This is a genomic window from Methylobacterium oryzihabitans (assembly GCF_004004555.2).
GTDB classification, from domain to species: Bacteria; Pseudomonadota; Alphaproteobacteria; order Rhizobiales; family Beijerinckiaceae; genus Methylobacterium; species Methylobacterium oryzihabitans.
Window position 1 is genome coordinate 54,909 of the sequence record NZ_SACP01000007.1, and the last position, 115,343, is coordinate 170,251.

A 115,343-nucleotide genomic window follows, 5' to 3' on the forward strand; every position below is an offset into this window, starting at 1 on the left:
CAGCCCGGCGCCTCGCCGAGGAGCCGCACCGAGCCGGCCGGCACGCTGGTCTCCTCGTAGAGCTCGCGCAGGGCGGCGTCGCCGGGCGCCTCGCCGGGGTCGATGCCGCCCTGGGGCATCTGCCAGGCGTGACCGCCGAGCGCGCCGCCGAGGCCGGGATCGCCGTCGAGCCGGCGCCGGCCGGCGAAGACGAGGCCGTCGCGGTTGAACAGGGCGATGCCGACGCAGGGGCGGTACGGCAGGTCGGCCAGGGCGGGGGTGTGGGGGCGGGAGACCATCCGGACGACCTTGGCCTGTTGCGACGCGCAGGAAAACCGGACCGCGCAGAGGGCGCGGGCCTGCCGCCGCTGGTTGCGCGATCAGCGCCCGTTGCGCAAGGCCCGGCTGACCGGGACCAGCAGCAGGCCGCGGGACTCCAGGCCCCGGGCCCAGCGGGCGACCCGGTCGAGGGTGAGCGGCAGGGCGGTCGCGGTGGCGACCACGACGCCCTTGCGGCGGGCGGCCTCCTCCAGGCGGGCGAGTTCGCGGTCGATGGCGTCGGAGCGCGGCACCGCGTCGACCACGATCTCGGCCGCCGCTGCCGGCACCCGGGCCTTGCGGGCGACGTCGAGGGCGAGCGAGCGCGGCGAGGAGCCGTCGTCGAGGAAGCCTAGGCCGCGCCCGCCGATCTCGCGCAGCACCGGCTCCAGCGCGGCGGCCTCGCCGGTGAAGCGGGCGCCCATGAAGTTCACGACCCCGACCGCCCCGGGCACCCGGCCGAGGACGAAGCCGAGGCGGTCGACGTTGTCGGCGGGCTTCGCCCCGGCGAGCAGGGTCTGCGGCCCGGGGTCGTTGTCGGGATAGTCGAACGGCTCCATCGGCGCCTGGACCATCACCTCGTGCCCGGCCTCCCGCGCCCGCGCGGCGAGGCGCGCGATCTCGGTCCCGTAGGGGGCGAAGGCCAGGGTGACCGCCGGCGGCAGGGCGAGGGCGTCGCGGGTCGCCGCCTGCCCGATGCCGAGCCCGGTGACCAGCAGGGCGATCCGCCCCGCCGGCGCCGCCCCGCCGGGCAGCGACGACGCCTCGGGCCGGGCATAGACGTCGAGGGCGCGGCTGCCGTCGGGGCCGATCCGCGGCAGGGTGCCGTAGCGGCCGCGCTCGCTCACCCGCGGGTCGGGGGCCGGGGAGAGGCGGACCGGCTCCGGATCGGGCACCCGGATCACCCGGGAATCCGGCGCGCCGGTCCCGTCCGGCCGCATCACCGCGACGCCGGAGACCTGCTCGACCTCGCCGGCGCTGCGGTCCGGCGACACCGCCGCCGCGGCGGGAGCGGCCGGCTCCGGCGCACGCCGCTCGATGGTCGCCACGGCGAAGGGCTCGCCGCCGAGGGGATCGTCGGTCAGGGCGACGAACAGCGCGAGCCCGGCGACGGCCGTCGTGGCGGCGAGGATCGTCGCCCGCCGGAGCGCGGTCCGCCAGCAGGCGGTGCGGCCGGGCGCCTCGTCCCGCAGCCCGAGGGGCCGGGACAGGACATCGTGCGACGCGAGGGACACGGGGTGGGGGATTCCGCAACCTGTCTCGGGGACGGCGCGGCAGCAGAAGGCCCGCAGCACCGGCCGTTCGGCCGATATTGCGGGCCCACATGGTTAACGAAGACTTAAGCGGCGCCGGATCCGCGCGGGACCCGGCCGCCTGCGTCAGTTCGGCACGCCGGACTTCTGGGTGTTGGCGGCCCCCTTCTGGACGCCGCGCAGGAAGTCCTCGGCGGCGAGGATCTGCTTGTCCTTGGCCGGGTCCGGCGGGATGTAGGCCGACGAACCGCCGCGCTCCTCGGTGTCCTTCTGCTTCAGGTGGCCCTTCAGGCCGGCCTCGCCCTTGGTCTCGTCCTTGCCCTTCAGCTCGTCGGGCACGTCCTGAAGCACCTCCTGGTCGGGCTCGATGCCCTTGGCCTGGATCGAGCGGCCGGACGGGGTGTAGTAGCGCGCGGTGGTGAGCCGCAGGGCGCCGTTGCCGCCGAGCGGGATGATCGACTGCACCGAGCCCTTGCCGAACGAGCGGGTGCCCATCACGGTCGCGCGCTTGTGGTCCTGGAGCGCGCCGGCGACGATCTCGGAGGCCGAGGCCGAGCCGCCGTTGACCAGCACGACGACCGGCTTGCCCTTGGTCAGGTCGCCGCTCTTGGCCGAGAAGCGCTGGGTCTCGTCGGGGTTGCGGCCGCGGGTCGAGACGATCTCGCCGCGGTCGAGGAAGGCGTCGGAGACCATCACCGCCTGATCGAGCAGGCCGCCCGGATTGTTGCGCAGGTCGATGACGTAGCCCTTGAGCTTGTCGGCCGGGATCTCGCCGGAGATCTTGTCGATCGCGGTCTTGAGCCCGTCGAAGGTCTGCTCGTTGAACTGGGTCAGGCGGATGTAGCCGATGTCGCCGCCCTCGACCCGCGAGCGGACCGGCTTGATGCGGATCAGGTCGCGGTTGAGGGTGACCTCGATCGGGTCCTTCGCCTCCTTGCGGGTGATCTTGAGCTTCACCGGCGAGTTGACCGGCCCGCGCATCTTGTCGACGGCCTGGTTCAGGGTCAGGCCCTGGACCTGGTCGTTGTCGATCTGGGTGATGACGTCGTTGGCGAGCAGGCCGGCACGGGCGGCGGGCGTGTCGTCGATCGGGGTCACGACCTTGATGAGGCCGTCCTCCATCGTGACCTCGATGCCGAGGCCGCCGAACTCGCCGCGGGTCTGCACCTGCATGTCGCGGAAGCTCTTGGCGTCCATGTAGCTCGAATGCGGGTCGAGCGAGGTCAGCATGCCGTTGACGGCCGCCTCGATCAGCTTCGCTTCCTCGGGCTTCTCGACGTAGTCGGTCCGGATCTTCTCGAACACGTCGCCGAACAGGCTGAGCTGACGGTAGGTCTCGGCCGAGGCCGCCACCGCGCTGGTGCCGGACAGCAGGTGGGTCTGGGTCGCCACCGTGGCGGTCCCGGCGCCCAGGAACGCTCCGAACAGGACGAGGGAAACTTTGCGCATTATCCGCGAACCTTCTCGCTTGATCCCTTAGCCCACCACGGCTCCGGATCGATGGAGCCACCGTCTTTTCGAAACTCGACGTACAGGACGGGATCGTTCCGCCCTCCGGCCCCGACCGGAGGTGCGGGACCAGCGTCTCCCATGGCGGCGACCGGCTCCCCCGCAAGCACGAACTGACCCACCTCGACGGTGATCTGGTCCATGCCAGCCAGGAGCAGATAGTAGCCGTCGCCCGCATTGATGATCAAGAGACGTCCGTAGGAGCGGAACGCCCCTGCGTACACGACCTTGCCGTCGGCCGGGGACGACACGATCGCGCGCGGCCGCGTGGCGAGCGAGATGCCGCGGGCGGTGCCGCCGCTGCCGTCGGGGCTGCCGAAGCCGCGCACGACCTCGCCGCTCGCCGGGCGCGGCACGAGGCCGCGGACCTGGGCGAAGGGGGCCTTGGGGGCGAGGCGGGCGGGATCGCGCAGGGCGGCCGCGGCGAACTTCTCGCGGGTCTCGCGGCTCTCGGCCTCGGCGGCGCGGCGCGCCTCGTCGGCGGCCCTGCGGGCGGTCGAGAGTTCGCCGTCGAGGCGGTCGACGAGGTCCTTGAGGCTGCGGGCCTGCCCGGCGAGGCCGGCGGCGCGCTCGCGCTCGGCCGCGATCCCGGTCTCGGCCTCGCCGATCCGCGCCTGCCGGGCGGCGACGAGGGCGGACAGGCGCTGCTGCTCGTCGGCCCAGCCCCGGATGTCGCCCCGCAGGGCCTCCCTGTCGGCGGCGATGAGGCTGCGCAGGCGCACGAGTTCGGCGAGGTCGCCGGCCAGGGTCTCGGCCTCGCCCTGGAGTTCGGGCACGACGGCGCCGAGCAGCATCGAGGTGCGGATCGCCGCGAGCACGTCCTCGGGCTGGACCAGCACCGCCGGCGGCGGGCGCCGGCCCATGCGCTGGAGCGCCGCCAGCACCTCGGCGATGACCGCCCGGCGGGCCTGGAGCGAGCGGCGGATGCCGGCCTCGCTGCCGGTCATGGTCTGCAGCCGCTCCTCCAGGGCGGTGATCCGCCCTTCCGCCTCCTGCGCCCTGCGGGCGGCGTCGAGCAGCGCCGTGTTCAGCTTGGCCCGGTCGCCCTTCAGCTCGGCGACCTCGCGTTCGAGGCGCGCGCGCGCCTCGGCGCTCGCCGCCATGGCGGATTCGAGGGCGCGCAGGCTCTCGGCGCGACGCTCCTTCTCGGCCTTCGCCTGCTCGATCGGATCGGGTTTGGGGGTGTCGGGCTTGGTGGTCTCGGGCTTGGCGGTCTCGGGACCGGGTGCCTTGTCCTGGGCCGAGGCGCTGGCGGCGGGGACGATCGCGGCGGAGAGGGTGAGGCACAGGAGGATTGCAGGGGACGTGAGCGTGCGAGCGCGCTTCGGCGGTCGGATGTCGAGCGCGGGATCCCCTCTCCCGAGTGGGATCGAAAACTCGCACACCCGGCCGTGCGCGTTCTCCTCGCCCCGCTTGCGGGGAGAGGGCTCCGGTGACCTCGTCGTCACCGGGGCGAGGCGGCAGCCGAAGGTGAGGGGGCGGCGCAGGATGAGGCTCCACCGGAAGCTCCCCCTCACCCCCGCTCCGGCTTCGCCTGCGCTCGCTTCACCCCCGACGAGGGGGGTGAAGCCCTCTCCCCGCCCGCGGGGAGAGGAGAAGACCTGCGCTGCCACCGCGCGCAACCATCCGAAGCATCGCGATGCGACGCCCGAGAGATCGACCAGCGGGACGCGAGAGCGGTTCACGGGGCGCCGCGGTGATAGGGGTGGCCGGCCAGGATGGTCATCGCCCTGTAGACCTGTTCGAGGACGAGGACGCGCACAAGTCCGTGAGGCAGCGTCGCGGCGCCGAAGGCGAACAGCAGGTCGGCGCGGGCCTTGACCGCGGGGTCGAGGCCGTCGGCGCCGCCGATCACCACGGAAAGCTGCGGCCGGGCGCCGTCGCGCCACGCCGCGACGCGATTCGCAAGGTCGGGGCTGGTCAGCGCCTGCCCGCCCTCGTCGAGCACGAGTGCGGCGGCCCCGGGTGGGATCTGGGCGAGGAGCGCCGCGCCTTCCTCGGCGCAGCGGTCGGGCGCGCGCCGGGCCCGGCTCTCGGGCAGTTCGTGGAGCTGGATCGGCGAGAAGCCGAGGCCGCGGGCAAGGGCGTCGGCCCGGGCCCGGTAGCCGTCGGCGAGATCGCGCTCGGGGCCGCGCTTGAGGCGGCCCACGGCGACGAGGGCGAGCCGCATCGCGGCGGGTTCCCGGCGGCGGGGTTGCGGTCAGCCGGCGAGGCGGTCGCCCGGCCGGTCGGCGCCCCACATCTTCTCGAGGTTGTAGAAGCCGCGCACCTCGGGCCGGAAGATGTGCACCAGCACGTCGCCGGCGTCGATCAGCACCCAGTCGCAGGCCGGCAGGCCCTCGACCCGGGCGTTGCCGAAGCCGCGCTCCTTCAGCTCCTGGATCACCTTGTCGGCGATCGAGCCGACGTGGCGGTGCGAGCGGCCGGAGGTGACGATCATGGTGTCGGCGATCGAGGTCTTGCCGACGAGATCGATCTCGACCGTATCCTCGGCCTTCATGTCGTCGAGGCACGCCAGGGCGATCGACCGCGGATCCCGGGCCTCCGGAGCTTGCGCCTCGGGCCGAGCGGAGGGCTCGTCGCTCCGAGCCTCGCGGGACGTCAATTCGTTCAGTTCCGACCCCTGTCGATGCGGCGCCGTCGCGGCGGCCTGTCCTAGAATAGGGCCGCCCGAGGGCGGTTTTCAAGTTGCGCCGCGCCGGTTTCCAGGACCATCGCTCGAAAGCGATGGTCCTGATTCCCGCCTTGCCTCACGCGCCGGCGCTCGCGTCCGCGAGCTTAGGCTTTCGCTTCGCTCGACGCATTTCAGGACATCCGTCCTGAAATGCCCGCTCCGCGCGGCGCTCTTCGCGCCGAGACGCCGCCAAAGCGGCTTCAAGCAGCGGCGCCGCGCCGGTTTCGCAGCGCGGTCGAGGACAGGTCCGAGCGGGGCCCGTGCAGGAAGACCCAGGCCGGCGGCGGCGCGGCGGCGAGGCCGGCGGCGTCGGCCTCGTCGAGGCGATGCGTCCGCAACGCCTGCGCGGCCCGCGCCGCGGTCGCCGTCAGGGTGTGGCCCGGCCGGTCGATCACCGCGAGCGGCATCGTCGCGGCGATCTCGCGCCAGCCCTGCCAGCGGTGGAAGCTCGCGAGGCTGTCGGCCCCCATGATCCAGACGAAGCGCAGGAACGGCCGGTGCCGGCGCAGCCAGGCGAGGCTCTGGCGGGTGTAGCGGGCGCCGATCTCGGCCTCGAACCCGGTGACGGCGATACGCGGGTCGTCCGCCGCCAGGGCGCGGGCGCCGGCCATCCGCTCGCCGAGGGAGGCGAGCTCGCGCCGGTCCTTGAGCGGGTTGCCGGGGCTCACCAGCCACCACACCCGGTCGAGGGCGAGCCGGCGCAGGGCGAGCCGGCTGACGTGGAGGTGGCCGGCATGGGCCGGGTTGAACGATCCGCCGTAGAGCCCGATCCGCAGGCCCGGGGCGGCCGGCGGCAGGCGCACGGTCACGGCGTTATGGTCTCACGCGGGGCGGCGACGGATCAGGGGCGGAGCTGACCGGTACCGTGGACCCGGTACTTGAAGGTGGTGAGCTGCTCGACGCCGACCGGGCCGCGGGCGTGCATCCGGCCGGTGGCGATGCCGATCTCGGCGCCGAAGCCGAACTCGCCGCCGTCGGCGAACTGGGTCGAGGCGTTGTGCATCACGATCGCCGAATCGACCTCGGCGAGGAAGCGCCCGGCGGCGGCGGAATCCTCGGTGACGATCGACTCGGTGTGGTGCGAGCCGTAGGTCGCGATGTGGTCGATCGCCGCGTCGAGCCCGTCGACCACCCGCACGGCGATCACCGCGTCGAGGTACTCGGTGCGCCAGTCGGCCTCCTCGGCGGCGGTCACCCGCGGATCGGCCGCCCGGGCCTCGGCATCGCCGCGCACGGCGCAGCCGGCGTCGATCAGGGTCGCGATCAGCGGTTGCAGGTGGGTGGCGGCGCAGGCGCGGTCGACCAGCAGGGTCTCGGCCGAGCCGCAGATCCCGGTGCGCCGCATCTTGCTGTTGCGCACGATCCGGCAGGCCATGTCGAGGTCGGCGGCGGCGTCGACGTAGACGTGGCAGATGCCCTCCAGATGGGCGAAGACCGGGACGCGCGCCTCGCCCTGGACCCGGGCGACGAGGCTCTTGCCGCCCCGGGGCACGATCACGTCGAGGCCGCCGTCGAGGCCCGCCAGCATCGCGCCGACGGCGGCGCGGTCGCGGGTCGGGACGAGCTGGATCGCGTCGGCCGGCAGGCCGTGGGCGGCGAGACCCTCGGCCATCGCGGCGGCGATCGCGGTGGCGCTGCGGTGGCTCTCCGAACCGGCGCGCAGCACCGCGGCGTTGCCGGCCTTGACGCAGAGCGCGGCGGCGTCGGCCGTGACGTTGGGCCGGCTCTCGAAGATCACCCCGACGACCCCGAGGGGCGTCGAGACCCGCTCGATCGCGAGGCCGTTCGGCCGCTCGAAGGCGGCGAGCTGGCGCCCGACCGGGTCGGGCAGGCCGGCGATGCTCTCCACCGCCTCGGCGATGGCGGCGATCCGGGCCGGGTTCAGCTCCAGCCGGTCGAGGGTCGCAGCGGGCAGACCCTTGGCCCGGGCCTCGGCGAGGTCCTGGCGGTTGGCCTCCAGCAGGCCGGCCTCGGCGGCGCGCAGGCGGGCCGCCGCCTCCCGCAGAGCCCGGTCCTTGCTCTCCGCCGGGACGAGCGCCATCCGCCGGGCCGCCGCGCGGGCCTTGCGCCCGATCGCCAGCATGAGGGCGTCGACATCGTCCGCGGAGCGGGACTTGAGGGAGAGCACTGACACGGCGGCGGTTCCCTGCCGCCCCGACCGGACGGCGCTGAATCCTCTGTCCCGCCCTCATGCCACGGCGGCGGCGCGCGCGACAAGTTGCCGGCCATCGATCGAGGCTTCCGCGCGAAGGGGCCCGGCTTCCCCTCCGAGGGGCTCGCCGAGGACGGCCCGCCCCGCTTAAGAACGGCCTGAAGCCTCCGGGAGCCGCCGCCCGCCATGCGCATCCTGTTCGTCCACCAGAACTTCCCCGGGCAGTACCGGCACGTCGCCCCGGCGCTCGCGGCCAGGCCGGGCTGCGAGGTCGTGGCGCTCGGCATCAACCCGTCGCCGCCGCTGCCCGGCGTGCGCCACGTCCGCTACCCGATCGAGGCCAAGCAGGTGCCGGGCGTCCACCGGCTCGCCCGCGAGTTCGAGACCAAGGTGATCCGGGCCGAGGCGGCGGCGCGGGCGGCGCTGGCCCTGCGCGCCGAGGGCTTCGTGCCCGACGTGATCTGCGGCCATCCCGGCTGGGGCGAGACGCTGTTCCTGAAGGACGTCTGGCCCGACGCCCGTCTCCTCACCTTCGCCGAGTTCGCCTACCGCGCCCGCGGCTCCGACGTCGGATTCGACCCGGAATTCCCGCCCGCCGGCGACGAATCCGCGTTCTCGGTGCGGACCAAGAACGCCGCCCACCTCCTCGCCTTCGAGGCCTCGGACTGGCTGGTCTCGCCGACCCGCTGGCAGGCGAGCCAGATCGCCCCGGTTTTCCGCGACCGGATCAGCGTCATCCACGACGGCATCGACACCGCCGCGGCCAAGCCCGATCCGCGCGCCCGCATCACCCTCAACCGCGAGGGCCTGCAGCTCAAGCCCGGCGACGAGGTGGTGACCTTCGTCAACCGCAACCTCGAACCGTACCGGGGCTATCACAGCTTCATGCGCGCCCTGCCGGAGATCCTGCGCCGGCGGCCCCGCGCCCGGGCGGTGCTGGTCGGCGGCAGCGGCGTCAGCTACGGCGCGGCGGCACCGGAGGGCAAGTCGTGGCGCGAGATCTACCTCGACGAGGTCAAGGATCGTCTCGACCTGTCGCGGGTGCACTTCGTCGGCAACGTGCCGTACAACATCTACCTCAACCTGCTCCAGGTCTCGGCGGTCCACGTCTACCTGACCTATCCGTTCGTGCTGTCGTGGTCGCTGCTGGAGGCGATGGCCGCCGGCTGCCTCGTGGTCGGCTCGGCGACGCCGCCGGTGCAGGAGGCGATCGAGGACGGCCGCAACGGCGTGCTGGTCGATTTCTTCTCGCCCGAGGGCATCGCCGCCGCGGTGGTCAACGCGCTGGCGCGCCCGCACGCCCACCGGGCCCTGCGCGAGGCCGCCCGGCGCACCGCCGAGGGCTACGACCTCAAGCGGGTCTGCCTCCCGCGCCACCTGCGGCTCATCACCGACCTCGCCGAGGGGCGCACGCCCGAACCGACGCGGCTGTGAGCGGCTATTCTCCTGCGAGGGCGAGATCGTCGCGATGGACCATCGCGGCGCGGCCGGGATAGCCGAGCACCGCCTCGATCTCGCGGCTGGAGCGGCCGAGGATCCGGACGGCGTCGTCGCTGTCGTAGGCGACGAGGCCGCGGCCGAGCACGGCGCCGCCCTCGGCCCGGATCGTCACCGCGTCGCCGCGGGCGAAGGCGCCCTCGACCCGGCGCACGCCCACCGGCAGCAGGCTGGCGCCGCCGCGCAGGGCCCGCTCGGCCCCGGCATCGACGGTCAGGCTGCCCCGGGGTTCGAGCGAGCCGGCGATCCAGGTCTTGCGCGCGGCGGTCGGCGTCGAGGCCGACAGGAACCACGACGCGCGGGCCCCGGCCGCGACCGCCCGCAGGGGGTTCTTCACCCGGCCGTCGGCGATCAGCATGTGCGTGCCGCCGCCGACCGCGATCTTGGCCGCCTCGACCTTCGTGCGCATGCCGCCGCGGGACAGTTCCGAGGCCGGGCCGCCGGCCATCGCCTCGATCTCCGGGGTGATGCGGGCGATCACCGGCAGGTGGCGCGCCTCCGGGTCGCTCGCCGGCGGGGCGGTGTAGAGGCCGTCGATGTCGGAGAACAGCACCAGCAGGTCGGCGCCGATCATCGTGGCGACCCGGGCGGCGAGGCGGTCGTTGTCGCCGTAGCGGATCTCCGAGGTCGCCACGGTGTCGTTCTCGTTGACGACCGGGACGGCGCGCATCTCCAGCAGCTTCAGGGTGGTGGCGCGGGCGTTGAGGTAGCGCCGGCGCTCCTCGGTGTCCTGCGGCGTCACCAGGATCTGCCCGGCGACGAGGCCGTGATGGGCGAGCGCCTCCGACCAGTAGCGGGCGAGCGCGATCTGCCCCACCGCCGCCGCGGCCTGGCTCTCCTCCAGGCGCAGGACCCCGGGGGCGAAGCCGAGCACCGTGCGCCCGAGGGCGATCGAGCCCGACGAGACGACGAGCACGTCGATGCCGCGGGCGTGCAGGTCGGCGATGTCCTCGGCGAGCGCCGCGAGCCACGCCTGCCGCAGGCGGCCGCGGTCGCGGTCGACGAGGAGCGCCGACCCGACCTTGAGCACGACGCGGCGGAACTGGTCGAGGGAGGGGGTGTCGGCGACGGGAGGAGCTTCTGGGAGGACGATCATGGCAAGGTGGGGGTTCGGGCGTCACGGTCACGGTGCGCCGCTTCTACGCCCGCCCTCCCCCGGCCGCCACTCCGCCCCGCGAACGCGCCATTGACAGCGCCGGTCCTTTCCCCGTATCGCTGCCGCACTGGCGCGCGGACCGTCTGGTCCGCGCGCCGTCGCGTTCGTGCATGGCCGCTCAGGCCTGCCCTTGCGTCAATCGCCAAAAAGACGGTCCCGGCCCGCGCCGGAGTCCGGATGGAACACGAGACACAAACGATGTTCGCAGTCATCAAGACCGGCGGCAAGCAGTATCGCGTCGCCGCCAACGACGTCATCACGGTGGACAAGCTCGAGGGCGAGGCCGGGGCCTCGGTCACCTTCGGCGAGGTTCTGCTCTACGCCGACGAGGCCGGCGCGACCCAGGTCGGCGCTCCCGTCGTCTCCGGCATCAGCGTCGCCGGCGAGATCGTGAAGCAGACCCGCGGCCCGAAGGTCATCGCCTTCAAGAAGCGCCGCCGGCAGAACTCGCGCCGCAAGCGCGGGCACCGCCAGGACTACACCGTGATCCGCGTCACGGGCATCAGCGCCGCCTGAAGGCCGGCTGCAGACACCCGGACCCCCAGAGAATTCAGGAGTTAGCCCCATGGCTCACAAGAAGGCAGGCGGTTCGTCCCGCAACGGCCGCGATTCCGAAGGCCGCCGTCTCGGCGTGAAGAAGTTCGGCGACGAGGCCGTGATCGCCGGCAACATCATCATTCGTCAGCGCGGCACCCGGTGGCATCCCGGCGCCAACGTCGGCATGGGCAAGGATCACACCCTGTTCGCCACCGCCGCCGGGCGCGTGCGCTTCGAGACGAAACGCGGCCGCGCCTTCGTAGCGGTCGTCCCGGCCCAAGCCGCAGCCGAATAACCGACGGAGCCAGTGACGAAGGAGCTCCGCCGGTGTCCCCACACCGACCCGGCGGATCCGAGTTGCTGGCTCTGAAACGGCCAAGCTCCGATCAGGAACCGAAGGGGAAGGTGGGGTGCCACCTTCCCCTTCGTCGTTTCCATGACCGCCGCGGGCGCGAGGCCCTGAGGCGGACGGACCGGAGTCAGGCGATGTTCCCCGACCTCACCCGCGACGACGTCTTCCGGCTCGAGACCCGGAGGCTGTGGCTGCGTTGGCCCCGTCAGGCCGATGTGCAAGCCTTCGTCCGCTTCGGAGGGGACAAAGCTGTGGCCGACATGACCTCGCGCATTCCGCATCCGATGGCCCCGCCGGACGCCGAGGCCTTCGTGCTCGGCGCCCGGCGGGCCAATACCGACGGGCGCGCCCTCGTGATGGCGGTCACGCCCCGGCGCCAGCCGGGGAGCGCCATCGGGGTCGTGTCGATCGAGCCGGACCCGGGAAGCGGCGCGCCGCATCTCGGCTACTGGATCGGGGCCCCGCACTGGGGCCAGGGTCTGGCGACCGAGGCGGCGCGGGCGCTGGTCGACGCCTATTTCGCCTATACCGGGGGCGACGAGCTGCTGTCGTCGGCCCGGGTGGTCAACCCGGGCTCGCGGCGGGTGCTGGAGAAGTGCGGCTTCGCCGCGATCGGGTCCGGCCTGATGCCGTTCCCGGCCCGTGGCGGGGTGTTCCCGGTCGACCATTTCCGCCTCGACCGGCGGGCCTGGGACAGCCTGAAGGCGTGGCAGAATGCCGGCCTCGTGCTCGGCCGCCACGGTGCGGCGCAGGACGAGCCCCGCTGCGGGGCATGAGGCAGGACGAGCCCCGCCGCGGGGCGTGAGGATCGTGGCGTCGGGCCGGCGAGTTGACCCTCCGGCCCGACGGCTTTCAGTTTGGGAGACGACACCGTGAAATTCCTCGACGAGGCCAAGGTCTACGTCCGCTCCGGCGACGGCGGCGCCGGCTGCGTCTCGTTCCGGCGGGAAAAGTTCATCGAGTTCGGCGGGCCGGACGGCGGCGATGGCGGCCGCGGCGGCGACGTCTGGGCCGAATGCGTCGAGGGCCTCAACACCCTCATCGACTACCGCTACCAGCAGCATTTCAAGGCCCGCAAGGGCGACCACGGCCAGGGCCGCAACCGCGCCGGCGGCAAGGGCGCCGACGCCGTGCTGAAGGTCCCGGCCGGCACCCAGATCCTCGCCGAGGACGGCGAGACCCTGGTCGCCGACCTGACCCGGGTCGGGCAGCGGATCCGCCTCGCCAAGGGCGGCAACGGCGGCTTCGGCAACGCCTACTTCACCACCTCGACCAACCGCGCCCCGCGCCACGCCAATCCCGGCCTGGAAGGCGAGGAGCACTGGCTGTGGCTGCGGCTGAAGCTCATCGCCGATGCCGGCCTCGTCGGACTGCCGAACGCCGGCAAGTCGACCTTCCTCGCCACCGTGACCGCGGCGAAGCCGAAGATCGCCGACTATCCGTTCACCACCCTGCATCCGGGCCTCGGCGTGGTGCGGGCCGACAGCCGCGAATTCGTGCTCGCCGACATCCCGGGCCTGATCGAGGGCGCGCACGAGGGCGTCGGCCTCGGCGACCGCTTCCTCGCCCATGTCGAGCGCTGCCGGGTGCTGCTCCACCTCGTCGAGGGCACGAGCGAGGATGCCGGCGCCGCCTACCGGCTGGTGCGGACCGAGCTCGACGCCTACGGCCATGGCCTCGCCGACAAGCCGGAGGTGGTCGCGCTGTCGAAGGCCGACCTCCTCGACCCCGACACCCTGGAGGCGCAGCGCGCCAGCCTGGAGGAGGCCGCCGGCCGGCCGCCGCTGATCCTCTCGGCCGCCACCCGCCAGGGCGTCACCGAGGCCCTGCGCGCCGTGATGGCGGGCATCGATTCCGCCGCCGCCGACGAAGTCCGCGCCGCCGCACCGGCGTGGAGGCCCTGACCCCGCCAGGGCCATCGCTTCAGCGATTGTCCTGCGGTCGCCCGCAGGGCGACGCTGCCTGGCGGGCGCGAAAAGCCCTCCGCGGAGCGGGTTCGAGGGGACGATTGTCCCTCGAACACAGAGCGGAGCGAAAGCCAAAGTCACGGCGACACGAAGTGTCGCATGTGACTGCCGGCGTCTGAGGCCAAGCAAGAAACCAGGGCAATCGCTCTGAAGCGATTGCCCTGTGACCCCGCTTCGCCCGGTTGGCGATCCGGCATCAGGATGCTAAGACCCCTGCCGTGGGTCTCCGTAGCTCAGCTGGACAGAGCACAGGTTTCCTAGACCGCAAATTGGGCGTCGCGTCGGGAAACCGCGCGGCGGATCCGCTCAAAGTCGGGGAAAGCTCCCGGGGCCGCAGAAGCGGCCTCCTGCCGATCCCGAGCCAAGCCCGGTCCGCCGGGAAGGTGTAGAGACTAGACGGGCGGCACCTACGGGCCTTCGGCCTAGGGTGAAGGGATAGTCCAGACCACGAACGCCCACCGGGCGGCGGCGAAAGCCGAAGTGGGATGAAACCTGGGGTCGCAGGTTCGAGCCCTGCCGGGGACGCCACGCTCCTGACCCGCCCGCGCGAGGGCGAAGTGCCAAGCCCCGCGCCTTGCCGATTTTTCCTTCGGACCGGCCCCGTGCTAGGCTGCGCGGGTTGCTTCGAGCATTGCCCCCGCGATCTCCCTGTGGCGACCGGCAGGTCAGGCCGATCCGGGTCCGAACGGATCCCGTCGCGCTCTGGCCTGCCGCCTTCTCGGCCGCCGGCTCACGGCCCGGCCTGGAAGAACAGCGCGTAGACGACCAGCGCGGCGACCGCCGCCAGCAGCGCGAGGCCGAGCAGGGCCGGGCGGACGCGGTTGGTGGTTCTCTCGGGCTGGTGGCTGGGTGGCGCCATGATGCTCCCCTCGACACGACGAGTGGGCAACTCACATACTCCTATGGAGTTTCAGCCGACCAGAGCCGACGGCACGGCCGGAACCCTGCATCGCAGCCCTGCGCGGAGGGGGCTCGAAACCCGGCGCCTCCCCCTTATATCGCAACGTGCCGCGTTTGCGCCGGCATCTCTCGCAGCTTAAGGAATGACGGCGCGTACCGGCATCCCCGCGCCGTCGCGACACCCGCAGGGTCGCCCATGGGGGCGTGACCTGCCCCGACGAGGCCCCGTATGCTTTCTGAAGACACGCCGCCCGCTCTCCCGGATACGAAGGTCTCCGTGCGCCAGCTGTTCGGGATCGACTCGAACCTCGAGGTGCCGGCCTTCTCGAAGGCCGAGGAGCACGTCCCGGACCTCGATGCCGACTACATCTTCGACCGGGAGACGACGCTCGCGATCCTGGCCGGCTTCGCCCGCAACCGCCGGGTGATGATCACCGGCTACCACGGCACCGGCAAGTCGACCCATGTCGAGCAGGTCGCCGCGCGGCTGAACTGGCCCTGCGTGCGCATCAACCTCGACAGCCACGTCTCGCGCATCGACCTCGTCGGCAAGGACGCGATCGTCCTCCAGGACGGCAAGCAGGTCACCGCGTTCCAGGACGGCATCCTGCCCTGGGCGCTGCAGAACAACGTCGCGCTGGTCTTCGACGAGTACGATGCCGGCCGGCCCGACGTGATGTTCGTGATCCAGCGGGTGCTCGAGGTGTCGGGCCGCCTGACGCTGCTCGACCAGAAGCGGGTTATCCGCCCCCACCCCGCCTTCCGGCTGTTCGCCACCGCCAACACGGTCGGGCTCGGCGACACGTCCGGCCTCTATCACGGCACCCAGCAGATCAACCAGGGCCAGATGGACCGCTGGTCGATCGTCACCACCCTGAACTACCTGCCGCACGACCGCGAGGTCGACATCGTGCTGTCGAAGGCGACGCACTACCGTGGCGAGGGCGGGCGCGACGTCGTCAACAAGATGGTCCGGGTCGCCGACCTCACCCGCAACGCCTTCATCAACGGCGACCTCTCGACCGTGATGAGCCCGCGCACCGTCATCACCTGGGCCGAGAACGCCGACATCTTCAACGACATCGGCTTCGCGTTCCGGGTCACCTTCCTCAACAAGTGCGACGAGCTGGAGCGCGCCCTGGTGGCGGAGTTCTACCAGCGCTCGTTCGGCAAGGAACTGCCCGAGAGCGCGGTCAACGTCGCCCTGAGCTGACCCACGGAGCGACGCGATGGCGGATCCGGCCCTGAAGGAGAAGCCCGAAGCCCCGGAGACCGGGGCGTCGGTTCCCGCCGGCCGGACCGCCTACGAGCGCGATTACTACACCTGGGCGCTGGAACAGGTCGCGCTGATCCGCGCGCGCCGCTTCGACGAGGTCGATGCGGAGCACGTCGCCGAGGAGTTGGAGAGCTTGGGCAGGAGCGAGTTCCACAAGCTCCGCAGCGCCCTGCGGGTGCTGGTGATGCACATGCTCAAGTGGGACCAGCAACCAGAGCACCGCACCGCGACGTGGATCTACGCGATCCGCGAGCAGCGTCGGCGCTACCGGACCGTTTTGTCGGACAGTCCGGGGCTCGCGAGCCGACGCGACGAGGCCCTGGCCCAGGGCTACCCGGATGCCCGCGATTGGGCCGCCAACGAGACCCATCTCCAGCCCGACGAATTCCCCAAAGCCTGCCCCTACACCTGGGACGACCTCCTCGACCGCCCCTTCGACTTCGATTCGGTGAAGAAGTAGCCCGATGGCCCTGTCCAACCGCAAGCCCGGCGAGAAGCGCGAACCCGTCGCGGAGCCGCTGAAGCGTTCGGTCGCCGGCACCCTGCGGGCGATCGCCCGCAAGGCCGAGATCGAGGTCAGCTTCGCCTCCGACCGTCCGGTCCTCACCGGCGACAAGGCCCGCTTGCCCGAGCCGCCGCGCAAGCTGTCGGCCCACGACGTCGCGATCCTGCGCGGCCACGCCGATTCGATGGCCCTGCGCCTCGCCTGCCACGACGGCGCGGTGCATCGCCGCCTCGCGCCCGAGAGCGCGGCGGCGCGGGCGGTGTTCGATGCCGTCGAGCAGGCCCGGGTTGAGGCGATCGGCTCGCGCCGGATGGCCGGGGTCGCCGGCAACCTCACGGCGATGCTGGAGGACCGCTACCACCGCGGCGGCAAGTACGAGGAGATCACCGACCGCGCCGACGCGCCGATGGAGGACGCGGTCGCCCTGATGGTGCGCGAGCGCCTGACCGGCCAGCAGCCGCCCGAGGCGGCGCGGCGCATCGTCGGCCTGTGGCGCGACTTCATCGAGGAGCGGGCCGGCCCCAACCTCGACGGGCTGATCGGCAACATCGAGAACCAGCGCGCCTTCGCCCGCTCGGTGCGCGACCTGCTGTCGTCCCTCGACATGGCCGACGAGGCCCCCCTCGACCCGGACGACGACGAGAACGACGACGAGACCGAGTCGCAGGACGAGCAGCAGCAATCCGGCGAGGGCGAGGCCGAGGAGCAGAGCCAGGGCGACCGCGCCGAGGTCGAGGTCTCGGACGATTCCGCCGACGAGCTGGAGGAGGGCGCGACCGAGGCCGCCGACGCGCCCTCGGGCGAGTTGCCGGACGAGGCCGACGAGGCCGATTCCGAGGACGCCTCGGAATCCTGGCGCCCGCCGAGCCCGCGCACCAACGAGCCGCGCGGCCCGGACTACAAGGTGTTCACCGGCCGCTTCGACGAGGTGATCCACGCCGAGGATCTCTGCGACGCCGAGGAACTGACCCGGCTGCGCACCTATCTCGACAAGCAGCTCGCCCATCTCCAGGGTGTCGTCGGACGGCTCGCCAACCGGCTCCAGCGCCGGCTGCTGGCACAGCAGAACCGCGCCTGGGACTTCGACCTCGAGGAGGGCCAGCTCGACCCGGCCCGGCTCGTGCGGGTGGTGATCGACCCGCACCAGCCGCTGTCGTTCAAGCAGGAGAAGGACACCAACTTCCGCGACACGGTGGTCACGCTGCTGCTCGACAATTCGGGCTCGATGCGCGGCCGGCCGATCACCGTGGCGGCGACCTGCGCCGACATCCTCGCCCGCACCCTGGAGCGCTGCGGCGTGAAGGTCGAGATCCTCGGCTTCACCACTCGGGCCTGGAAGGGCGGGCAATCGCGGGAATCCTGGCTGCAATCCGGCAAGCCGCAGCTCCCGGGTCGGCTCAACGACCTGCGCCACATCGTCTACAAGTCCGCCGACGCGCCGTGGCGGCGGGCGCGCAAGAATCTCGGCCTGATGATGCGCGAGGGCCTGCTCAAGGAGAACATCGACGGCGAGGCGCTGGACTGGGCGCACAAGCGCCTGCTCGGCCGCCCCGAGCAGCGCCGCATCCTGATGGTGATCTCGGACGGCGCGCCGGTCGATGACTCGACCCTGTCGGTCAACCCCGGCAACTACCTCGAGCGCCATCTGCGCTACGTCATCGAGGAGATCGAGACCCGCTCGCCGGTCGAGTTGCTCGCCATCGGCATCGGCCACGACGTCACCCGCTACTACCGCCGCGCCGTCACCATCGTGGACGCGGAGGAACTCGGCGGGGTGATGACCGAGAAGCTCGCCGAGCTGTTCGAGGAGAACAGCACCCCGGCGCCGCGGCAGGCGATGCGGGCCGGAGGGCGGCGGTAATCCTCACGCGGCCCGCGTCTCGAAGTCGATACGCGGGTCGATCCAGCTATAGGTCAGGTCGGAGATGAGGTTCACCACCAGCCCGACCAGCGAGAAGATGTAGAGGTTGGCGAACACCACCGGGTAGTCGCGGTTGACGATCGACTCGAACGACAGCAGGCCGAGGCCGTCGAGGGAAAAGATCGTCTCGATCAGCAGCGCGCCGGAGAAGAACGCGCCGATGAAGGCGCCGGGAAAGCCCGCGACGACGATCAGCATCGCGTTGCGGAAGACGTGTCCGTAGAGCACCTGCCGCTCCGACAGCCCCTTCATCCGGGCGGTCAGCACGTATTGCCGCCGGATCTCGTCGAGAAACGAGTTCTTGGTCAGCAGCGTCGCGGTCGCGAAGGCGCCGAGCGCCATCGCGGTGATCGGCAGGGTGATGTGCCAGAGGTAGTCGGTCACCTTGTGCCAGGTCGAGAACTGCGACCAGCCCTCGCTGGTCAGGCCGCGCAGCGGGAAGACCTGGAAGAACGAGCCGCCGGCGAACAGCACGATCAGCAGGATCGCGAACAGGAAGCCCGGGATCGCATAGCCGACGATGACCACCGCCGAGGTCCAGACGTCGAAGGCCGAACCGTCGCGCACCGCCTTGCGGATCCCGAGCGGGATCGAGATCGCGTAGGACAGCAGCGTCATCCACAGGCCGAGCGTGATCGACACCGGCAGCTTCTCGCCGATCAGCTGCAGCACCGAGACATCGCGAAAGTAGCTCTTGCCGAAGTCGAACCGGACGTAGTCCCACAGCATCTTCAGGAAGCGCTCGGGGGCCGGCTTGTCGAAGCCGTATTGCTGCTCCAGGCGCTGGATGAAGGCCGGGTCGAGCCCCTGGGCGCCGCGGTAGCGGGATTGGCTCTCCCCTCCCCCGCCGCGGGAGGCGGCGGCGGACCCGCCGAGGTCGCCGCCTCCGCCGGTGACCCGGGACATCGCCCCGGTATTCTGGCCCTGGAGCTGGGCCAGCACCCGCTCGACCGGGCCGCCGGGGGCGAACTGCACGATGACGAACGAGATCAGCATGATCCCGAGCAGGGTCGGGATCATCAGCAGGATGCGGCGCAGGATGTAGGCGGCCATGGGGTCTCGTCAGTTCCGTCCGATCGTCCGGGCGCGCTCGGCGTCGCGCCACCAGAGGGCGGGCACGCCGAGGCCGTAGCGCGGCAGCTCCTTGGGCCGCCCATACACGTCCCAGGCCGCCAGCCGGTGCGTGCCGGAATACCACATCGGCACCCAGGTGCGCCCGGCGCGCAGCAGCCGGTCGAGGGCGCGGCAGGCGACTGTGAGCTCGGCCCGGCTCGCCGCGCTGGCGACCCGGTCGAGCAGCGCGTCGGTCGCCGGGTCGGCGAGGCCGCAGAGGTTCTGCGAGCCCGGCGTGGCGGCGGCGCGGCTGCCATAGACCTCGCGCAGACCCGCCCCCGGCGTCACCGAGCCGCCGAAACGGGCCGCGACCACGTCGAAGTCGAACTCCTTGAGCCGCGACTGGTACTGCGCCGCGTCGATGAGGCGCGAACTCGCCCGGATGCCGAGCAGGCCGAGATTCTTGATGAAGGACTGGACGTGGGGCTGGAACGACGGCGTCGCGTCGAGGAACTCGAAGGCGAGCGGCTGGCCGCCCGGCAGCGTGAGCTGGCCGCCCTCGCGGGTGCAGCCGGCCTCGCGCAGCAGCGCGTCGGCCCGGCGCAGCAGCGCCCGGTCCTGGCCCGACCCGTCCGAGCGCGGCGGCGACCACGGCTCGCCGAACACCTCCGCCGGCACCTGCCCGCGCAGCGGCTCCAGCAGCGCCAGTTCCTCCGGCGAGGGCAGGCCGGTCGCCTTCAGGTCGGAGTTCTCGAAGAACGAGGCCGTGCGCGTGTAGGCGCCGTACATCAGGTTCTGGTTCGTCCACTCGAAGTCGAAGGCGAGCCCGATCGCCTCGCGGATGCGGGGATCGCGGAACACCGGCCGGCGGGTGTTGAACCACCAGCCCTGCGTGCCCGAGGGCGTCGCGTCCGGCACCGTCTCGCGCTTGACCCGTCCCTCGCGGGCGGCCGGGAAGTCGTAGCCGGTGGCCCAGACCCGGGCGGTGAACTCCTCGCGCCACGTGAAGGCGCCGGCCTTGAACGCCTCGAACGCGACGTCGCGGTCGCGAAAATACTCGTAGCGGATCTCGTCGAAGTTGTTCTGGCCGACATTGACCGGCAGCTCGGCGGCCCAGTAGTCGCGCACCCGCTCGAAGGCGATGAAGCGCCCGACCTCGAAGCGCGACACCTGATAGGCGCCGGAGCCGAGCGGCGGCTCCAGGGTCGAGGCCTCGAACTCGCGGGTGCGGTAATAGGCCTCGGAGAAGATCGGCAGCTCGGCGACGATCAGCGGCAGGTCGCGGCTGCGCCCGGGAGCGAAGCGCACGATCACCCGCTCGTCGCCGTCGGCCTCGGCGATGACGACGTCGCGCAGCACCTGCGACAGGCGCGGATGGCCCTTCTCCTTCAGGATCCTGATCGAGAACGCGACGTCCCGGGCGGTGAGCCGGCTGCCGTCGTGGAAGCGCGCCTGCGGCCGCAGCGCGAAGGCGTAGGCGAGCCCGTCCGGGCTCGGGGTGACCGAGCGGGCGACGAGGCCGTAGAGCGCGTCGGGCTCGTCGAGCGCCCGCACCATCAGGCTGTCGAAGGTCTGGTCCATGCCGGCGGCGCCGTCGCCGCGCAGCACGTAGATGTTGAGGGTGTTGAACGTCTCGAACGCCTGATTGCCGGTGGTGGCGGCGATCTGGGTCGAGAACGAGCCGCCCTTGGGCGCCATCGGCTCGACGTAGTCGAAGCGCGGGAACGTCGCCGGGTATTTCAGCTCGCCGAAGCTGGAGAGGCCGTGGCGCTCCCCGGCCGGGACCTTGGCGCGGGCGGGGCGGGGCAGCGCCAGGGCGGCGGCGGCCCCGGCGAGCAGGGTGCGGCGGGTCGGGGCGCTCATCGGGCGATCCCGGTCTTCGCCGCCAGCGCCTCGTCGGTCCACCACGTCGTCGGGAAACCGGAGCCGCCATAGGCCGGCAGGGTGGCGGGCCGGGCGAAGCGGTTCCACCGCAGGGTTCGGGTGACGCCCGAGCCCCATTGCGGCACGACGTAGTTGTGGGCGAGCAGCACCCGGTCGAGGGCGCGGGTGGCGGCGACGAGGCCGGGCCGGTCGGGGGCGTAGATCACCTTGTCGATCAGCGCGTCGATGCCTGGGTCCTTGATCCCCGCGAGGTTGCGCGAGCCCGGCCGGTCGGCGGCGGCCGAGCCCCAGAAGTCGCGTTGCTCGTTGCCCGGCGACAGCGACTCGCCCCAGGAATTGAGCGCCAGGGCGTCGAAGTCGAAGCCGCGCACGAGGTTCTGGTACTGCGCCGGGTCGACGACCCGCAGCGACACCCTGATGCCGATGCGCTCCAGGGCCGCCTTGTAGGGCAGCACCACCCGCTCGGCCGAGCCGTCGTAGCCGAGGAACTCGACCGAGAGCGGCTGGCCGCTCGCCTTCTCGACCATCTGGCCGCCGCGGATCTCGTAGCCCGCCGCCTGGAGCAGGCCGACCGCCTCGCGCAGGTTGGCGCGCACCGCCTCGGGGCCGCCGTTGACCGGGTTGCGGTAGGGCGCGGTGAACACGCTCGCCGGGATTTTGTCGCGGACGCTCTCCAGGATCGCCTTCTCCTGGCCCTCGGGCAGGCCGGACGAGGCCAGCTCGGTGCCGAAGAAGTACGAGTCGATCCGCTTGTAGAGGCCGTAGAACAGGGTGCGGTTCATCTCCTCGAAGTCGAAGGCGAGGTTGAAGGCCCGGCGCACCCGCTCGTCCGCGAATTTCGGACGGCGCAGGTTGAAGGTGAAGGCCTGCATCACGCCGCTGCTGGTCTGCGGGAATTCCTCCTTGACGATCCGGCCCTCGCGGACCGCCGGGAAGCCGTCATAGGCGGTGGCCCAGTTGCGGGCGATGTTCTCCGAGCGCCAGTCGAACTGGTCGGCCTTGAACGCCTCGATCAGCACCGTGGCGTCGCGAAAATACTCGGTGCGCAGGGTCGCGAAGTTGTAGCGGCCCTTGTTCACCGGGATGTCGCGGCCCCAGTAGTCGGGCACCCGCTCGTAGGTGACGCTGCGGCCTGCATCGAAGCGGGCGAGGCGGTAGGGGCCGGAGCCGAGGGGGATCTCGAGGCTGGTCTCGGTCGGGTTGCGGGTCCGTCCGCTGGCGTCCTTGCCGGTCCACCAGTGCCTGGGCAGGATCGGCAACTGGCCGACGATCTGCGGCAACTCGCGGTTGCCGGCCTCGCTGAAGCTGAACCGGACCTCGCGGGGGCCCACCGCCTCGGCCTTGGTCACGTTGTGGTAGTAGAAGGCGTATTGCGGGCTGTTGGCCTTCAGCACCTCGAACGAGAACACCACGTCCTCGGCGGTGACCGGCCGGCCGTCGTGCCACGTGGCTTCCGGCCGCAGCCGGTAGGCGACGCCGCCGAGATCGGGCGCGACCTGCACCGCCTCGGCGAGCAGGCCGTAGGAGGTGAACGGTTCGTCGCCGGCCTCGGTCATCAGGGTATCGTAGATCAGCGGGATCTCGCCTTCGAGGTCGCCCTTCACCCCGGCGACCACGAGGTTGAAGTTGTCGAACGACCCCTGCGCCCCGAGCCGGAGCAGCCCGCCCTTCGGCGCGTCCGGGTTGGCGTAGTCGTAGTGTCGGAAGTCGGCCGGGTATTTCGGGGTACCGAGGAGCGACAGGCCGTGGCGCCAGCCGGTCTCCTGCGCGGGGACCGGCAGGGCGGCGAGGCACAGGAGGGCGAGCGCGGCGAGGGGGCGTGCGATCACGCGGGGCGTTCTCCGGGAGGCCGGCGGCGCCGGCGGTGGGGCTCGCCCTGTTGTAGGTCGGGGACGGCCCGGACAGAACCCCTCCCCCGAATCCGCGACGGCATCGCGCGGGCGCCAGGATGGCTCGCGGGCAGGCTCTCCAAAGCGGAAAGCCCGGCCTTTCGGCCGGGCTTCCACGTGGTGCGATGAGGGATCCCGCTGAGGGAACCAGGTCCTACCAGGTGCCGAACTTGTAGTTCAGGCCGGCGCGGACCACCGCGAACTCGGTGTCGCGGCGGGTCTGAGCCGCCTGGACCACGACGACGCCCGGGCTGGCGGTGTTGATCACCGCGCCGGCGTTGTTGACCGCGAACGCGCCGTTCAGGCTGTTGCCGCGATCGAGGTTCACGTACAGGCCTTCGACCTTCACCGTCACGGCCGACGACTTGAAGAAGTTCAGGAACGAGTCGGTGGGCAGGGCGTACTCGACGCCGCCGCCGACGGTCCAGCCGGTCTTGAAGTCGTCGGTCGAGGTGTTCGGCAGGCCGAAGTCGCGACCGCCGCCCGAGCCGTAGGCGAAACCGCCGGTGGCGTAGACGAGGGTGCGGTCCCAGGCGTAGCCGAGGCGGCCGCGCACGGTGCCGAAGAAGTCCAGGCCCGAGATGCCGGCCGGGTTGAACACCTGCTGGGCGGCCAGCGGGCCGGTGGCGCTGAAGCGGTTGCGGTCGCGGCCGAAATCGACGTACTGGGCGTCGGCCTCGAGGCCGACGACGATGCCCGAGCCCGGGGTGAACTGGTAGTTGTAGCCGATCTGACCGCCGCCGACGAAGCCGTCCGACGAGCGCTGGCTCGGGAAGGCGATGACGGTGGGGGCGGTGACGAGGCCGGTGGCCGGGCCGACGCCGACGATGGTGGCGCGGTTGTTGTCCTCGGTGGCGAAGCCGTAGCCCGCGTTGAAACCGGCGTAGAAGCCGGTCCAGGTGAACACCGGAACCGGCGTGAACACCGGCGGCGGCGCAGCGCGGCGCGGAAGGTCCGCCGCGAGGGCGGAGCCGGCGACGGCGACGCCCGCGAGGGCGGTGACGCTCTTGAGCAGCGACTTCATGGATCCTGGTCCTCTCTCCGATGCCGTCGCGTCCGCGTCCGTTTCAGGATCTGCGGTGATGCGCGGCCCTGGCCTCGACATACCCCGGTAGCCGTTTGAAATCTGTGTCTTCGCGACAACGCTGGTCCTGGGACCGCGGCCTTGGCGGCGCTTGTTCGCGAGCACTCCCTTGGCTCCTGCGGGGTGAACGCGCCGCAATGGCCAAGGTTCACCAGACGACGAGATTTTTTTGAGGACGGCGCCGCCGGGGCCTTGCCACGGCGCGGCGCAGCCCCCGGTCATACGATTTTCGGAACGGATCGTCCGACAATCGTATCAGAGGCGCTGGGTGACGAAGCGGGCGAGCGCGAGCCCCAACAGCAGGAAGGTTATGGAGAACGAGAACGAGTAGAACAGCGACGCATCGGCGCCGTAGCCGGAATAGAACGCACTCCGGAAGCCCATGATGATGTTGGTCATCGGATTGTAGAGCATGGCGTTGTAGATGACCGGCGGCATGCCGTCCGGCGTGAAGAACACGCCGCTCATGCCGTACAGAAGGATCGTGAACAGCGCGAAGCCCATCGTGAACGGCGGGAAGAACGTCGAGATGTTGGCGCACAGCACGCCGGTCGAGATCCCGAACATCAGCGCGGTGAGAAACCCGAGGACTGCCCGGAACGTGTCCGGCGGCACGACGTCGATGCCGAGCGCCGCCATGATGAGGAAGACGACGCCGGCGCTCATGCAGGAGGACGCGATCTCGACGCAGGCGCGGGCCAGGATGATGTCGAGATACTTGACCTGCGGGAACGACATCAGCGGCTTGGCCGAGGGCGTCGCCTCCATCACCTTGCGGGCCGCGTACGTGAAGGTGACGAACGGAACCGCACCGGTCGCCACGAACAGGATCAGGCTGTCCCCGAGGGGCGCTGGCACGTGACGGATCGACATGAGCGTGAACAGGACGCAGACGTGGGCCGACGGCCATCCGACCGCGATGGCGTAGCCCCACATGGTGCGGCCGAAGCGCGTGCGGATGTCGCGCAGGATCAGCGCGGACAGGACGTGCAACTGGACGTCGAGGGCGGAATTCGTCTGGGTGGTCATCGGTCTCGCTTCGATGCCCGGGGCGCCTCGCCGGGGCCCGCCTCGTCCGTGCCCGGACGGCCCGACCCCGGAACCGGCCCGCCGGCCCGGCCTGCCCGACGCCCTTAGGAAGCCAATGCGGCCGGGGCAAGGCCGAAGCGGCTCACGCCCGGCGCAGCGCCACAGCGGCGACGAGGGCGGCGGTCAGCAGCGTGACGGCGACCGGGGTCGCCGTGCCGTCGCTCCAGGCGGCGACCGCGAGGGTGAACAGCGCGCCGAGCGCCATCTGCAGGAAGCCGTACAGGCTCGACGCCGCGCCGGCGGCGAAGGGATCGACGTTCATCAGCCCGGCCACCGCGTTGGGGCCGAGCAGCCCGACGCCGACCGCGTAGAGGGCCAGGGGTGCGAGCAGGCTCGCCACCGACAGGTGGCCGGTCCGGTCGACGGCGAGCAGCAGGGCGGCGCCGGCGAGGCAGAGCAGGTTGCCCCAGCGGGCGGCCCGGCGGATCGGCACGCGGCCGGCCAGCCGTCCGGCCAGGGCCGAGCCGACGACCATCCCGGCGACCACCAGCAGGCAGTCGAGCCCGACCTCCTGCGGCGAGCGGCCGAGGCGCTCGACGAGCAGGAACGGCGCCACCGCCAGGAAGGCGTAGAGGCTGGTGCCCGCGCAGGCGCCGGCGACGACGTAGGCCCGGTAGGTCGGCACCTGCAGCAGGCGTCCGTACGCCGCCGCGATCGCCCCGACCCCGGGGAGCGCCACCGGCCGCCGGTTGGTCTCCGGCAGGGTGACCAGCACGAGGACGCCGAGGCCGCCGACCACCGCCGCGAGGGCGGCGAACACCGCCCGCCAGCCGAAGGCGTCGCCGATGAGGCCGCCGAGGGCCGGGGCGAGGGCCGGCGTCAGCGTCATCGCCATGGTGAGGATCGCGATCTTGCGGGTGGCGTCGAGGCTGGTCGAGACGTCCCGCACCATCGCCCGCCCGAGCACCAGCGAGCCGCAGGCCCCGAGCGACTGCAGCACCCGCGCGGCGACCAGGACGCCGATGCTCTGCGCGGGGATCGCGAGCAGCAGGCCGGCGAGGTAGAGGCCCAGCCCGACGATCAGGACCGGTCGGCGCCCGAACCGGTCCGAGACCGGGCCGTAGACCAGTTGCCCGCAGGCGAGGCCGACGAGGTAGAGCGTGATGGTGAGCTGCGCCGCCGCCGGCGAGGTCCCGAGTTCCGCCGCGGCGGCCGGCAGCGCCGGCACGAAGATGTGCAGCGCCACGGTCCCGGTCATCGTGATCGCGACGAGGAGCGCGAGGGACGCGCGGCGCGGCGCCGGATCGGGAGAACTCGTCGTCAAGGCGGGTCCCGGCAGGAGGAGGATCCGTTCTTAAGGCCGGGGCCGGGGGTTGAGGCATGCCGCTTCGGCATGGCAGCGATCCGGCGCCGCGCGGATGGCGGGTTCGGGTCACGCCTCCGGGTCGTCGTCCCCCGGTCCCTGCTCCCCGGTCGGGATCGCGTAGCGCCCGCTGAGCCAGCGCTGGAGGTCGACGTCGGCGCAGCGCCCCGAGCAGAACGGCCGGAAGGCCGGCACCGCCGGCTTGCCGCAGATCGGGCAGGGCGGCGGGGGTCCCTCCTTCCGGGGGGGATCGTCCGGCTCCACCATCACGGGGCCCCCGCGGGGGCGGGGATCGGCACCCGCCGGGTCATGCCGCGTCGCGCCACGCGGCGCGGACGGGATAGCCCTCGCCGTCGAGCAGGGCGATCGTCTCGTAGAGCGGCAGCCCGACCACGGCGCTGTAGGAGCCGACCAGCTTGACCACGAAGCTGCCGGCGAGCCCCTGGATGGCGTAGCCGCCGGCCTTGCCGCGCCACTCGCCGCTGGCGACGTAGCCGTCGATCTCCTTCGCGGACAGGCGCTTGAAGCGCACGCGGGTCTCGACGAGGCGCTCGCGGCGGCGTTCCTTCGGGCCGGCGATGCAGACCGCGGTGTAGACCCGGTGGGTGCGCCCGGACAGGAGCCGCATGCAGTCGGCCGCCTCGTCGGCGACCTCGGCCTTGGGCAGGATCCGGCGCCCGACCGCCACGACGGTGTCGGCGGCGACGAAGTAGGCGTTGGCGAGGTCGCCGCCGTGCCGGGTGGTCGCGAGCGCGGCGTCGAGCTTGGCCCGCGACAGCCGGCGGACGAGTTCGCGCGGCGCCTCCGACTTCAGCGGGGTCTCGTCGAGGTCGGCCGGCAGCAGGGCGTCCGGCTCCAGGCCGGCCTGCTGCAGCAGGGCGAGGCGGCGCGGCGAGCCGGAGGCCAGAACGAGCTTGGGACGCGCATCCGCGGTGAGCGAGGAGGAATCATCGGTCATGGCGCGCCGCGGCTCATCAGGAAGCTCCGATCGGGCGGCGAGCGCCGCCCCCGCCCCTATCTCGCCGCCTCGCCGCGGCAAGGCAACCGCGATCCACGATCCCGCGCGCCGATTTCCCGCCTCGCTCCGTGCCGGTCGCGGCCGCAGGGCGATCGCTTCAGCGATTGTCCTGCGGTCGCCCGCAGGGCGACGCTCCATGCCGGGCGCGCAGAGCGCCCCGCGGAGCGGGTTCGAGGGGACGAATGTCCCCTCGAACGCGAAAGCGGAGCGAGAGCCAAGTGAGCGGATGCGAACGCCGGCGCCTGAGGCCAAGCAAGAAACCAGGGCAATCGCTCTGAAGCGATGGCCCTGGTCGCGGCCGACGCGGCCGTGGACAACCCGGCGGTTTCTGCTATGGTCCGCCTCAGCCAAGCCGGACCGCGTCGCGGGGTCTTGGCCGATGCGCCCGGCGCATCGTGCGGGCGTAGTTCAGTGGTAGAACGTCAGCTTCCCAAGCTGAATGTCGTCGGTTCGATCCCGATCGCCCGCTCCAATCGATCCGGTGAAGCGTCAGCGGTTCTGGCGCCACTGGGACGGATGCTCCGATACGTCTCACCGCATCGATGACCCGGCTGGAAGGCCTGCTGCCGCGAAATCAACGATCTCGCGACAGGTCCGGAAGGGCGGGTCGAGGACGACCTGGGCGACCGGGCGGACCGGAAAATCTCGGTTCCGGCTGACGAGAGACGGCAACCCATCGAGCCCCCGGCGACGGCAAACACCGCACATCGAGGTTCCGCCGTCGGTGACGACAAAGTCGGCGATGAACCGATGCGATGTCCGCATGATTCGTTCCGGAAAGCGCATCACCAGTCCGCGCGTCACCGGAGCGAAGCCGAAATCCGCCTTGGGAAAGCGGCCGCTTGCGGTCGCCTGAAGCAAGCAATCGGATTTCGTGTGATAAGATCGGAGGCGGGGCGGTCCCGTGACTGGCCGGCATTGCGACAGGCCGCGGCGGGCCGGTCGACCGGCCCGGGAGGTGGCCCTCGATGTCTCGTTCGTCCGGCGACGGCTTCCTCGTCGCGCTCTACGACTGCGTCACCCGCGAGGATGCGCTGCCGGCGATGCTCGGCCTGCTGGCACTCCGGTTCGCGTGCTGCTCGGGCGCCTTCCTGTACGTGGACCGGGCGTTGCCGGAGGCCGACGTCGCCCTCGGCCACGGCGTGTTCGATGCGGAGGCCAAGGACCGCTACGAGCGCGACTTCGCCCATCTCGACCCGCTGCCCGCGATGATGGCCCGGCTGCCGGTCGGACGGGTGGTGGCGAGCGACCGGCTGTTCACCCCCGAGGAGATCGCCGCGCTCCCGTTCATCCGCGACTTCTACCACCCGCTCGGGCTGCGCGAGGCCCTCGGCGGGCCGATCCTCAACGAGAACGGCCGGTTCGGGATCGTCGCCGTCCATCGCGGTCCCGAGCGGGAGCCGTTCCGCACCGACGAGATCCGGGCCTTCGAGGACCTCGTGCCGCACCTGTCGCAGGTCATCCGCCTGCGCCGTCGCTTCTTCGAGATCGAGGACGGCGCCCGCCACCTCGGCGACGCCCTCGACGCGACCGCCGCCGCGGTGCTGGTGGTCGGCGAGGCCGGCGGCGTGCGCCGGGCCAACGCCGCCGCGCGGACGGTCCTCGCCCGCGGCGACGGGCTGACCTTGAGCCGGACCGGGCGCCTGGCCGCCCGCGACGCCGCCGCGAACCGGCGCCTCGGCGCGGCCCTGCGCGAGGCGGCCCCGGGCGAGCCGGTGATCCTGCCGATCCCGCGCGGGACGGAGGTCCCCTACGGCCTGCGGATCGTGGCGCCGGCCCGGCCGGGCCGCGACCGCGTGGTCCAGATCTGCGATCCGACCCGGCCGGTCCCCGACCCTGTGCCGGTCCTGATGGCCGCCCTCGGCCTCTCCCGCCCGAGCGCGCGCCTCGTCGCCGGCCTGCTGCGGGGCGACGACCTCAAGGATCATGCCCGGCGCGAGGGGCTGTCGGTGAACACGATCAAGTATCACCTCAAGTCCGCCTTCGACGTGACCCAGACGAGGCGGCAGGTCGATCTGGTGCGCGTGGCGGCGGCGGTCGCGCGCGACTTCGGGATCCCGGATCAGGTCCGATCGGGACCGGACGCGACATAGACTGCCCGGTCTATCCGAACGGATAGTGTCGCCCGCAGGCACGACTGCTACCCGGCTGCGGGCCGGTCGTCTCGGGAACCACCGGGCATCATGCCGCGGTACAGGGCCGGCGGGGAGACACGCCATGGCCATCTCGCGATACGGCACCGCCCTGAGCTTCAATTCGGTCCGGTTCGACCGGCAGGCCAACGGCGATCTGCTGATCTACGACTACGTCGCCAACGGCGGCACGCTGTACCGCGACCGGGCCGGGACGCTCAGCACCGTGGCGACCGGGCTCGGCGGGTTCGGCGCGGTGACCGCCCTGTCCGACGGCGCCGCCCTGCTGTACCGGCAGGACTTCGAGGCCGGCGGCGTCTCCTTCGCGGTCGTGGGCGCCGATGGCGGCCTGCGCGTGCCGTTCACCAGCGCCGCCATCGACGGCGACGGCCAGGGCGGCACGCAGGCGATCCGCGGCCCGAGCGCGACCGCGACCGCAGGCGGCGGCTTCTTCCTGGGCGTGACCGACACCACCTACGGCAACCAGCAGACCACCGTCACCTTCCCGGCGAGCGTGGATCTCGGCATCACCTCGGCGCAGATTCCGCGGGGCTTCGACGTCAGCCACCGCTTCTACGGCGCCGACGGCGCGGCGTCCGGGCCGTTCACGATCGACAACCTCGGGCGCTACGCCAACGGCGGCACCACGGCCGACTATTCCAGCGGGGGCCAGACCCTCGCCGACACCCTGACGCTGGCCAACGGCCACGTCGTCGAGGTCTACACCGACCAGCAGTTCTTCGACGGCCAGGAATACGGGCAGACGGCGCGGTACGCGGTCTCGACCTTCATCACCGCCCGCATCGTGACGCCCGCCGGCACCAGCGCGCCGATCACGCTCAACACCGATCCGATGAGCAACGTCTGGTCGGATCCGGCGAGCTACCGCGTCCAGGGCGACGGCGGGGTCCAGCTCGTCTCCCTCGGCAGCCAGGGCTTCGCGGCGATCTGGCACGAGCGGAGCACGGTGCGGGACCCGACGGTCTGGGGCGGCTACCGCTACGACGGCTACGACACCAAGATCCGCTACTTCGACCAGAACGGCGGCGCGCTCACCGACGAGATCCAGATCGCCCATCGCACCGATGCCCAGCGCCAGGCCCCGCTCGGCGTGGCGGCGGATGCGCTCTCGGGCGGCCGCATCGCCTTCCTGTACGAGTCGGTCGCCAACACCGCCGCCGGCCGGCTCTCGAGCCTGTCGCTCGGGGTGATCGGCCCGCTCGGGTCCAGCCTCTCGGTCGCGGAGGTCGCGCCGCCCCGGAGCGGCGACTACCAGGATCTCGACCTCAAGCGGATCGGCAACAGCCAGGTCGCGATCACCTACGGCGATGCCTCCGGCGCGCAGGTCCTGACCTACTCGGTCACCGCCGGCTCCGGGCGGGTGGTGTTCGGCACCGAGGGCGCCGAGTCCCTGGCCGGCGGCGCGGGGCCCGACACCATCGACGGCAACGGCGGCAGCGACACGATCGCGGCCGGTGCCGGCAACGACACGATCGTCCTGCGCTCGACGCCCGGCTTCGTCGACGGCGGCGCCGGCACCGACACCGTGGTGGTGGACGGGCGCGGCATCGTCCTCACCGACGCCACGGTCGCGGGCATCGAGCGGGTCGTGGTCACGAGCGGCAGCGTCGACCTGTCGGGCCTGAGCGCGGCGCCGGCGAGCATCGTGGCGCAGACCGGATACTACGAAGCCGTCAGCATCGTCGGCAGCCGCGCCGGCGACCGCATCACCGGCGCCGGCCTCGACAGCCTCGCGGGCGGGCTCGGCGACGACCTCTACTTCGTCGGCAACGCCAACACCCGGGTGTACGAGGCGGCCGGTCAGGGCCGCGACACCGTCTATGCCGCGGTGAGCTACGCCCTCGCCGAGGGCGAGGAGATCGAGGTCCTGCGCGTCGACCCGGCCGCCGCCGGTGCCCGCACCGGTCTCGGCCTGACCGGCAACGGCCTCGACAACAGCCTGTTCGGCGCCGCCGGCGCCGACACCCTGTCGGGCGGCGCCGGCAACGACCGCCTCGACGGCGGGGCAGGGGCCGACCTCCTGCGCGGCGGCACCGGGAACGACCGCTACACCGTGGACGATGCCGGCGACGTCGTCGACGAGAGCGACGATCCGTCCGGCATCGACCTCGTCGGCAGCTCGGTCGACTTCGATCTCGGCGACGGCGTGCATGCGCTCGGCGACGTCGAGAACCTGATCCTCACCGGGAGCGCGGATCTCGCCGGGTCCGGCAACGCCCTGGCCAACCGCATCACCGGGAACGCGGGCGCCAACCTGCTGCATGGCGGCGACGGCGACGACATCCTCTCCGGCGGAGCCGGGGCCGACCTGCTCTACGGCGACGCCGGCAACGACACCTACGCCGTCGACGATCCCGGCGACCGGGTCTTCGAGGCGGCCGGGGGCGGCAACGACGCGGTTCTCGCCAGCGTGAGCTACGCCCTCGCCGACGGACAGGAGGTCGAGACGCTGCGGGCGAGTTCCGGTGCCGGCCTGGCCCTGACCGGCAACGCCTTCGCCAACCGGGTGGTGGGCGGCGCCGGCGACGACACCCTGTCGGGCGGCGGCGGGCGCGACCTGCTCACCGGCGGCGCCGGGGCCGACGCCTTCCGGCTCGGCCCGCCCTCCGCCGCCGACACCGTGCGCATCACCGACTTCTCCGGCGCCTCCGGCGACACCCTGCGGTTCTCGGCGGCGGATTACGGCCTCATCACCGGCGCCGGCCTCGAAGCCGACGGGACGCTCTCGGCCGGCTACTTCGAGACCGGCCGGACGGCGACCCGCAGCCACGGCGAGTTCCTGTTCGATGCCGGGTCCCGGAGCCTGCTGTGGGACGCCGACGGTGCCGGTTCCGGCGCCGCCATCGCGCTGGCGACCCTGATCCCGCCGCCCGGAACGCCGGCGGCGGACATCCTCCAGGCCGGGGACCTGCGCTTCGCGTGAGGCGCCGTCCGGGAGGATTCCTCCCGGGCACGCCGCCGGGGCGGTGGCCGCACCGCCGCCCGGCGATTCCCTGCGCGGCCGCCGCCGTGATACGGATTCCGGAAGATTGCTTCCGGATTCCGTATCATACCAACGGCCCAGGATGCTGACGCATCGAGCCATCGACCCAACTCGAATTTCCGGCACCAAGCCAGAGGCTTAGCGGAAATTCGAGAGCAGAGCCAAAGGTCATTTTCAATGACCTTTGGTCTCACCCGGGCGGCACGCACCGACCGTCCCGCAGCAGCACCCATTCCTCGCAGACCCGCCCGTCCGGAAACCGGCAGGAGCCGACCTGCCCGCCGTCGCCGCTCCGGATCTCGGTCCGGCCGCCCTTCTGCGCGCAGTTCGTCGAGGCCGGGTTGGCCAGGCCGACCGGGCGGCCTGCCCCGCCGGGTTGCCCGGCCTGGCACACCGTGGCGCACAGGCCGAGGCCGGCCGCGGCGAACAGGATCGGAACGTTCATCACATGTCCTTCGCCCGGGTCGAACACGCCGTCGCACCGGCCGGCGGCGTCATGGCCTGCCTGCCGGGCCTCGTCCGGAAATCCGGACCGATCGCTCCCGCGATGCGGATCGCGGCTGCGGCCGCGCGAATCCGTCCCGCAATGGCGGCGCCGTCCCGGATGCGGGATCTCGGACGGCTTTCCTTGCGCCCAACCCAATCTGCCGCCGCCCATCAGTCGAGATGTGGAAATTTCAGTTCTCCAGTCTTGAACCGATGCGTCCAGTTTGCCAATCAGCCTAACCGAAATGAGTTGGAAAATTTGGTCCCTGCGATGCTTCCAACGCCGCGGTGTTCATGTATCTCCGCCAAGGGCGCTCGGCGCCGGACTCGTTTCGGATTGCACAAGGATTGCTTTGATGGACGACGGCAGCGCGCCCGGAAATTCGATGATCGACCTCACGAGCGACATCGTCTCGGCCTACGTGTCGAAGAACAACATCCCGCTGGCGGATCTGCCGTCCCTGATCGCGTCGGTGCATGCCTCCCTGAGCGCGCTCGGCCAGCCGGCGGCGCAGGCGGTCGAGGACCACAGGGTCACTCCCGCTCAGATCCGCAAGTCGGTCACTCCAGACCATCTCATCAGCTTCATCGACGGCAGATCCTACAAGAGCCTGAAGCGGCACCTGACCAGCCACGGCACGAACCCCGAGGAGTATCGTCGAAAGTTCGGGCTCGGACACGACTACCCGATGGTCGCGGCGAGCTACGCGGCGCAGCGCTCCGAACTCGCCAAGAGCCTCGGCCTCGGTCAGATCCGGCGGCGACACGCCGAGACGGCCGGAGCCGTGGAGGCCCCCGCCCGTCGCGGACGGCCGAGGAAGGATGCGGCCGCGGCCGAGTGAACGGCCTCTCGGGGGACGATGGCGGCTCGGGGCCGCCATCGTCGGGATATCGTCTCAGGCGGCGGTGAAGGTGGCGGCCGAGAGCGCGCCGGGTTGCACGTCCTGGAGCGTCAGCGCATCGCCGGCACCATAGGCGATCACCACGTCCGCCTTCGAACCGCCGGTCAGAACATCGTCGCCGGCATTGCCGGACCGCAGGTCGCTGCCCGCGCCGCCCTCGATTGTGTCGCCGCCCTCGCCGCCGAAAAGCCCGTCGTCGCCGTCCTGGCCGAGCACGAAATCGTCGCCGAGCCTCCGGCTCCACCGCGCGGGCTGGTGATCCGGAATCAGGAAGCGATCGTCCGGCTTCCGGATCACACCGCCTCCCCGGCGAAGGCGAGGCGGTCGCGGTCCTGCGTCTCGGCAGCCTGGGCGGCGCGTCGGGCGGCGGCGTTGGCGCGCTCGGCCGCCGCCTGGCACCAGCGCCGCAGCACCGCGACGCCGGCCACGGCGCGCAGATGCGCCGGGGCGAAGCGCAGGAACAGGTCGTCGTCGCGGGCGACGATCGCCTGCCAGGAGCCCGGATCGCCCTGGCGCGCGCCGCGCCCGACGAGCTGGCGGTCGATGCGCGCGCTCTCGTGGAACTCGGTCAGGATCACGTGCAGGCCGCCGGCCGCGGCGACGCCGGGCCCGAGATGGATGTCGGTGCCGCGACCGGCCATGTTGGTCGCGACGGTGATGCGCCCGGCCTCGCCGGCCGCCGCGACGATCGCGGCCTCCTCCCCGTCGTGGCGCGCGTTGAGCACCCGGTGCGGCAGGCCGCGGGCCGCCAGCACCGCCGCCAGCGCCTCGCTCGCCGCGACCGAGCGGGTGCCGACGAGGACCGCCCGCCCCGCCGCGGCCATCGCCGCCGCCGCCTCGGCCACCGCCGCCCACTTCGCCGCCGCGTCGGGCAGGAGGTGGGCGGGATGGGCGATCCGTCGCGACGGGCGGTGGGTCGGGATGCGCACCACCGGCAGCGCGTAGACCGCCCGGAACTCGCCGGCGAGCTCGAAGGCGGTGCCGGACATGCCGCCCGCCCGCAGGTAGCGGCGGAAGAAGCGCTGGTAGGTGAGCTTGGCGAGCGTCGCGCGCTGGCGGGTCAGCGCCACGCCCTCCTTGACCTCGATGAGCTGGTGCAGCCCCTGCTCCCAGGTCCGTCCCTCGGCGATGCGGCCGGTGAACTCGTCGATGATCTGGATCGTGCCGTCGACGATCATGTACTGCTCGTCGGGGCGGAACAGGTGCAGGGCGCTCAGCGCCTGCTCGATCAGCTCCTCGCGCGCGCCCGCGATGGCCCAGATCCCGTCGGCGGTCCCCCGCGGCGCCCGCGCGCCGACCGCCTCGCGCCCGGCCGGATTCAGCCGCGCCGCGCGCTCGCCGGGGACGATGCGGTACTCCGCCGGGTCGAGGCCGGCGGCCAGTTCGAGGGCGATGCGGTAGCGGGCCTCGCCGTCGGCATCGTTCTCGGCCGAGATGATGAGGGGCGTGCGCGCCTCGTCGATGAGCACGCTGTCGGCCTCGTCGATCACCGCGAAGCCGAGCCCGCGCAGCACCAGCCCCCCCTCCCCGCCCCCGCGGGCGCCCTTGAGGCCGTGGGCGGCCCGGCGGGTGTCGGCGCCGAGCGCGAGGCGGTCCTTGAGGTAGTCGAACACCAATTCGTTGTTGGCGGTGTGGACCACGTCGGCGGCGTAGACCGCCCGGCGCTCGGCCGGCGACTGGTCGTGCACCACCGCGGCGACGCTCAGGCCCAGGGCCTCGTAGAGCGGCCGCAGGATCTCGGCGTCGCGCCCGGCGAGGTAGTCGTTCACCGTGACGACGTGGACCGGCAGGCCCGCGAGGGCGGCGACGCAGGCCGGCAGCGCGGCGGTGAGGGTCTTGCCCTCGCCGGTCGCCATCTCGGCGAGCCAGCCCTGGAGGATCGCGGCGCCGCCCATGAGCTGCACCCGGTGGTGGCGCTTGCCGAGGCGCCGGCCGCTCGCCTCGCGCGCGAGCGCGAACGCCTCGACCACGAGGTCGGACCGGAAGCCGTGGCGCAGGAGCGCCGGGCGCAGGGCCCGGGCCGCTTCGGCGAGTTCGGCCTCGCCGAGCGCCGCCAGGGCCGGGCCGCGGGCGATGACCCGGTCGGCGAGGCGCCCGAGGGCGAGCCGGCGCAGCGGCAGCCGGGCGGCCGCCGCTTCCCCCGCCGCGAGGAGCAGGCGGTCGACGCCGTTCGCCTCGGTCTCGGCCCGCTCCGCGTAGGGGGACGAGCGCCGCTCCGAGGCGCGGCCGAAGGCGGCCGACCGGCTCAGGTCGCGAGCCTCGACAGGAAGAGCTGGCGGCCGCGGCGCCACCACTGGTCGCCGAGGGGCTCCGAGCCGAGGTCGAAGCGGACGTGGACCCGGCCGCCGTAATGGCTCGTCACCGCGCCGGGCGGCAGGGCGAGGTCGAGCTGGAACCAGCGGTCGAGGCTGCGCGGCGCCTTCGGGTCGCGGGAATCGGTCGCCATCCGCCCGCCGCTGTCGGCGGCGAGCGCCCGCGACGGCAGCCGGTCGGAGGCGGCCGGGACCTCGCGCACCAGCGTCGCGTCGATCGGGCGCCACAGGTCGTCGGGCAGGAGGATGCGGGCGTGGACCGCCCGCCGGATCAGGTCGATGTCGGCCTGCGGCACCACCACCCGCACCTGCGCCGCCTCGGGCCGGACGACGTAGCCGAGCATGTCGCCCCGGCGCACCCAGCGCCCTTCGAGGTGCTCGACCCGGGGGATCTCGAGGATTCCGGCGGTCGCCGCCCGCACGTTGAGCGCGTCGAGCTTGGCCTCGGCGCGGGCCAGCGCCTCCCGCTTGGCGGCGATGTCCTGGCGGGTCACGTCGGCCTGGACGCGGTCGCTGAACTGCTCGGCGACGAGGCGGGCGTCGAGGGACTCGATCTGGGCGCGCAGCACCTCGGCCTCGGCGACGAGGGTCGGGTCGGTCCCCTCGATCAGGAGGTCGCCCGGCCGCACCGCCGCCCCCGGGAGCGCCACCACCCGGCGCACGATGCCGTTCACGCCCATCCGCACCGTGGCGTCCTCGGGCAGCCAGATCACCCCCTCGGTCGTGGTCCACAGCGGCATCGGCGCCAGTGCCAGGAAGGCGCCGGCCGCCGCGGCGGAGCCGAGGGTGACGCCGACGGCGCGCCCGCGCACCCGGGCGAGGCGCGGCGCCGACACCACGTGCCAGAGCATCTTGGCCAGCGGCAGCCCCACCCCCATCGCGACGCCGAGGAGCGCCATCGCGACGCCGAGGACGAACCACTGGTCGGCCAGGAACAGCGACAGCCCGACCAGCACCGCCATGCGGTAGGCGAAGGCCGCCGGGGCGTAGGCGAGGAACCACGCGGTCTCGGCGCCGCTGCCCTGCGGCCGCTCGACCTCGGCGCCGAACAGCCGGCGCTCGACCAGCCAGCCGTAGAAGCGGTTGGCGCGCTGGGCGAGGTTGGGCACCTCGACGAGGTCCGAGAGGATGAAGTAGCCGTCGAGCCGCATCAGCGGGTTGGCGTTGAACACGAGGGTCGAGACGCCGGCGATCAGCATGACGTTGAACGCCACGGCGCGCACCAGCCCCGGCTCCACCGTCACCCACACGAAGGCGGCGAGCGCCGCCACGAAGGTCTCGACCAGCATCCCGGCCGCCGCGACCCCGGCGCGCCGCCACTTGCTGCGGAACGCCGCCGAGGCGCTGGCCTCGACGTACGGCACCGGGAACAGCGCGACGAAGACGAGCCCGGTCTCGTGGACCTCGCCGCCGCCGACCTTCACCGCGTAGCCGTGCCCGAGCTCGTGCAGGGCCTTGAGCAGCGGGAACACGACCGCGACGAGGGCGAGCCCCTGCGGGGTGAGGACCCGGTCGGCGAGGTTGCCGGTCAGCTCGTGCCAGTGCGGCGCCAGCACCAGACCCGCCGCGACGACGCAGACGAGCCACGCGAGCAGGCCCGCCCACGAGACCATCGGCCGGACCAGGAAGGCGGTCGCGGCGAGGAAGCGGTCGGGGTCGAGCAGCGCGACGCGCAGCGACATCGGGTTGAGGAAGCGGCCGATCCGGTCGCGGCGGCGCTGGGCGGCGTGGCGGCGCAGCAGCTCGGCGGCGTCGGAGGCGACGTTCGCCTGGAGCAGGTCGGCGGCGTGGAGCTGCGACAGGAGCTGGACGATCACGGTCTGGCTCGGGGCGTCGGCGCCGAGGCGCTCGGCCGCCTCGCGCCAGATCTCGTCCACCGTGCGCCGCCCGTCCATCGCGCCCAGCACCGAGTAGGCCGCCGGGCCGCAGCGATGGGCCTTGCCGGTCAGGGGATCGTGGACGACGTACCACGCGCCGCCCTGGACCCGCTGGCGGCGGATGGTGAGGTTGGGCCGCAGGCGCGGCCGCAGCGGACCGACCCGGTGCCAGGACGGGGAGAGGAACGGCTCGCTCACGGCAGCCACGTCCACAGGGTCAGGCGCACCCAGTCGACCAGCGTGCGGGTCCAGATCCACAGGAGCGGCCGCTCGCCGACGCCGACCCGCACCACGCCCTCCATGCCCGGGCGCACCCAGGCCGGGGCCGGGTCGAGCACGGCCTCGGCCCGGTAGGTGTTGCGGCCGTCCTGGGCGGTCGCCACCGGCGTGATCCTGGTGACCCGCGCCGGGATCGGCTCGGAGGCCCGGCCGGCGAGGCGCAGCGCCCCGGTCTGGCCCTCGTGCAGGTAGGTGAGGTCGCGCTCCTCGACCTGGAGCACGGCGCGGAAGCCTTCGAGCGGGGCGACCTCGAACAGCACCTTGCCGGTCTCGACCGGCGCGCCGAGGCTCTGCGACAGGTCGCCGGAGACGACGAGGCCGGCGAAGGGCGCCCGGATCGTCGCCCGCTCGATCTTGCCCTCGACGAGGGCGAGCTGGGCCTCGGCCTGCCGGACCTGCGCCGCGAGGATGCGGGCCTGGGCGCGGTCCTGCTTGCCGAGCGCCTCGCCGTACTTGAGCGCCTGCTGCTCGCGCTCGGCCCGCCAGCGCGCCGCCTCCAGGCGCAGTTCGCGGTCGTCGAGGGTGGCGAGCACCTGCCCCTCGCGCACGGTGTCGCCGGCCCGGGCCGGGGCGCTCGCCACGAAGCCGTCGAAGGGCGCGATCGCGGCGCGCTGGACGGTGGCCTCGAGGGCGGTGCGGGCGCCGACCCGCATCTCGTCGCGGGCGAGCGCGAGCCACGCGGCCACGGCCACGAGGGCGGCGGCCAGGAGCTTGAGACCGGGGCGGCGCGGCCCGACCAGGGCGGCGGCGGCCTTGCCGCTCGCATCGACGAGGCTGCCGGCGACGAGCCGCTCGGCGCGGGCGCGGGCCGCCACCAGCGGCCCGAGCGCCACCGCGACCGCGTTGACCTGGCCGATCTCGTCGTCGGTGAAGGGCAGCGCCCCGTCGCGCTCCAGCGTCAGCACGCCGACCGGCCGGCCGGCGCTGGCGAGCGGCACCGACAGCACCGCCCCGGCGCCGGCGAGCCGGGCGAGCTCGGTCTGCGCCACCGCGATGCGGCTGGCGGTGGCGGGCGCCGCCGGGAAGGCGACCGCCGCGTCCTGGTCGAGCGCCTCCTCCATCGCGTTCTCGATCGCGTCGACGATCTGGACCTGCTCGCGGAAGATCGCCTGATGCGAGATCGCCGCCAGCCGGACCCCGCCGCGGCGGGCGAGCCCGAACGAGACCCGGCTGCAGCCGAGGCGGGTCGCGAGGCTCGTCGCCACCGCGGTCCCGGCCTCGCGCTGGCCGGCATGCTCGGCCGCGACCGCGAGCAGGTCGAGCGTGGTGTCCATGCGGGCGATCCGCGACCGGTCCGCCTCGGCCTCGCGGCGGCGAAACAGGGTCTCGAGCCAGCCCGCGCCCCAGTGCAGGCGGCGCAATCCCGCGAGCAGCGCCTCGCGGGACTGGCCCTGGACCTCGACCACGACGACGCCGTGGAGCGCGCCGCCGGCCTCGATCGGGTAGGCGACGAGGGAGCGCCCGCCCTCGGCCTCGGTGACGACGCCGCTGCGCCGGGTCAGCGCGTCCTGGGCGGCGCCGGCGAGGTGCTGGACGTCCCGCCGCTCCGGCCACACCGCCGCCGGGGTGTAGCGCCCGGCCGCCTCCTGGAGCAGGAGCAGGCCCGCGGTCGCGCCGGGCACGTCCCGGCATTGCAGGCCGAGCCAGCTGCGGCAGAATTCCCCGGCGTCGCGCGCCCCGGCGAAGCCCGACCACAGGGCGGTCTCCTCGGCGCGGGCGAGCGCCCGGCCCGTCCCGGCGGGCGGGGTGCGCGGCCGGGGGCGGTCGGGGTCGAAGGTCGTCTCCAGGATCCGCATGCCGCGCGCCCTCCTCACGCTGCCTTCAGGGTCACGACGAGGTCGCGGTTCGGGTCCTCGTCCAGGTCGGCGACGAACCCGGCGTGCCAGGCCGGCGCGCCGAGGGACAGCCCGGCGAGCCCGACATAGGGCGCCGCGAGGTCGACCACGAGCGGGGCCGCGTCCGGCTCCGCCGCCGCCACCGTCCGGCGGCCGGGCTCGGCCGCCTCGTCCGCCACCGGCGGGGCCTCCGCCACCGGGGCGGTGATCGTCACCCGCACGCTCGCCGCCACCCGGGCGCCCGAGCCGTCCGTCGCCCAGTAGGTGAAGCTGTCGGAGCGGGTTCTGCCCGGGGCGACCGACACGATCCCGGTCGGATCGTAGGTGACGGTCCCGTCGGCGTTGATCCGGACCGCGACGCCGAGCGCCGAGGCCGAGACCGCATCGACCGCGAGAACCGCGCCCGCATCCGCGTCGGTGTCGTTGGCCAGCACCGCGATGACGACCGGGCGGTTGGCCGCCACCGTCGCGGTGTCGGCCCGCGCCGCCGGCGCGTCGTTGCGGCCGGCGATGGTGACCGTGACGCTCGCGGTGTCGGACAGGCCGGAGGGATCCGTCACCGTGTAGGTGAAGGTGTCGGTGGCGGTCTCGCCCTGGCGCAGGAAGTCGAACAGGCCGCGCGGGTCGTAGATCACCCGGCCCTGGGCGTCGATTCGCAGCACCACGCCGCGGTCGCTGGTGCCGGCCGTCACCATGAGCCCGGCCTTGCCGTCGGGATCGGTGTCGTTGGCCAGCACCCGGATCAGGACCGGCGCGTCCTCGCTCGTCGCGGCGATGTCGCCGACCGCGACCGGCGCGTCGTCGCGGCCGGTGAGCGTCACCGTCACGGTGCCGGTGGAGACGCCGCCCCGGCCGTCCGTCACCCGGTAGGTGATGGTGTCGACCGCCGTGGCGCCCCCCGCCAGCGCCTGGATCCGCGCCGACCCGGTCGGGTCGTAGGACAGCGACCCGTCGAGGTTGACGCCGACCCTGGCCCCGAGCGCGCTGAGGCCCTGCACCGACTGGATCGCCAGCGGGTCGCCGTCGGGGTCGGTGTCGTTGGCGAGCACCGCGAGGGTGACCGGCGCATCCTCGGTCATGGCGGCGGCGTCCGCCGTCGCGACCGGCGCCCGGTTGCGGCCGAGGATCGTCACCGTGACGGTGCCGGTTGCCTCGCTCCCCGAGTCGCTGCGCAGGGTGTAGGTGAAGCTGTCGGTCCGCGTCTCCCCGGCCGCGAGGGCAGCGAACGCGGCGACGCCGCTCGGGTCGTACACGACCCTGCCGTCGACCACCGACAGGGCCGCCCCGGCCGCGCTGGTGCCGAGGCCGGCGAGGGTCAGCACGCTGTCGTGGTCGGCGTCGCGGTCGTTGCGCAGCACGTCGATCGTCGCTGGGGCGAGGTTGCCCACGATCGGCCGGTCGGCGACCGCCACCGGCGCGTCGTCGCGTCCGCTCACCACGATCGTCATCTGCGCGGTGCGCGCGGCCCCGCCGCCGGACGGGACGACCGTGAAGGTGAGCGTGTCGGTGAGCGCCTCGCCGGACCGCAGGGCCTGGGCCGCGACGGACCGCCGCGGGTCGTAGCGCAGCCGCCCGTTGGCGATCGACAGGGTCGCGCCCTGGTCGGTGACGCCGCTGACGGCGTCGAGATCCCACGGGCCGGAGAGCGGGAGCAGGGACACCGCGTCCTCGTCGCCCGCCGCCTGCGCGAAGGTGAGCAGACCGGTTTCGACACGGGTGCCGCCGACCGTGACCGTCAGGGTGTCGGTCGCGGTGCGCCCGGTCTCGTCGGTCAGCGTGTAGGTGACGGTGTCGATCGCGGCCTCGCCGACCAGGAGCCCGGCGAGGGCCACCGAGGCGGTCGGATCGTAGCGCAGACGACCGTTCTCCACCGCCACCGCCGCGCCCCGGGCCGAGGTCGCCGCGACCGCGGCGAGCGTCAGGGCGGATCCGGCGTCGCGGTCGAGGGCCGCGGCGGCGACGTCGACCGTGACCGCCGCGTCGGCGTCGGTCGCGGCGCGGACCGCCCCCGCCACCGGCGCGTCCTCGACCCCGGTCACGACGATCGTCAGCCGGCCGCGCACCGTCTGGCCGAGGGCCGTGGTGCCGGTGAACGCGACCGTGTCGGTGGCGCTCTCGCCGGCCCGCAGGGCCTGGAGCGCGTAGACGCCGCGCGGGTCGTAGGCGACGGCGCCGTTCTCCAGGGTCGCGGCGACGCCGCGCTCGCTGCGGCCGACGGAGACCAGGGTCACGCCGGCCGGGGCCGCCACGACGATCCAGGTGTCCTCGTCGGTCGCGACGGCCGGCTCCTCGCGGCCGGTGACCAGGACCGTGACCGTCGCGGTCGCGGTGCCGCCGCGGCCGTCCGCCACGTCGTAGGTGAAGCGGTCGGTGTAGGTCTGGCCCGGATCGAGGGCCTGGAGCGCCGCCGCCGCGCGCGGGTCGTAGGCGACCCGGCCGTCGGCGAGGAGCACGACCGCCGCGCCGCCGTCGCTGACGGCCTGGACCGCGGTCACCGCCGGCCGGTCGGCCGCGTCGGCGTCGCGGTCGTTGCGCAGGACCGCGACGACGATCGCCCGGTCCTCGTCGGTCGCCGCGAGGTCGGCCACCGCCACCGGCGCGTCGTTGCGGCCGCCCACCGTCACGCTCGCCGTGGCGGTGGCGGTGAGGCCCCCGGCATCGACGATCGTGTAGGTGAAGCTGTCGGTGACCGCCTCGCCGGCGCCGAGCGCCTGGAGGGCGGCCGCCGCGCGCGGGTCGTAGGTCACCGTGCCGTCGGCGGCGAGCGTCAGCGCCGCGCCGAGGACCGAGCGCGCCGGCAGCGCCGAGACCGTGGGCGCCGCGCCGGCATCGGGATCGCCGTCGTTGGCGAGCACCGCGATCGCGACCGCCGCGTCCTCGTGGGTCGCGGCCGTGTCGGCGACCGCGACGGGCGCGTCGTTGACGCCGGTGACGGTGAGCGTCACCGTCGCGGTGGCGGTGCCCCCGCGGCCGTCGCCGAGCGTGTAGGTGAACGTGTCGGCCAGCGTCGCGCCGGCGGGCAGCGCCCGCAGGGCGGCGGCGCCCGCCGGATCGTACACCACCTTGCCGCCGACGATCGTCAGCGCCGCGCCGCGCTCGCTCAGGGCGGGGAGCGCCGCGATCGTCAGGACGTCGCCGTCGGCGTCGGTGTCGTTGGCGAGCACGTCGAGCGTCGCCGGGGCGCCGGCCCCGACCGCCGCCGCGTCGGCGGTGCCGACCGGGGCCCGGTTCTGCGCCGGGGCGAGGCGGCTGCCGAGGTCGGCGGTCGCGCTGGCGCCGCTGCGCCCCGCGACGGTGACCGGGAGCGCCGTGGTCGAGACCCAGCCCTCCGGCAGTTCCTGGGCGATCCGCAGCGGGCCCGGGCCGATGGCGTCGAAGCCGTAGCGCCCGTCCGCGCCGGTCGTCGTGAAGCGCTCGCCGGCGCCGCGCCGGCCGTCGCCGTCGGCGTCGAGGAACACGATCCGCCCGGCGATGCCGGCCTCGCCGCCGCCGCGGGCGCCGTCGCCGTCCGCGTCGGCGAACACCGCGCCGGCGACCGTGCCGTAGCGGAAGTTGCCGAAGTCGAGATCGGTCTGCGCTCCGCCGCCGCCGAGCGCCACCTCGTGCACGCCGGCCGCCGCGGCCGCGGGCTGGACCGGCCCGGTGCCGGTGCCGGTGCCGCCGCCCCCGCCCGAGGAGGCGGAGCCGCGATAGGTCACGATGGCGTCGAACAGCTTCTCGAACTGGATCCGCGGGAAGGTCGCGCCGGTGTTGGCGACGTTGTCTTTCTCGTCGTCGCCGTCGACGATGAGGTCGCCGGTGGCCTTGAGCAGGGCGGTGAAGTCGGCGGTGCTGAGCCCGTGGCCGAGCTTCTCCCAGGCGAGCTGCTGGGCGAGCGCCGCGGCGCCCGAGACGAAGCCGGCCGCCTGGCTGGTGCCCTGCATCGTCCACACGCCGCCGGTGGCGTTGGCGCCGTTGAAGCGCGCCCCCGGCGCCATGATGTCGAGGAGCGTGCCGTCGCGCTGGGTGAAAGCGGCGATGCGGTCGGCGCCGGTGGTGTAGTCGGTGGCGCCGGTCGCCACCGTCCACGGGCCGCCGAAATCCCCCGTCCAGGTCCCGCCGACGGCGAGCACCGCCGGGTCGGAGGCTGGGTAGGCGACGCCCATCTGGTTGAACTGGTTGTAGCTGTTGCCGCTCGCCGCCACCGTGATGACGTGGCGCGCGGCGAGCGCGGCGAACTCGTCGCCGAGCCCGTAGCGCGGCAGGTCGTCCTGCCAGTTGCCGTTGTCGCCGAGCGACAGGTTGACCACGCTGATATTGTAGGCGTCGGCGTTGGCGAGCACCCATTGCAGGGCCTTCTCGACGTAGCCGAAGGTGCCCTGGCCGGAATCCTTGAACACCTTGAGGACGATGAGGTCGGTGCCCGGGGCCACGCCGGTGTAGCGCGGATCCTGGCTCGCGATCATCGTGGCGACGTGGCTGCCGTGGCCCTCCCGGTCGGAGGCGTCGGCGTCGTTGTCGGCGAAGTCCCACTGGTAGACGATGCGGTCGTCGACGCCGTCGCCGTCCGCGTCCTGCCCGAAGAACGGGTGGTCGAGGTCGATGCCGGTGTCGATCAGCACCGTGCGGATGCCGGTGCCGGTCAGGTTGGCGTAGGCCGGATCCTTGAGCGCGTCGGTGAGGCCGGTGAGGTCGCGGGCCTGGGCGTTCGAGCGGGCGCCGAGATCGACCGTGAGCGGCGTGCCGTCCGGGACCGACCACGTCGTGCCGCAATGGCAGCCCTCGGGGTCGATCGAGATCTCCGAGCCGGCGGTGGCGACGTGGCCGTTCGAGGCGCCGGGCAGCGGCGTCGTCTGGACCCAGCCGGTCTGCTGGACCTCGGCGACGACGTAGGTCCCGGGCAGCAGGTCGGTGAAGGTGTAGCGGCCGTCGGCGCCGGTGAGCTGGCTGCGCTCGCTCGCCTGCCAGATGCCGTCGCGGTTGGCGTCGAGGAAGATGCGCCAGTTGGCGAGGCCGGCCTCGCCGGCATCCTTGACGCCGTTGCCGTTGACGTCCTCGAACTTCATGCCCGAGAGGCTGGCGAGCTGGGCGTTGCCGATGTCAGCACCGGTGACGCGCAGGCCGCTGGTGACCTGGATCGCCGCCGCCGGCGTCGTGCGCGCCCAGCCCGGGCGGTCGACCTCGCCGATGCGCACGATGCCGGGCCCGATGCCCGACAGCACGTAGCTGCCGTCGGCGCCGGTGACCGTGCTGGTCTCGCCGGCGTCGAGGACGCCGTCGCCGTCGCGGTCGACGAACAGGGTGACGCCGGACAGTCCGGCCTCCCCGGCATCGCGGACGCCGTCGGCGTCGGCGTCGACGAACTTGGTGCCGCGCACCTCGCCGGTCTGGAAGCGGCCGAAATTGACCCCGGTCGTCACCGTGCCGGCGGTGACGGTGACGCTGCGCACGGCCTCCCCGGTGCCGGTGGCCAGCGTTCCGGCCGGCGGCAGGCTCACCACCCGGTAGCTGCCGGCGGCGAGGTCGAGGAAGGAGAACGCGCCGGCGGCGTTGGTCGTGGTCGAGCGCTCGCCGGAATCGAGGACGCCGTCGCCGTCCGCGTCGAGGAACACGGTCGCGCCGGCGATGCCGGCTTCGAGCGAGCCGCGGATGCCGTCGCCGTCGCCGTCGGAAAACACCGTGCCGCGCAGGCCGACGTCGAGGGAGGCGACCCGGCTCCACGATTCCGACCGGGTCCCCGAGCCGGCATTGCCGGCGGCGTCGGCGACGCCGGCCCCGTTCACCGTGAGCACGTAGGCGCCGACCGGCTCGGTGCGCGCCGCGAGGCCGCCGATGACCACGGTGTTGCCGGGGCCGGGCGTGAAGGTGACCCCAGTCAGGTCGACCGCCGCGCCGTCGCGGGTGAGGGTCACGTCGGCCGCGTCGAAGGTCGAGAGGTCGAACGGCCCGCTGAAGTTGACCGTGACGGACTCCACCCCGCTGGTGCGCGGATCGGGCGCGACCTGGGACAGGCCGGTCACGGTGGGACCGCCGACGTCGACGAAGATTCCGTAGATGACGTCGGTGGTGTTGCCGGCGGCGTCGACGGTGCGCACCCGGATGTCGTGTGCGCCGAGGCTCGCCAGGGTGAACGCGCCCGCGAAGCTGCGCCCGGTGACGACCGCCTCGCCGAGGTCGGTGCCGTCGGTCATGTCGCGCAGGCGGACGGTGAGGCCGTCCTCGTTGAGCCGGCCGAGCAGCGTCAGGTCGCGGGCGGTGGTGCGCCCGTCGGTCGAGGACGCGCCGGTATCGGGCGTGATGCGCAGGTCGTAGGCCGCAGGCGGCGGGGCGATGTCGAGCACCCAGGCCGTCGTGGCGGTGCCGCTGCCGGCATTGCCGGCGAGGTCGGTCACGCCGGCCATGTCGAGGCCGAGGACGTAGGTGCCGCCGACCCCCTGGGGCCAGTTGATGCCCTTGACGAGGTAGTGCGTCGCGTCCTGGCGCTCGATCGTGACCTCGGACGGGTTGATGAGGTTCGCGCCGCCGTAGCGGGTGAGCACGAGGTCGGCGAGCGTGAAGCTCGACGCGTCGATCGCCTCGCTGAAGGTGACGCCGACGCTCGGCACCACGATGTTGCGCGGATTGGTGACGATCGTGTCGAGCACCGCGGTCGGCGCGGTGAGGTCGGTGGTCCAGGAGCGGGTGGCGCGCCCGGCGCCGGCCTCCCCGGCGGCGTCGAGCACGCCGGTGCCGTTCACGGTCAGGACGTAGAGGCCCGACCCGGCGGTGACGGCGCCGAGGCCGTCGATGCGGAAGCGGTCGGGCGCGATCTGGGCGACGACCACGCCGGTCAGCGCCACCGGCGCGCCGTCGCGGGTCAGGACGAGGTCGCCGGCATCGAAGCTGCCGGCCCGCACCGCGCCGCTGAAGCCGACCTCAAGGCCGGTGACCGCGGTGTTGCGCGGATCGGTGACCGCCTGGAGGCTGCTGACGACGACGCGGGTCGCGGCCATCGCCCACTCGCTGGTGGCGGCACCGGTGCCGGCATTGCCGGCCGGGTCGGCCACCGTGGCGCCGCGCAGGCTCGCGGCGTAGTTGCCGTCCTGGCCGGTGAGGGCGGCGAGCCCACCGAATCGGTAGACGCCGTTGCCGAGCGCCGTGACGGTCAGGCCCGACGTGTCGAGCGCCGTGCCGTCGCGGGACAGGACGAGGTCGGCCCCGGTGATCGTGGCCGGGTCGAGCGCCTCGCTGAAGCTGGCGTCGAGGGTCGCGAGCGCCGCGGTCCGGACCGCCGCCGGGCTCTCCAGCGCCGTCAGCACCGGGGCGGTCTTGTCGACGACCCGGAAGACGAGGGTGTAGGTGCCGGTCGAATCCCGGTCGAGGAGGTGGAGGAGATTCTCGTTGGTCGCGCCCGGCTCGCCGGGCCTGAAGGTGCGGTCGGTGCGCCAGCTCATGTCGGCGACGTCGATCACCCGCCCGTCGCTGCGGGTGATGCCGACGAGCTCCATCCCGGGCGCCGGGTCGGCGACCTTCAGGTAGGTCCAGCCGGCGGTCACGTCGGCCTTCAGGGTCACGGTGGCGCCGCCGCCCTCGATGCGCACGTTGGTGGCGAGGCTCACCGGCGCCTGGCCGCCGGTGCTCATGTAGAGCGTGTCCGGGTCGTGGTTCGGGTCGGCGACGTCGTTGACGAGGTAGTCGGGGATGTCGTCCTGGCTCGGCCGGTCGACCTTCACCTGCCGGATCAGCTCGTGGATCGTCACGCTGTCGATGAGGCTGGTGCGCACCCCGCCGAACTGGTCCTCGTGGGTGAAGCTCGCCTTGTAGTCGACGAACTTGCCCTGGAGGGTCGAGGTGAGGTTCCACTGGCCGGTGACGAGCTGGCCGGGGTCGATCCGCCCGAGGTCGAGGGTCAGGCTCGGCGTCGCCGCCTGCCCGTCGACCTGGCTCGACACGATCTTGAAGTCGATCAGCAGGCCCTTCTCGTTCTCGACGATCTTCGGCTGGGCCGAGGTGATCGTGAGGTTCCTGGCCGCGCCCTTGCCCTCGTTGAGCACCTGGAGGCCGACCGCGAACGGCTCGGAGGCCTCGACCACGTCCTTCGTGAACGGGTCGTCGCCCTTCACGTCGCGCTGCCAGAAGTAGTCGAGCTTGAGCTTGGCCTCCGGGTAGACGGTGATGCGCGAGGCGAGCAGCGGCACGTCGATGGCGTTGCCGGCATCGGTGTACTTCAGCGAGCCGCCGAAGGCGTAGCGGGTCGCCGCGTCGGGAGCCGCGTCCACCGTCGGGATGAAGGTGAAGGACAGCGTGCCGGTGGAGTTCGGCGGCAGGCTGTAGCTGCCGTCGGCGTTGCGGGTCATCACCCGCGCGTCCGGCCCGACGATCTGGAACTTGTCGTTGGCGTCGTTGCCCTGGTCGTCGCGGATGTCGATGAGGAGCCGGATGTTGTCGAGCGTGCTCGCGGTGCCGTTGTCGAGTTCGAGCGTCCCGAGGAACGCCGTGCGGGTGATCGTGGCCTCCTGCTCCAGCCGCAGGCGCACCTGGGCGCAGACGCCGTTCGAGGCCAGCGCGATCGCGGCGCCGTCCGAGAGGTCCGCCGAGGACGGTGCCGGGCCGCAATCGACCTTGCCGCCGTCGAAGGAGACCGGCGTGCCGTAGGCGGTGCCGGGGGTGCCGCCGGCGCCGCCGCCGAAGCCGCCGCCGAGGTCGCCGCCGTATCCGTCGGTCGACGGGCTGGTGCCGCCGCCGTCGAGGCTGCACAGGCAGCCGAGGATGTCGTCGAGGGCGCCGCCGAGCCCGAGCGCCGCTCCCCCGACCCCGCCCGTGAGGGCGCCGAGGCCGACGCCGCAGACGGTGGAGATGATCGCCTGGGTGCAGTCGCTGATCTCGGCGCCGGCCGCGTTGGCGCATTGCAGGATCGCGCCGAGGATGTCGCAGGTCAGGCTCGCCGCGTTCGCCTTGGTCGGGTCGGCGATGTGCTCGAGCAGCGACTTGCCGGCGTCCTTGATGTCCTCGCCGCAGCCGACCACGTCGACCTTCACGCCGACCTTCTGCCACTTCTCGCCGTCGCAGACATAGGCGTAGACGGTCTCGATGCCGAGGCACTTGGCGATGGTGCTGCCCCAGCCCTCCGGCGAGATCGGCACGTCGGAGGACAGCGCCGAGAGCTCGCTCGCCCGCAGGAGGCCGCCCTCGCTCGCCGCCCTGGCCGCGAGGGTGTTGCCCTCGCGCATGCGCACGGTGATCGGGATGGTGACGGCGCTCTGGGCCGGCAGCACGTCGATGTAGTCGATCAGCGGCGTGAAGATGTAGTCCGGGTCGTCCGGAACCTTGATCTGCACCTTCTCGGCCTGGATCAGGCCGTGGTTGCGCAGGGTGATCTGCATCTGCGTCGTCTGGCCGGGCAGCACGATCGGCATCAGCCGCGGCTCGTCGACCGTGACGACCGGCATCGGGACCTCGGTCTCGAACACCGTCTCCAGCACCAGCTTGTACTTGTCGGTGGTCTCGATCGGGACGACCGACCACTTGTAGCTCACCACCTGACGGTGCAGGAACACGTCCTGCTCGTTGGTGACGCCGGCATTGACCTGGAAGGCGCCGGTGAGGCCGTCGTGCTTCTCGGCGTTGACCGTGAGCTGGTACTGGCCCTCGGTGATGCCGGTGAAGCGGACCTTGCCCTCGGCATCCGAGATCGCGGTCGCCACGACGAGGTTGGTGAAGGGGTCGGTGAGGATCGCCCGGGCGCCGGCCAGCCCCGGCTTGCCCTCGGCGAAGAAGGTGTACTCGTCCTGGATGTTGAGGAGGACGTCGCCCTTGGCCTCGCTGATCGCCCGGAAGGCGAAGTTCACGCTGAGCGAGGTCGTGGTGCCGGCCAGCACCAGGGCGCCCCGGGTCAGGCCGAGGGGCATGTCGGCGTCGGGAGTCAGCGCCAGGGTGACCTGCGCCCGCTCGCCCGGGGCGAGCGAGGCGAGGCTCGTGCCGCTCGGCGCCGAGAGCCAGGGCAGGTTCGGCGGCAGCTGCAGGGTGAGCGGACCGGTGGCGGCGCCGCCCTGGTTGACGATCTCGAAGGTGACGAGCTTCTGCTGCCCGCGCAGCATGCCGGCTTCGAGGTAGCCCGGATTGGCCAGCAGCACCGGCGCCAGCGGCGACACCGTCACGCTCGCCGGCACGTCGAGGGTCGCGCCCTCGGCCGTGGTGAGCCGGAACGTCACCTTGCCGGTGGTCTGGTAGGTGCCGGTCGAGGTCGCGACGTAGTGCAGCTTGACCGAGCCGTCCGCCGCGATCGTCGGCGGCGCCGTGAGGGTCACGCTCAGGATCGGCGGCAGGCCGAGGACGCTCGCCGCGAGGCCGGTCAGCGGCACGTCGGCGAGGTTGCGGATCGTGACGTCGCCCTCGGTCGGCGTGCCGGGGGTGACGGTGAACGACGCGCCCTGCGGGTCGGCCTTCATCGCCACGAGGCTGAAGCTGTCCTGCGGCAGGCGCTCGAGCTGGCCGGGATGGCCGGCGCTGATCGTGTAGCGCCCGCCCTCGTTCGGCAGCGGCGTGAAGGTGGCGGTGAAGTCGCCGGCGGCGTTCGTCACCGTGGTCAGGGTGCGCAGGGTGTCGCCGGTCCGCACCTGGATGGTGACCGGCGAGAACGCCTGGCCCTGGCCGCTGGCCGCGCTGGTGGCGTGGCCGGTCATCACGATCGGGGTCCCGGCGGGGGCGACCGTCGTCGGGGTCGAGACCACCGCCGTGTAGGCCGGCGCCACGGTCAGCGTCGCGGTCCGGGCGTTGTTGCTGTCGAGCAGCTCGGCCAGCGCCTGCTGCGGATCGCTGACCACGATGACGTGGACCTCGCCGGCGAGCTGGCCGGCGATGAAGTCGACCGTGCGCTGGTAGCTCTCGCCGATGCCGAGCGGCGTGCTGTCGAGGGTCGCGACCAGCACGTCGTTCTGGTCGAGCACCATGTCGGCGCTGACGTAGACCCGGTCCTGCCACGGCCGGTCGGTGGCGCCGAATCCGGTGTTGGCGACCTGGAACTGCATCGCGACGGTGCCGCCGGTGCGCACCACGTTGGGGAGCTGGATCGCCGTGACCTGGAGGTCGGCGACGTTGCGGTCGCTCACCGAGAGCCCGACCGTGCCGCTGTTGAAGCCCGCCGCCTGGGCGAGCAGCGTCACCGGGCGGGTGCCGTCGGTGAGGCCGTCCTGCACCCCCGTCACCGCGAACCGCGCGCTGGTCTCCCCCGCCCGGATGGTCACGGTCTGCGGGACCGTGGCCTCGGTGGTGTCGCCGCTCGTGAGGGTGACGACGAGGTCGCCGGTGGTCGGCGTGTTGCGCCGGACGGTCGCCATGGTGGCGCCGTTCTCGCCGATGAGGCCGGAATCGATCGCGAGCGACAGCGTCGGGCCGTCGTCGTCGAGGATCGTCAGCCCGGTCTGGACCGTCGTCGTCGGGATCGAGACCCCGAGCACCGCGTCGGCCACGTCGGCCCGGATCACGACGATGCGGGCGCCGTCGACGACGTCGTTGTCGTTGATCTGGATCTGCGCGGTCGCGCTCGCCTGGCCGCCCGCGATGACGAGGCGCGAGGGCAGGCGGATCTCGCCGGCATCGGCCCGCAGCAGCACCTCGATCGGCTGCTCGCTGACGAGGTTGCGGGTCACCGTGACGGTCGTGGCGACGCCGCCGTTCTCCGCCACCGCGGTCTGGCCGAGGCGCAGCGACAGGGACGGCACGTCGTCGTCGTATTCGGTGGTCTCGGCGCTGCCGGTGACGTAGCCGGCGGCGGTGGCGGTGAAGCGCAGGTTGCGCGTGCCCTCGACCAGGAGGTCGTCGACGAGCTGGACGTCGAAATCCGCGCTGCGCTCGCCGGCCGCGATCGTCACCGTCGCCGGCAGGGTCGCCTTGTAGGACTTGTCGAGGGCGAGCGCGACGGTGAGCGGGCCGGTGGTGTCGCCGTTGCGGGTCACCGTGCCCCGGAAGGTCGCCGCCCCCTCGGTGACGGTGGCGGAGGGCAGCGTCACGGTCAGCCGCGCCACGTCGTCGTCGGTGATCGCGAGGGCGGTGGTGGCGCTCGCGAAGCCCGTCGCCTGGGCGGTGAGCGTGGCGGTGCGGGTGCCGTCGACGAGACCGTTGCCGGTCACGCCGACCACGAAGGTCGCGGTGGACTGGCCCGCCGGGATCACGACGGTCGCCGGCAGGATCAGCTCGCCGCGGTTCGCGCCGAGGCTCACCGTGACCGCGTCGAGGGTGCTGCCGGTGCGGCTGACCTGTCCCCGCGCCGCCGCGGCGCCGGCCTCCTCGGAGATCGTCGTCGGCAGGACGGTGAACGACAGGGCGCGGGCGAGCGCGATCGCCGCGTCGTCCACGGTGACGTTGTTGGCCTCGTTCGACTCGAAGACGGCGTTGCCGGCATCGGTCTCGGCGATGATGCGCTGGGCGCCCTCGACGAAGCTCGGCAGCGTGACGGTCACCGAGCGGGTGACGGAGGCGCCGGCCGCGAGGCTCTGGCCGCTGACCGGCACCGTGGCGAGGAGCTGGTCGCCGCCGAGCGCCGCGTCGGCGGAGAGCAGCAGCCGCTCGGTCCACGCGCCCTGCGCCGCGGCCGTGCCGAGATTTCGCACCGTGTAGGTGATCGTGACGGTCTCGCCCGCCGCCGCGCTCGCCGGCGCGGTGATGCCGGTGACCGCGAGGTCGGGATAGTCCGCGAGCGTCGTCGTGATCGTGGCCGCGGCCTCGTTGTTGGCCTCGCCCGTGGCGTTCTCGACCACCGCGCTGCCCCAGTCGGAGAAGACCCGGGCCTCGATCTGGCCGGCGCCGGCGGCGCCGTCGGGGAGCGTGACGGAGGCCGAGCGGGCGGTGGTCGCGCCCGCCGCCAGGGAGGCGAGCGGCAGCGTCCGGTCGAGGAGCGTCTGGCCGGTGGCGAGGTTGCGCACCACGAGGCGCTCGACGGTCGCCGGGGCGGCGACCGCGCCGGCATTGCCGGACGTCCAGGTCAGCGCCAGGGTGTCGCCGGAGCGGGCCCCGGCCGGGCCGATCGCGAGGGCCTGCACCCGCAGGTCCGCCGCGGGCGCCAGCGTGCTGGTGCCGGAGGCCGTCGCGGCGTTGTTGGTCTCGCCGGTGCCGGCGAGGTTGGTCTCGTCGACGAAGTCGTAGGGGTCGGCCGTCACCGTGACCGCGAGCGTGCCGACGCCGGCCGTCCCCGCCGGCAGGGTGAAGCCGAACTCCCGCGTCACGGCGGCGCCCGCCGCCACGCTGCCCGAGACCCGGGCGTCGCGGAACAGCACGGTGTCCACCAGGACCTGCCCGGTGGTCTGGTTGACCACCCGCACGCGCTCGTAGGACGAGTCGAGCGGCGCCTCGCCGCCGTTGCGCAGGGTCCACGACACCCGCGCCTCGCGGCCCGATTGCAGCCCGCCGGGGGCCGCGATCGCGACGTTCTGGATCTGGAGATCCGGCCGCGGCGGCAGCGACAGGGTGATCGCGCCGCTCGCCGCGACGTTGTTGTCCTCGGCGCCGAACTCGGCGATCTGCCCGCCGATGTCGGAGACCACGAGGACGCGGTAGGTGCCGGTGAGGTCGGCCGGCAGCGACACCGTGGCGGTCGAGGCCCGCGAGCCGCCGGCGGCGAGGGCCGGCCCTGTCACGTCGCCGAGATAGCGGTCGCCGGCATCGAGGGTGGCGTCGGCCGAGAGGTAGAGCCTCGTCGACCACGGGCCGGAAACCGCGGCGGTGCCGAGGTCGCGGTCCTGCCAGCTCACCGTCAGCGTCCCGCCGGCGAGGGCCGTCGCCGGCACCGAGACGGCGGTCGGCGACAGGTCGGGATGGGTGACGGCGGTCGCCGTCGCGGCCGCCGTGGTGTTGTCGCCCTCCTGCGCGGCCTCGTAGACCGCACCGTCGACGTCGGTGACGACGACCACCCGCCAGGTGCCGTCGGCGACGCCCGGCCACGTGATCTCGGCGCTGCCGGTATAGCTGCCGTCCGGCGCGAGGTCGCCGGTATGGGTGACCTCCCCCAGGGCGATCGCGCCCGTGAGGGTGCCGTCCGGGCTGATCAGCACCCGGTCGGTCCACGAGCCCCGGGCCGGGCCGGCGCCCTCATTCGTCACCGTCCAGGTCACCGTCACGGTCTGCGACGGCTGGGCCGTGGCCGGCGCCGTCACCGCGGTGACGCGCAGGTCGGCGGCGCGCAGTTGCACCGGGGCGGCGCTGGCGCGGATGTTGTTGGCGTCGAGCCCGCGCTCCCAGACCGTGTCGCCGGTATCGGTGCGCACGATCACGTAGCGGTCGGCCGCGAGGTCGGCCGGCACCGTCGCGTTCAGGGTGGCGTCGTAGCTCGCCCCTTTTGCGAGCGCCCCGAGATGGGTCACGGTGCCGAGCAGCGTGTCGCCGGCGTCGATGATCGCGTCGGCCGAGAGGTAGACGGCGTCGGTCCAGGACGCGGCGCTGGTGGCGCTGTCGCCGAGGTTGCTCACCGTCCAGCCCAGCGCGAGCGGACCGCCGGCGCTGCCGGCCGCCGGGGCGGTCACGGCGGTCACCGCGAGGTCGCCGAAGGGCGAGGACAGCACGATCGGCCGGGCGGCGCTGGCGTTGTCGGCGCGGGTGTCGGGCTCGGTGACGGCGCTCGTCGCATCGACCACGACGAAGACCTGGAAGGTGCCGTCGCGGCGCTCCGGCAGGATCGGGCTCAGGGTGGCGGTGTAGCTCGCGCCGGCCGCGAGGGCGCCCTCGTGGACGAGGCTGCCGAGGACCACGTCGTCGGCGTTGCCGAGCACGGCGTCGGACGACAGCACGACCCGGTCGGTCCAGCGCGTCGCTCCGGTCGCGGCGCCGGCATTGGTCACGGTCCACGACAGCGGCAGCGGGCTGCCGCCGCGGCCGGTGGCCGGGACGCTGAACACGGTCGGGGCGAGGTCGGGATAGACCACGAGCCGCGAGGCCGTCTCCAGAATCGCGGAGTTGTTGCCCTCGTCGTCCTCGGCGATGACGCTGCCGCCCTGGAGGGTCTGGTCGGCGGTGACCTGCACCGACAGGCGGCCGGCGCCGGCCGCGCCCGGCGGCAGGGTCAGGCTGGCGGAGCGGCTGCGCCGACCGTCCGGCGCGAGGGCGCCCTGGGCGGTCGCGTCGCCGACGACGGCGTCGAACAGCACCGCGCCGGTGTCGAGGTTGACCACCCGGACCCGGTCCTGCCAGTCGCGCGGGGTCGCGGCGTTGCCGGCATTGGCCACGTCCCAGGTCACGACGAGCGGCCCGCCGGAGCGGACATCCGCCGTGGCGACCGCGAGGTCGAGCACCCGCAGGTCGGGGGCGGAGACGATCGTCGCCGAGGCGCCGTTGTTGGCCTCCGCCGTCCCGGCGGCGTTGGCCTCGAACACGGTGTTGGCGCTGTCCTCCTCCACCGTGACGGTGAAGCGGCCGGTGCTCGACACGCCCTCGGGCCAGGTCAGGGAGAGCGAGCGGGCGCTGCTGGCGCCGGCGGCGAAGCCGGCCGCGAGGGCGAGCGTCGCGCTGTGGACCACCGTGCCGGTGGTCTCGTTGCGGATGGTCAGCCGCCCGGTGCTCGCCGCCGCGGTGGCGAGCGTCCCGAGGTTGCGCGCGGTCCAGGTCACCGTGACGGTGTCGCCGGCCCGCCAGCCCGCGGCGGGGCTGACCGCGAGGTCGGAGACCGCGAGGTCGGCGTAGGGCGCGAGCGCGGCGGTGACGCTGGCGCTGGCGGCGTTGTTGGTCTCGGCGTCGCCGGTGCCGTTCTGCTCGGCGACCGCGTTGGTGGCGTCGGTGGTCACGCTCACCACGAGGGCGCCGGCGCCGCGGTTGCCCGGCGGCAGGGTGACGTCGAGGCTGCGCGGCAGCCCGGTCCCGGCGGCGAGCGCCGCCGCGGCGGGCACGAGCGCGTCGAACAGGATCTCGTTGGTGTCGGCGCGGCGCACGATCACCCGGTCCTGGAACCCGGCGCCGGCGGCGAGCGTGCCGGCATTCGCCGTCGTCCAGGCGACCGTCATCGTGCCGCCGCTGCGAAGGCCGCCGCTGGCCGTGACCGTGAGGCCCTGCACCCGCAGGTCGGGGCCGGGGACGCCTTCGAGGTCGGTGAGGCGGACCGGCGCCTGGACCGGGTTCGGCACCACCGCGAAGGTGATCGTGTCGGTGGAATCCGCCCGCTCGGGCCGGCCCTCGATCAGCAGCGTGTAGGTGCCGGCATAGGGCAGCACCGTGGTGTCGACGTCGCTGCCGGCATCGACCCGGAAGACCGGGTTGCCGTAGGGGTCGAGGAGGCGCCAGGTCTGGTAGTAGCCGGTCCGGCCGCGGGCGTCGAAGTAGAACGGGTCGCCGGCCCCGGCGGTGAAGCTGTAGAGCGCCGTCGCGCTGCCCGGCGCGAGGGTGGCGGTGACCGGCGTGCCGGGGGTGATCGGCGTCGCGGCCGCGAGGTCGAGCAGGCGGAAGCCGAAGCTGCCGGTGCGGTCGCCGGAGGCGTCGAAGGCGAGGGTGTAGGTGCCGGCCGGGAGCCGCAGCAGCGGCGCGTCGGAGGCGTATCCGTCGGCGTAGTAGCCGGAGCCGGAGGCTTCGAGGCCGCGCGGCCCGGTCAGCGCGTAGGAAAAGTCGTAGTTCGCCAGCCCGCCGGAGGCGGTGAGCATGTCGAGGACGAGGACGCGCGGCCCGTCGAGGGTGAAGGTGTAGGCGCGCCGGTCGCCGGCGCCCGCGAGGGTGCCGGTCACCGTGGCGCCGACGCTCATCGGCGCGGTGCCGTCGGAGGGCAGGCGCAGGGTGAAGCCGTAGGCGTTCGGCCCGGCCCCGGTGCCCTCGCCCTCGGCGAGCAGCCAGTAGGTGCCGCCCCCGAGGAGCGTCACCTCCTGGTCGCCCCGGCCGCTCGACACGGTGCGGCCGTCCGGTGCGATCAGCCGGTAATCCATGCTCCCGGCGGTGGCGTCGAGGAACACCCGGCCGCCTGCCGGGGCGGCGAAGCGGTAGAGGGCGGTCGCCGCCTGCGGGGTGACCGAGCCGCTGACCGGGGTGCCGGGCGTCAGCGTCGCCGCCGTGGCGAGGTCGAGGACGCGGAAGCTGTAGGCGCCGGTCGCGTTCCCGTCGGCGCGCACGGCGACGGTGTAGCTGCCGGCCGGCAGGGCGAGCACGCGGGCGTAGGACGAGGCGTCGTCGACCTCGTAGCGCGGGCGCCCCTCGAAGATGACCGTCCCGTCGGCGCCCAGAACCTGCCAGGTGAGCTGAGAGGACTCGGCCGACAGCGCGTCGAGGTAGACCATCGCCGGCGCGGCGAGGCTGAAGCTCCAGCGGTCGGTCTGGCCGGCCTGCGCGATCGTCCCGCTCGCGGTCTGGCCGAGCGTCAGCGCCGCGGCATCGTCCGTCACACGGCCGAGGACGAAGGAATACGCGTTGGTGCCGGTCGCGGAATACGTGCCCTCGTAGGCGAGGGTGTAGGTGCCGGTCTGGTCGAGGGTGATCGGTCCGGCGTCGGAGCCGCCGTAGCGCTGCCACGCCACCGCCCGCCCGTTCGGATCGAACAGGCGCCAGTAGGCGTCCCCGCCGTTGGTCAGGGCGTCGAAGAACACCCGGTCGCCGGCGGTCGCCGAGAAGCCGTAGAGCGCGGTGGCGTCGGCCGGGTCGAGGGTGCCGCCGGTGGTGGCGCCGAGGGTCAGGGGCTTGGCCGCGGCGAGGTCGAGGACACGGAAGCCGTAAGCACCGGTGCCGCCGGAATCCTTCGAGACCGTGACGACGTAGCGGCCGGCGGCGAGGTTGAGGGCGTTCGCCGCACCGGCATAGTAGCCGTCGGCGCCGTAGAGGTCGCCCCCGGCGAGCGTCCCGCCGGGCCCCTCGATGGTGTAGTTGAGGCCCGAATCGGTCGAGAGCCCGTCGAGGACGACGCGCGCGCCCGCCGCGAGGGTGAAGGCGTAGCGGTCGACCTCGCCGGCCCGCGCCAGGGTGCCGGTGACGGTGCTGCCGAGCGTGATCGCCGCGGCGTCGCTCGCCGCCGCGGTGGTGGCCACCGTGACCGCGTCGAGGTCGATGTTGGCGGTGTTGTTGTCGGTCTGGCCGCTGAAGGCGACGCGGCTCGTCGCGAGGTCGAGGCCGCCGACGAAGACCCCGTCGAACACCGTCACGGCCGCGCCACCCTCGGGGGTGAGCCGCAGGGTGACGAGCGTGCCGCCGTCGGTGCGCGTCAGCGTGACCCGGGCGTCGATCCAGGCCCCGCTCGCCAGCGTCACGCCCGCGGGCGCCACGTTGCCGCCGATCTGCCGGCCGTCCCAGTGCAGCGAGACGTGGTTGGTGGCGCCGCCGTCCGAGGCGTCGAAGCCGAGGCCGAGCACCCCGGCGAGGTTCGGCTCGACCGAGAGGTCGGCGCCGGGGCCGGCGAGGCCGTAGCGGCCGGCCGGCAGCAGCGCGAAGCCGAGGCCCTCCCCCGCCGTGCCGGAGCCGGCGATGCGCAGGCGGAAGCCGACGTCGATCGACTGGAACGGCCCGGTGCCGCTGGCGGCGAAGGCGGCGACGCTGCGGCTGTAGGTCTCGCCCTGCCGCGCGAGGCGCAGGGCGCCGCCGACGACCGCGGCCGGCGTGCCGTTCGAGGTGGACAGGACGTAGGGCAGGCCGGGGCCGCCGGAGAAGTCCTGGCCGGTCTGGCCCGCGGCCGCCGCGAAGGCCGGCCGCTCCAGGGTGAAGCCGTAGGCGCCGGCCGCGTTCGCGGCCGTGCCCTCGACGAGCAGCGTGTAGGTGCCGGCCTCCGGCAGGGTCGTGAGGTCGGAATCCTGCCACCAGGTCGGGCCGAGGACGAGTTGGCCCGAGGGTCCGTAGAGCCGCAGCGACAGCCCGTAGGTCTCGCCCGAGGTCGCGTCGAAGCGCACGCGGTCGAGGGCGGCGGCGGTGAAGGTGTAGGCCGCGGTGGCGTTGGCCGGGCTCAGGGTGCCGGTGACCGGGGTGCCGAGGGTCAGCGCCGTGCCGGTGCCCAGCGCGCGCAGGACGAAGCCGTAGGCGCCGGCGGCGTCGCCGCTGCCGTCGACGGTCAGGGTCCAGGCGCCGGGCGCGAGCGTCAGCGCGGTCGCGCCGCCGATGTTCTGGCTGTCGGAATTCGAGAAGCTGCGGTCGGTGACCACCGCCCCGCCCGGCCCGGCGAGGGTCCAGCGCAGGTCGCTGCGGTTGGTCAGGCTGTCGAACACGACCTGCCGCGGGGCCGCGAGGGTGAAGCTCCAGGCCTCGCGCTGGCCGACCGTCAGGCTCCCGGTCGCGGCGCTGCCGAGCGTCAGCGGCGCGGCCTCGTCGGCGACCGGCACCAGCGTGAAGCCGTAGGGGGCGGAGCCGGAGGCGAAGACCCGGCCCTCGACCAGGATCGTGTAGGTGCCGGTGCGCCCGAGCGTCAGCACGTCCTGGTTCTGCAGGTCGTTCGGGGTGCGCGGGCCCTGGATCAGGCGGCCCTCGGGATCGTAGAGCCGGATCGCGATCGCGCCGTCGCTGCCGAGGTCGTCGAAGAACACCCGGTCGCCGGCGGTGGCGCTGAAGCGGTAGAGGTCGGTCCGGGCCGCCGGGACCAGGGCGCCGGTGACCGGCGTCCCACGGGCGATCGGGGTCGCCGTGGCGAGGTCGCGCAGGGCGAGGTTGTACCAGCCCTGGCGGTCGCCGCTCCCGGCGATCGTGAGGGTGTAGCTCCCGGGTGCGAGCAGCACCGCGGCGTCGCCGCCGATCTCGAAGGCGTCCGACGACGACAGCGGCCGGTCGGCCACGAGGTCGCCGTAGGGGCCGGTCAGCGTCCAGCGCAGGCCGTAATCGGAGGTGAGCGAATCGAGCACCACCCGCGTCGCGGCCGAGACCGTGAAGGTGTAGCTGTCGCGCTGGCCGGGCTGGGCGATGCGGCCGGTGATGCCGCCGGCATTCGGCCGCACCAGCGTCCCGGCATTGCCGGCCGGGCCGGCATCGGCCACGGCGGTGCCGCCCGTCGCGTCGAGGGCGTAGCGCAGGGCGAGGCCGGTCGTGGTCGAGGGCGCGCCGTTGCGGTCGGCGGCGATCTGCGCGGTGGTGCGGGCGAGCGACCACACCCGCACCTCGTCGATGCGGCCCTGGAAGCCGCCGTAGCTGGTGTTCGACTCGCCCGACAGGCCGATCAGCAGCGGCCGGCCGGCATCGGCGGCGGCCCCCTGGCGCACGGCGCCCGCGGCAATCTCGACCCCATCGACGACGAGGCGCATCGTGCCGGCGGCGCGGTCGATCACCGCGGCGACGTGGGTCCAGCGCCCGGTGGCGATGGCGCCGGCGGCGCTCGTGACCACCTGCTCGCCGAGGCCGTCGCTGGTCGAGACGTGCAGCGCCCCGTCGCTGCGCAGCCACAGCGAGTAGCTGCGCTCCCCGACCGTGTCGTCGCCCTTGACCAGGAGCGGCGCCCATTGCGAGGGCAGCGCGTCCGGGTTGATCCAGGCCTCGAGGGTGACCGAGCCGGTGAGGTTCAGGCTCGGCGAAGCCGGCACCGAGACGCCGTCGATCCCGGTGAGCTGGAGCGCGCCGCCGATGCGGCCGTCGGCGGTCCAGAACGGGCCGGGGGAGGGATTGGTGCCGAGGGTGACGGCGGTGAGGTCGTTCGCCACCCGGTAGGGGACGAGCGCGAAGGCGAGGGGCGCACTCCCCTGATAGACCCGGCCCTCGATGACGAGCGTGTAGGTGCCGGTGGCGGACAGGAGCCGCGCCTGGGTGTCCTGCAGCGAGGCCGGGCCGGCGACCTGCCGGCCGAACGGGTCGTAGAGCCGGTACCCGGCGCTCGCGTTGGCGGTGGCGGTGTTCGTCGCGTCGAGGAAGAAGCCGTCGCCGGCGGTGGCGGCGAAGCGGTAGGCGCGGGTCGAATCGCCTGGCGACAGCGTGCCGGTCAGCGGCGCGCCGAGGCTGATCGTCGGCGCGGTCGAGAGGTCGAGGATGCGGAAGGCGTAGGCGGCGGTGCGGTCGCCGGCCGCGTCCACCGTCACGGTCCAGGCGCCGGGATCGGCCGCGAAGGCGTTCGGGCCGCTGCCGAACTCGTAGCTCTCGGCGTTGCGCAGGTTGCGGGTCACCACCTGCCCGGTCGGGCCGCGGAAGGTGAGGGTGACCTGCGAATCGTCGGTGAGCGCGTCGAGGGTGAGGAAGGCCCCGGCCGCGGCGGTGAAGGTGTAGGTGTCGGTCTGCCCCGGGCCGTCGATGCGGCCGGTGACCAGCCCGGGAAGCCCCGCATTGGCGTTCGTCACCGCGGCGCCGACGGCGCCCGGCCCGGCGCCGGCGAGGGTCGTCGCCCCCGAGGCGTCGTTCATCGGCAGGTAGAGCGCGAGGCCGGCGGCGTTGGCGGCCGGGACCGCGCCCGCGTCGGCGGCGACCTGCGCGGCGGTGCGGGCGGTGGACCAGACCTTGAGGTCGTCCACCACGCCTTCGAGGTTCGCCCAGTCCCAGGTCTCGCGGCTGGCGCCGACGAGCATCGGGGCGGTGCTGGCCACCGCCTGTCCGGTGCGCACCGCCGCCTGCCCGACCTGCACGCCGTCGACGTAGAGGGTGAGCCGGCCGTTCGGGCGGTCCATCACGGCGGCGATCGACTGCATGACGCCGGGCCGGATCGTGCCGGCGGCGCTCTCGACCGACTGGACGCCCGAGGCGTCGGCCGTCGAGAACAGCAGCAGCCCGTCCTGGCGCACCCACAGGCTGTACTGGCGGGTCGTGTCGGAGGTGGTGTTGCCGTCGCCGCGATACACCAGCGGGGTCCAGTACCCGGCGAAGCGGTCGAGCTGGAGCGACAGCTCGATCGTCGCGGTGCTGCGCAGGTCGGGCGCCGCCGCCACCGCGGCGCTCTCGGCGCCTGTGAAGGCCAGCGCCGACCCGACCTTGCCGGGCACCGAGAGCGGACCGCCCTGGGCGGCCCCCCCGAGGGTGATCGCCCGGGTCTCGTCCACCACCGGGGCGACCCGGAAGGCGAAGCGCACCGGGTCGGCGCCGGCGTAGCTCCACCCGCCGACGAGCAGGGTGTAGCGGCCGGTCTCGGGCAGCGCGCGGGGCCCGTCCTCGGCGGTCGTGCGGTCGAACACCGTGCGGCCGGAGGGGTCGATCAGCGACCAGTTGGCCGTGCCCGAGGGGTTGTCGATCCAGTCGAAGTACAGCCGGTCGCCGGCCGCGGCGTCGAAGGCGTAGGCGGTGGTCTCGGGGCCGGAGGCCAGGGTGCCGGCGACCACCTGCCCCTTCGGCACCGCCGTGGCGGCGGCGAGGTCGAGCAGGCGGAAGGCGAAGCCGCCGGTGCTGCCCGGCGAGGCGTCGCGGTCGACGGTCAGGGTGTAGGTGCCGGCCGGCAGCGTGCCGAGGGCGAGGTCGTCCGACGAGAAGGCGCGCTCGTCGACCTCGGTGCCGCGCGGGCCGGTCAGGCTCCAGCGCAGCGAACCGTAATAGCTCTGCGAATCGAACAGCAGCCGCGTCGGCGCCGCGAGGGTGAAGGTGTAGGCCGGGCGCTCGCCGACGGCCGTCACGTCGCCCGCGACTTTTGCTCCGAGGGCGATCGGGGTCACGGTGTCGGTGATCTTCGAGACCTTGAACGCGACGGCCTCGCCGGTGCCGGTGTTCCAGTACGGGCCGGACAGGACCAGGGTGTAGGTGCCGGTGCGGGCGGCGACGAGGTCGCGGTCGGCGTAGCTGCCCGGCTGGAACAGCGTGCGGCCGGACGGGTCGTAGAGGGTCCACGAGCCGGACGGGGCACTGGTGACGTCGAACGACAGGTGGTCGCCGGCCGTCGCGTCGAAGCGGTAGGCCCTGGCCCCGTTGTTCGGGGTCATCGTCGCGGTGGTGGCGGCGCCCAGCGTCAGGGCCTGGGCGGCGGCGAGGTCGAGGAGGCGGAAGCCGTAGGCGCCGCTGCCGGCGAGCCGGACGCGGTAGGCGCCGCCGACCGGGAGGTCGAGGATCGCGTCGTCGCCGTAGAGCGGACGGCTGCTCTCGACGCCCCGCGGTCCCTCGACCGTCACGGTGACGCCGCCGTTGTAGGCGAGGGCGTCGAGGGCGAGGCGGGTGGCCCCCGCGGTGGTGAAGACGAAATCGACCGGCGTGCCCGCCGCGGCGGTGCCGGCATAGGTGGTGCCGAGCGTCAGCGCGGTGCCGGTGAAGGCCGGGATCGCGACGCTGCCGCTGTTCACGACCCGGAAGCCGAGGCTCGCCGGGCCGGGATTGCCGGCATTGCCCTCGACGAGCAGGGTGTAGGTGCCGGCGAGCTGGATCGTGCGGGCGGGCATGTCGCCGGCATAGCCGGCCTGGATCTGGCGGCCGGACGGGTCGATCAGGCGCCAGTAGGCGCCGCCGCCGTTGTCGGTCCGGTCGAGGGCGATCTGGTCGCCGCGGGCGGCCGCGAAGCTGTAGGCCTTCGTGGCGGTGGCGGCGGGCCGCAGCACGGCCGCGAGGCCGTTCGGACCCTTGTCGGCGAAGCTCGCGGCCCCGGCCGGGTCGTCGAAGCTCCAGGCCGCGGCGAGGCCAGGCTCGGTGCCGGCGACGCCGGCCGTGCGGCCGGCGGCGATCTGCGTCTGGCTGCGCGCGGCGTTCCAGACCCGGACCTCGTCGATGCCGCCGCGCCAGCCGTAATTGCCGCCCTGGCTGCCGAGGGTGAGCGGCGCGGTGCTGTGCTGGATCGGGGCGGCGTAGGCCTCGCTGTCGACCAGCGCGCCGTTGACGTAGAGCCGCAGCGTCGCGCCGTCGAAGGTGCCGGCGACGTGGGTCCAGGTGTCGGCCGGCAGGTCGGCCGCGACGCTGTGCGCCGACCAGCTGTTGGCGAAGAAGTTGATCTTGTTGTCGTTCCAGTACAGCCCGTAGCCGTCGCTCCACGACGTGCTCGTGGTCTTCATCGCCACGGTGGCGAAGTTCGGTTCGTCGCCGGTGCGCCGGACCCAGGCTTCGAGGGTGATGGCGGCGGGCTTCAGGGCCGCGGCGTCGGCGACGGCGATCGTCTCGCTTCCGGTGAGCGCGAGCGCGCTGCCGGGGCTGGCGAGCCCGGCGCCGGAGGGCGCGCGCACCACCGCGGCGCGCCCGCCGGCATCGTCGAGCGCCGCCGTCACCTCGGTGTTCGGCGTGATCGCGGTGGCGGCGGACAGGTCGAGCAGGCGGAAGGCGTAGGCGCCGGTCCGGTCGCCGCTGCCGTCGAGGGTGAGGGTGTAGCTGCCGGCGGCGAGGTCCAGGACCGGAGAGGTCGCGCCGAGGCCGTCGGCATCGCTGGAGCGCAGGTCGCGGGCGTCGACCTCGGTGCCGCCCGGGCCGTTGAGGCTCCAGGCGAACCCGCTCGCGTCGCCGACGAGGTTGTCCATCACGAGGCGCCGCGGCCCGGCGAGGGTGAAGGTGTAGGCGCGGGTGTCGCCGGGGCCGTCGATCCGGCCGGCGACGGTCTGGCCGATCGTCAGCGGCGCGGAGGCGTCGGTGGCGATGTGCAGGCGCACGGTTGCGGTGCCGGTGCCGGTGGCGCCGGCCGGGCCCTCAAACAGCAGCGTGTAGGTGCCGGTCTGCGGAAGCGCGACTTCGCGGTCCGAGCCGGCAGAGGCGGTGTCGACGACGCGGTCGGCGGGGTCGAGCAGGCGCCACAGGCCGCCGCTGCCGGTCTGCCCGAGGCTGTCGAGGAACAGCCGGCTGCCGGCGGTGCCGGCGAAGCGGAACGCCGCCGTCTCGGCGGCCGGATCGAGCGTCGCGGTGACGGGCGTGTCGAGGGTCACCTCCCGCGCCTGCGCGAGGTCGAGCAGGCGGAAGGCGTAGGCGCCGGTGCCGTCGCCGGTGCGGCCGACCGAGAGCGTGTACTCGCCCGGCTTGAGGGCCAGGACCGGCGAGCCGCCGAGGCCGCCGCCGTCGCTGGAGGCGAAGGAACGGTCGGTGACCTCGGCGCCGCGCGGGCCCGACAGCGACCACGTCAGGTTGGAGTCGCCGGTGAGGCTGTCGAAGGCGATGCGCTTGTCGTCGGAGAGCAGGAAGACGTAGCGGTCGGTCTCGCCGGGCACGTCGATCGTGCCGGCGACCGAGGCCGGGTCGGTCGGCGTCGCCAGCGCGACGAGGCTGGCCGAGGCGGAGGACGGGGTGCTGGCGCGGTCGAGGGCCGGGCTGCCGGCGCCGGCGGCGGAGAGGTCGACCACCGGCGCCTGGGCCACCCCGAGCGTCGAGGTGAGCGCGCTCGATCCGAACAGGTCGAGGTCGGCCGAGAGCAGGATCCGCGGCTCGATCGCCTCGAACAGGAACGCGCCGGCGCGCTGGCCGGACGAGGCCGAGGACGGCCGGCGGCGCCACGGACGGAACGACGAAGCGCGGGACGGGCGCGTGCTCTCGAACCGGTTGCGCATGATCCCCTCCCCCGGACAGGGGGAGGGCGCGGCCCCTCGACCGCGCGCAACTCCGCGAACGCCGACGGGTTCTGCCCGTCGCCGCGTCCGTCGCCCCTGTTGCCGGAAACTGTCCGGCAACTTAATCCCGCGGTCAAGAAATTTTTACCATAAAATCGTGATTTACCGCCACGGCGCCAGCATTTACAAAGTCAACGCGCAAAGACCGGCACAGCCCTTGAAGACTCTGCCAGTCTTGTCCGTTGATTTTAACTGTCGATCGTCACCAATCGCCGACCGAGCGCGAGTGGCGGCACTATGTCGTCGGCGCAGGCCATGCACATCATCCGTTTGGACGATGACGCGGCGATTTTATAGTGGTCTAGGCCATCCGGCTGATCGCCGAGCAGGGGCCGATGTCCTAAGGCTGCACGGCGCCGGAACCGGCTGCGTCCCGCGCTCAGGCGAGCGGACCGTTGCGGGCCTCGTGCTCGGCGATGAGCTGGGTGAGGACGCCGTGGAACCGCTTGGCGGCCTTCGGGCTCATGACGATGCGATGATGAAGCGCAATCTCCATCGGCTGCTGGCGCATGTCCCAGTTGCTGTTGAAGCCGTAGGTCAGGACGACCTCCTCGCTGGTGCTGGTCGCGCTGCACACGTTGCAGTAGGTCGTCTTCAACTGCGTGGTGTCGACCCGCATCTCCGGCTGTGCGCCAGTCGTCGGCGTCGCGGCTGCATTGCCACCGCTGAGCATCGCCTCGGCGCCGGACACTCCTTCGGCCATCGTCTTGCCCCCCGTTCTTCGATCGGGCAGAGGAATACCCGAGTGGACTTGACGCCGCAATCCGGGAATCGAGCATGATCCGATCTCTTCTGCTGATCTCTGGATCGGTCTGGGCCGGCGTCGCGGCGGCGCAGCAGCCGCCGGCCCCCGCCGCGCCGCCGGCGCTCAAGCGGATCGACGCGCACCTGTTCGACTGCCTGATGGATGCGGCCGAGCGGGTGAAGCTCAACGCCGAGGTTTCGGGCTTCCTGCGCAGCGTCCAGGTCGGCCGCGGCGACCGGGTCCGGGCCGGGCAGGTCGTGGCCCGGCTCGGCTCGGGCGTCGAGGAGGCCAACGTCGTGCTGGCCCGGCTGCGGGCCGAGAACGACGCCCCGATCGCCGCGGCGCAGGCCAAGCTCGACCTCGCCCGGCGGCGCCTCGCCCGCATCACCGCCCTGCGCGAGCGGAACGTCATCAGCGAGAAGGACAGCGACGAGGCGATCGCCGACGCCAAGGTCGCCGAACTCACCCTCCAGGATGCGGTGGCGAGCCAGAAGGCGGCCCGGGCCGAACTCGTGCGCGCCCAGGAGCAGGTGGCGCAGCGCGAGCTGCGCAGTCCGATCGACGGCGTCGTGGTGGAGCGCCGGCTGGCGCCGGGCGAGTACGTCCACGATCAGGTCTACGTCTTCGGGCTCGCCGACATCGCGACGCTGCACGTCGAGGTCTACGTGCCGGTGAGCTTCTACGGGCAGGTGACGGTCGGCAGCCGCGCGACGGTGTTTCCCGAGGCGCCGGTCGGCGGCAGCCACAGCGCCGAGGTGACCATCGTCGACCGGGTGATGGAGGCGACGAGCGGCACCTTCGGCGTCCGGCTCAAGCTGCCCAATCCCGACTGGGCCCTGCCGGCGGGCCTGCGCTGCCAGGTCCGGTTCGGCCCCTCCCCCACCGCCCGGGCGGAGTGAGGGGCGGCGGGCCGGGATGCGCCCCGGCCCGCGAGACGTTCAGTGCGACCGGTCGGTCCGGTCGGGGGCGCGGCCCTTGGTGCTGTGGGTGTGGTGGCTGTCGCGCTCGCCGCCGCCGCCCGAGACGTGGGACTGGCGGTCGCTGGTCGGGCTGCCGGGAGCGGGGCCGTGGCGCGTCTCGGCGTGCGGCTTCGAGGCGTCCTGCTGGCTGCTGCCGGGGCCGCCGTGGTGGCGGTCGGTCTGGTGGGCCTTGCTCGCCATGCTCATCGGTCCTGCTGGTATCCCTGGTTGGTGGTGTTCACCTTGGCATTGCCGGCCTGCCCGATCTTGTCGGGATCCTTGGTCTGGCTGCCGGCCGAGCCGAGCTCGGTCTCGGCGCGCTGGGCGCTGCCGGGTCCCTTGTCGGACTGGTTGGCGGGTGGAACGGGGGGTGGCTTCGTCGACACCGGGACCTCCGAGGCTGAGGATGTGCCGGTCAACGTGGGCGCGGCGCGCCTGTTCCTGGGAATACGTGGCGTGACGCAGGCGTGACTGTTCGGAGGAGCAGCTTCTACGTTGCTCTCGAACGCCCCATCATGGGCTCGACCTTCACCGTGCGAAGGCGACGCCCCAAACGGCACAGGCGGCCCGTGAGGACCGCCTGTGCTCTTCGCAACTCTTCGCCGCTCGGGGAACCGCCATGGACGGGGTCCATGGCGGGCAGCCTGCCCCGACCGCTTCAGCTCACGAACACCCGGTCGTGCCGCCGCACGTGTCGCACTTCAGGCAGGTCCCGTTGCGCACGAGCGTGAAGTTCGCGCATTCCGGGCAGGCCTCGCCGACATAGCCCTTCATCTTCGCCTCGGCGCGCCGGTCGGCGACGCTGCGCTCCGGCTTGGTCTCCGGCTTGGCGAAGGGCAGGGCCTCGACGAGGCTCTCGGTGCGGCCGGCGGTCACCGGCTCGGCCTTCAGCGCGATCGACCCGCGCACCGCGTGGATCGTGCCGCCGGCCGGGGCGGACTGGCCGGTGGCGGGGGCGGCGACGCCGGAGGTGGCGCTCGCCGGTCCGCCATGGACCAGGGTGAGACGGTCGGCCGAGCCGCGCAGCAGGCCGCGCGACACGATGCTGGTCACCGCCGGCTCGGCCGACGTCAGCTTCGACTGCGCCACGCCCCCGCCCATCACCGTCGAGCCGATCTCGGACGGGTCGACATGGGCGAGGTCGGCGCGGCCGAGATACGAGATCGCCAGTTCGCGGAACACGTAGTCGAGGATCGAGGTCGCGTTCTTGATCGCGTCGTTGCCCTGCACGAAGCCCGCCGGCTCGAAGCGGGTGAAGGTGAAGGCGTCGACGTACTCCTCCAGCGGCACGCCGTATTGCAGGCCGAGCGAGATCGCGATGGCGAAGTTGTTCATCAGCGAGCGGAAGGCGGCGCCCTCCTTGTGCATGTCGATGAAGATCTCGCCCAGCCGCCCGTCGTCGTACTCGCCGGTGCGCAGGTACACCTTGTGGCCGCCGACGACGGCCTTCTGGGTGTAGCCCTTGCGCCGGTCGGGCATCTTTTCCCGCGAGCGGATGCGCTCGATCCGCTCGATGACCCGCTCGACCACCTTCTCGGCCACCGCGACGGTGCGGGCCGCCGTCGGCTGGGCGAGCAGCGCGTCGAGGGCCTCCTCGACCTCGTCCTCGCTCTCGTCGGCGATCAGGGCCGCGTTGAGGGGCTGCGACAGCTTCGAGCCGTCGCGGTAGAGGGCGTTGGCCTTGAGCGCCAGGGTCCAGGACAGCCGGTAGGCCTCCTTGCAATCCTCCACCGTGGCGTCGTTGGGCATGTTGATGGTCTTGGAGATCGCCCCCGAGATGAAGGGCTGCGCCGCCGCCATCATGCGGATGTGGCTCTCGACCGAGAGGTAGCGCTTGCCGATGCGCCCGCACGGGTTGGCGCAGTCGAACACCGCGTAGTGCTCGCGCTTGAGGAACGGCGCCCCTTCCAGGGTCATCGAGCCGCAGACGTGGATGTTGGCGGCCTCGATCTCCTTCTTCGTGAAGCCGAGATGAGCGAGCAGGTCGAAGGCCGGGTCGGCGAGGCGCTCGGCCGGGACCTTGAGGGTGCCGGTCAGAAAATCCTCGCCGAGATTCCAGCGGTTGAACACGAACTTGATGTCGAAGGCCGATTTCAGCCCGGCCTCGACCGCCGCGATCTTGTCGTCGGTGAAGCCCTTGGCGCGGAGGCTGCCCGGGTTGACGCCCGGCGCCTGCCCGAGCGAGCCGTGGCCGACGGCGTAGGCCTCGATCTCGGCGATCTCGGATTCGCGGTAGCCGAGCGCGCGGAGCGCGTCCGGCACCGCCCGGTTGATGATCTTGAAGTAGCCGCCGCCGGCGAGCTTCTTGAACTTCACCAGGGCGAAGTCGGGCTCGATGCCGGTGGTGTCGCAATCCATCACGAGGCCGATCGTGCCGGTCGGCGCGATCACGGTCGCCTGGGCATTGCGAAAACCGTGCTCCTCGCCGAGTTGCAGCGCCCGGTCCCAGGCCGCCTTGGCGTGGGCGACGAGGTTGGCCTGCGGGCAGCCGAAATGGTCGAGCGGCACCGGATTGGTGTTGAGGAACTCGTAGCCGCCGGCCTCGCCGTGGGCGGCGCGACGGTGGTTGCGGATCACCCGCAGCATCGCGTCGGCGTTGTCCTCGTAGGCCGGGAACGGCCCGAGCTCGGACGCCATCTCGGCCGAGGTGGCGTAGGACACGCCGGTCATGATCGCGGTCAGCGCGCCGGCGAGCGCCCTCCCCTCCCGCGAATCGTAGGGAAGGCCCATGGTCATCAAGAGGCCGCCGATATTGGCGTAGCCGAGGCCCAGCGTGCGGTACTTGTAGGAGAGTTCGGCGATCTCGCGGCTCGGGAACTGCGCCATCAGCACCGAGATCTCGAGCACCACCGTCCACAGGCGGCACAGGTGCTCGTAGCCCTCGACGTCGAAGCTCTTGGCCTGCCGGTCGTAGAGCGCCAGCAGGTTCGCCGAGGCGAGGTTGCAGGCGGTGTCGTCGAGGAACATGTACTCGGAGCACGGGTTCGAGGCCCGGATCCGTCCGCCCTGCGGGCAGGTGTGCCAGTCGTTCATCGTGGTGTTGAAGTGCAGGCCGGGATCGGCCGAGGCCCAGGCGGCCTCGGCGATCTTCTCCCACAGGTCGCGCGCCTTGAGGGTCTTCACGACCTTGCCGCCGACCCGGGCGGTGAGGTGCCAGTCGGCATCGGCCTCGACGGCGCGCAGGAAGTCGTCGGTCAGCGAGACCGAGTTGTTGGAGTTCTGGCCCGAGACGGTGAGGTAGGCCTCGGAATCCCAGTCGGTGTCGTAGACCGGCAGGTCGAGGTCGGTGTAGCCCTGGCGGGCGTACTGGATGATCCGCTTGATCGAGGCGTCGGGCACCATCGCCTTGCGGGCGGCCTTGACCTCGCGCTTGAGCGCCGGGTTGCGCTCGGGGTCGAAGCAGGCGTCGCCCTCGGCCTCGCAGTTGACGCAGGCCTTGAGCACCGCCTTGAGGTGCTTGGAGGCGAGCTTCGAGCCGGTGACGAGGGCCGCGACCTTCTGTTCCTCCCGCGCCTTCCAGGCGATGAAGGTCTCGACGTCGGGGTGGTCGATGTCGACGATCACCATCTTGGCGGCGCGACGCGTCGTGCCGCCGGACTTGATCGCGCCGGCCGCCCGGTCGCCGATCTTGAGGAAGCTCATCAGGCCCGACGACTTGCCGCCGCCGCCGAGCTTCTCGTTCTCGGCCCGCAGGGACGAGAAGTTGGTGCCCGTCCCCGAGCCGTACTTGAACAGCCGCGCCTCGCGCACCCACAGGTCCATGATGCCGCCCTCGTTGACGAGGTCGTCGGCGACGGACTGGATGAAGCAGGCGTGCGGCTGCGGGTGCTCGTAGGCGGTGGCCGACTTGGTCAGCGCACCCGTCCTGTGGTCGACGTAGTAGTGGCCCTGGGCGGGCCCATCGATGCCGTAGGCCCAGTGCAGGCCGGTGTTGAACCATTGCGGCGAGTTCGGCGCCACCATCTGGCGGGCGAGCATCGCGCGCAATTCGTCGTAGAACGCCGCCGCGTCGTCCTCGGTCGAGAAGTAGCCGCCTTTCCAGCCCCAGTAGGTCCAGCAGCCGGCGAGCCGGTCGAAGACCTGGGTCGCCGAGATCTCGGAGCCGGTGCGCTCGTCCTCGGGCAGAGGGGCGAGCGCCGCCTCGTCGGGCACCGAGCGCCACAGGAACGACGGCACGCCGTTCTCCTCGACGCGCTTCAGCGCCTTCGGCACGCCGGCCTTGCGGAAATACTTCTGGGCCAGCACGTCGCAGGCGACCTGGCTCCACGCCTCCGGCACGTCGATGCCGTCGAGCCGGAACACGACCGAGCCGTCGGGATTGCGGATCTCGCTCACCGCCTTGCGGAACGGGATGGAGGCGTAGGGCGACTGCCCGGCCGTGGTGATGCGCCGCTCGATCCGCATGGGTGGTACTCTCCCGTCACGCCATAGGGGCCGGCCCGCCCAGGGCGGTGCCGCCGGTCCGATTCGTTGCGCGATGCCGCCTTCGCCCGCCCGCCGCTCGCGCGGCGCGGCCGAGGTCGCATCGCGGCCCCCGACTGTGACGCCAAGCTAGCGACTCTGGGGCCTGCGCGTCAACAACTTGTGTCGCGGCGAAGCGTTCCCGACTACATGTTGTGTCTCAGGTCGAGATTCCTGTGGATTGTCGTGCCGCCGCGGTTAAGCCCCGGCGACTCAATCGCGAATCGTCGGCGGAATTTTTGCGAATCACAGGTTGTACAAGCCGGCGGCGCATCGCCGCCGCTGGCGCGGCGACGGCTGGACTTCGGTGGACGGCCTCACCATAGTCCCGCGCGAACACGGGCGGGCCGGATCGCGGCGCCGCCGGCATGCCCACGAGACGGTCCGCGATGGCGCTGAAAGACACCCTTTTTCGCATCTTCACCTGGTGGAGCGGCTCGACCGTCAGCCTGGACCTCTACACCAAGCGCCACGGCCGCCACGTCGGCACCGACGAGTTCGGCAACCGCTACTACCGGGCGATCGGCCCGCTGATCGACCCCTCGGTCGGGCCGGAGCGGCGCTGGGTGATCTACAACGGCTATCCCGACGCCTCGAAGGTGCCGCCCGGCTGGCGCGGCTGGCTCAGCCACACCGTCGAGGTGCCGCCGAGCGAGGAGAGCTACACCCCGCGCGAGTGGCAGAAGCCGCACGAGGAGAACCTCACCGGCACGGTGGCGGCCTACCGCCCGCGCGGCTCGCAGCTCTCCTACGGCCAACGCCCGGCGGCGACCGGCGACTACGTGCCGTGGACCCCGGGCGAGTGATCCGGCTTTCGGGCGATCGCGTCCGGACAGCCGCATCACGAGCCCGCGCGGCGGAGCCGGAGGCTCCGCGCTCCTGAGCGAGGCCGGTTTTCCCGCCGGCCCGCCTCGCCCCCTCAGGGGATCTGCGGAAAGTCCCGGCGGACCCGCCGCATCGCGCCCTCCACCGTCGCGGTCCCGCCGTCCCGCGCGGCGTCGCGCATCGCCGCGAAGACCTTGGTCTTGACGAAGAAGCGCCAGTGCACCGGCAGGGCCGCCAGGATCGCGGTCAGCGCGTCGTACTGGGCCGGCGTCCACACGGCCTCGAACGCCTCGCGCTCCGGGCCGAAGCGGAAATGGACCGGCGGCGGGGGCGCGGCGTCGCGGTGGCGGGCGGTCGCCGCCTCGTCGACCCGGCCGTCCCGGATCGCGACGCCGTAATCGGCGAGCGCTCGGGCGGCGGAGACGTAGCCGCGCTCGACGTCGACCAGGACCCGCTCCGGCTCGCGCGCGAACGGCGCCCCGCGCCCGCCGCCGCCCGGGGAGTGGATGTGGACCACGTCGCCGGGCTCGACCACGAAGGTGTCGATGTTGCCGAGCCGCCGCGCGCGCGCCGTGCCCGGGTTGACGACCATGTCCGAGGGCGCGCCGGGGCCGCCGCCGAGGATGCCCCAGGGCCGGAAATGCGAGCGGTCGCGGTTGCGCACCGTGATGCGGGTGTCGGGCGAGAACAGCCGGAACTCCATCACGGTGGCGAGGCCGCCGCGATGGTAGCCGGCGCCGCCGGAATCCGGCTCCAGCCCGTATCGCAGGAACTGCACCGGGACCTCGGATTCGTTGATCTCGATCGGGGTGTTCTTGAGGTAGGCGGCGTCCGCCCCCGAGCCGTTGGGGCCGTCGCGGTGCGGCATGCCCCCGCCGCCGCCGACCACCGGGTTGAGGGCGGCGATGACCGTGCGGCGGCTGCGCTCGTCGGTCGTCATCACGTTGACGATCGAGCTCGACCCCGCCGGGGCCGCCGGCATCCGCTCGGGGATCGCGAGGCCGAACACCCCGAACAGCAGGCTGCGCAGGCGCGCGCAGGTGAGGCTGCGCATCCCCACCGCCGCCGGGAAGACCGGGTTGAGCACCGTGCCCTCGGGCACGATGCAGCGGAACGGCCGGGTCAGCCCGGCATTGAGCAGCAGCGACGGGTCGAGGGTGTAGAGGATGTAGTAGACGCCCACCAGCAGCAGGGTGTGGCGCGGGTCGCTGCCGGTCGGCACGTTGAGCGACGAGGCGAGCTGCGGGTCGGTGCCGGTGAAGTCGAGCACCGCCTCGTCGCCGGCGATGCGCAGGGTCACGGCGAGGCGCACCGGGTTGCCGTTCTCGCCGTCCTCGTCGGCGTAGTCGGCGAAGCGGTACTCCCCGTCGGGGATCGAGGCGAGGATCGCCCGCGCCTGGTGCTCGGCGTAGTCGTGCAGGCCGGCGAGCCCCTGGCGGAATCCCTCGACGCCGAACTTCGCCACCATCGCGGCGATCTTGCGCTCGCCGGTGTTGAGCGCGCCGACCAGCGCCTTGAGGTCGCCGAGGTTCTGCTCGGGCTTGCGCACGTTGAGCAGCATCACGTCGAGGATCTTCTGGTCGAGCACGCCCTCGGCGTAGAGCTTCATCGGCGGGAAGCGGATGCCCTCCTGGTGGATCTCGGTGAGCGCCCGCGACAGGCTCGCCGGCACCGCCCCGCCCATGTCGGTGTTGTGGATGTGCCCGCCGGCGAAGGCCACGATCTCGCCGTCGTGGAAGACCGGCTTCCAGGCGTGGATGTCGGGCGCGTGGGTGGCGAGGAAGCCGCTGTAGGGGTCGTTGGTGAAGGCGATGTCGCCGGGCCGGTAGCCGCCCTCGACGAGGTCGATCGCCCGGCCGTAGCTGATGCCGGGATACCACGTCGCGCCGAGGTCCTTGGGCACCGCCACGGTCAGGCCGGCGGCGTCCATGATCATCGTGGTGAAGTCCTCGGTCTCCTTGACGAAGGTCGAGTGCGCGGTGCGGTAGAGCGTGTAGGCCATGTTCTCGGCCGCCGCCCGGCAATGGTTGGCCAGCACGCCCAGGGTCACCTTGTCGATCATCGCTCAGTTCTCCCGGACGAGGTGCAGGTTGAGGTGGGCGTCGACGTGGCCGGCGAAGCCGCCGGGAATGCAGGTCGTGGTGTCCTCCTGGACCACCACCGCCGGGCCGGCGAGGGTCTGGCCGTGCCGCAGGGCCGCCCGCCAGTAGAGCGGCACCCGGCGCTCGGCGCCGTCGAGCCAGACCGCGACCTCGCGCTCGGGCTCCGCCGGCCCCTCCGTCCGCGGCTCCGGCACCATGACCGGGCGCGCCGTGGCGCCGGCGATGACGAGGCGCAGGTTGACGACCTGGATCTCGGCCCCCGCGTCGTCGAAGTCGTAGAGGGCGAGGTGCTGGCGGTGGAACGCCGCCCGCAGGGCCGGGAGGTCGCCGCCGGACAGCCACGCCTCGTCGAGCGGCACCTCGATCTCGAAGGACTGGCCGTGGTAGCGCATGTCCGCCGACACCGTGGCGACGGCGGGGCCCGCGAAGCCCTGCTCGTCGCGCAGCCACGTCTCGGCCTCGCGCCGCAGGTCGGCATGGGCCGCCTTCAGCACCGGCATCACGGCCGCGTCCGCCCGCGCGAAGACCGTGCGGATGAAGTCGCTCTTCACGTCGGCGATCAGGCCGCCGAGCGCGCAGACGACGCCCGGGCGGCGCGGCACCATCACCCGGCCGATGCCGAGTTCCCGCGCCAGCAGGCAGCCGAGCATCGGCCCGGCGCCGCCGAACGGCATCAGGGTGAAGTCGCGCAGGTCGACGCCGGCGCGGGCGACGAGCTTGTTGACCTCGACGAACATCTCCGACACCGCGACCTGGAGGATCGCCTCGCCGGTCTCGCGCAGTCCGCGCCCGAGGGCGGCGGCGACCGCGCCGACCGCCGCCTCGGCCCGCCCCCGGTCCATCCGCAGGGCGTCGTAGGCGAGCGGCGCGTGGCCGAGGAAGCCGCAGACCGCGACCGCGTCGGTGATGGTCGCCCGGGTGCCGCCGCGGCCGTAGCAGGCCGGTCCCGGGGTCGAGCCGGCGCTCTCCGGACCGACCCGCAGCACGCCGAACCCGTCGACCGACGCGATCGAGCCGCCGCCGGCGCCGATCGAGGTGACCGAGACGCTCGGCACGTAGAGCGGGAAGTCGCCGATGATCTCGCCGGTGCCGAATTGCGGCGCGCCGTCGATGATGAGCGCGAGGTCGGCGGAGGTTCCGCCGATGTCGAGGGTGAGCAGGTTGGACTGCCCCGCCTGCTCGGCGAGGTAGGCCGCGCCCATCACCCCCGAGGCGGTGCCCGACAGCAGCATGCTGATGCAGGCGGTCTTGCCGGCGGCGACGTCCATGATGCCGCCGTTCGACTTGGTCAGCATCGGCCGGGCCGGGACGCCGCGGTCCCTCAGGGTGGCTTCGAGCGAGCCGAGATAGCCCGCGACCCGGGGATGGACGTAGGCGTTCAGGATCGCCGTCGTGGTGCGCTCGTACTCGCGGATCACCGGCCAGATCTCGGCCGAGGCGAACGCGAACAGGTCGGGCGCGAGCCGCTGCAGGCACGCCTTCGCGGCCTGCTCCTGGGCCGGGTTGCGGTAGGCGTGCAGGAACGCGACCACGATCCCGACCGCCCCGCGCGCCCGCGCCGTGTCGGCGATTGCCGCCAGCGCCGCCTCGTCGAGGGCCTCCGCCTCGCTGCCGTCGGCCATGACCCGGCCGCGCACCCCGAAGACGAGGTCGCGGGGGATGAGCTGCTCGGGCCGGGAGCAGAACAGCGAGTAGACCTCCGGCATCCGCAGGCGGGCCAGCTCGATGACGTCCTCGAACCCGGCATTGGTCACCAGGGCGAGGCGTGCGCCCTTGCGCTGGATGATCGTGTTGATGCCGACCGTCGTGCCGTGGACGAAGCCGGCGACCGCCTCGGGCGCCACGCCGTGGCGCTCCTGGAGCAGGGCGAGCCCCTGCATCAGCTCGCGGCCGGGATCGTCCGGGGTCGTGAGCACCTTCAGCGATTCGAGCCGGTTGGTCCCGGTCTCGAGGGCGCAGAAATCGATGAAGGTGCCGCCGATGTCGACACCGATCCGCCAGTTGCTGCTCCGCGAGGTCATGTCCTGCTCCGCGAGGTCCTGCCCTGTGAAGTCATGGGTCACCGCCGGTCCGTTCGTCGGCGGACACTCCCCGGCGGCGGCGCCCGCGTCCAAGACCGATTTCGCGGGATCGGATAAGCCGGACTTATGGAGGCGCGTCCGCGGCACCGAGATGCGCCGCCACGGCCCGGCGCAGCTCCTGGCGCAGCAGGTCGTGGTGGCGCGACAGCGGGCGCCGCGTGCTGGTGAGCAGCGAGATCGGCAGCGCGATCCGGGGCAGGAGCGGGACGGTCGTCACCCCGGCGAAGCGGCGCCAGGGCAGCAGCCCGTCGACGATGGCGACGCCGAGCCCGCCCTGGACGAAGGCGAGGGCGATGATCGACAACTCGACCTCGATGTCGGGCCGCAGCGTCTCGCCCTGCCGGGCGAGCGCCCGCTCCAGCATCAGGCCGGGCTGCGAGTCGCGGCGATAGGCGATCAGCCGTTCGCCGGCGAGATCCGCCACGGCGAGCTGCGGGCGCGCCGCCAGCCTGTGGCCCTCCGGCAGCAGGCAGACGAGGTCGCAGCGCCCGATGACCTTGGTCTCGATCATCGGCAGCGCCTCCTCGGTCATCGCCAGCCCGAGTCCGGCCTGCCCGCCTTCCAGCATCGCGATGATCCGCTCGACCGGAACCACCGACGACAGCAGGCGCACCTCGGGATGGGCGCGGCGGAAGGCGTCGAGCGCCGCCGGCACCACCGACAGCGCCGGCGGCGCCGAGGTGGCGAGCCGCACGAGGCCGCGCCGGCCCTGGCGCAGGTCCTGGGCCATCCGGCGCAGGTTCTCGAGGTCGCCGAACAGCCGCTCGGCCTCCGGAAACAGTTCCTCCGCCTCCGGCGTCGGCACGAGGCGGCCCTTCACCCGCTCGAACAGCTTGAAGCCGAGCTCGTCCTCGGCCTGGAGCAGGCTCTGGCTCAGGGCCGGCTGCGAGACGTTGAGGAGGCCGGCCGCGCGGGTGAGGGTTCCCGACCGCATCACCGCCCGGAAGACCTCGATGTGACGGGCGCGCATGGGACAGCATAAGCACACCTTATGCGCGATGCCAAAACCCGGATTGGACAGGGGTGGGCGCGGTCTGCGAGCACTGTGTCAGGATGCAGGGCTTTGGGGGGACGAGAACGCGCACGACTTCCCTCTCTCACGAGTGGGCTACAGCATTCACGCCTCTCGAGGGAGGCACGGGACCTCTCCTCGCCCCGCTTGCGGGGAGAGGGCCGCTGGGGATCGAAGATCCCACCACCTTGTCGTGCAAGCGGCGAGCGCAGGCGAAGCCGAAGCGAAGGTGAGGGGGCGTCTCCGGACAAGCCTCTTTCTGGGACGCCCCCTCACCTTCGGCTGCCGCCTCGCTGTGTCCCCGACAAGGGGGACACAGCCCTCTCCCCGCAAGCGGGGCGAGGAGAATGCTCGCAACCCGTGGTGTGGATCTGCAAGCCCGATCGAGAGAGGGGATCCCGTTCCCGTCTCGTCCCCCCAACCCTCCCTGCACGAGACGGAGCGCGGCACGATGGTCGGCCTTCTGAGGCGGGTGCGGGAGCTGGATCGGCCGGCCTTCGCCATCACGGTCGACGGCGAGGCCGTGCCGGCGCGCGAGGGCGACACGCTCCTCGTCGCGATGCTGAGCGCCGGGGCGCGGCTGCGCACCAGCGAGTTCGGCGACGGCCCGCGGGCGGGGTTCTGCCTCATGGGCGCGTGCCAGGATTGCTGGGTCTGGACCGCGGACGGGCGCCGCCTGCGGGCCTGCTCCACGCCGGCAACGCCCGGCCTGACCCTCACCACGGGAGCGGGACCATGGCCGGACCTCGCGTGATCGTGGTCGGGGCCGGCCCGGCCGGGACCCGGGCCACCGAACGCCTCGTCGCGGCGGGCCTGCGCCCGGTCGTGATCGACGAGGGCCGGGCCTCCGGCGGGCAGATCTACCGCCGGCAGCCGGCCGGGTTCCGGCGCCCGGCCCGCGAGCTCTACGGCTTCGAGGCCGCGCGGGCGATTGCGGTCCAGGGCGGCTTCGACGCCCTCGGCGGGCGGATCGACTACCGCCCGGACTCGGTCGCCTGGGCGCTGCGCGACGGCCGGCTCCACGTCGCCTCGGACGGCACCACCGCCGCCCTGCCCTACGACGCGCTGATCCTGGCGGTCGGCGCCACCGACCGGGTGATGCCGGTGCCGGGCTGGACGCTGCCCGGGGTGACCACCCTCGGCGGCGCGCAGATCGCCCTGAAGGCGCAGGGCTGCACGGTCGGGTCGCGCCCGGTCTTCCTCGGCACCGGGCCGCTCCTCGTCTACGCCGCCTATCAGTACGCCCGGGTCGGAGTGCGGCCGGCGGCGATCCTCGACACCTCGCCGTTCTCCGGCCGCCTCGCCGGCCTGTCCCGCCTCGCCGCGCGCCCGGCGATGCTGGCCAAGGGGCTGCTCTACACCGCCTCGCTCGCCGCGCGCCGGGTGCCGATGATCCACGGCGTGACGCCGCTGGCGATCGAGGGCACCGACCGCGTCGCGGGCCTGACCTTCCGCGACGCCGCCGGCCGGACCCGGCGGGTCGCCTGCGACGCGGTCGCCCTCGGCTACGGCCTGCGCTCCGAGACCCAGCTCGCCGACCTCGCCGGCTGCCGCTTCGCCTTCGATCCGCTGGCCCGGCAATGGCTGCCGGAGACCGATCCCGACGGACGCACCTCGGTTCCGGGCGTCTACCTCGCCGGGGACGGCGCCCGCATCACCGGGGCCGACGCCGCCGAGATCGGCGGCCGGCTCGCCGCCTGCGCGGTCCTGGCGGATGCCGGCGACGCCGCCGCCGCCCGCGAGGCCGAGACCCTGCGCGCCCGGATGCGCCCGATGCTGGCGTTTCGCGAGGGGCTGGAGCGGGCTTTTCCGTGGCCCTCCCGCCTCGCCCGCACCCTGCCCGACGAGACCCTGGTGTGCCGCTGCGAGGCGATCACCGCCGGGGACCTGCGCCGCACGCAAGACCTCGGCGCCACCGAGGTGAACCGCGCCAAGGCGTTCTGCCGGGTCGGGATGGGGCGCTGCCAGGGCCGCTATTGCGGGCCGGCCGGGGCCGAGATCCTCGCCGACGCCCTCGGCGTCCCGGTCGCCGAGGTCGGGCGCCTGCGCGGGCAGGCGCCGGTCAAGCCGCTCCCCGCCGGCACCACCGCGGAGACCGCGCCATGACGCCCCGGGACGCCGACGTGATCGTGGTCGGAGGCGGCCTGATGGGCGCCGCCACCGCGTTCTTCCTGCGCCGGCGCGGCCGCTCGGTGGTCGTGCTCGAACGCGACCGGGTCGGGCAGCACGCGAGCGGCACCAATTTCGGCAACGTCCGGCGCCAGGGGCGCTTCCTGCCGCAACTGCCGCTGGCCAACCGCGCCCGCGAGATCTGGGGCCGCCTGCCCGAGCTGATCGGCGAGGACGTCGAGTTCCTGCCCACAGGCCATCTCCGCCTCGCCTGCACCCCCGAGGAGGTCGGGCGGATGGAGGCCTATGCCCGCGACTGCCGGCCCTACGGGCTCGACCTCGAACTGATGAGCGCCAACGCCCTGCGGGTGCGCTTCCCCTATCTCGGCCGCGAGGCGGTGGCGGGGTCGTTCTCGCCCCACGACGGCCACGCCAACCCGCGCCTCGCCGCGCCGGCCTTCGCCCGGGCGGCGCGCCGGCTCGGCGCCACCATCGTCGAGGGGGCGGAGGTCGCCGCGATTGAGAAGGCGGGCGAGGACTTCTCCGTCGAGACCGCCGACGGGCGGCGCTACCGGGCGCCGGTGGTCCAGATCTGCGCCGGCGCCTGGGGCGGACAGCTCTCCGCCCGCTTCGGCGAGCCGGTGCCGCTGACCCCGCGCGGGCCGCAGATGGGCGTGACCGAGCCGGTCCCCTACGCGGTGAAGCCGGTCGTCGGGGTCTGGGCCGAGGGTGAGGCGGGCATCTACTTCCGGCAGGTCGCGCGCGGCAACGTCGTGTTCGGCGGCGGCGTCTGGGGCGAGGTCGACATGGTGCGCCGGCGGGCGGCGCTCGACCCCGTCAGCACCCTCGGGCAGTTGCCGCATCTGCGCCGGGCGATGCCGGCCTTCGGGCAGCTCGCGGTGATCCGCACCTGGAGCGGGATCGAGGGCTACGTCGCCGACCGCCTGCCGGTGATGGGGGCGAGCGCGACGACGCCCGGCCTGTACTACGCCTTCGGCTTCAGCGGCCACGGCTTCCAGCTCGGCCCCGCCGTCGGCGAGGTGATGGCCGAGCTGATCGACCGCGGCCGGAGTGCGGTGCCGATCGACCCGTTCGGCATCGCGCGCTTCCGCGATGCGGTGTGACTCGGAGCCTGTTCGAGTGACCGTTCATCGTGTTCGTCGTGCGAATCACCCCTTTCCCGGACGACTGGAACGCAGTGGAAGGAGATCCGGGAACCAGACGTCAGATTTGCCGCGAAGCGGCTCCGTGTGCCTGCACCGCCGCTGAGCACGGACGCTTCGCGACTTGCCATGTTGGATCCCGGATCTCCTTCCGCTTCGCTTCAGTCGTCCGGGAAAGGGGTGGTGAATCTTCAGATCGCGCGTCAGGCAGGCTCTCAGAACTCCGCCACCTTGCCCCAGGCCGATTCATCGAAGCGGTCGGGGTGATAGGGTCGGGGATCGACCAGCGGCCGGTCCCCGGTGACGAGATCGGCCATGAGGTGCCCGGCGCCCGGGCCGATGCCGAAGCCGTGGCCGCTGAAGCCGGCGGCCAGGAAGAAGCCCGGCAGGCCCGACATCTCGCCGATCGCGGGCACGCCGTCGGGGGTCGAGTCGATGTAGCCGGCCCAGGACGCCGTGATGGTGGTGGCGCGCAACGCCGGCAGCAGGGCGAGCGCCCGCCGGTGGGTCTCGGCGACGAGGCGGGGATCGGGGCGCGGATCGAGGATGCGCAGGCGCTCCATCGGCGTCGGCCGGTCGAGGCGCCAGCGCCTCGCCGTCTCGTGCCCGCTGCGCCAGCCGCCGGTCCCGCCGGGGCGCAGGGCGCGCCAGCGCCGCGCGAACATCGGCAGGAACTCGCGGGCGTAGAGGATCTGCTGCGGCGTCGGGTCGACGCTCGCCCGGCCGCTGATCGCGAGGGTGTGGCCGCCGCCCGCGCCGCGGCGCGTCACCGAGACGTCGGCGGTGTGCAGGGCGTCGGGCAGTCCCTCGGCCGGGGAGACCGCGAGGATCGAGGAGCGCACCGAGGATTGCGGGAAGCGCAGGCCGAGCTGGCGGCAGAACGACGACGCCCAGGCGCCGCCGGCCATCACGACGGAGCGCGTGCGGATCGTGCCCGCCTCGGTCACCACCGCGCTGACCCGGCCGCCGCTGGTCTCGACGCCGCGGGCTGCGCACATCTGGTGCACGGTGCCGCCGGCCTTCAGGATGCCGCGGGCGACGACCGGCACCGCCCGCGAGGTGTCGGCGATCCCGTCCGAGGGCGAGAACACGCCGCCCTTCCAGGCCCGTCCGGTCGCCCCGGCCCGCGCCCGCGCCTCGGCCTCGCCGAGCATGTGGGTGGTCACGCCGACGCCGGCCGCGAAGTCGCGCCACTTGGCCCAGCGGGCGATCTCGGCCTCGTCGTTGCTGAGGTAGAGCAGGCCGCAGCGGCGGAAGCCCGGATCCTCGCCGATCTCGCCGGCGAGCCGCTCCCACAGGTCGAGGCTGCCGGTCGCCATCGGCAATTCGCGCGCGTCGCGGTTCTGCTGCCGGCACCAGCCCCAGTTGCGGCTCGACTGCTCGGCGCCGACGCGCCCCTTCTCGACCAGCGCGACGCCGATGCCGCGGCGGGCGAGGTAGTAGGCCGTGAACGCGCCGGCCACGCCACCGCCGATGACGACCACGTCGGCCGCCTCCGGGAGGGTCGGCGTGGTCTCGATGGGGAGGAGCGGCGCTGGCATCTCGGTCTCCGGCTGGGCTGGCCGCATCCTACCCGCCCGCCCGCGCCAGACGGCGCCGCAAATCGCCCCGCCGCAGCAGATCGTTCCGTCGAAGTCGAGCCGGCCGGCGCGGCGTGCCGAACGCCATCCCAGGGCCATCGCTTCAAAGCGATCGCCCTGGTTTTTTGCTTGGCCTCAGGCGCCGGCGTTCGCATCCGCTCACTTGGCTCTCGCTCCGCTCTGTGTTCGAGCGGACATCCGTCCCCTCGAACCCGTCCCGCGGGGCGCTCTTCGGGCGCAAAGCGCACCGCGCCCGCCATATCGCGTCGCCCTGCGGGCGACCGCAGGACAATCGCTGAAGCGATGGCCCTGAACGCCATCACGGCTCCCCTTGGCCGGCGGGACGTTACGGCATAATCTGCCGCACCGGCCGGGACGGATGGAGGTCGGCCCTCGTCCATCGGATCGCCCATGAAGCTCGACAGCATCGACATCCGGATCCTCTCCGAGCTTCAGAAAAACGGGCGCATCACCAACGTCGAACTGTCGGAACTCGTCCACCTGTCGCCGAGCCCGTGCCTGATGCGGGTCAAGAAGCTGCAGGCGGCCGGGTACATCTCGGGCTATTGCGCGCAGATCAACGTCGCCAAGCTCGGCCAGACCTTCACGGTCTTCACCGAGATCACGCTGAAGAACCACCGCCAGATCGATTTCGCCCGCTTCCTGGCGGCGATCGAGAAGGAGGAATCGGTGGTGGAATGCCACCTCATCTCCGGCGGCTACGACTACCTCGTCAAGTTCGTCGCCAGCGGCATCGCCGAGTACCAGGCGATGATGGAGCGCCTGACCGACATGGACATCGGCATCGACAAGTATTTCAGCTTCGTCGTGCTGAAGACCCCGGTGGCCCGCAACCACGTCCCGCTGACGCGGCTTTTTCCAGCCTGAGAGCCTGTTTGAGCGCCTGTTTGAGCGATGGTCCATCGTATTTGTCGCGCGGAGCACCCCTTTCCGGGCCCGAATGGGCCTACACGACTGAAGCGTTAGCGGAAGGAGATCCGGAATCCAGACGTCAGATGTGCCGCGAAGCGGCTCAGTCTGACAGCACTGTCGCTGAGTATGGACGCTGCGCGCATTGTTGTGCTGGATCCCGGATCTCCTTCCGCTCCGCTTCAGTCGTGCAGGCCCGCTCAAGCCCGGGTCGCGACCTCACCACCTTGCGGCCCGCGCTGCGATCGATGATCCTGCGGCATATCTAACCATTTCAATAAATTGTTGTCGAGTTCTTGTATTCGCGATTTGTCGGAAGGCCTGTAGCAGCTCAGATGCTTGCTGCTCAAGATCAGGCTGATCGCTCATGCCGTTGCTCGGAACCTCGCTTGGATTTGCATCGAAGCGGACATCGAGCGTCCGCTCGACCCGCCTCAGGCGGCGAGCCATGCTTGCCGCGTCGTGCCTGCCAGTTGCGTCAGAAGCGGAGGTGGCGTTCTGCCATACGCCATGGTGAGGTGTTTCGTCCGACATCAGCCTCTCCCCTGCGCTCGGCCCTTGTTGCGGACGGACCTTATCAAGCGCCATCGCAATGGCAGCGATGCCATATCATAGGAGCGGCATACAACTTCTGAGCCGGTGGCGAAACAACCTATGATGGAAGAACGTTAGGAGTTACAAATCAACCTGTAATGAATTGCGCTGGCGCCGTGTAAGGGAGGGTGGATGCCAAGCTCGGATCACACGCCACAGGCGCCCGATTACATCGTGGGCAAGATAGCGGCCATGGAGATCGTCGGCACCTGGGATTGGGACATTCTGGCCAACCGCATCTACACTGACCACGTCGTCGCCGTCCTGTTCGGTCTCGAATTCGAGCAGGCGACGGCTGGGCTGCCGATCGAGGCGTACGAAGCCGGCATCCATCCCGACGATCACGACTGGGTCACGGCCCGCATCCGCGAGATGGTGAAGAGTTCGGGCTCGTTCGTCGCCGAGTACCGCACTTGCCTACGGAACGGGGACGTGTGCTGGGTGTTGGCGCGCGGGCACTTCTATCACGATGGCACGGGCCGACCGGTGCGCAGCCGCGGCATCATCGTCGACGTCACCGGCCGCAGACTGGGTGCTCCAGGCTTCACGAGCGAGCTGATGAACCCGACGGAGCATCCGCTGGAGCACGCCGTCGATCTCTGCCTGTCGGTTCGCGACATCGTGGCCGAGGCCGACCGGCCCTTCCTGCTGTCGATCACCGACATGCTCCTGCTGGAACTCGGCCGGGAGCTGAGCGCGCTGATCAAGGCCGACGGGAAGCGACGGATGATCTGAACGGGCCGATCCGTCGTGCCGGCCCGGACCGGCACGACGCAGGTCCTGGTCGACCGCCCTCCTACTTCTCCCGGAAGGCCCGGCGGGCCTGATCGGCGAGCGGCTTGGTGAGGTAGGACAGCACGGTGCGGTCCGCGGTCCGGATGAACGCCTCCACGGGCATGCCGGGCATCAGGGTCGCGCTGCCGAGGCGGGCGAGATCCCCGCTCGCGATGGCGAGGCGGACGAGGTAGTAGAAGACCCCGGTGCGCTTGTCCTCGCTCACGTCGGCGGCGATGCGCACCACGGTCCCGGCGAGTTCCGGCGTGGTGCGCTGGTCGAAGCCGGGGAAGCGCAGACCCGCCGCCTGACCGATCCGCACGCGGTCGATCTCCTGGGGAGCGACGCGGACCTCGACCACCAGCGAATCGGCCGCCGGCACGATCAGCATGACCGGCTCGCCCGGCGTGATGACGCCGCCGCGGGTGTGGACCGTCAGTTCGTGCACCGATCCGGCCTGGGGCGACCGGATGTCGATCCGCTGCAACTGGTCGTAGGCGGTGATCTTCTGCTCCACCAGCGTCGCCGCCTTGGCGCGGATCTCGGCCAGTTCCTTGCCGGCCTCGCTGCGCAGGTTCTGCTCGAGCTGGACGATCTGGAGCTCGGTCTCGGAGATCTTGCCCCGCGTCTGGGCGATCATGGCGACGAGGACGCCGCGCTCACCCTTGAGCCGGGAGATGTCGCGCTCGAGGGCGGTGACCCGGCTGAGCTGGATGAGGTTCTTGCGCCAGAGATCCTGCACGCCCTCGTATTCGCGCTGGATGATCGCGCTCTCCTGCTCCTTGGCCTCGGCCTGCTCGGTCAGGCCGCGGATCTCGTCGCGCAACTGCCCGATGCGCTCGCGCAACTGGGCGGTCTGGCCCGCCCGGGCCTCGGCGCGGAACCGGAACAGCGTGCGCTCGCCCTCGACGACGCGGGCGATGTCGGGACCGGCCTCCCACAGGTCGGCGGGCACCCGGACCTCGCCGAGGCCGTCGCGCTCGGCCTCCAGCCGCGCGGTGCGGGCGGAGAGTTCCCACAGGCTCTTGCTGACGCTGTCGTAGGTCGCCCGCGCGGTCGTGGCGTCGAGGCGGATCAGCAGGTCGCCGGCCGCCACCCGCGTCCCCTCCTGCACCAGGAGGTCGGCGACGATGCCGCCGGTCGGATGCTGCACCTTCTTGATGTTGGTCTCGACGACGAGCGAGCCGGTCGCGATGATGGCACCGGACAATTCGGTCGCCGCCGTCCAGGCGCCGGCGCCGCCGGTCAGCGCCAGGACCGCGATCGCCGCGAGGCCGTGACGCCTCAGGGAACGCCGCGTGCCGCGCGTCGGGTCGGCGTCGGCCGGGAGAGACCTCGTCATGCGACCCTCGTGGGCGTCTGCCGCGTGAGGCTGGCGAGGCGGCCCAGCACCTCGTCGCGCGGGCCGTGCATCTGCACCCGGCCGTCGTTGAGAACGAGGATGCGGTCGACCGCCGTCAGGGCGCTCGGCCGGTGGGCGATCACCACGGCGATGCCGCCGCGGGCCCGCACGCCCTGGACCGCGGCGGCGAGCGCCCGCTCCCCCTCGACGTCGAGGTTGGAATTGGGCTCGTCGAGGACGACGAGGAACGGGTCGCCGTACAGCGCGCGGGCGAGGGCGATGCGCTGGCGCTGCCCGCCCGAGAGGGCGAGCCCGCCGCGCCCGATCAGCGTGTCGTAGCCGGCGGGCAGCCGCAGCACGACCTCGTGGACGCCCGCGGCCTTGGCCGCCGCGAGCAGGAGCTCGGGATCCGGATCCGCGGCGAACCGGGTGATGTTCTGGGCGATGCTGCCCTCGAACATCTCGACGTCCTGCGGCAGGTAGCCGAGGGATCCGCCGAGGGTGTCGGGATCCCACTGGTCGAGGGCGGCGCCGTCGAGGCGGATGACGCCGCGGCTCGGCCGGACGAGGCCGACCAGCGCCCGGGCGAGGCTCGACTTGCCCGAGCCGCTCGGCCCGATGATCCCCAGCGCGTTACCGGGGGCGAGGGCGACGCTGACGTCGTGCAGGACCAGCGTGTCGGTGCCGGGCGCCGCCAGGGACAGGGCGGTCACGCGCAGGCTCTCGCGCGGCGCCGGCAGCGGCGTCGGCGCCGGAGGTTCCCGCGCGGGCAGGAAGTCCATCAGCCGGCCCCAGGCCTGCCGCGCCGCCACCACGTTGCGCCAGTTCGCGATGGCGAGATCGACCGGCGCGAGCGCCCGCGCCGACAGGATCGTGGCGGCGAGCATGACCCCGGCGGTCGCCTCCTCGCGCACCACCAGGAAGGCGCCGAGCGCGAGGATGCCGGACTGGAGCATCGTGCGCAGGAGACGCGACGCGCTGCCGAAGCCGATGGCGAGGTCGGTGCTGGCCGCGGCGGCGTCGCGGTTGCGGCGGGCGCGCTCGCGCCACAGGGCGCCCATGGCCTCGCGCATGCCGAGCGCCGTCACCAGCGGCGCGGTGCGATGGGCCATGTCGGTGAAGCTGCGCCGCTCCGTCGCCGCCCGCACCGACGCGGCGGCGGGACCGGCGCTGGCCCAGTCGGTGAGGATCGTCAGGACCGCCAGCACGACGGCTCCGGCGCCGATCGTCGCGCCGATCCAGGGGTGGAACAGGAAGCAGACCGCGATGGTGACCGGGACCCAGGGCAGGTCGAAGAACGCGGTGAAGGCCGGGCCGGCGAGGAAGCCCCGGATGGTGTCGAGGTCGCGCAGGGCCTGCGGGCCGTCCTCGGTGCAGGGCTGGGCGATGCCGCGCACCAGCAGCGTGCGGAACACCCGGTCGCCGAGGCGTTCGTCGATCAGGCGGCCGAACCGCGCGAGGATGCGGGCGCGCAGCACCTCGAACAGGCCCTGGACCAGGAACAGCACCGCGGCGATGCCGGCGAGCCCGACGAGGGTCGCGATGCTGCGGCTCGGCAGCACGCGGTCGTAGACCTGGAGCATGAACAGCGGCGCGGTCAGCATCAGGGCGTTGACGAGGCCGCTCACCGCCGCGACGGTGGCCAGAACCCCCTTGCCGTCCCGGACCACCCCCCAGAACTCCCGCCTCCTCGCCCGGCGCCGGGCCTCGTCGTCGATCACGCGCGTCCTCCCTTCCGTGGCGCGGGAGAACCCCCACCGGACGGCCGGTGGGGGGTCGGCTCCCGTCAGAGGCCGAGCAGATGCAGGACCGGCGTACCGGCATGACCGGTCTGGTCGGCGTGGTGCGTCTCGGCCGGCTGCGCATCGGCGTGACCGCCGAGGTCGAGGCCGGCCAGGCCGAGATCGAGGCCGGTCCCGCCCGACGCCTCCGCGCCGTCGGCGGCGTGGGCCGTCGGCAGCAGGTCGAGCACCTTGCCCACGAGCGCGTCCGCTCCGCCGGTCCCGGCCTCCGGGAAGCTGAGGCTGTCGCCGGCGAGGAGATGGGCGCCGGCGAGGCCCGGCTGGTCGGCCGGGACGCCGATCGCGCTGACCTGGATCGCCTGGGCCGGCGCGGGAGACGGCGAGGCCACCGCGAGGTCGGCGATCGGAGTCGGGGTCGTCGGACCGGCGCCGATCTCGATCAGGCCGTGATCCGCTGCCCCGCCCCCGAGCAGGCCGGTGACCGGGGCGAGCGGGCCGCCGGGCTGGCCGTCGCCACCGGTCAGCCCGCCGACGATGCCGGTCGCCCCGCCGACGAGGCCGCCCGCGGCGTCCACCACCGCGCCGGCATCCGCCACCACCGCGCCGACCGCGGCCGGGCCGTTGCCGGCGAGCACCTCGCCCGGCAGGGCGACGGCGTCGGTGAGAAGGTTGCCGGCCTCGCCGAGATGGCCGAGGCCGACCGTCTCGCCGAGGTGGGTCAGCCCATGCAGGGCGTCGTTGAGGATCGGCACGTTGTGGCCGACGGATTCGATGCCCGCATGCAGGTCGAGCACGACGCCGTTGGCGAGATCGCCGACCGGCTGGAGGACGCCGCCCTCGCCGAGCAGGGTGCCCCCCGTCCCCGCACCGAGGAGCCCCGTCACCGGGGCCAGGACTCCCCCGGCGCCCGCTCCGCCCTCGGTGATCCCGCCGACGATGCCGGTCACGCCGCCGACGAGGCCGCCCGCGGCGCCCGTCACCGCGCCGAGGTCGCCGAGGACCGGCGCGACGGCGCCGAGCCCGCCGCCGCCCAGGATCTCGCCCGGCAGGGCGACGGCGTCGGTGAGGAGGTTGCCGGCCTCGCCGAGATGGCCGAGGCCGACCGTCTCGCCGAGGTGGGTCAGCCCGTGCAGCGCGTCGTTGAGGATCGGGACGTCGTGGCCGATCGACTCGATCCCGGCGTGCAGGTTGAGCACGGCGCTGTTGGCGAGGTTGCCGACCGGGGCCAGGGCGCCGCCCGGGGACAGCAGGCCGCCGGTCGCCGCACCGGTCACGCCGTCGAGGAGCGCGTCGGCTCCCGCCAGCACGTGCCCGAGATCGCCGAGGGCGGGCGTCGCGGAGGAGAGGCCGCCGCCGCTCAGCACCGCGCCCGGCAGGGCGAGGGCGTCGGTCACGAGGTTGCCGGGCTCCCCGACATGCCCGAGCCCGATCGACTCGCCCAGCGCCGTGAGGCCGTGGACCGGTCCGTTGAGCGGCGACACCTGGTGGCCGGCGCCCTCCAGCGTCGCGTGCAGGCCGAGCACCGTCTGGTTCAGGGCCGGCGCGGCGATGTCGAGCAAGCCGCCCTGTCCCACGATGCCGTGTCCGGCGACCGGTGCCGCGGCGACGGCCGAGGCGAGCCCTCCGGCCGCCTCGACGACCGCGCCCGCATCCGCGAGAAGGGGTGCGGCCCCGCCGGGCGAACCGGCTCCCGCGGGCGCCGCCGCGAGATCGCTGACGAGGTTGCCCGCTTCGCCGAGGTGGCCGAGGCCGATCGTCTCGCCGAGATGGGTGAGGCCGTGGAGCGGAGCGTTGAGCGCGGCGACCTCGTGCCCGGTCGTCTCGAGTTGGGCGTGGGTGTCGAGAACGAGGCCGTTCGCGACGTCGGCGAGGTTCTGCGGCAGGAGGGTGCCGGCCTCCTGGGTGCCGGCATCGCCGAGCGCCGGCTCGACCACCGTCGCCACGGGACCGAGGCCCGAAAGCTGACCGCTCGACAACGCCGTCGAGCCGGCGAGAGCGTCGGGGCTGACCAGCCATTCGAGGCTGCGGCCCAGCGGCTGCACCATGGACGTCAAGGGAGATGCGGACATCGTCTGCTCCTGATGGTTGCACGAAGACGGGAAGAACGATCCGGGACCGTCGATGCGGAACGACCTCAGATTATTTTCGATTTACGGATCTATAGCTTGATAAATGATATTTGCATCATGTCGGCGAACGGATTTTTGATCTATAAAAATGTGCGACGAAGTGAATGGATGTTCATCGTAGAAGACACGGCGAAATCAAAGATCCAGAAAAACTTCGCGATTGCAGCGCAATCGTGCCGTGTTCTAGTCGAGTTCGCTCCAGATCTGAAAATATCCAGACGGTGAGACGAACCAGTATCGTCCGCTCGTCGCGCCGGGACCGTGCCGTGGGAAGGACGTCGCGAGGCTGCGGACGACGCGTTCCGCCTGCTCACGTCCATCGATGTCGTAGGCCAGGACATATTCGTGCGCGTGCGGATGCACCTCACGGACATGAATGGCGTAGCTCATCGGCTTCCTCCATCATGTGGTTGTAATTTCTGTTTCATGTACAACCAGGAGAGGAAAAATCGGTTCTCGGAAAGTGCCCGGGTGGTTGACGAGTCGTTAATGAACGATAAGATTGTCTATATCACCCATATCGGTGGCTATTTTCGGTCCGTACTCGGAAGCCGGACGTGAATGAATGTCGGAGTTTGCTCACGCACATGCTTCGTCTGCTCGCGGGGAGATGCGATGCGCGGCGGACCGCGCCCAGGTGCGGGGGGCTGGACGGTCGACGTGCGGATCGTCCGTCATCGAAGCCCGCGCAGCCCGGCCGGGGAGCGGCGCGGTGCCGGCTACGACGGTCGTTCAGCCGACAGCCGCACGAGAACGGAGGGGGTGGCGCCGGACCGGTCGCCCCCGATCGCGGCGCCGGCGTTCACGGCGACCGGCGTCCCCGGCTCAACCGGGCGACGGAGCGGCAGAGCGCGACGACGTCGGCTCGCTGCTCCGGCTCCAGTTCGCTGTAGTGGCGGAGCAGCTCGATGGCGCCGCTCGTCTGAAGAAGCGTCCAGGTCTCGTCGTGGGCAGGAGCCGGGCTGAACAGGTCGGAGATCGGAATCCCGAGCACCTCCGCGATCCTGTCGAGGCGGCCGGCCCCGATGCGGTTGATTCCTCGCTCGTATTTCTGGATCTGCTGGAAGCTGACACCGAGGGCCTCGCCGAGGCCGGTCTGGGACATTCCCTTCGCCTTGCGAAGCGTCGCGACGCGCTCGCCGACCTTGCGATCGTGGTCCGTGAGAGTGTCCTTGGGCATCACGTCGTCTCTTGCCGCCGCCGCCTTCTCGGCTCGTGCGTCGTCCCTCGATCGTGAGCGGGACGGTCCGCCGCCCGATTCGCTCACCGCTCCCGACGCCGCCCGCGCGAACGGCCCGGCGTCGCTCGCACCGTTCAGCAAGCGGAGCCTCTTGTCCAGATTGCGGCAGCGTCGCCCGTCGATCGGATGCAGGCCGGCGATCGCGACCGGGCGGCCCTCGACGGACTCCCTGCGCGGCGCTCGACGCGGCGGTCCCTGAAGGCGTACCACCTCAACAAGGCGTTGGATGCCGGGCTCACCCAAAAGCAGGCCTCCGCGGTCATCTCCCCCATCGCCTGCTGGCCGAACGCCTTTTCGGCAGTTCCCGTGTTCAAGAGCGTTTTCGACGCCGGGCCCGTTGCCGTTTCGTCGCAGATTCTTGTCGCAAAACCGGGGGATACTTTTGCGAAATCTGCTCAGGGACCGGCTCGACCCGGAGGCTGGCCTCGCCGGAGCGAAGCGGCGCGACATCCGCAGCGGCTTCGCGCCGGCAGCCGGGACTCGGTTCAGCGCAGCGCTTCACCTCGGATCTGCCGCGCCAGCATCACGCCGAGGCGGGGGATGCCGCTCTGCGCCCGGCTGGCGCCGATGAAGATCGCCAGATCCTTCGACGGGTTGACCGCGATCACGCTGTTGAAGCCGTCGGTGCCGCCGGCCTTCATGAAGACCGGGTGCTGTCCGGCCTCGGGATCACCGGTCTCGACCTGCCAGGCCATGGCCTGGGCGAAGCTCTGTCCCTCGGGGCGATAGATCGGAGCCATGGCGTCCCGGAACGCCTGGGTGAGGGCGGGCGGCACGGGAGCGCCGTTGACCGTGGGGTGACCGAGGGCGGCCTCGCCGAAGGCCAGCATGTCGGCCGCCGTCGAGCGCAGGGCGCCCGCGGCGTACCAGGCGAAGACCGGCCAGGGCATGACCGGCCGTCCGCCGGGACCGTGGCCCTGGGCGAGGCGGTCGCGCTGCTCCTCCGGTACGCGTATCGCCGTGCTGCCCATTCCCAGCGGGGCGGTGATCCGACTGTGCACCAGGTCCGCCCACGGTGCGCCGAGCCGCTCGGCGACGAGAATGCCGAGCAGGCCGATGCTGGCATTCGAGTAGCGGTAGGGCGCCGGCAGCGCGCAGTCGTCCCCGTCGCCGCCCCCCGGCCACCGGGCCACCCAGTCGAGGAAGTCGCGCGCCGTGTAGGTGTCGATGCCCCGCTGCGCGAGATCGCGCGGGACGTCGGGGGGAAGCTCCGGCATGCCGGATTGGAAATCCGCCAGTTGCAGCGGCGTGATGCGCCCGGTGCAGGCGGAGAGCCGGCGCTCGGGCATCAGCGACCGGAGCGGGGCCTCGGCCTGCATCCGGCCCTCGCGGAGCGCTTGCGCGAACAGGGCCGTGGTGAACACCTTGGTGATCGACCCCACCTCGACGATGGTGTCGGACCCGAAGGGCTGGCCCCCGGTTGCGGCATAGCCGAAGTAGCTGCGCCGTCCCTGCCAGCTCACGCCGACGATCACGCCGGGGATCGCCTCCGCGGTCACCGCCTGGCCGACGAGGCGGTCGACGACGGGGCGCAGGGCGTCGGCGTCGCGGTCCGACATCGCAGCCGCCGGGGTGCTGCGCCACGTCCCACCGTCCTGGGCCGCGGCGGGCGGACCCGCCGCCAGCACGAGCGGCATCAGCCAGTGCCGCAGGTACCGTCCGATCCTCGAACGCGCCATCCTCGTCGCCTCCTCGTGTCGATCGGGGATCATCCACGTAAGAGTTTTCGAGAACCGTAATACGATTTCGGGTCGGTCGCTCGGCGATCCCAAGCGATCGCTCGGCGATCCCAAGCGATCGCTCGGCGATGCGGAAACCGGCCCCGCTCATGCGCCGCGCGGGCTGGTGACACGATGTCCGGAACGGATCGTCCGGACATCGCATCACATGCGATAGGAGAACGTCAGCATGCCGCCATGGATCGTGGCCCTGTCCGAGAAGCCGCCGTCGTATTGGGCGCGCAGATCGATCGCCTCGTTCGCGAAGAGCTGCAGGCCGGCGCTGACCCGGGCGGCCGCCCGGTCCTGCGGGACCAGCGTCGTGAAGCCGCCGACGCCCGCCGGCGCTCCGATCAGCCGCGTCGTCGCGCGCCACGTGTCGCTCGTGCGGATGTCGACGCCGGCCGAGACGAAGCTGCGCAGGACCATCCCGGCATCGAGGTTGGTCCGCAGGCCGACTTCGAGGGCCGGCGTGAGGATCGCCGCGGTCTGCGCGGCGGCGTCGTGGCGCAGCCCGAACGCGCCGAGACCCGCCTCGGTGTAGGAGCCGAACCGTGCGCCGACGACGTCGAGGTTGAGGAAGGGGCGGAGATACAGGGTCTCCGTGCCGATCGTGTAGGCGGCGCGCAGGCGTCCGCCGAGCGTGGTCGGGGTGGTCGAGCCCGTCGCCAGCCCCCCGACGCCCGGCAGGCCGACGGTGCGCCGCAGATCGACCTGGCCGACCGAACCGAACGCCGCGCCGGTCAGCAGCCAGGGCCCCTCCTGCCGCTTGAGCGTCAGGACGCCGTGCCCGACGTCGAGCCCGCCGCGCACCCCGTCGCGACCATCGAGGCGGCCGGTCTCGTAGGCCAGCGAGCCGCCCAGGAACCACCCGGGCGCGAGCTCTCCCTGGCCGCCGATCTGCAGGACCGTGCTGTCGATGCCCATGCGGCCCCGGTCGGCGTCGGCGCCCACGGAGGTCGTGCGCCCGCCCAGCCGGGCATAGGTGCAGGCTCCCTCGGTGAGGAACGCGGTGCCGGCGGCGAAGACCGGGCAGGACATCGCGGCGTTGGCGACGAAGGCCGCGTCCTGCGCCCGCTGGGCACCGACCGACAGGACCGAGCGCGGCCCGAGCTGGCCGATCCGCTGCCCGTAATCGCCGGGCGAGGAAGCGGCCCGGTCGAGGCCGGCGAAGAAGGTGCCGAATTGCGGTGTGCCGGCCGCGAAGACCCGGTCGAGATAGCCCGCCACCGCCTGCCGCCCCGGCGTCAGCGCGAAGCGGGGATCCGCGAGGCGCGAGCCCGTCGCGACGAGGTCGAAGCGCTGCTCCGCCTCGCCGGCGGAGGGGACCACGGCGAAATCGAACAGCGCCGTGGACGCGGCCGACAGGCTGCCCGTCGCCCGGCCCTGGACCGTCAGAACCGGGACCGGGGTGTTGGCGACCACGCTCGCGAGTCTGGCCTGCACCGTGCCCGCCAGTTGCGCGTCGCCCGTCACGACGAAGCGTCCGGCGGTCCGCGCGGCGAAGTCCGCCTGTGTCGCCAGCCGCCCGGCGGGCGTCTGGACGAAGCTGCCGGCGATCACGGCCTCGCCGGTCCCGGTGGCGGAGGGCTGGAGCGTGCCGCGGTTCGTCAGGGTGTAGGCGCTGGATCCGAGCGTGGTCGAGCCGGTGATCGTGCCGTCGTTGAGGACGTTCACGCCCGACCCGCCGGTGTAGTTGATCGCGAGGTTCGACAGGGCCGCGACGCTGGAGCCACCGCCGACGGAGATCGTGTTGCCCGCGTTCCCGCTCTCGATCCAGAGGCCCGCGCCCTGGCCGCTGCCGCCCGTCACCCGGGCCGGTGCATAGACGCCGAGATTGACCGTCACGGTGTTCGCGCTGACGGTCTGGCCGTTCACGCTCTGGGCGAACACGCCGACCGCGTTCTCGCCGGTCGCCGAGATGGTGCCCTGCAGGTCGACGAGCACGGTGCCGGCGAGGCCGCCGCTGCTCGCGCCGCCCATGGAGGCGGCGTAGAACTGCGAGCCGATCGTGGCGAGGCCGCCGCCGCGCCCCACGCTCTGCGCGATGATGCCGAAGGCGCCGGGGCCGGTGGTGGTGATGCTGCCCAGCGCGGTCACGGAGACGGCTCCGCCGTTGCCGGAACTCGTGCCGAACGCCGGCGGACCGACGAGGGCGGGCGTGACGCCGGCCTGATAGCCGGTCGCGATGCCGCCGCCGCCGCCCACCGATTGCGCGACGAGGCCGTGCGCCCCCAGCCCCGTCGTGGCGATGCTGGAGCCTTGCGGCAGTTGGACCGTGACGGGGCCGCCGTTGCCGCTGCCGCCCTGGCCGCCCAGACCCTGCAGGCTCGCGGGGCTGCCGGTCACGTCGGCGAGGCCGCCGCCGCCGCCGATCGACTGCGCGACCAGGCCGTAGGCGCCCATGCCGGCGGTGCGCAGGTCGAGGATCGGGTTGTCGACCTGGACGCTGCCGCCGTCGCCGCTGCTGCCCGCCGCGCCCCCGAGCTTGAGCCCGACACTCAGCGACGGGAACCTCGAGACGGTGGCAGCCAGGGTGGAGCCCGCCCCGCCGAGACCGCCCCCGCCGCCGATCGACTGCAGCACGATGCCGTGCCCGGCACCGCCGGAGGTCGTGACCGTGACGGGATTGCCGCCCGACGGCTGTTGCAGCCTGACGGTATTGCCCGAGCCGGCGGAACCGCCTCCGCCGGCCAATCCGGCGCCGAGGAACAGGAGCCCGTTCGGCTGCACCGTCCCGTCCGCCCCGGTCCCGCCGCCGCCGCCGATCGACTGGGCCAGGAGACCGACCGACTGGACCCCGCTGCCGGGGCTTCCCCGGCCGGCCGCCCCCGTCGTCACCGACGCGCCGCCGTCGAGAGTGACGGTGACGGGACCGGCCGAGCCGCCGACACCGCCGCCGCCGCTGGCTCCGAGCGAGACGTTGGACGTCACGAGCGCCGAGCCGATGATGGAGGACAGGCTGTTGCCCTCCCCTCCCGCGACGGCGGTCCCGCCGCGGCCGCCGCCGCCGCCGATGGACTGCGCGACGAGCCCCGGCGCGTAGTCGCCGGAGGTGACGACCCGCCCGCCATGTTCCAGCGTCACCGCACCCCCGCTTCCACCGGTGCCCCCCTTCCCGCCGACGCTCAGGTTCAGGGCCGTCTGGAAGGTGATGTTCGGGTTGAACGGATTGCTCGGCGGATCCTCGGCCTCGGTGGCGGCGTCCGTCAGCGACCGCGTCGCCGCCGCGGAGGTGCTGGCGCCGGCGGACGCTCCGGCGTCGTTGCCCGCCGAACCGCCGACCCCGCCGCCGCCGCCGATCGATTGCACCACGATCGCGGGCGCGTCGTTGCCGATCGTGGTGACGCTGCCCTGGTGGTTGACCTGAGCCGTCGCTCCGCTACCGCCGGAGGCGCCGGTCTGGCCCACGCTGATCGTCGACGTGAGCTTCCCCTGGAAGGGGCCTTCCTCGCCCTGCGCGTTCTTCTGCGAGAACGAGGCGAGGGTGCCGAGATCGACCGTGGAGCCGGTCGAGGTGCCGCCGCCGCCGCCGACCGACTGGGCCAGCACGCCGATGGCGCCCGAGCCGCGGGTCTGCACGGTGCTGGTGCCGGCCAGATCGACCGACACCGTGCCGCCCGGTCCCCCCGCGCCGCCCTTGGCTCCCAGGCCGACCGTCAAGGTGTGGTTGTTCGCGTTGCCGGTGTAATCGAACGTCGCCGAACCGATCCCGGCATTCCCGCCGCCGCCACCGACCGACTGCGCCAGGAGGCCGTAGGCGCCGTCGCCGGTCGTCGCGACCATGGACGGGGTGCCCAGCCCGCCGGCGCTGATGGTGACCGCGCCCCCTGAGCCGCCTTTGCCGCCCGTGCCGCCGAGTGCGACCGCAAGGGTCACGCTGGTCGCCGTTCCGCCCTCGGCGCCGTACTCGGAGGTGGACCCGATCGTCCCGGACATGGCCGAGGAATCGCCGCCCTGGCCGCCGCCGCCGCCGATCGATTGCGCCACCGCGCCGTGGGAGCCGGTGCCCGCGGTGCGGATCGTCGCGCCGCCGCTCATCCCGTTGACGGCCGTGCCCAGTTCGAGATCGACGGTGCCGCCGTTCCCGGCGGTGGCGCCTGCGCCGCCGGCGCCATAGGTCGCCGCGATCGCCAGCGACGGCTCGTCCGGCAAGGTCGGGCGACTGACCGCGACGGCGAGCGCGTTGGCGCCGCCCCCCGCGCCGCCGCCGCCGCCGATCGACTGCGCCAGGACGCCGATCGCGTCGACCGGGGGCGCAGCGCCCGCCCCGCCGCCGGTCGTGACCGTGGTGCTCCCGAGCCTGACGGTGACCGCTCCGCCACTGCCGCCGCCGCCGCCGGTCCCGCCGATCGCCGCCGCGAAGCTGAAGCCGCCGTCCACCGTGATGCCGGACGCGTTGCCGCCCGAGCCGCCGCCGCCGCCGATCGACTGCGCCAGGATGCCGTCCGCCCCCGAGCCGGTGGCGACGATCGTCGCGCCCTGCGCCGAGGTCGAGACCGCGCTGCCGGTGCCGCCGCCGCCGGCCGTACCGCCGAGGGTGTAGGTGACGGTGACGCCGGCGGCGGTGGCGTTTCCGCCGTTGCCGCCGCCGCCGCCGATCGACTGCGCGATCACGCCGTGGCTGAGGTCACCGGCGGTCGAGATCGACCCGCCGAGCGTCGTGGTGACCGCACCGCCGTTGCCGCCGGCCCCGCCCGCGCCGCCGTTCGAGGAGAAGACCCCGCTCCCGTCGCCGCCGTCGCCGCCGCCGCCGCCGATCGACTGCGCCAGGATCCCCGCCGCCGTGCTTCCGCTCGTCGTGATGCGGCCGCTCTGTCCGACGACGACGGTCCCGCCCGATGCGCCGGCGATGCCCGCACCGCCCTGTGCGGAGAAGAAGTCCCCCGAGGTGCTGCCGCCGGTCCCGCCGCCGCCGCCGATCGACTGCGCCAGGATGCCCTGCGCGCCGGCCCCCGACGTGGCGATCGTCCCGCTGTTCATGACCGTCATGGTCAGGATCGATCCCGGCGCGCCGCCCGCGCCGGGCGAACCGATGGTCGCATCGGCGTTCGCGCCCGGGCCGCCGTCGCCGGAGATGCTCTGGGCGAGGATGCCGCGCGCCGCCGCGCCCGTCGTGGTGATCGTACCCTGATTGGCAAAGTCGAGACCGAGCGACTGGCCGCCGCCGCCGCCGCTTCCGCTGCTGGATATCAGGCCGGAGGCATCGGAGGCCTTGCCCCCCTGCGCGCCGACGGATTGCAGGACGACACCGTGGGCGTTGCTCCCGGTCGTGGTGATGCCGACGCCGGAATAGAGGGTCCCGCCGACGAAGCCGCCGGCGCCGCCGGCGCCGCCGGCGCCGCTGTCGATCTCGACATTGCCGGCTCCCCTGCCGCCGATGCCGCCGGCGCCGCCGAGGGATCGCAGGACCAGTCCCGGCGAGGTGTCTCCCGTCGTCCGGAGGGTCGTGCCGCTGGCGAGAAACGTCGTGATGCCGCCGCCATCGCCGCCGGAGCCGCCGGAGCCGGAGGTCCCGCCGGCCAGGCTCTGCGCCTCGCCGCCCGCGCCGCCCGCGCCGCCCTGCGACACGAGGAGGATGGCGGGCGATTTCGCCCCCGCCGTCGTCACGGATTGCGCGCCGGAGCTGTTCAGGGTGATCTGGCCGGGCGCGGATCCTGCGCCGCCGTTGCCGCCGAGGGAGTTGATCTGCAGGCCGCCACCGGTGTTCGCGCCGGTCCCGCCCGCGCCGCCCTGCACCAGGACCGACACCGCGGTCGCGCTGCTGCCGTTCGTCGAGATCGCGTTGCCCGGCCCGCTGCCTTGCGCGAGCGTGAGGCTGATGCCGGCCGCCGCCCCTCCCGGCCCCCCCGGGCTGTTCTGCTGGTTGTCCTCCAGGCCGCCATTGCCGCCGGGGCCGCCGGTCTGGATCACGGTGAGGCCGGCGAGGTTCGGGCCGGTGGTCGTCAGGCGGCTGTCGGTGAGGGTGATCGTCTGCGCCTGCGCCGTCCCGCCCGTGCCGCCCCGGCTGTCGTTGTTGCCCTCGCCGCCCTGGCCCCCGACCTGCTGGATGCGGAGGGCCGCGCCCGTGCCGGTGCTGGCGGTCTGGACGGACAGGCTCGCGCCGCCGATCGCGGCCGACACCGCGCCGGCGCCGCCGCCGTCGGCGCCGTTGACGTTCCCCTTGTCGGAGGCGTCGCCCCGGCCTCCCAGCGACTGCACCCAGATCCCGTAGGCGCCGTAGGCGAAGCTCGCGATCTGGCTCGTGACGCTCACCGAGCCGTTGATGGTCAGTGCGATCGGACCGCTCTGCCCGCCGGGATCGGGCGAATTGCCGTCGGACTTGTCCGTGCCGAGGGCGTAGAGGTTGAGGATGCGGAAGTCGGTGGGGCCGGCGTCGGAGGGGGGAGCGGTGATCGCGACCGCTCCCTGGTTCGTGAACGTGAAGCCGCAGGTGTCGGGTTTTCCGCCGGCCGCGCCGATGTTGAGCGCGTTGTGCGTCGAGGAATTCGTCGCGTAGTCGAAGTTGCCCTGGTTCAGGACGGTGAAGAAGTCGGCGACGCCGTAGGATTGCGGCGCGGAATAGCTGCCGGGCGGGATCGTGTAGGCGTTCGACGCATTGGGGTTGCAGCTCAGGGCGTGGGCCGGAACGGTGAAGGCCAGGGTTGCCAGCAGGCTGCACGTCGCGCGCATCGTCGTTCATCCGGGACGGTCGCCTGCCTTGATTCGCAGGCGTTCCGGTCGGGCTTGTCGCCGATGGCGCGCGACACAGCCCAGGGTAATGCGACGAATCGGGCAAATCCGACGACGAACAGGACCTCCTCCGGATGCCGGAACGTGTGCTCCGGTCTTGCGTCGGTCGCGCCCCGGTTATCCCTCGGGCCGGAGCGTCGGTGCCGCGCGGCGAGGACGCCAGGGTGCCATGCTGGAGAACACGCCATCCTGGCGGATCAGCGCGTGCAGCAGCGCTGCGCCGAGATGCGCGAGGATGAGTCCGAACAGCGCGTAGGCGAGCACGGTGTGGACCGAGCGCAGACCCGCATAGAGCACCGGGCTCTGCGGGAGGATCGGCGGGAGCACGAGCGGACCCGCGAGCGCGACGGGGTAGCGCGCCGCCGACAGCATCGCCCAACCCACGAGCGGCATCGCGAGCATCAGCGCGTAGAGCGCGACGTGCGAGGCGTGGGCGGCCCGCCGCTGCCACATGGGCAGGTCGGCCGGCAGCGGCGGGGGAGCATGGCGCCGCCGGTTGGCGAGCCGCAGCAACGCCAACACCAGGATCAGGATCCCCAGCGGCCGGTGCAGGGAGACCAGGGCGTGGTAGTCGGCGAGCGATGTCACCATCGCCACGCCGATCAGCAGCATGGCGAGGATCAGCGCGGCCATGCTCCAGTGAAGCAGGCGGGCGGGCAGGTTGAAGCGGGGCGATGGCGTCACAGGGCGGCTCCGTGGGGCGGCGCACCGGCGACGGCGCTTGGCGTCTTGTCCTCGCCGGCGCGGCGGGTGAAGGATTGCGAGTAGGCCGCCGAGCGGGCGCTCAGCAGCGGGTCGTCGGACGGCGCGATGCCGAGCGGCAGGACGAGGGGATCGAAGTTCACGTCCCGGCAGTTGCCCGGCGCTTCGGGCGTCGATCCGGTGAGCGCCAGGGTCCCGAGGTCGGCGGTCTCGCGGTCGGCGGGCCAGGGCTGCGTGGCGTCCGCGGTGGGATCACCGGGTCGTCCCAGAGTCGCGACGAGGTGCCAGCGCAACGCATCCTGCCGGAGCTCGGCCGCAAGGGCGTCGAAGAGGTAGTTCTTGTCCTGCTGCACTGCCTGGCCGGCGGTCTCCGGCGAGGGCGCGCGCTCCGGCACGAAGGCGAAGCGTACCGGCGTGTCCCGGCCATCCGCCGCCACGAGGCGAAAGGCGTTGAGGCTCCGGTAGGTGCTGTCGGCGAAACCGGCGGTGACCGTGCGCGCCTTGATCAGGGCCGCCGCCTTCGCGCTCTCCGGGTGGGCGGCGAAGAAGCCGTTCAGGCGCGCGGGATCGGGCTTGCCGGTGGCCAGATCGGGCTTGGCGGCGAGCAGTTGCTCGTAGAACGCTTCGGGCGTGCGCACCGGGAAGACCGGGATGTCGTTCATGCCCGTGCGCCACTCCTCGCCGTCCGGCAGCGTGAAGCGCAGGGCGAGGCTGCGCACGGTGGCCTCGGCATCCGCCGCGTAGGGCTGGCCGCCCGCGAGCGCGAGCCGGCCCGCGACCGGCGTCACCCGTCCGGCGGCGAACAGGCCGGCCTTCGAGAGTGCCGCGCCCGCGCCGCTCGCGGCGAAGCGGCCCTCGACGCAGAGGCCCTTGGCGTGGTTGCGGCGGAACCCCGGATGCGGGCCGTTCACCTGCTCGAAGCGATCGATCACCCGCGCCGGCGTCAGCGCCCCCGGCGAGAGCCAGCCCCCGACATAGGCGAAGCCGCAGGTCGTCCCCGCGAGCACAGCCCCGATTGCCGCGAGGCGGAGGAGAAGGGCATGCGGCGGGAGTCCGGGGGGTGCCCCGGTCAGGTCGTTCAGCAAAGACATCGGATCCCTCAGGTGTTCGTCGCCGTGGTGCTGCGGATCGTGTTGGCGAGGGGATGCAGGACGGCCGGTCCGGCCGCCCCGACCAGGCTGTAGCCGATCCCTCCTCCGCCTCCAGGTCGCAGGGAAGCGCCGGTGCTTGAGTCGCGAGCCAGCCGCGACCGTGCGTGAAGCGACGAGCGTATTCCGCCGTTGCCGGCAACGGAACAGGTCGTCGTGCCAGTCCCGGTCGATCCCGGCCCGTATCGGGAGATCGACACACAATCAGTTTTAACCTTTTTTTACCAACGCACAGCGCGCGGCGCGAGTATCTTTGCTGTGGAAGAGCTTCGAGCCGGTGTAGCTTTATGAGCCACGAGAGTAACGACGAGCGGGGCGGACAGCTTCGCCGTGAAGTCCTCCAGGTTGCAGGGGCCGCTGCCGCGGCGGGCCTCCTGGGAGCAACCACAGTCTCCGCGCAGGCCACCCGGTCGGGCGGGCGTGACGAGGGTCCACTCGGCGCGCGTCTGCAAGGCGTCCAGCATTTCGGCGTCACGGTTCAGAACATGGACCGGGCTTTCGCCTTCTACACCGAGGTGCTCGGCGGGACCGAGATCATGCGGGACGGCGACTTCAAGGGGGAGCCGGTTCATTTCACGCTGATGGCCGACCAGGAGATCGTTGCCCGCGAGCGCCGCGTCGATCCCCGCACCATCGGCGTCCCGGACCTGAAGGGCGGCTCTCAGCGGCTCGATGTCCGCTTCGTCCAGTTCGAGAACGTCGTCATCGAACTTCTTCAGTATCGCGACGCCGCGCAGCCGATGGGCGGCGGCGACAGTTGGGCCGAGCCGCGCGACCACATGAGCCCGGCCTACCCGCGCTCGATGCACATCTGCTTCTACGTCCGCGACGATGTGAACTTCGACAAGTTCATCGCCGATCTGGAAGCCGAGTGCGCCCGCCGCGGCATGACGCAGGTCAGGGCGAACCGCACCGTGCCCGTGCATTCCGAGGAGGAGCGCCGTGCGGCGCCGATGAACACCAACACGATCAAGATCCAGGAGGGTCCGTCGAACGGCTGGTCGATCATCTACTGCAAGGGCCCCGAGGGCGAGCAGCTCGAATTCGTCCAGGTGCTCGGTCCCGTGAAGAAGACCTTTGCCGATGCGGCGTCGCGCCGTACGGCGGCGAGTCGGGGTTAGCGCATTTCCCCACGGAGCGGATGCCGGTCGCCGCAGGGAACGCGGTTCAATCAGAGCCTGTTTGACTCTCGATCTGAAGAACAAGCTCCCCCCTTTCCCGGACGACTGGAACGCAGTGGAAGGAGATCCGGGATCCAGCACAACAAGTCGCGAAGCGTCCATACTCAACGACGGTGCTGTCAGGCTGAGCCGCTTCGCAGCACATCTGACGTCTGGATCCCGGATCTCCTTCCGCTGTCGCTTCAGTCGTGTAGGCCCATTCGGGCCCGGAAAGGCGTGCTTCGCGCGATGAATACGATGGACCATCGCTCAAACAGGCTCTCACACACTTGGAGGATCGCCCGAGCGCAACGGGGTCGGGCGCTGCCCTCGTGGGCTGATTCGACGAAAGCCGATGAACGACGTCAGTGCGGACACGGAACCTTGTCGACTTTCTCCAGGAGGATCGGTTCTCGAACCGACATTTCATCGTCCACGAGGTCTTCGCCAGCGAAGCCGACTTCGAAGCGCACGATGCGCAACCCTACGTCCGGGCTTGGTTCGCCCGGCTTCCGGAACTCGCTCCCGGCGGTGTGCAGGCCGTGAAGATGCGCGTGCTCGGGGGCCCGAACCCCTGAAAAGGGCCGAGCCCGACCCCGGCGATTCAATCGTGTCGCTCGATCGTGGCGCCTACTCGGATCGACGAAGAAGGGACAACCTGATGAGCGTTCCCCCCTCACCCGGGATCGACCGACCCGAGGTCGTGACGGCCGCGGCGGCGGCAGGGCTGCCGTCCATGGCCAGGGCACAGGCGGCGGGCACCATGGGTTCGGTCGTGGTCGCCCTCACGGTCAACGACGAGCGTCGGCGCCTCGACCTCGACAGCCGCGTGACGCTGCTCGACGCCCTGCGCGAGCACCTTCACCTCACGGGCACCAAGAAGGGGTGCGACCACGGCCATTGCGGCGCCTGCACGGTGCTGGTGAACGGGGTCCGCATCAACGCCTGCCTCAGCCTCGCGGCCATGCACGATGGGGACGTCGTGACGACGATCGAGGGGTTGGGCCGGCCGGACCGGCTGCATCCCGTGCAGGCGGCGTTCATCGCACACGACGCCTTCCAGTGCGGCTACTGCACGCCGGGCCAGATCTGCTCGGCGGTGGCCGTTCTCGCCGAGGTCGAGGCGGGCGTGCCGAGCCACGCCACCGGCGATCTCACGGCACCGGTGACGCTCGACACCAGCGAGCTGCGCGAGCGCATGAGCGCCAACATCTGCCGCTGCGGCGCCTATTCCAACATCGCCGAGGCCGTGGCCGACGTGGCGGGGAGGAGCTGATGCGGCCCTTCACCTACGAGCGCGCCGCAAGCGCCGAAGCGGCCGTGGCGGCCGTCGCCTCCCGCCCGGGCGCCCGGTTCATCGCGGGCGGCACGAACCTGCTCGACCTGATGAAGTTCCAGATCGAGACGCCGGCCCACCTCGTCGACATCCGGCACCTGCCCCTGCGGGGCATCGAGGATCTGCCGGACGGCGGCCTGCGCATCGGTGCGCTCGCCACCAACACCGAGGTCGCCGCCCACCCGCGGGTGAAGCGCGAGTACGGCGTCCTCGCGCGGGCGATCGTGGCCGGCGCCACCGGGCAGCTGCGCAACAAGGCGACGACCGCCGGCAATCTCCTGCAGCGCAACCGATGCCCGTACTTCTACGAGACGAGCTTGCCGTGCAACAAGCGCCAGCCGGGCTCGGGCTGCTCGGCCCTCGGGGGCGTCACCCGCTCGCTCGCCGTCGTGGGCACGAGCCCCCATTGCATCGCCCAGAATCCGGGCGACATGGCCGTGGCGCTGCGGGTCCTCGACGCCACGGTCGAGACCGTCCGCCCTGATGGGTCGCAGCGGCGGATCGCGATCGGCGACTTCCACCTTCTGCCCGGCGACCGGCCGGAGATCGAGCACCCGCTCGCCCCGGGCGAGCTCGTCACGGCCGTCACGCTCCCGCGGCCGCCGGGCGGGACGCACCGCTACCACAAGGTCCGCGATCGGGCGTCCTACGCGTTCGCGATCGTGTCGGTCGCGGTCGTCCTGCAGGAGGACGGGACCGGGCGGGTCGCGTTCGGGGGCGTCGCGCCGCGACCCTGGCGGGTCGAGGACGCGGAGGCGCTCCTGCCGAGCGGACCGGCCGCCGTCGTGGCGGCGGCCTTCCAGGGCGCAACGCCGACGGCCGGGAACGCCTTCAAGATCCCGCTCGCCGAGCGCGCGCTCGCGCTGGTGCTGAGCGAAGGGAGGGCGTGACATGCACTTCGATACGTCTGCCGGGCGGAACCCCATCGACGCTCAGACGATCGTCGGTCGGCCCCACCGGCGCATCGATGGCGCCCTGAAGGTCACCGGGACGGCACCTTACGCCTACGAGCGGCACGATGCGGTGGCCGATCCCACCTATGGATGGATCGTCGGCGCCTCGATCGCCCGCGGACGGGTGACGCGGATCGACGCCGCGGCCGCGCGCGCGGCTCCGGGCGTCCTCGCGGTCCTGACGACGCTGGAGTACGACGCCGCTCCGCCGGGGTTCCGGACCACGCTCACCCTCTTCGGCGGCGCCGAGGTGCGCCACTACCACCAGGCCGTCGCGCTCGTCGTGGCTGGGACCTTCGAGGAGGCCCGCGCGGCGGCCCATCTCCTGCGCATCGACTACGACTCAGAGCCGGCGCGCTGCGATCTGGCGGCGGAGGCCCCCAAGTCCGAGCCGATCGCCGACCGCGACGGACCGGACTACCCCGTGGTCGACCGGATCGGCGATGTCGAGGCGGCGCTCGCCGCCGCGCCCGTGACCCTGGACGAGAGCTACGGCACCCCCGACCAGACCCACGCGATGATGGAGCCGCACGCCACCACCGCGGCGTGGCGCGACGGCAAGCTGACGATCTGGACATCGGCGCAGGTCGTGTCCTGGCACCGCAACAGCCTCGCGCAGGCGCTCGGCCTCGCCAAGGAGGATCTCCGCCTGGAGGCGCCGTTCATCGGCGGGGGGTTCGGATCGAAGCTCATCATGCGCAGCGACGCGCTTCTCGCCGCCCTCGGCGCCAAGGCCGTCGGACGCCCGTGCAAGGTCGCCTTGCAGCGCCCGCTGATCGCCAACAACGGCACGCGCCGCGCCGGCACGATTCAACGGATCCGCCTCGGCGCAGACCGTGACGGACGGCTGACCGCGATCGCTCATCACAGCGTCAACGGAAATCTGCCCGGGGCCTTCGCCGAGGCGGCGGTCGCGCCGACGCGGCTCATCTACGCGGCCCCGAACCGCGACCTGTCCATGAGACTCGCCACCCTCGACCTCGCCGAAGGGAACGACATGCGGGCGCCCGGGGAGGCCCCCGGCCTGATGGCGCTCGAAATCGCGATGGACGAGATGGCCGAGAGGCTAGGCATCGATCCCGTCGCGTTCCGGATCCGGAACGACACGCAGGTCGATCCGCGCCGGCCGCAACGGCGGTTCTCGGAGCGCCACCTGATCGAGTGTCTCGAGCTCGGCGCGGACCGCTTCGGCTGGGCACGCCGCAACCCGGTGCCCGGCTCCGTGAGTGACGGTCGCTGGCTCGTCGGCATGGGCGTGGCGGCGGGCTTTCGCCAGAACCTGCTGATGCCGTCCGGTGCCCGGGTCCGGCTCGAGCAGGATGGCCGGCTCTCGGTCGAGACCGACATGACCGATATCGGGACCGGCAGCTACACCATCCTCGCCCAGACGGCTGCCGAGATGATGGGCGTTCCGATCGAGGCCGTGACGGTGCGGCTCGGCGACTCGGACTATCCCGAAGCCGCGGGATCCGGCGGGCAGTTCGGCGCGAACAATGCGACGTCCGGGCTCTATGCCGCCTGCACGACGCTGCGGGCGACCGTCGCGGCGCGGCTCGGCTTCGACGTCGAGGATGTCGTGTTCGCGGACGGGATGGTCACGGCGGGACGCCGGAGCGCGCCTCTCCTCGACGCCGCGAAGGACGGGCCGCTGACAGCAGAAGACCGGATCACCTATGGCGACCTCGACAAGGAGTTCGTCCAGGCCACCTTCGGGGCGCAGTTCGCCGAAGTCGCCGTGGACCGGTTCACCGGGGAGATGCGCGTCCGCCGCATGCTGGCGGTCATCGATGCGGGCCGGGTGCTCAATCCGCTCACGGCGCGAAGCCAGGTGATCGGCGCCATGACGATGGGGGTCGGGTCGGCGCTCATGGAGGCGCTCGTCGTCGACACGCGCCACGGCTTCTTCATCAACCACGACCTCGGCGGCTACGAGGTGCCGGTCCACGCCGACATCCCGCACCTCGACGTCGTCTTCCTCGATCACCCCGATCCGGTCTCGTCCCCGATGAAGGCCAAGGGCATCGGCGAGATCGGCTTGTGCGGGGCGGCCGCCGCGGTGGCGAACGCCGTCCACAACGCCACCGGCATCCGCGTGCGCGACTATCCCATCACGCTCGACAAGCTGCTCGACCGGCTGCCGCGCGTGGCCTGACGCCTCATTCCCTGGCGATTCTCCTTGGAGGGAGCGATGTCCTACCATCCCGTTCCGGTGACTCATGTCGGCCTGACCGTCACCGACATCAAGGCAGCGACCGAGTGGTACACCAAAGCCTTCGGCTGCCGTCACATCATCGGTCCCCTCCACATCCGGCACGACGGCTCGCATATCGGCGAGGTGTTCAAGGGGATCTTCGGTGACCGCTTCGAGGAGGGATACGTATCCCATCTCGCCACCGCGAACGGCGTCGGGATCGAACTCTTCGAGTTCGTCACGCCGAAATCGGAAGCCGTCGAGGACAACTTCCGCTACTGGAAGACCGGCGTGTTCCACTTCTGCCTGGTCGACCCGGACGTCGACGGCCTCGCGCGTCGGATCGCCGAGATGGGTGGCAGGCAGCGCTCGAAGGTCTGGACGCTGTTCGAGGGCGAGCCGTTCAAGGCCGTCTACTGCGAGGATCCCTGGGGCAACCTGATCGAGATCTACTCCCACTCGACGGAACTGATGTATGCCAACCGGAGCGACACGGCCGCCCGGGCGGAGTGATACGATTTCCGAACGATCCGTCCCGGAAACCGTATCGCGAGCCCGCGCGGTGGAGCCTTCGGCTCCACACCCCCGAGCGAAGCCCGAATCCGCATCGCGACAACGACTGCGACGCAGTCGCCGAGCGATCAAGGGGGTTTCGTATGAGTCGTTCACCGGCTTTGCGGTCCCTTGCGGATGAAACCGGGCGGTGGTCGTCTGGATCCGTTGCTCCGGTCGAAGGCGGCTTTCGCTTGGGCGCGCCTTCCCTCTCCCACTCGGGAGAGGGAAGGCGCGCTCCAAAAATCCAATTCTGAAATCAGGTACTTGGAGCCATTTCCCATTCAGGCGAGGCTTGCGGGCGCAGCGATCGGATCGCCGCCGCCGGTCAGCGCGCTCGTCTGCAACCCGTGAGACAAGGAGAGATTCCGCGCATGCCGACGACCGCAGATCGTGAACTGTTTTCTCCGATGACGATCGGAGCCATCGACGTCGCCAACCGCGTTGCGATGGCACCGCTGACGCGCTCGCGTGCCGACATGCAGGGCGTCCATTCGCATCTCGCCGTCGAGTACTATCGGCAGCGTGCCTCAGCCGGCCTCATCATCACCGAGGCGACCAACATCTCCCGGCAAGGCCGGGGTTATGCCTTCACGCCGGGCCTCTACACGGAGGCGCAGGCCGAGGCCTGGAGGCCCGTGACCTCGGCCGTGCACGAGGCCGGCGGGCGGATCGTCTGCCAGCTCTGGCATGTCGGGCGCATGTCGCATGTCAGCCTTCAGGAGAACGGCGAGGCGCCCGTTTCGGCCTCGGCCATCCAGGCGGGCGAACTGGTCTTCCTCGAGAGTCGCACGCAGGCACCCCCCTCCATGCCGCGCGCGCTCCGGACCGACGAGATCCCGGGTCTGATCGACGACTACCGGCGCGCCGCGTCCCTGGCGAAGCAGGCGGGCTTCGACGGGGTCGAGGTGCATTCGGCGAACTGCTACCTGCTCGACCAGTTCATCCGCGACAGCACGAACCGGAGGACGGACCGCTACGGTGGCTCGATCGAGAACCGCACGCGGCTTCCCATCGAGGTCGTCTCGGCGGTGGCGGAGGTCTGGGGTGCCGACCGCGTCGGCCTGCGGCTCTCGCCGATGACGCGGGCCGTCGGCGACACCCCGCTCGACAGCGACCCGCAGGCGACCTACGGCCATCTCGCCCGGAGACTGGGAGAGCTCGGACTGGCCTATCTGCACTGCGTCGAGGGGCAGACGCGCGGGCCGAACGGATCGTCCGCCTTCGACTACAAGGCGCTGCACGCCGCGTTCGGCGGGGCCTACATCGCCAATAACGGCTATGACCGGCAGCACGCGATCGAGGCGGTCGCGTCCGGCTACGCGGACATGATCGCCTTCGGCCGCCCCTTTATCGGCAATCCCGACCTGGTCGAACGGCTGCGCCGCGAGGCCCCTCTGGCGGAGGCCGACCCGGCGACGTTCTACGGGGGCGGTGCCGAGGGTTATACCGACTATCCGACCTTGGATCATGCGGCCGTCGCTTGATCGAGAAGGCGTCAGGCCAGGGAGACCGGCCAGCCTGCGTCGCTCCCGGGTCTCGCCTCGCCGGCGAGGCGGGCTCGCGCGGCCCTGAGATCGGGCGTGTCGAGCGCCGCGTCGAACTCCTCGACGAACGCCGCGAGGGCTGCCCGGCCGCCATACCGGTCATCCAGCGCGGCGAGGCTCGTCGCGGCCCGCAAGCGCCACGTCGCCGCTCCCTGGCTGCCGGCCAGTTCCATCGCCTGCCGGAAGTGCCGCGCCGCGTCCGGCTCGCCATCGGTACCGGCGGAGGCGAGCAGGATCTCGCCCCTGATCCGCAGCAGTTCCGGCCGGCACCAGAGTTCGCCGCCGCGCTCGGAGGCGGAGAGCGCGGCATCGATGCGAGCGAGCGCGTCCGGAAGGCGGCCGTGCGCCGCGAGTCCGCTCGCCAGCGAGCCCAGATAGGCCGGGCGCCGCATCCGGAAGCCGATCTCCCCCATCTCGACGAGGGCATCCTCGAGCCGGTGCAGTCCGCCCGCATCGCCCCGGCGGATGCTCACGATCGCTTCGAGGCCATCGGCAATGACCCGCCAGATCCGCATGGCATGATGCGCGACGTGGGGACCGAGCCGGGCGAGACCGCGCTCGGCCTCATCAAGATCGCCGCCATGGAGCGCGATCGGGATCACCGTATGCGCCAGGGCGTTCGTGAGGGCGAAGGCGTGGCCGCCGGCATCGGCCTCGACCAGCGCGCGCCGCGATTCTGCGACGGCGCGATCCGGTCGGCCCTGGAGCCACAGTATGTTCGCGAGCGTTCCCCGCGCCGCGACGAGACCGTGATCTTCCAGCCGCCTGCCGGGAGCGTCACGGCGCGCCGCACGGGCCAGCAGGCGCTCCGCTGCATCGCGCGCCTCGTCGAGACGGCCGAGATAGCGGAGCGAGGTGGCCGTAGAGCGATCGACGGCCGCGACGGCGGCGTGATCGCGGCCGGCAGCCGCCAGCGTCCTGATGCGCTGCGTCAAGGCGAACGAGGCGCGGTGATCGCCGACCCAGGTCTTGAAATCGCACAAGCCCCAGAGCGCCCGCAACTGGCCATCGAGGTCGGACATTCGTTCGGCGCGGGCGAGCGACCCGCTCCACAACTCCGCGATCCGCGCGGTCGGACCCTCGACCTGCAGCAGGGCGGCGGCGAGCGACGCCCGCAGCGCACTCTCGTCCCGGCCTTCCGGACCGTCGGAGGGTGCGACCGTCGCGAGCGACCGCTCGCACGCCTCGATCCGCTCCTGGAGCAGCGAGAGGGTGTCCCACACCCCGAGCGCCTCGGCCGCCAGCCTTCGACCGAGGGCGGGATCGCGTCGGTCGGTCAGGCACCAGTCGAGAGCGGCGCGGACGTTGTGGACCAGCACCAGGAGATCTTCGGACAGGTCGGAGGCCGGCTGCGCGCTCCTCCGTGCCGCGACGCCGCGACATTGCGCCAAACAAAGCTCCGCGTGCCGCCGACGGACCGCATCGCCCTCGCCGCTCTCGGCGAGACGCCGCAATCCATAGCCCCGCGTCGTGTCGAGAAGCCGGTATCGCGGCGATCGTCCAGGGACCGCGACGACCAGCGACTTGGCGACGAGATCGGCCAGATGGCCCATGCACCCGCTCTCGGTCCCGCCAGACGGTCCACCGACCGCGAGCGCCGCCTCGAGCGGGAAGACGCCGTGAAAGACGCAGAGCCGTCGAAACAGGGCCTGCTCTTCCGCCGACAGCAATCCGTGGCTCCAGTCCAGCGTCGCGGTCAGGCCCCGATGGCGGGAATGGCCCGCCCGCCGGCCGTCGTCCAGGATGTCCAGGCGCTCGTTCAGCACGCGAAGGAGGCCGCGGAGCCCGAAAGCCCCGACCCGCGTCGCGGCGAGTTCCAGGGCCAGCGGCAGCCCGTCGAGGCGACGACAGATCTCGACGACCGTCGGTGCGTCGTCGTCCTGGAGGCCGAAGCCCGGAGCGGCCGCCACCGCGCGCGCGACGAACAGCGCGACGGCCGGGACAGTCAGAACCTCTCTCGCTTCCAGCGTTCCGGACGCCGCCGGAACCACCAAGGGTCGGAGGTGATGCACGGCCTCGTCCGCGATCCGGAGCGGCTCCCGGCTCGTGGCCAGCACGTGGATTCCGGGTGCGGCAGTGGCGAGCAGTGTGGCCAGGCGAGCCGCCTGATCGAGGGAGTTCTCGCAGCCATCGAGGACGAGCAGGCACTGCCGATACGCGAGAGCCGCTGTCAGTGCAGCCTGAGGATCGTCCGCATGGATGGCGATGCCCATCTCCTGGGCGATCGCGCTCGCGAGGTACCGGTCGCTGTCGATGACGCACAGGTCGACCATCCAGATTCCATCCCGGAAGTGCTCGACGGCACCGTGCCCCACCGCCACGGCCAGGCTGGTCTTGCCGACACCGCCGGGGCCGGTGATCGTCATCAGCGGTCGCTGCAGCACCTTCGTCGAGATCTCGGTCAGATCCTCCGATCGGCCGAGCAGGTCCGCCGGTCTCGGAAGGTTGTGGCGCCGGGCTGCTGCCGGGATCGGCCAGGGGGTCAGGTCGACGGGCGCGACGAAGCGGTACCCTTGCCCGCTCACCGTCGCGATGAAGCGCGTCTCCGGTTCCAGCGCTTCGAGCGCCCGCCGGATCGCCGCGATGTTGACCTTCAGATTGGATTCGTCGACCGTCGTCCGCGGCCATGCACGCTTGCTGAGATCTTCTTTGCTGACGACCTGTCCTGCGCGTTCGACGAGCGCGGTCAGGATCTCCATGGGTCGTCCCCCAAGCCGTACGATCTTTTCGCCTCGCCTGAGCCGCTGCTCGGACGGGCTCAGGACGAAATCGCCGAAGATGTAGCGGACGGCTCTGCCTTCTCGTGTAGCCATTCAGCTGTCGCTATCGCCTGCCTATCCAAACTCGGAGACGGCAATCTTGCTAAGCTGCCGGTTGATGCACCGCCGTCACGTCGTCAAGCCCCCCAGGCGCCCGCCCGGTCGACCCGCCCGAAAGTGTCCATTCCGGTCCTGTGGTCCGATCTTCGGACGATCCGTTCCGACAACCCGATCACCGGCCCGCGCGATGGAGCCGGAGGCTCCACAGGCGTGAGCGAAGCCGGAATCCGCACTGCAAAGCAATCCATCGGATTTCGCGTGACACCTGTCCAGTCGTGGCTGCGATGCCGAGATGCCTGGAAGCGGACGTTGCGAGACTCCGCGTCGGATCAAGAGGTCGCCCTAACTCGACAGGGAAAATTCATTGACAAAACATCGTATACCGCGCGACATATTCATCTGCAATTCGTGTCGATGTCCATGGGTAACCTGATGAGATCCGCCATCACTGCTGTATTTCTCATCACGTCATGCTTTCTATTTCTGAAAACAAGCAATTCCAGCAGCGCACAAGAAGATTATCGTTCAAGCTGCAAGCCTCCGTTGAAATTCATGGCCGGAGCCTGTGTGACAGCTTGCTACGCAGGGTACGAGGACCGGGGCCGCTGGTGCGAGTTGCGACGGGGCGGTGGCAGCGGCGGAGGCTGACGATCGAGCAGGGAGCCATGCCGGTCCACTCGATGGCGGGATCTTGTACGGCTCCCGCCGGCGCGTCAGGCACTCTCGACGGTTCGCTCTCAGGGTCGTCGAGAGGCTCGCCGCGTGCCGCCGCGGCCGGCTCGAGGCTCGCTCGCTGCATGACCGCGGCCATGGTCCTCCTTGGCTGGGGTCCTCCTTGGCTGGCCGCGATCGCCCTCATCGACGACGAGGCCGCGTCGCTTGAGCAGCGTGTCGGCCTGCCCGGCGCACCACTCCTCCGTCTCGGACTGGCCTGCGCGCGGCTCGTCGCGATACTGGCTGATCCACCATGCCTGGAACGGCGCGGCCCTGTCGTAGGCCTTGCGCTCGCCCATGGACGGGCCTCTCGTCCGCCTTCCTACCGCGAGTTCGCAGTACGCCCGGTCGTACAGGCGCCCGCCCCGGGTGCCCCGTCGTCGGACCGCCTCACGCCGGCTGGGCGGCGAGTGCGGCGGCGAGCCGCTGGAGGCCCGGCTCGATCTGCTGCAGCGGGATCGCCGTGAAGCCGAGCCGGAGGTAACGGCGCCCTCGCGACGGGTCCATGAAGAAGATGTCGCCGGGCTCGATCAGCACACCCTCGTCCTGAAGCGTCCGGGCGAGGGCGCGGGCGTCGAGCCCGGGCGGGCCCTCGACCCAGAAGCTCTTCGCGCCGAAACCCCGACGAAAGATGCAGGCCGGCATCAGCCGCGGCGCGAGCTCGGCGATGAGGTCCGCACGCTGGCGCAGGATGTCCGCCGCGCGCGCGAGGTGGGTGCGGTAATGCCCGAGCGCGATGAAGGCGGCGAGGCTGCGCTGGTTGTTGGTGGGCGGGTGGCGCAGCATGAGGCGCCGCAGCGCCCGCAGCTCGTCGACGACCGGGGGCGGGGCGACGACGTAGCCGATGCGCAATCCCGGCGCGAGCACCTTCGAGAACGAGCCGACATGAATCACCCGCCCGTCGGCATCGAGGCTCTTGAGGCTCGGCAGGCCGCCCTCCGCCTCGGTGGACAGGTCGGCTTCGTAGTCGTCCTCGACCAGGACGACGTCGTTCTGCGCCGCGGCGGCGAGGAGCTCGCGGCGGCGCGACAGGGGCGTCACGGCCGTGGTCGGGCATTGGTGGCCGATCGTCACGAAGGCGACGTCGCAGGCGCGGAAATCGGCATCCGGCACGATTCCGCGGGCGTCGCGAACGAGCGACCTGATCCGCGGCGTGGCGAGCTCGACCATGTTGCGCGTGTCGGTGTAGCCCGGATCCTCGAGGCCGACGGTCGTCCGGCGGGCGACGAGAAGCTGGACCAGCAGCGACAGGGCGTGCTGCGAGCCGATCGTCACCATGATCTCGCCGGGGGCGGCGAGGATGCCGCGGCGCGGCAGCACCCGCAGGCGGAGCTGCTCGATCAGCGCGCGGTCGTCCTCGTCGACCCGATCGAAGCTCCAGCCGCTGATCTCCTTGACGCTGGAGGCCGCTTTGACGCTCTCCCGCCACGCCGCGACGGGAAACAGGCTCGGGTCGAACTGGCCGAACAGGAACGGGTAGGGATAGCGCACCCAGTCGCGCGGCTTGGTGATCTGGGGCAGGTGCGAGGGGCGTATCGCGAAGCGGCCCGACCAGATCTCCGCCGCCTCGGGCATGCCCGGTTCCGCGCCGGTCCCGGCCCCCGCCGCCGGCGCGACGAAGCAGCCGCTGCGGTCGCGGGAGACGAGGACGCCCGCGTCGACCAGCCCGTCATAGGCTGCCACGACGGTGTTGCGCGCGATTCCGAGCTCGGCCGCGAGGCTGCGGCTCGACGGAAGCCGCGCGCCGGGCGTCAGCAACCCGGCCGCGACGGCCTCGACGATCATCCGGCCGACCTGGATGCGCAGGGCCGGCTCGTCGCCGGACCGGCCCCCGAACAGCATCCGCCAGGCAATGTCGTTCGGCATGACGCCAGTAGATCACATCGGCGGGCGCCAGGAAGGTGCGGGGCCGGCTCCACTGCCGAATGAGTGGGCTCGCGCCATCGGAAAATGGCAGCAGGTGCCCGACAAAGCGGCGATGCCCGCGCCATTGGTCCAGACCGCGCCCAAACGGGGTCGAACTGGATCTTTCGGCACGGGGCCCGCCGGCCCTTCATAGGGGAGTTCCTGAGAGCCAAGGCTTCCACGAGGACCCGCGCATGACCATCGAGAACACCGTCACGGCGACCTGCGAGAGGTTCGGCAAGACGATCGTCAGGGGTGTCGGCGGCAGGATCGTCAACGGGACCGGCTGGACACTGGGCCTGTCCGCGCTCGTCGGGGTGATGGGTGCGGTGCTCGGCCCGCTCGCGTCCGCCATGGCCGCCGAGAAGACCGTCACCTTTGCCTATCAGGACATGATGACGCCGATCCGGGTCGTCATGGAGAGCGGCGACCTCGAGAAGCAGACCGGCTACAAGGTGAAGTGGGTCAAGTTCGGCGGCGGCGGCGACGTGATCCGCGCCATGGCCTCGGGCAACGTCGACATCGGCGAGGCGGGCTCCTCGCCGATCGCGGCAGCCGCCTCGCAGGGTCTGCCGATCAAGCTGTTCTGGATCCTCGACGACATCGGCGACGCCGAGCAGCTCGTCGCCCGCAAGGGCGCCGGCATCGC

The 115,343-nt window shown here is 72.4% G+C and carries 72 protein-coding genes and 1 tRNA gene (2 of these 73 cut by a window edge); 27 read left to right on the forward strand and 46 right to left on the reverse strand.

The genetic code is table 11. From position 1 onward, the window contains the following. The 8 genes from EOE48_RS09155 to EOE48_RS09190 form a co-directional block, all read right to left on the reverse strand. Positions 1-278 carry the 5' portion of an RNA pyrophosphohydrolase gene (locus tag EOE48_RS09155; RefSeq protein ID WP_127728495.1) on the reverse strand. Its footprint begins 268 nt before the window's first position, so the window shows 278 of its 546 coding nt (coding positions 1-278); the start codon lies at positions 276-278; its stop codon lies beyond the left edge, outside the window. Between the two features lie 81 nt (positions 279-359). Next, positions 360-1,532, reverse strand: a complete 1,173-nt coding sequence (locus EOE48_RS09160; protein ID WP_127728496.1) for a divergent polysaccharide deacetylase family protein — start codon at positions 1,530-1,532, stop codon at positions 360-362. Between the two features lie 144 nt (positions 1,533-1,676). After that, entirely contained in the window at positions 1,677-2,999 is a 1,323-nt protein-coding gene (locus tag EOE48_RS09165) for a S41 family peptidase (protein WP_127728497.1), read from the reverse strand. Continuing rightward, positions 2,999-4,354 (reverse strand): murein hydrolase activator EnvC family protein, encoded by a 1,356-nt coding sequence (locus tag EOE48_RS09170; protein WP_187371366.1) that lies wholly within the window; start codon positions 4,352-4,354, stop codon positions 2,999-3,001. The genes EOE48_RS09165 and EOE48_RS09170 overlap by 1 nt, the downstream gene beginning before the upstream one ends. A gap of 386 nt (positions 4,355-4,740) precedes the next feature. Then, a complete protein-coding gene (gene rlmH / locus EOE48_RS09175; RefSeq protein ID WP_127728498.1) occupies positions 4,741-5,229 on the reverse strand; it encodes a 23S rRNA (pseudouridine(1915)-N(3))-methyltransferase RlmH in 489 nt (162 codons plus the stop codon). Positions 5,230-5,259: 30 nt separating this feature from the next. After that, on the reverse strand, positions 5,260-5,583 hold the full coding sequence (gene rsfS / locus EOE48_RS09180; RefSeq protein ID WP_298957807.1) for a ribosome silencing factor: 324 nt from the start codon (positions 5,581-5,583) through the stop codon (positions 5,260-5,262). A gap of 350 nt (positions 5,584-5,933) precedes the next feature. Beyond that, positions 5,934-6,542, reverse strand: coding sequence for a nicotinate-nucleotide adenylyltransferase (locus tag EOE48_RS09185; RefSeq protein WP_127728500.1), 609 nt, complete (start codon positions 6,540-6,542; stop codon positions 5,934-5,936). Positions 6,543-6,574: 32 nt separating this feature from the next. Beyond that, on the reverse strand, positions 6,575-7,867 hold the full coding sequence (locus EOE48_RS09190; protein ID WP_127728501.1) for a glutamate-5-semialdehyde dehydrogenase: 1,293 nt from the start codon (positions 7,865-7,867) through the stop codon (positions 6,575-6,577). Between the two features lie 204 nt (positions 7,868-8,071). Here EOE48_RS09190 and EOE48_RS09195 point away from each other — a divergent pair, with 204 nt between their 5' ends. Beyond that, positions 8,072-9,319, forward strand: a complete 1,248-nt coding sequence (locus EOE48_RS09195) for a glycosyltransferase family 4 protein (protein ID WP_127728502.1) — start codon at positions 8,072-8,074, stop codon at positions 9,317-9,319. 4 nt (positions 9,320-9,323) lie between these two features. Here the strand turns inward: EOE48_RS09195 and proB are convergent, their stop codons facing one another. Next, a complete protein-coding gene (gene proB / locus EOE48_RS09200) occupies positions 9,324-10,478 on the reverse strand; it encodes a glutamate 5-kinase (protein WP_127728503.1) in 1,155 nt (384 codons plus the stop codon). A gap of 258 nt (positions 10,479-10,736) precedes the next feature. Between proB and rplU the strand changes: the two genes are divergently transcribed. The 4 genes from rplU (at position 10,737) to obgE (ending at position 13,331) form a co-directional block, all read left to right on the forward strand. Further along, positions 10,737-11,054, forward strand: a complete 318-nt coding sequence (gene rplU, locus EOE48_RS09205; RefSeq protein WP_127728504.1) for a 50S ribosomal protein L21 — start codon at positions 10,737-10,739, stop codon at positions 11,052-11,054. 49 nt (positions 11,055-11,103) lie between these two features. Then, positions 11,104-11,370, forward strand: a complete 267-nt coding sequence (rpmA, locus tag EOE48_RS09210) for a 50S ribosomal protein L27 (protein WP_127728505.1) — start codon at positions 11,104-11,106, stop codon at positions 11,368-11,370. 191 nt (positions 11,371-11,561) lie between these two features. Then, on the forward strand, positions 11,562-12,203 hold the full coding sequence (locus tag EOE48_RS09215; protein ID WP_127728506.1) for a GNAT family N-acetyltransferase: 642 nt from the start codon (positions 11,562-11,564) through the stop codon (positions 12,201-12,203). A 96-nt stretch (positions 12,204-12,299) separates the two neighbouring features. Then, on the forward strand, positions 12,300-13,331 hold the full coding sequence (gene obgE / locus EOE48_RS09220; RefSeq protein ID WP_127728507.1) for a GTPase ObgE: 1,032 nt from the start codon (positions 12,300-12,302) through the stop codon (positions 13,329-13,331). Positions 13,332-14,124: 793 nt separating this feature from the next. Here obgE and EOE48_RS30185 read toward each other — a convergent pair. Then, positions 14,125-14,253 (reverse strand): hypothetical protein, encoded by a 129-nt coding sequence (locus tag EOE48_RS30185; protein WP_281292738.1) that lies wholly within the window; start codon positions 14,251-14,253, stop codon positions 14,125-14,127. A 270-nt stretch (positions 14,254-14,523) separates the two neighbouring features. Here EOE48_RS30185 and cobS point away from each other — a divergent pair, with 270 nt between their 5' ends. The 3 genes from cobS to cobT are packed head-to-tail and all read left to right on the forward strand — an operon-like array spanning position 14,524 to position 17,936. After that, positions 14,524-15,507: a cobaltochelatase subunit CobS gene (cobS, locus tag EOE48_RS09225; protein ID WP_127728508.1), complete on the forward strand. Its 984-nt coding sequence runs from the start codon at positions 14,524-14,526 to the stop codon at positions 15,505-15,507. Positions 15,508-15,523: 16 nt separating this feature from the next. Continuing rightward, on the forward strand, positions 15,524-16,030 hold the full coding sequence (locus EOE48_RS09230) for a DUF29 domain-containing protein (RefSeq protein ID WP_127728509.1): 507 nt from the start codon (positions 15,524-15,526) through the stop codon (positions 16,028-16,030). A 4-nt stretch (positions 16,031-16,034) separates the two neighbouring features. Further along, a complete protein-coding gene (gene cobT, locus EOE48_RS09235) occupies positions 16,035-17,936 on the forward strand; it encodes a cobaltochelatase subunit CobT (protein ID WP_127728510.1) in 1,902 nt (633 codons plus the stop codon). Positions 17,937-17,939: 3 nt separating this feature from the next. Here cobT and EOE48_RS09240 read toward each other — a convergent pair whose 3' ends face one another. The 8 genes from EOE48_RS09240 to EOE48_RS09275 form a co-directional block, all read right to left on the reverse strand. Continuing rightward, on the reverse strand, positions 17,940-19,049 hold the full coding sequence (locus EOE48_RS09240) for a microcin C ABC transporter permease YejB (protein ID WP_127728511.1): 1,110 nt from the start codon (positions 19,047-19,049) through the stop codon (positions 17,940-17,942). Between the two features lie 9 nt (positions 19,050-19,058). Next, a complete protein-coding gene (locus tag EOE48_RS09245; protein WP_127728512.1) occupies positions 19,059-20,912 on the reverse strand; it encodes an extracellular solute-binding protein in 1,854 nt (617 codons plus the stop codon). Further along, positions 20,909-22,762 (reverse strand): extracellular solute-binding protein, encoded by a 1,854-nt coding sequence (locus EOE48_RS09250; protein ID WP_127728513.1) that lies wholly within the window; start codon positions 22,760-22,762, stop codon positions 20,909-20,911. The genes EOE48_RS09245 and EOE48_RS09250 overlap by 4 nt, the downstream gene beginning before the upstream one ends. 214 nt (positions 22,763-22,976) lie before the next feature. Then, positions 22,977-23,846: an outer membrane protein gene (locus EOE48_RS09255; RefSeq protein ID WP_127728514.1), complete on the reverse strand. Its 870-nt coding sequence runs from the start codon at positions 23,844-23,846 to the stop codon at positions 22,977-22,979. A 315-nt stretch (positions 23,847-24,161) separates the two neighbouring features. After that, positions 24,162-24,935 (reverse strand): ABC transporter permease, encoded by a 774-nt coding sequence (locus tag EOE48_RS09260; protein ID WP_127728515.1) that lies wholly within the window; start codon positions 24,933-24,935, stop codon positions 24,162-24,164. A gap of 142 nt (positions 24,936-25,077) precedes the next feature. After that, positions 25,078-26,259, reverse strand: coding sequence for a multidrug effflux MFS transporter (locus EOE48_RS09265; protein WP_281292739.1), 1,182 nt, complete (start codon positions 26,257-26,259; stop codon positions 25,078-25,080). A gap of 108 nt (positions 26,260-26,367) precedes the next feature. Further along, complete coding sequence (locus EOE48_RS09270; RefSeq protein ID WP_127728516.1) at positions 26,368-26,565, reverse strand: DNA gyrase inhibitor YacG; 198 nt, start codon at positions 26,563-26,565, stop codon at positions 26,368-26,370. A gap of 40 nt (positions 26,566-26,605) precedes the next feature. Then, the gene (locus tag EOE48_RS09275; protein WP_127728517.1) at positions 26,606-27,256 is read right to left on the reverse strand and encodes a Maf-like protein; all 651 of its coding nucleotides are present in this window, start codon (positions 27,254-27,256) and stop codon (positions 26,606-26,608) included. 457 nt (positions 27,257-27,713) lie between these two features. On the opposite strand from EOE48_RS09275, the gene EOE48_RS09280 reads away from it, so the two are divergent. Next, positions 27,714-27,788, forward strand: a tRNA-Gly gene (locus EOE48_RS09280). Positions 27,789-27,847: 59 nt separating this feature from the next. Here the strand turns inward: EOE48_RS09280 and EOE48_RS09285 are convergent. Continuing rightward, entirely contained in the window at positions 27,848-28,177 is a 330-nt protein-coding gene (locus tag EOE48_RS09285) for a hypothetical protein (protein WP_127728518.1), read from the reverse strand. 107 nt (positions 28,178-28,284) lie between these two features. On the opposite strand from EOE48_RS09285, the gene EOE48_RS09290 reads away from it, so the two are divergent. Then, entirely contained in the window at positions 28,285-29,409 is a 1,125-nt protein-coding gene (locus tag EOE48_RS09290) for a helix-turn-helix transcriptional regulator (RefSeq protein ID WP_127728519.1), read from the forward strand. Between the two features lie 124 nt (positions 29,410-29,533). Continuing rightward, positions 29,534-32,392, forward strand: a complete 2,859-nt coding sequence (locus EOE48_RS30190; protein WP_127728520.1) for a calcium-binding protein — start codon at positions 29,534-29,536, stop codon at positions 32,390-32,392. Positions 32,393-32,642: 250 nt separating this feature from the next. Here EOE48_RS30190 and EOE48_RS09300 read toward each other — a convergent pair whose 3' ends face one another. After that, positions 32,643-32,897, reverse strand: a complete 255-nt coding sequence (locus tag EOE48_RS09300; RefSeq protein WP_127728521.1) for a putative hemolysin — start codon at positions 32,895-32,897, stop codon at positions 32,643-32,645. 427 nt (positions 32,898-33,324) lie between these two features. Here EOE48_RS09300 and EOE48_RS09305 point away from each other — a divergent pair, with 427 nt between their 5' ends. Next, on the forward strand, positions 33,325-33,780 hold the full coding sequence (locus EOE48_RS09305) for a Ros/MucR family transcriptional regulator (protein WP_246154069.1): 456 nt from the start codon (positions 33,325-33,327) through the stop codon (positions 33,778-33,780). Between the two features lie 54 nt (positions 33,781-33,834). Here EOE48_RS09305 and EOE48_RS09310 read toward each other — a convergent pair whose 3' ends face one another. The 6 genes from EOE48_RS09310 to EOE48_RS09335 all read right to left on the reverse strand — a co-directional run bounded on the left by EOE48_RS09310 (position 33,835) and on the right by EOE48_RS09335 (position 66,132). Then, positions 33,835-34,137 carry a calcium-binding protein gene (locus EOE48_RS09310; RefSeq protein WP_127728523.1) on the reverse strand — a complete coding sequence of 101 codons (303 nt, stop codon included), beginning with the start codon at positions 34,135-34,137 and terminating at the stop codon, positions 33,835-33,837. Further along, entirely contained in the window at positions 34,134-36,131 is a 1,998-nt protein-coding gene (locus EOE48_RS09315; protein WP_210249552.1) for a preprotein translocase subunit SecA, read from the reverse strand. Before EOE48_RS09315 ends, EOE48_RS09310 begins: the two co-directional genes overlap by 4 nt. Beyond that, positions 36,086-38,227 (reverse strand): HlyD family efflux transporter periplasmic adaptor subunit, encoded by a 2,142-nt coding sequence (locus EOE48_RS09320; RefSeq protein ID WP_127728524.1) that lies wholly within the window; start codon positions 38,225-38,227, stop codon positions 36,086-36,088. Before EOE48_RS09320 ends, EOE48_RS09315 begins: the two co-directional genes overlap by 46 nt. Beyond that, a complete protein-coding gene (locus EOE48_RS09325; RefSeq protein ID WP_127728525.1) occupies positions 38,224-40,104 on the reverse strand; it encodes a GAF domain-containing protein in 1,881 nt (626 codons plus the stop codon). The genes EOE48_RS09320 and EOE48_RS09325 overlap by 4 nt, the downstream gene beginning before the upstream one ends. A 14-nt stretch (positions 40,105-40,118) precedes the next feature. Then, positions 40,119-65,369 carry an Ig-like domain-containing protein gene (locus tag EOE48_RS09330; protein ID WP_127728526.1) on the reverse strand — a complete coding sequence of 8,417 codons (25,251 nt, stop codon included), beginning with the start codon at positions 65,367-65,369 and terminating at the stop codon, positions 40,119-40,121. A 439-nt stretch (positions 65,370-65,808) separates the two neighbouring features. After that, positions 65,809-66,132 carry a DUF3467 domain-containing protein gene (locus EOE48_RS09335; RefSeq protein ID WP_210249553.1) on the reverse strand — a complete coding sequence of 108 codons (324 nt, stop codon included), beginning with the start codon at positions 66,130-66,132 and terminating at the stop codon, positions 65,809-65,811. Between the two features lie 74 nt (positions 66,133-66,206). Between EOE48_RS09335 and EOE48_RS09340 the strand changes: the two genes are divergently transcribed. After that, complete coding sequence (locus tag EOE48_RS09340; RefSeq protein WP_127728527.1) at positions 66,207-67,073, forward strand: efflux RND transporter periplasmic adaptor subunit; 867 nt, start codon at positions 66,207-66,209, stop codon at positions 67,071-67,073. A gap of 39 nt (positions 67,074-67,112) precedes the next feature. Here EOE48_RS09340 and EOE48_RS09345 read toward each other — a convergent pair whose 3' ends face one another. From EOE48_RS09345 to EOE48_RS09355, 3 genes are all read right to left on the reverse strand, one after another. Beyond that, a complete protein-coding gene (locus tag EOE48_RS09345) occupies positions 67,113-67,340 on the reverse strand; it encodes a hypothetical protein (RefSeq protein WP_127728528.1) in 228 nt (75 codons plus the stop codon). Then, the gene (locus EOE48_RS09350; RefSeq protein ID WP_127728529.1) at positions 67,337-67,519 is read right to left on the reverse strand and encodes a hypothetical protein; all 183 of its coding nucleotides are present in this window, start codon (positions 67,517-67,519) and stop codon (positions 67,337-67,339) included. The genes EOE48_RS09345 and EOE48_RS09350 overlap by 4 nt, the downstream gene beginning before the upstream one ends. Before the next feature lie 277 nt (positions 67,520-67,796). Next, entirely contained in the window at positions 67,797-71,537 is a 3,741-nt protein-coding gene (locus tag EOE48_RS09355; protein ID WP_127728530.1) for a vitamin B12-dependent ribonucleotide reductase, read from the reverse strand. Positions 71,538-71,983: 446 nt separating this feature from the next. Between EOE48_RS09355 and EOE48_RS09360 the strand changes: the two genes are divergently transcribed. Further along, a complete protein-coding gene (locus EOE48_RS09360) occupies positions 71,984-72,400 on the forward strand; it encodes an NADH:ubiquinone oxidoreductase subunit NDUFA12 (protein ID WP_187371358.1) in 417 nt (138 codons plus the stop codon). A 113-nt stretch (positions 72,401-72,513) separates the two neighbouring features. On the opposite strand, the gene EOE48_RS09365 is transcribed toward EOE48_RS09360, so the two are convergent. The 3 genes from EOE48_RS09365 to EOE48_RS09375 all read right to left on the reverse strand — a co-directional run bounded on the left by EOE48_RS09365 (position 72,514) and on the right by EOE48_RS09375 (position 77,572). Beyond that, positions 72,514-74,481 carry a hydantoinase B/oxoprolinase family protein gene (locus EOE48_RS09365; protein WP_127728531.1) on the reverse strand — a complete coding sequence of 656 codons (1,968 nt, stop codon included), beginning with the start codon at positions 74,479-74,481 and terminating at the stop codon, positions 72,514-72,516. Between the two features lie 3 nt (positions 74,482-74,484). Further along, positions 74,485-76,542: a hydantoinase/oxoprolinase family protein gene (locus EOE48_RS09370; protein ID WP_127728532.1), complete on the reverse strand. Its 2,058-nt coding sequence runs from the start codon at positions 76,540-76,542 to the stop codon at positions 74,485-74,487. Between the two features lie 124 nt (positions 76,543-76,666). Beyond that, complete coding sequence (locus EOE48_RS09375; RefSeq protein ID WP_127728533.1) at positions 76,667-77,572, reverse strand: LysR family transcriptional regulator; 906 nt, start codon at positions 77,570-77,572, stop codon at positions 76,667-76,669. 493 nt (positions 77,573-78,065) lie between these two features. On the opposite strand from EOE48_RS09375, the gene EOE48_RS09380 reads away from it, so the two are divergent. Genes EOE48_RS09380 through EOE48_RS09390 form a run of 3 tightly spaced genes read left to right on the forward strand, consistent with a single transcriptional unit; the run spans position 78,066 to position 80,847 of the window. Further along, positions 78,066-78,368, forward strand: a complete 303-nt coding sequence (locus tag EOE48_RS09380; RefSeq protein ID WP_127728534.1) for a (2Fe-2S)-binding protein — start codon at positions 78,066-78,068, stop codon at positions 78,366-78,368. Next, positions 78,350-79,720, forward strand: coding sequence for an FAD/NAD(P)-dependent oxidoreductase (locus EOE48_RS09385; protein WP_127728535.1), 1,371 nt, complete (start codon positions 78,350-78,352; stop codon positions 79,718-79,720). The genes EOE48_RS09380 and EOE48_RS09385 overlap by 19 nt, the downstream gene beginning before the upstream one ends. Next, positions 79,717-80,847 carry an NAD(P)/FAD-dependent oxidoreductase gene (locus EOE48_RS09390; protein ID WP_127728536.1) on the forward strand — a complete coding sequence of 377 codons (1,131 nt, stop codon included), beginning with the start codon at positions 79,717-79,719 and terminating at the stop codon, positions 80,845-80,847. Before EOE48_RS09385 ends, EOE48_RS09390 begins: the two co-directional genes overlap by 4 nt. A gap of 254 nt (positions 80,848-81,101) precedes the next feature. Here the strand turns inward: EOE48_RS09390 and EOE48_RS09395 are convergent, their stop codons facing one another. Next, positions 81,102-82,427 carry an NAD(P)/FAD-dependent oxidoreductase gene (locus tag EOE48_RS09395; protein WP_127728537.1) on the reverse strand — a complete coding sequence of 442 codons (1,326 nt, stop codon included), beginning with the start codon at positions 82,425-82,427 and terminating at the stop codon, positions 81,102-81,104. A gap of 450 nt (positions 82,428-82,877) precedes the next feature. Here EOE48_RS09395 and EOE48_RS09400 point away from each other — a divergent pair, with 450 nt between their 5' ends. Next, positions 82,878-83,354, forward strand: coding sequence for an Lrp/AsnC family transcriptional regulator (locus EOE48_RS09400; RefSeq protein WP_127728538.1), 477 nt, complete (start codon positions 82,878-82,880; stop codon positions 83,352-83,354). A 261-nt stretch (positions 83,355-83,615) separates the two neighbouring features. Here EOE48_RS09400 and EOE48_RS09405 read toward each other — a convergent pair whose 3' ends face one another. Continuing rightward, complete coding sequence (locus EOE48_RS09405; RefSeq protein WP_127728539.1) at positions 83,616-83,930, reverse strand: hypothetical protein; 315 nt, start codon at positions 83,928-83,930, stop codon at positions 83,616-83,618. Between the two features lie 252 nt (positions 83,931-84,182). Between EOE48_RS09405 and EOE48_RS09410 the strand changes: the two genes are divergently transcribed. Then, on the forward strand, positions 84,183-84,725 hold the full coding sequence (locus tag EOE48_RS09410; protein WP_187371359.1) for a PAS domain-containing protein: 543 nt from the start codon (positions 84,183-84,185) through the stop codon (positions 84,723-84,725). A gap of 61 nt (positions 84,726-84,786) precedes the next feature. Here EOE48_RS09410 and EOE48_RS09415 read toward each other — a convergent pair whose 3' ends face one another. From EOE48_RS09415 to EOE48_RS09455, 9 genes are all read right to left on the reverse strand, one after another. Next, positions 84,787-86,106: an HlyD family type I secretion periplasmic adaptor subunit gene (locus EOE48_RS09415; RefSeq protein ID WP_127728541.1), complete on the reverse strand. Its 1,320-nt coding sequence runs from the start codon at positions 86,104-86,106 to the stop codon at positions 84,787-84,789. Further along, positions 86,103-87,827, reverse strand: a complete 1,725-nt coding sequence (locus EOE48_RS09420; RefSeq protein WP_127728542.1) for a type I secretion system permease/ATPase — start codon at positions 87,825-87,827, stop codon at positions 86,103-86,105. The genes EOE48_RS09415 and EOE48_RS09420 overlap by 4 nt, the downstream gene beginning before the upstream one ends. 65 nt (positions 87,828-87,892) lie before the next feature. After that, positions 87,893-89,917: a hypothetical protein gene (locus EOE48_RS09425; protein WP_127728543.1), complete on the reverse strand. Its 2,025-nt coding sequence runs from the start codon at positions 89,915-89,917 to the stop codon at positions 87,893-87,895. Positions 89,918-90,160: 243 nt separating this feature from the next. Next, on the reverse strand, positions 90,161-90,367 hold the full coding sequence (locus tag EOE48_RS09430) for a hypothetical protein (RefSeq protein ID WP_127728544.1): 207 nt from the start codon (positions 90,365-90,367) through the stop codon (positions 90,161-90,163). A 412-nt stretch (positions 90,368-90,779) separates the two neighbouring features. Then, positions 90,780-91,460, reverse strand: coding sequence for a helix-turn-helix domain-containing protein (locus EOE48_RS30470; RefSeq protein ID WP_425463640.1), 681 nt, complete (start codon positions 91,458-91,460; stop codon positions 90,780-90,782). Positions 91,461-91,702: 242 nt separating this feature from the next. Continuing rightward, on the reverse strand, positions 91,703-92,896 hold the full coding sequence (locus EOE48_RS09440; RefSeq protein ID WP_187371360.1) for a serine hydrolase domain-containing protein: 1,194 nt from the start codon (positions 92,894-92,896) through the stop codon (positions 91,703-91,705). 204 nt (positions 92,897-93,100) lie between these two features. Continuing rightward, entirely contained in the window at positions 93,101-99,607 is a 6,507-nt protein-coding gene (locus EOE48_RS09445) for an autotransporter outer membrane beta-barrel domain-containing protein (RefSeq protein WP_127728546.1), read from the reverse strand. A 177-nt stretch (positions 99,608-99,784) separates the two neighbouring features. Next, entirely contained in the window at positions 99,785-100,351 is a 567-nt protein-coding gene (locus EOE48_RS09450; protein ID WP_127728547.1) for a cytochrome b, read from the reverse strand. Next, positions 100,348-101,460: a catalase family peroxidase gene (locus EOE48_RS09455; protein ID WP_127728548.1), complete on the reverse strand. Its 1,113-nt coding sequence runs from the start codon at positions 101,458-101,460 to the stop codon at positions 100,348-100,350. The genes EOE48_RS09450 and EOE48_RS09455 overlap by 4 nt, the downstream gene beginning before the upstream one ends. A 344-nt stretch (positions 101,461-101,804) precedes the next feature. Here EOE48_RS09455 and EOE48_RS09465 point away from each other — a divergent pair, with 344 nt between their 5' ends. From EOE48_RS09465 to EOE48_RS09490, 7 genes are all read left to right on the forward strand, one after another. After that, positions 101,805-102,638, forward strand: a complete 834-nt coding sequence (locus tag EOE48_RS09465) for a VOC family protein (RefSeq protein ID WP_127728549.1) — start codon at positions 101,805-101,807, stop codon at positions 102,636-102,638. Positions 102,639-103,045: 407 nt separating this feature from the next. Further along, on the forward strand, positions 103,046-103,255 hold the full coding sequence (locus tag EOE48_RS30355) for a putative quinol monooxygenase (RefSeq protein ID WP_342791827.1): 210 nt from the start codon (positions 103,046-103,048) through the stop codon (positions 103,253-103,255). An 83-nt stretch (positions 103,256-103,338) separates the two neighbouring features. Further along, complete coding sequence (locus EOE48_RS09470; protein WP_210249554.1) at positions 103,339-103,953, forward strand: 2Fe-2S iron-sulfur cluster-binding protein; 615 nt, start codon at positions 103,339-103,341, stop codon at positions 103,951-103,953. After that, a complete protein-coding gene (locus EOE48_RS09475; RefSeq protein ID WP_127728550.1) occupies positions 103,953-104,903 on the forward strand; it encodes an FAD binding domain-containing protein in 951 nt (316 codons plus the stop codon). Before EOE48_RS09470 ends, EOE48_RS09475 begins: the two co-directional genes overlap by 1 nt. Position 104,904: 1 nt before the next feature. Next, on the forward strand, positions 104,905-107,118 hold the full coding sequence (gene paoC / locus EOE48_RS09480) for an aldehyde oxidoreductase molybdenum-binding subunit PaoC (RefSeq protein ID WP_127728551.1): 2,214 nt from the start codon (positions 104,905-104,907) through the stop codon (positions 107,116-107,118). A 36-nt stretch (positions 107,119-107,154) separates the two neighbouring features. Further along, a complete protein-coding gene (locus EOE48_RS09485; RefSeq protein ID WP_127728552.1) occupies positions 107,155-107,670 on the forward strand; it encodes a VOC family protein in 516 nt (171 codons plus the stop codon). A gap of 413 nt (positions 107,671-108,083) precedes the next feature. Continuing rightward, complete coding sequence (locus EOE48_RS09490) at positions 108,084-109,196, forward strand: alkene reductase (RefSeq protein ID WP_127728553.1); 1,113 nt, start codon at positions 108,084-108,086, stop codon at positions 109,194-109,196. A gap of 11 nt (positions 109,197-109,207) precedes the next feature. Here EOE48_RS09490 and EOE48_RS09495 read toward each other — a convergent pair whose 3' ends face one another. The 3 genes from EOE48_RS09495 to EOE48_RS09505 all read right to left on the reverse strand — a co-directional run bounded on the left by EOE48_RS09495 (position 109,208) and on the right by EOE48_RS09505 (position 114,655). After that, on the reverse strand, positions 109,208-112,069 hold the full coding sequence (locus EOE48_RS09495) for an ATP-binding protein (protein WP_127728554.1): 2,862 nt from the start codon (positions 112,067-112,069) through the stop codon (positions 109,208-109,210). A gap of 743 nt (positions 112,070-112,812) precedes the next feature. Further along, positions 112,813-113,088: a hypothetical protein gene (locus EOE48_RS09500; protein ID WP_127728555.1), complete on the reverse strand. Its 276-nt coding sequence runs from the start codon at positions 113,086-113,088 to the stop codon at positions 112,813-112,815. Between the two features lie 91 nt (positions 113,089-113,179). Then, complete coding sequence (locus EOE48_RS09505) at positions 113,180-114,655, reverse strand: aminotransferase-like domain-containing protein (protein ID WP_187371362.1); 1,476 nt, start codon at positions 114,653-114,655, stop codon at positions 113,180-113,182. Between the two features lie 233 nt (positions 114,656-114,888). On the opposite strand from EOE48_RS09505, the gene tauA reads away from it, so the two are divergent. Beyond that, positions 114,889-115,343 carry the beginning of a taurine ABC transporter substrate-binding protein gene (gene tauA / locus EOE48_RS09510; protein ID WP_246154072.1) on the forward strand. It continues 640 nt past the right edge of the window, so the window shows 455 of its 1,095 coding nt (coding positions 1-455); it begins with the start codon at positions 114,889-114,891; its stop codon lies beyond the right edge, outside the window.

Coding starts and splice junctions, on each gene's coding strand:
- EOE48_RS09165 (WP_127728497.1), bottom strand. CDS start 2,999: ATGCGCAAAGTTTCCCTCGTCCTGTTCGGAGCGTTCCTGGGCGCCGGG.
- rlmH (WP_127728498.1), bottom strand. CDS start 5,229: ATGCGGCTCGCCCTCGTCGCCGTGGGCCGCCTCAAGCGCGGCCCCGAG.
- EOE48_RS09195 (WP_127728502.1), top strand. CDS start 8,072: ATGCGCATCCTGTTCGTCCACCAGAACTTCCCCGGGCAGTACCGGCAC.
- proB (WP_127728503.1), bottom strand. CDS start 10,478: ATGATCGTCCTCCCAGAAGCTCCTCCCGTCGCCGACACCCCCTCCCTC.
- rplU (WP_127728504.1), top strand. CDS start 10,737: ATGTTCGCAGTCATCAAGACCGGCGGCAAGCAGTATCGCGTCGCCGCC.
- rpmA (WP_127728505.1), top strand. CDS start 11,104: ATGGCTCACAAGAAGGCAGGCGGTTCGTCCCGCAACGGCCGCGATTCC.
- EOE48_RS09215 (WP_127728506.1), top strand. CDS start 11,562: ATGTTCCCCGACCTCACCCGCGACGACGTCTTCCGGCTCGAGACCCGG.
- EOE48_RS30185 (WP_281292738.1), bottom strand. CDS start 14,253: ATGGCGCCACCCAGCCACCAGCCCGAGAGAACCACCAACCGCGTCCGC.
- cobS (WP_127728508.1), top strand. CDS start 14,524: ATGCTTTCTGAAGACACGCCGCCCGCTCTCCCGGATACGAAGGTCTCC.
- EOE48_RS09230 (WP_127728509.1), top strand. CDS start 15,524: ATGGCGGATCCGGCCCTGAAGGAGAAGCCCGAAGCCCCGGAGACCGGG.
- cobT (WP_127728510.1), top strand. CDS start 16,035: ATGGCCCTGTCCAACCGCAAGCCCGGCGAGAAGCGCGAACCCGTCGCG.
- EOE48_RS09240 (WP_127728511.1), bottom strand. CDS start 19,049: ATGGCCGCCTACATCCTGCGCCGCATCCTGCTGATGATCCCGACCCTG.
- EOE48_RS09245 (WP_127728512.1), bottom strand. CDS start 20,912: ATGAGCGCCCCGACCCGCCGCACCCTGCTCGCCGGGGCCGCCGCCGCC.
- EOE48_RS09255 (WP_127728514.1), bottom strand. CDS start 23,846: ATGAAGTCGCTGCTCAAGAGCGTCACCGCCCTCGCGGGCGTCGCCGTC.
- EOE48_RS09260 (WP_127728515.1), bottom strand. CDS start 24,935: ATGACCACCCAGACGAATTCCGCCCTCGACGTCCAGTTGCACGTCCTG.
- EOE48_RS09270 (WP_127728516.1), bottom strand. CDS start 26,565: ATGGTGGAGCCGGACGATCCCCCCCGGAAGGAGGGACCCCCGCCGCCC.
- EOE48_RS09275 (WP_127728517.1), bottom strand. CDS start 27,256: ATGACCGATGATTCCTCCTCGCTCACCGCGGATGCGCGTCCCAAGCTC.
- EOE48_RS09290 (WP_127728519.1), top strand. CDS start 28,285: ATGTCTCGTTCGTCCGGCGACGGCTTCCTCGTCGCGCTCTACGACTGC.
- EOE48_RS30190 (WP_127728520.1), top strand. CDS start 29,534: ATGGCCATCTCGCGATACGGCACCGCCCTGAGCTTCAATTCGGTCCGG.
- EOE48_RS09300 (WP_127728521.1), bottom strand. CDS start 32,897: ATGAACGTTCCGATCCTGTTCGCCGCGGCCGGCCTCGGCCTGTGCGCC.
- EOE48_RS09305 (WP_246154069.1), top strand. CDS start 33,325: ATGATCGACCTCACGAGCGACATCGTCTCGGCCTACGTGTCGAAGAAC.
- EOE48_RS09325 (WP_127728525.1), bottom strand. CDS start 40,104: ATGCGGATCCTGGAGACGACCTTCGACCCCGACCGCCCCCGGCCGCGC.
- EOE48_RS09330 (WP_127728526.1), bottom strand. CDS start 65,369: ATGCGCAACCGGTTCGAGAGCACGCGCCCGTCCCGCGCTTCGTCGTTC.
- EOE48_RS09335 (WP_210249553.1), bottom strand. CDS start 66,132: ATGGCCGAAGGAGTGTCCGGCGCCGAGGCGATGCTCAGCGGTGGCAAT.
- EOE48_RS09340 (WP_127728527.1), top strand. CDS start 66,207: ATGATCCGATCTCTTCTGCTGATCTCTGGATCGGTCTGGGCCGGCGTC.
- EOE48_RS09345 (WP_127728528.1), bottom strand. CDS start 67,340: ATGAGCATGGCGAGCAAGGCCCACCAGACCGACCGCCACCACGGCGGC.
- EOE48_RS09355 (WP_127728530.1), bottom strand. CDS start 71,537: ATGCGGATCGAGCGGCGCATCACCACGGCCGGGCAGTCGCCCTACGCC.
- EOE48_RS09360 (WP_187371358.1), top strand. CDS start 71,984: ATGGCGCTGAAAGACACCCTTTTTCGCATCTTCACCTGGTGGAGCGGC.
- EOE48_RS09365 (WP_127728531.1), bottom strand. CDS start 74,481: ATGATCGACAAGGTGACCCTGGGCGTGCTGGCCAACCATTGCCGGGCG.
- EOE48_RS09370 (WP_127728532.1), bottom strand. CDS start 76,542: ATGACCTCGCGGAGCAGCAACTGGCGGATCGGTGTCGACATCGGCGGC.
- EOE48_RS09375 (WP_127728533.1), bottom strand. CDS start 77,572: ATGCGCGCCCGTCACATCGAGGTCTTCCGGGCGGTGATGCGGTCGGGA.
- EOE48_RS09380 (WP_127728534.1), top strand. CDS start 78,066: ATGGTCGGCCTTCTGAGGCGGGTGCGGGAGCTGGATCGGCCGGCCTTC.
- EOE48_RS09385 (WP_127728535.1), top strand. CDS start 78,350: ATGGCCGGACCTCGCGTGATCGTGGTCGGGGCCGGCCCGGCCGGGACC.
- EOE48_RS09390 (WP_127728536.1), top strand. CDS start 79,717: ATGACGCCCCGGGACGCCGACGTGATCGTGGTCGGAGGCGGCCTGATG.
- EOE48_RS09395 (WP_127728537.1), bottom strand. CDS start 82,427: ATGCCAGCGCCGCTCCTCCCCATCGAGACCACGCCGACCCTCCCGGAG.
- EOE48_RS09400 (WP_127728538.1), top strand. CDS start 82,878: ATGAAGCTCGACAGCATCGACATCCGGATCCTCTCCGAGCTTCAGAAA.
- EOE48_RS09405 (WP_127728539.1), bottom strand. CDS start 83,930: ATGTCGGACGAAACACCTCACCATGGCGTATGGCAGAACGCCACCTCC.
- EOE48_RS09410 (WP_187371359.1), top strand. CDS start 84,183: ATGGAGATCGTCGGCACCTGGGATTGGGACATTCTGGCCAACCGCATC.
- EOE48_RS09415 (WP_127728541.1), bottom strand. CDS start 86,106: ATGACGAGGTCTCTCCCGGCCGACGCCGACCCGACGCGCGGCACGCGG.
- EOE48_RS09425 (WP_127728543.1), bottom strand. CDS start 89,917: ATGTCCGCATCTCCCTTGACGTCCATGGTGCAGCCGCTGGGCCGCAGC.
- EOE48_RS09430 (WP_127728544.1), bottom strand. CDS start 90,367: ATGAGCTACGCCATTCATGTCCGTGAGGTGCATCCGCACGCGCACGAA.
- EOE48_RS09440 (WP_187371360.1), bottom strand. CDS start 92,896: ATGGCGCGTTCGAGGATCGGACGGTACCTGCGGCACTGGCTGATGCCG.
- EOE48_RS09445 (WP_127728546.1), bottom strand. CDS start 99,607: ATGCGCGCGACGTGCAGCCTGCTGGCAACCCTGGCCTTCACCGTTCCG.
- EOE48_RS09455 (WP_127728548.1), bottom strand. CDS start 101,460: ATGTCTTTGCTGAACGACCTGACCGGGGCACCCCCCGGACTCCCGCCG.
- EOE48_RS09465 (WP_127728549.1), top strand. CDS start 101,805: ATGAGCCACGAGAGTAACGACGAGCGGGGCGGACAGCTTCGCCGTGAA.
- EOE48_RS09470 (WP_210249554.1), top strand. CDS start 103,339: ATGAGCGTTCCCCCCTCACCCGGGATCGACCGACCCGAGGTCGTGACG.
- EOE48_RS09475 (WP_127728550.1), top strand. CDS start 103,953: ATGCGGCCCTTCACCTACGAGCGCGCCGCAAGCGCCGAAGCGGCCGTG.
- paoC (WP_127728551.1), top strand. CDS start 104,905: ATGCACTTCGATACGTCTGCCGGGCGGAACCCCATCGACGCTCAGACG.
- EOE48_RS09485 (WP_127728552.1), top strand. CDS start 107,155: ATGTCCTACCATCCCGTTCCGGTGACTCATGTCGGCCTGACCGTCACC.
- EOE48_RS09490 (WP_127728553.1), top strand. CDS start 108,084: ATGCCGACGACCGCAGATCGTGAACTGTTTTCTCCGATGACGATCGGA.
- EOE48_RS09495 (WP_127728554.1), bottom strand. CDS start 112,069: ATGGCTACACGAGAAGGCAGAGCCGTCCGCTACATCTTCGGCGATTTC.
- EOE48_RS09500 (WP_127728555.1), bottom strand. CDS start 113,088: ATGGGCGAGCGCAAGGCCTACGACAGGGCCGCGCCGTTCCAGGCATGG.
- EOE48_RS09505 (WP_187371362.1), bottom strand. CDS start 114,655: ATGCCGAACGACATTGCCTGGCGGATGCTGTTCGGGGGCCGGTCCGGC.